We start from the raw sequence: 112,104 nt of genomic DNA, 5'->3' as shown, positions 1-112,104 counted from the left end.
AATGAGTCCTGACCATAACGTCAGCGAGCTGGGATCGGTAACGCCAAGTTGCTCAACGTAGAGCGGAAGGAAAGGAATAATTTGACTGATAGCGAGGCCGGTAAACAGACAGCCGAACCAGACTGAGATGAGGTTAACCTTCCAGGATTCCATCTTACCGTTTTAAAGCCTTATAGCAGCTGCGCAAGTTCAGAGTGTATCAAGCGCTTTTTGGTTAAGAGCAACAAAACGCGGGATAGCGATCATTTTAGCGTAGTCTGCTGCCTACTCGCTCTTACAGGAGACAAAACTCTGAAGAAGAGCAGAATGCTCTCTCCTTTCGCAAACGTCTCAGGGCGGGAAAACGCACCATATCAAAACTCTTTCTTATTCTGCTAACGGTGAAAACAAATCTTTCTGGCTGTAACATTTATTGTATCTTCCATTATTACAAACAGTAATGGCCTAATTTTTAATTAATTAATCTCATAACTTGAATATACAGCCATGGCATCTACACTTTACTTTCAACACGACGAAATGTTCATTACATCAGCTTAATAATGGCATTTTATTTTATAATCTAAAATGACTGGAGATTATTATGACAAATCATCGTGGTGGATCAGGAAATTTTGCCGAAGATCGTAAACGTGCATCTGAAGCAGGCAAAAAAGGCGGCCAGCAAAGCGGCGGCAGCTTTAGCAACGATCGGGAAAAAGCCTCTGACGCCGGTAAAAAAGGCGGTCAGAGCGGCAGCAAGAGCCGTAGCTGACGTTGCCTGAATATGTTTTTTATCTGCCCTGGTTTATCTCCGGATAGGCCGGGGCTTTTATTTTACGCCAGAGATTTATCTACTATAAATAAACAGGAGAACTGCTAATGAAAGCTGTTGTCTATCACGGCCCTAAAAATATTTCCGTAAAAGACATTCCCGATGCTGTTATTGAGCATCCCAGTGATGTCCTGGTGCAAATAACCACGACGAATATTTGCGGTTCTGACTTACATATGTATGAAGGACGTACCAGCTTTGAAAAAGGGAAAGTTTTTGGACATGAAAATCTGGGGAAAGTTATTGAAGTCGGTGCGGCAGTTCAAACCGTTAAAGTAGGCGACTATGTCTGCATGCCTTTTAACGTTGCCTGCGGTCATTGTGAAAACTGCGAAAGAGGCCAGACGGCTTTTTGCCTGAATGCTAACCCGGGCGCGGCGGGTGCCGCCTATGGTTTTGCCGAAATGGGACCCTGGCAAGGTGGACAGGCGGAAGTTCTGCGCGTGCCATGGGCTGACTTTAACTGTCTGGTGTTGCCAAAAGATGCCGCTGAACGGGAAGATGATTACGTCATGCTTTCCGATATCTTCCCAACAGGCTGGCACGCCACCGAACTCGCAGGCATGAAGCCAGGCGACAGCGTGGCTATTTACGGCGCGGGGCCGGTAGGATTGATGGCCGCTCATTCAGCCGCCATCAAAGGCGCTTCGCAAATTTTTGTGGTGGATACGCATCCCGATCGGCTCGCCCTGGCCGAAAAATTTGGCGCAACCGCAATCAATGCTGTGGGCCAGCAGGCCGTGGACAAGATCCTTGAGTTGACCGATGGCCGCGGCACCGACTGCGGCTGTGAATGCGTGGGCTATCAGTGCTGCGATAAGCATGGGCATGAAGATAATAGCGTTACGCTAAACAGCCTGGTAGGCAGTACGAAAGCAACAGGAGGCATCGGCGTGGTCGGCGTATTTGTGCCTCAGGATCCGGGTGCCAAAGATCGACTCCAACAGCAGGGTAAGATGGCGTTCGATTACGGAAACTTCTGGTTTAAAGGGCAATTTATGCGAACCGGACAGGCAAACGTGAAGGCCTATAACCGTAACCTTGCACGCCTTATTCAGCACGGGCGAGCGAATCCGGCCGCCATCGTCTCGCACCGTCTAAGCCTTGCCGAAGCGCCTAAAGCCTACGAGCAGTTTGATAAACGCGCCGAAGGCTGGACCAAGGTGCTGTTAAAGCCCTGAATCTCTATAGCCAGAACGCAAAAAACCCGCCATAAGGCGGGTTTTTGGTTTTCACATCAGCCGGTTAGGCGTTTGTGAAAGTTCTCTCGAATTACAGAGCAGTTACGTTAGCAGCTGCTGGGCCTTTCTGGCCGTTTTCGATAGAGAACTCAACTTTCTGACCTTCTTCCAGAGTTTTGAAACCCTGGTTCTGGATTGCAGAGAAGTGTACGAACACGTCTTTGCTGCCGTCAGTTGGAGAAATGAAGCCGAAACCTTTCTCAGCGTTGAACCATTTTACTAAACCAGTCATTTTGTTAGACATTTGTCTTTCCTTCAATAAGTATTAAGCCGCTAAGGGCACGGGGTTTGTCAACAGGGTGGACTTATGAGGCACTTAAGAAGGAAGTCAGGAAGAAGAGATATCTGAGATAACGCTTTAACTGAAAACTGCTTTACTAAAATTGCTCGCATACGTTGTCTGTTTCAAAACCGACGGGTGCATTTACTCATAACCGACGTTGCGACACAAGCCCATCGGCATAAAAAAAATGAAATAGCAAATAAGCTACTGATTTTGATAGCAATAAATATCATATTATTTTTGCTGTTTTATCCATCTTTGTTATCGCTCTGCAATTTGGGGCTTTCTGCAGAGAGTAAATTTTGGCAGAGGTGAAAATATTTCCAATCGTTACTGGCATTTCCGCCGCGCCCATCCAGACTAATAAATCTCCACCTGTTTATTTTTTAGGCTAAGCGCCAGACCGTCGTTTTGATGGACTGGACCGTAAGCAATGCTCTTTCCGACCTCACCGGTTTTCACCGAAGGCGTCTTTCAGGAGGTTTATATGAGACATCACACGCCTGGCGCTGGCCGCGCAATCACCGATTATTTTAACAGCCCGGCTTTTCATGCGCCGAAAGAGAGTGAGCTGCTGGCGGCAATCATGACTGAAATGATGCGTAACGGCAGACCAGCAACGACAAAGGCCATTATTGCCAACGTCATCGCGAAGCTTGAAGGCGAAGTTGATGAAAACAAATTGCAGAGCTACCGCAATTTACTCACCCAGCTGCTGGATGAAAAAACGCGATCCGCTTAGCTAAAGGCTAACAACCGTTTCGCCCGTAACGCAAATTCATACCCAACATCACAGGCAAAAAAAACCCGCACAGGGCGGGTTAGGCGACGAGCACTTCTGTTTTGGCGATATTTAAATATCGCTGTTCTTGATGCGTTATCTTATCTCCCCCTTGTTGCAATGGCATGACAGCCTGTCAGGCCTTTTGACAAGATGAGGTAAAAAAAGCCGCCCCGCCTTCAGGAGATGATAAAATTCTCCGACGGCGACAGGAGTCGCGATAAATAATCCAGGGAAAATGGAATGAAACAAAAGATATTTTTCAACCAGGGAACGGCGATCGTTTTGCTAATGCTGTTTTCCGTTGGGCTGGCATCGATTGCCTCAGACTGGCTCAGAGCGCCGACGTTGCCGGAAGAATTTGCCCGCCAGAACCTTCATACCATCGACGGGAAAGAGGTCACCATTGCCGAACTTAGCGCCAAAAAGCCGCTGCTGGTTTACCTGTGGACTAACGGATGCAGTGCCTGTCGCTACACCACCGCGGGAATGCTCACGCTAAGTGACAGCGACTATAACGTGCTGGCCGTTGCGCTACGTTCTGGAAATGATATCCACGTCGTACGCCTGCTGCGTGGCAAACATTTGGTTCTGCCGGTGGTCAACGATCCCGTTGGGGAATTGTTCAGCGGTTGGAACATCAACGCGTCGCCTACTTATCTTATCGTCTCACGCGGCAAGATGGTGCAGAGTACCAGCGGCTGGACCAGTACCCTGAGCATCCGCATTCGTTTGTGGTGGGTCAACAAGTGGTACAGATAAATCACGCTTATCCGCAGTAAACACGGGTGATGATATTTTTACTGTCTCCCATAAAATTCAAGCGATTAAGATTGAAGTCCATGGTGACAGCCGCGTTGTAAGGGACGGCGCGAACGGGCTTTTCAAACCGTACCCCGTCCAGCGATGACAGCGATTTACCCAGGTAATGTTGATACTCTGAGGCGCCGCAGCGATCCATTTCTGGATCACGCTGCGCAGATCCATTTTTCGTCGCTGACTGGCAGCCCGCCAGTACCAATACGGCTGCCAGTAGCGTGACCTTTCCATTAAATATCATGCCGTTTTCCTCATGCACAGGTTTCCATTCAGTTCACCGCAAGGTTAGCAGATAAGCGGCTGTGGATAAAAACGGTGCGCACTTTGTGATCCCGCGCAAAATGGCACAGATTGCTTTTTAAACAGCCTGAGGTGGCGCTATAATTTAGGAATAGTCTTAGCAAAGGAGCAGATTATGGAACTCGTCGTATTTGTTCTCTTCGCGGTTATCATGACCGCCGTTGCGGTTAAAGTCCGCTAGGCTTACAGCCCGTTATACGGGCTGTTTTCTTATCCCCAGCGTCACCGGTTCGTTAAGCAACAGGCTAAAGCGCTCAAGCGGCATGGGCCGTCCAAGGTAGTAACCCTGCCCTTCCTGACAGGCAATAGCCTGTAGCTCCTGCAACTGTTCGCGCGTTTCAACACCTTCCGCCGTTACCGTTAGCGCAAAGGCTTTACCCAGCCCGATAATCCCTTCCACAATCGACGCGGCCTGCGAACAATGGGGAAAATCGTTCATATAGGAGCGATCCATTTTCATGCCGTCAAACGGGAAGGTTTTTAAATACCCCAGCGAGGCGTGTCCGGCCCCAAAATCATCAACCGTCAGTTTAACGCCCAGCTTTTTCAGCTGCTGCATCACTTCCAGTGCGCTTTGTGGATTCTCCAGCGTAATATTTTCCGTGATCTCCAGCTCCAGACGCCCGGCTGCCAATCCGCTGCGAGCGAGCGCCTCGGCAACGCGTTTTGCCAGATTGCCGCTGCGAAACTCCACGGGTGAAATATTCACCGAAACATACATCGCTTCTGGCCAGGTTAAAGCATCGGTACAGGCTCGGGTCAACACCCAGTCGCTGATTTCAACGATCAGGCCGGTTTCTTCCGCCAGGCCAATAAACTTGTCCGGCATGATCAGCCCTTTGTCCGGATGCTCCCAGCGGATAAGCGCCTCCGCGCCATCCAGTCTGGCATTTTTCAGCCCGTAGCGAGGCTGATAGTAAAGTCGCAGCTCGTTGCCAACGATAGCTTTGCGCAGGCCACGCTCCATTTCACGCCGTAGTACCAGGTGTTCCGCCATTTCCGGGCTGTACCACGTCCAGCGGTTACGGCCTTCACGCTTCGACTTATACAGGGCAATATCCGCCAGCCGCAGCAGTTCCTCCGCCTGCATCGCATCTTTCGGGGCGAGCGCAATCCCCATACTCGCGCCAATAAATATCTCCTGCTGGCCCAGATAAAAAGGCCGACAAATTTCATTCAGCAACGCCCGACAGCAGTTGTTTATCTCCTGCTCATTCGCCAGATCGGAGACAATCACAATAAATTCATCGCCGCCCTGCCGTGATACCAGGTCGCCGGCTTTCAGCACACTGCGTAAACGGAGCGACACTTCATTTAGCACACTGTCGCCCGCCGCATGGCCCCAGGTGTCATTGATCGGTTTGAAATTGTCGAGATCAAGACTGATCAACACCAGCGGCCGTTCCGCGGTGGGATGTGCCTGTAGCCTGCCAAGTAAAAATTCACTCATATAGAGCCGGTTTGGTAGTCCGGTTAACGCATCATGCTGTGAGAGATAGTGAATACGTGCCTGATCTTCGACTTCTTTGGTCACATCCGAAACCGTGCCACGGTAGCCAGCAATCTGCCCGTTACCTTCAACCACCTTAGTGACCAGAGTACAAATGCGCGTTTCTCCACCAGCAGAAACCGAATAACAGCGTAGCGTCTGTCGGTGATGCTCCTCACGCTGCTGAAAAATCCAGCCAGACACGGGCTGAGTGTCATGCTGCAAAAGATCGTCGATGGATTTGCCAAGCAGTTGCTCAACATCGTAGCCGGTGACGGCAGTGAAACGCTCCGACAGATAAATTAAGATGCCCTGCGCATTGGTCTCCCAGATCCAGTCCGACGCGGTTTCGGCTACGTCGCGAAAACGTGCTTCGCTGGCCGCCAGTTCGCGCTGGCTGTGCATCAGCAGCAAAAAGCGCTGGTCGCACAGCATGGCGTTATGCATCGCATGATTAACCACTCTGCGTGCCACCAGGCCAAGAATAACCGCGGCGGCAAACAGCATAGGCAACAGGATCAGCAGTAAATTTCGCCCCGGCTCATCGGAATCCCAGCGGATGACGACCGGCGTACTGTCTGCCACTTCTTCGTTGATAAAAGGCGTAATAAACGCATCCTGTAAACTACCAGGTACGCGGGCATTGGCCACGCCGATTGCTGCACCGAAATCACGTAATTTTTCCGGCGTTAAACGATCGATGAAAATCAGCACGGAAGGCATTCCGGCCCGGGTTTTCAGTCCGGGGACTTTTCCTGTGGTAATTGGGGCAGCCGCCACGATAGCCGGTGTCGAGCCAATCATCATGTTGGTTGAGGTCGCACTTTCCTGCTTCAGCAGTGCTCTGGCCTGTCTGACCAGCGGTGCGGCATGAGTACCCAACCAGCTTTCAACCGGCAAGTCCGACAGCTGGCCGTTAATGACTGAATAACGCGTACGGCCTTCGCCATCGACAACAAACACGCCTTCGTAATGGAATTCACTGAACAGACCCGGCCCGAGATTTTGCTGATCGTACGCCCAGTCGGTATCCACATTCAGATGCAGATGGTTCCAGGCTTCGCCCCAGAAGGCGTAGTCACGAATGTTCTTCATTAAATCCTGGCGACGATCCTTCCAGCCGTTATGCAGCAGAAGGCTCTCTTGCCTGATGGAGCTTTCGTTCTGTCGCCAGGCAATTCCTACCACCATCAGCATCGACAGCAGCACTACGCCGCTCATCAGCAGAGAAAGCGACATTAAAAGTCGTCGGGTAAAAAAAGTGCTTTTCTGACCGTCAGTCAGCACCAGGTTTGTCTGTAATGGGGAAAAATTCATTTATCCGGACCTTTTCCTGCTGACTGGCGAACGTTCCTGTTCGTCAGTTTTGAGGGCATCTGAGAAAATCGCTGGTCCACAACTTCTCCAGACGCGATCGATAAGTGCACTATCGGCCTGGAGGCTAAACAATTTAGGTCTGTCGGTGAGTTATTCCTCTGCCTCGACAGCGGCAGGGGCGCTTGCTAACATCGGCCGATCCCTTTCCCGGAACGCCTCGAATGAAGAATGAGTATGAAAAGGTGGTTCATACCCTGCTGTGTCTGGGAATGTGCCTGATTTGGTTCAGCATAACGTTGCTGTTAAAAACGTCTGCAAGCTATCCGCTGCTGCTTAACAACGGCATGCTGATGCCGGTTCTTTGCACAATGGAATTTTGCATACTGGTGCCGCTCTATCTCTGGTATACCCGTCGCTATCAGGCGATCCCGCTGGGAAAGCTGCGAGGCAGTCAAATGTTGCTGTTCGGTCTGCTGTTGTTGGGACTGATTGCTTTACAATCCTTGTATATGCAGCAGGAAAGCTGGACCCATTCGCAGCTGGGCCAGGGCGAAGCATGGCGAAGAACGCTGGCGTTTTCAGTGGCTGTCGTATTACTTGCGCCCTTCTTTGAAGAAATAATTTTTCGGGGCTTTTTGCTGGAATCTTTATTGATCTGGGCACCAGAACAACGCTTTGCCTGCGCTTTACTCACCTCATTAGCCTTTGCCGCAATGCATACGCAATACACTCATCCGCAAACCCTGATTGCGCTTATCGCCCTTTCACTCCTGCTATGTTATGCCAGAATGAAATCCGGTGGCCTCAAACTGCCGGTGGCGCTGCATATGCTAAATAACGCCCTTGGCGTCGCTCCCGCGCTCTGGCTTAGCTGGCAGCGCTGAACTTAAGGATTAGCATTTATAACCATTACGACTGGGTTATAACTTTTTCGAATATCGATAGCGGATATTCTACTATTGGTCTGACGAGGCGCTCCTTTACACTCGCTGGCAAATTATAAAAGGAAACGTCATGAAAATTATTGTCCCAATGATCGCCGCGGCGCTGGCGGGTTCTTTTGCAGCACAGGCTGCCACGCCGCCAGATACGCTGGTAATCGCACAATCTATTGATGATGCAAGCAGCTTTGACCCGGCAGAAGGTTTCGAACTGACCTCGGTACAGGCCTTCACCAACCTTTATCAACGTCTGGTGCAGTCTAATCCACAAAACCCGACCGAACTGCAACCGACGCTGGCCTCCAGCTGGCAGCCCGGTAAAGACAATCGCAGCCTGACGTTTACCTTACGTGACGGTGCAAAATTTGCTTCCGGCAATCCAGTGCGCCCGGAAGACGTTATTTTCTCTCTCAGCCGCGTGGTCAAACTTAACCTTGATCCTTCATTTATCCTTACCCAACTGGGCTGGACGAAAGAGAACGTTGATACTCAGCTGAAAAAAATTGACGACACGCATGTGCAGGTAAGCTGGACTGCCGATGTCAGCCCCACCTATGTTCTGAGCCTGCTTGCCGCGCCCGTCTCTTCCATCGTTGATGAAAAGATCGCGACGGCCAATGCCAAAAATGGCGATTTCGGTAACAAATGGCTGGCTCTGCATTCGGCAGGCAGTGGTCCGTATCAGATCCGCAAGTTCATCCCGCATGAAGTCGTGCTGTTTTCTGCTAACGCAACCTCACCGGGCGGCGCACCTAAGCTTAAAAATGTCCTGATCAAAAACGTGCCGGAACCGGCTGCCCGCCGACTGCTGCTTGAGCAGGGCGATGCGGATATCGCGCGTAACCTGGGTGCCGATCAGATGGCCGCGCTGAAAGGCAAAGCCGATGTGAAACCGCTGGCGATCCCGATGGCCTCGCTGTACTACATGCAGTTCAACATCGACGCTAATCCCGTATTGAAAAATCCGGCGCTGTGGGAAGCTTCACGCTATCTGTTCGACTACCACGGCATTGCCGACGACTTGCTGAAAGGCCAGTTCCAGGTCCATCAGTCGTTCCTGCCGGAAGGTTTCCTCGGTGCGCTGAACGATAACCCATACACGTTTGATCCTGAAAAAGCCAAAGCGATTCTGGACAAGGCCGGGCTGAAAAACGTCAGCTTTAAGCTGAGCGTCAGCAATCAGCCGCCGTATCTGGATATTGCTCAGGCGTTGCAGGCCAGCTTTGCTAAGGGTGGCATCAAGGTTGAGCTGATCCCTGGCATCAGCACTGAAGTCGCCACTTCGGTAAAAGCGCATAAATATGAAGCGACGCTGAATGCCTGGGGCGCGGATTATTTCGATCCGAATACCAACGCTTCTGCCTTTGCTTACAACCCGGAAGACGGCAGCAAAACGCTGGCGTGGCGTTCTAACTGGCACATTCCCGAGCTGAATAAGCAAACGCTGGCGGCTACGGCTGAAAGCGACAAGGCGAAACGCGTTGAGCTGTACAAAAACATGCAGCGCGAAGTGCAAAAGAATTCGCCGTACGTAGTGGGCTTGCAGGCTCGCAACCTGATTGCGCTGCGCGCAAATCTTAAGGGCTATATTCAGGGCATCAACCCCGATATGGTTTACTACAGCCAGGTCACTAAGTAATGGTATCACTTGCTGCTGAAGCCGGGTCCGCCCGGCTGTTTTGGTTACGAGCCGGACGTGTCATGACCGGTTTGGCCTCGCTGGCGGTGACGCTGCTTGGCCTGCTGGCGTTCACGTTTATGCTTTCTCATCTCTCGCCGGTCGATCCCGTGTTGCAGATTGCCGGCGACCACGCCAGTGAATCTACCTATGCTCAGGTTCGTCGCGAGCTGGGTCTGGATCAGCCGCTGCTGATGCAGTTCTGGCATTACCTCACGCATCTGGCCCATGGTGATTTGGGCATCTCCCGCCTGACTAATTCGTCAGTTGCAGGTGATTTGATGCGCACTTTCCCGGCGACGATCGAGCTGGCAAGCTGCGCCATGCTGTTCGGTGCCGTTTTTGGCATTCTGCTGGCGCTGCTGGCGGCGTGGAAACCAGGAAGCGTGGTCGATAATCTGGCTCGTCTGGTTTCGCTGCTGGGCTATTCGGTGCCGGTATTCTGGCTTGGTCTGCTCGGCCTGCTGCTGTTCTATGCCGTGCTGCACTGGTCAGCCGGGCCGGGACGGCTGGACGATATCTGGATCTATACGCTCGAACCGAAAACCGGTCTGGTGCTGGTCGACAGCTGGCTTTCCGGTGATAAAGAGATGTTCCGCAACGCGATTGCGCATCTCTGGTTGCCGGTTGTGGTGCTGGGCCTGTTGGCAATGGCCGGGATCACCCGCCTGCTGCGTGCGGCGCTACTGGAAGAGAACAGCAAAGAATACGTGACGCTCGCCCGCGCAAAAGGCGCCAGCCGGGGCCGCATTCTGTTACTGCATATTTTCCCTAACGTGCGCGGCACGCTAATCACGGTTCTCGCGCTTTCTTACGCCACGCTGCTGGAAGGCTCAGTACTGACTGAGACCGTCTTCGCCTGGCCCGGCGTGGGTCGCTACATGACGACCGCGCTGTTTGCTTCTGACACGCCAGCGATTCTTGGCTCGACGCTGCTGATTGGCGGCTGCTTTATTACGCTCAATGCACTGGCGGACGCGTTAACTTATCTCACCGATCCGAGAACCCGATGACGCAAAATTTAACCGATATTGAAATCGCGAAGCCGCAGCGTCGTCGCCGTGTGCGCGTAACCTCGCTGGCGATTGGCGGTACGCTGGTGGCGATATTGCTGCTGGCGGCGCTATTGGCACCGCTACTGGCACCTTTTGATCCTAATGCACAGCTGATGACTGCTCGCCTGTTGCCGCCTTCCTCAGCACACTGGCTGGGCACGGATGGTTTTGGCCGCGATCTGCTTTCACGCGTTATCTATGGTGCGCGCCCTACCCTGCTGCTGGTTTCGTTGATCCTGCTCCTGACCATTCCGGTTGGCATGCTGGTCGGCATTTGTGCCGGCTACCTTGGCGGCTGGACCGAGCGCGTGCTGATGCGCATTACCGACATTTTCCTGTCTCTGCCGAATCTGGTCATTGCGCTGGCGCTGGTCGCCATGCTGGGGCCAGGCCTGATGAACGGTGCGCTGGCGCTGGCGCTGACCAGCTGGCCGCCGTTTGCCCGCCAGGCCCGTGCGGAAACGCTGGCATTGCGCCGCAGTGATTATCTGGCCGCTGCGCGTATGCAGGGCATCAACGGCCTGCGCCTGATGTTCGGCCATATTCTGCCGCTCTGCCTGCCAAGCGCGGTCGTGCGTGCGGCACTGAGCCTCGGCGGTATAATTCTTTCGGCTGCCGGACTGGGCTTTTTAGGCATGGGCGTACAGCCGCCGACCGCGGAATGGGGTTCGATGGTCGCCGAAGGCAGCAAGGTCATTTTCGATCAGTGGTGGGTTGCCGCCGCACCGGGCGGGGCGATTTTGTTTGCCAGCCTGGCCTTTAACCTGACGGGCGACGGCCTGCGTGACCGACTGGATACCCGAAATGCCAACTGAAAATTCCCCGCTGATCGTCGCAAAACGTCTGCATATCGCCAGCGCAACCGGTACTGCGCTGGTAAAAGATATCAGCTTCAGCCAGGGCCGGGAACGCGTGGCGCTGGTCGGCGAATCCGGTTCCGGCAAGTCGCTTACCGCCCGTAGTCTGATGGGCCTGTTGTCGCCTTCGCTCCAGCTGCATGCCGACACGCTAAGCGTTGCCGGTGAAAACGCCCTGACGCTAAACGAGCGTCGCTGGAGCCAGCTTCGCGGAAGCAAGCTGGCAATGGTTATGCAAGACCCGAAATATGCCTTGAACCCGATGCGAACTATTGGCTGGCAGGTTGCGGAACCGCTGAAGCTGCATAGCCGTTTGGGCCGTGCAGAGATTAAAGAGAAAGTTTGCGACATGCTGGATGCGGTAGGTCTGCCGCAGCCCGCTCAGCTTATGCAGCGCTATCCCCACCAGCTTTCCGGCGGGATGGGACAGCGTGTGATGCTGGCGATTGCGCTGATTGCCGATCCGCAATTTCTGATTGCCGATGAACCCACCTCCGCGCTCGATCACGCTATGCGCGATCAGGTGCTGGCGCTTATCCGCCGCCTGGTGGAAGATCGCAACATGGGGCTGTTGCTAATTAGCCACGATTTACAGCAGGTTTCCGAGCACTGCGAACGCGTGATGGTGATGTATCAGGGCGATATTCTCGATACGTTACCGGCTGCCGAGCTGCCAAATGCTACTCACCCGTATACCCGCACGCTGTGGTCCTGCCGTCCGAGTAAGGCGACGCAGGGCAAACCGCTGCCGGTTCTGGATCGTGCAGCACTGGAGGCTCACCGTGAACATGATTGATCTGCAAAACCTGAGCGTTTCGCATCGCCAGGGCTATGAGCAGCGTACCGTCGTCCATGATGTTTCTCTGACCGTCGCCGCCGGTGAATGCTTTGGGCTGGTTGGCCCGTCCGGCTGCGGCAAGTCGTCGCTGCTGTGGGTGATGGCTGGTCTGAATCCTCACTGGGACGGCAGGATGACGCTGGCCGGTCATGAAGCGGCGCACGGCAAAGCTTTTACCGGTCAGCTTCGTCGTGATGTGCAGATGGTGTTTCAGGATCCCTATGCTTCGCTGCATCCTCGACATCGCCTCCGCCGCACCCTGGCCGAGCCGTTAAAACTGCTGAAAGTGCAGGATATCAACGATCGCATCGACAGCGGCTTCCGCCATGTTGGTCTGGATCCTGCGCTGGCCGATCGCTATCCGCATCAGCTCTCTGGCGGTCAGCGTCAGCGCGTGGCAATTGTACGGGCGCTGCTGCTCCAGCCGAAAATCCTGCTGCTGGATGAGCCAACCTCAGCGCTGGATATGTCGGTACAGGCCGAAATCCTCAATTTGCTGAACACGCTTAAGCAGCAGGATAATCTGACGATGGTACTGGTGAGCCACGATCCCGACGTGATCGATCATATGTGTGACCGCGCGGTTCGCATGGATCGCGGCCATATCGTCGGTTGAGTGTGCTGGCTTTAAAAGCCGCCATGTTCTGATGGCGGCTTTTTACTCTCTTTTGTATCGCCGGTTCCCCCTGCCGATGTGTATTCAGACTTTTTCTATCGGTGTCAGTACGGCATATCTCCCGCTCTGCTTATCAGCGCGCCTGCAACCATAAGCCCTTGATCTGGCTAATGTCTTAAACAGCTAACGCTTGCCGGAATCCGCATTTCCCTGCCTCTCTTTTCCGCCTATAGTCCTGATATCACTCCTTATTCAGGATATGCCCATGCGAAAGCTTGCTCCCCTCGCCCTTGCTCTCTCCTGCCTGCTGTCGGGCATTCAGATCTCTCACGCTGCCACACCGTCAGATACATTGATTGTGGCGATCCCGCTGGATGGCATTATCAGCTTTGACCCGGCAGAAAGCTTCGAAACGGTCAGCAGCAGTAGCCTGGTGAATATCTATCAGGGACTGCTGGCGTCGGATCATAGCGATCCCCGGAAGCTGGTTCCGGCACTGGCAAGTTCGTGGCAACCCGGCAGCAGTGAACACAGCCTGTTGTTTACGCTGAAACCGGGAACGACCTTTGCCAGCGGCAATCCTGTTACCGCGGACGATGTCATCTATTCCTTCCGCCGCGTCGTGCAGCTGAATAAAACCCCGGCGTTTCTGTTTAGCGAGTTTGGCTGGACGCCGGACAATATCGACCAGCAGCTGATCCGACGCAGCGATAGCCAGGTCGAGCTTCGCTGGTCTTCCAACATTGGCCGTGATTTGGCGCTGCGTCTGCTGACCGCACCGGTTGGATCGGTTATCGACAGCAAGCTGGCAGAGCAGCATGCCGTTAACGGCGATTTTGGCAATGGCTGGCTGCGTACACATTCTGCGGGCAGTGCAGGTTACAGTATCCGTAATTATGTGCCTCAGCAGGCGCTGGTTCTGGAGAAAAACCCCCACGCCGCTGAACAGCCTAAGCTTGAGCGCGTCATTCTGAAAAACGTAGCCGATCCGGGTTCACGCCGTCTGCTGCTGCAACAGGGCGATGCCGATGTGGCTTACGATTTAGGTGCCGATCAGTTTGCCGCACTGAAAAATCAGCCGGGCATAAAGGTCGAAAGTTTCCCTTCCAGCCTGGTTTATTACCTCGGCTTTAATACTCAAAACAAACAGCAAAGTGCGTTAGGCAATCCCGCTCTGTGGCAGGCAGCGCGTTGGCTGGTAGATTACAATGCTATCTCGAAAGATTTGCTGAAGGGGCAATATCAGGTTCATCAGACCATTCTGCCTCAGGGTTTTGATGGCGCGCTGGAAAACCAGCCGTTCCATTATGATTTGGCAAAAGCGAAGCAGATCCTGGCGCAAGGCGGCATCAAGCCGGGTACGCGTTTTTCAATGACAATCGCGAATCAGCCGCCGTATACCGACGTTGCGCAGGCGCTACAGGCCAGTTTTGCCAAAGCCGATATCACTATCGATATCCAGCCGGTAGCGGAGGCTGAACTGTGGGGAAAAATGCGTGGCCGTGACTTCCAGTCAATCTTTGTCTACTGGGGATCGGACTACGTCGATCCGAACAGTAACGCCAATGCCTTTGCGTACAACGTACCGGGCGGCCCGAAAACGCTGGCGTGGCGGGTGGGTTGGCAAGTGCCAGAATTGAGCAAGCAAACGCAGACGGCGGCAGCGGAAAGCGATGTGCAAAAGCGTATTGCGCAGTATCAACAGCTGCAAACCGAAATCCAGCAGAATTCGCCTTATGTGGTGACGCTTCAGGGACAAAAACTGGTGGGTTTACGCGAAAACATTCAGGGCGCGCAACAGAATATTGGCGTCAGCATGCTGTATTACGATCGGGTGAGCAAGCGCTGAGTCGCGCTGTCCGCATCCCGCAGGAGCAAAGCAAACTCCCCTCAAATATGACCTTTGAGGGGACGTTTTAACCGGCTGCTAGCCGCATTCAGGAAATAGCGGAGTCTGAAGCGTGCTTGTGTTTGTCAGCTTCGAAATGCGCTTTGAACTGCTCATAAATCGAGATCATATTTGCGGCATCGCCCTGCATCGGGCTAAGTTTTCCCGCGCGTACCAGTTCGATCACCAGCTGCAACGCAGCCTGTTTTGGGCTGCTGGCAGGATGAGAAATTTCAGATGTCATAACGGCTTCCGTAAATAGGGGTTAAAGGATAATTTTAACAACTTTCACCCTGCCCGCTATAACTTTTTCACCGCTCAGGTGCCCGCCTGTCTGCTTTATTTCGGCTGATGTTTCAGCCAGTTCTGCATGCGGTCGATTTCCGGCTGCTGCGCCTTAATAATCTCCGCTGCCAGCGCGCGCATCTCGGGATCTTTACCGTATTTCAGCTCGGTTTTCGCCATGTCGATCGCGCCCTGATGGTGGGCCGTCATGCCTTTGGCGAAAGCCCGGTCAGGATCGCTTTCCTGCATGCTCGTCATCATCTGATGATGCATTTTGTCCATTCCCGCCTGATAGCTTTGCTGCGCTGCTGACGCTGACGCTGGCGCATGCCCGGCCATGGCCTCTTTACCGTCGGCATTAACCGCAGCAGAAAATATCAGGGTACAAATTAAAGCCGTCATTTTATGCATGATGTCTTCCTGTATCGGTGAACGAATGTTATCCACATTATCCTGCACCTTCCCGTAGGGGTAAGGTCAAGAGACCGATTGCTGATGACGCCAAAATGAATAATTATGCAAAACAAAGCAAACCTGTACAGTTAGAAATTAAACTTGTACAGAAAGTGAAAAGCGTCTACCTTTTTACGCTGTAACGTATTATGCACTTGCATGGCCTCAGGAAGTGATTGTGGGTTTCCCACTTCCCGAGGCTCTTTTTTAGACTGCGCACAAACCATAATGCATTTCTTGCATCAGACAGCCGCATGCCCCGACGCCGCTTCGTTGGGGAACCTGGAGAAAAACACATGCACAGCACTTTGACCAAGAGCAACCATGAACTGGCCGAGTATTTCCAGACTGAGATAAAAGAAGCCCATACTGAAGTTGAAATTCTTGGCTCCGTTGTCGTAGAAATCCTACACAGCGGCGCGCCGGTGACGAATAAAGCGATTATCAGCCGTTTGCTACAGCGACTGGAGACCTCCAGCGATGTGGTTTCTCTGGATATTCATCGCCATGCGCTGGAGCTTGTTGTGCATCAGACCGAAGATGATCCGGTTGCCTGACGGCATTTGACAGGCTGCCAAACGCCGCCTGTCAGCCCCTTTTAGCCCGCCTAAGGCAAATTGTTTTTTTTTGCCCTGTTACTGCATAGATAAGCTGGTACTAAAAGTGCTCCTTTTTTCTTTGCCTCCGGCAAAAAATGGGACTTAAGTCTCCAATAACATACTGTTTTTAAAGGTAACCCTTTAATAGCCCCCGCCGTAATCTCATTCCAGCCTTATTCAGAATATGTTAATCGTGCTTTCCAGGCTTCTTCCTATATTTACTTCGCACGCTTGCAGCTAACTTAACCGACCGTTAACGTCATACTCTATAACTGGCAGTGCCTGATAAAAGCAGAGCCGACCCCTTTTTTAATTCTTAACGTCTGGCCGTATTTATTATGAATGGATTAAGTAAATTTATTACGCTGAGTATTCCAGCGATTTTTGCTGTTCTGCTACCCACAGTACAGGCTGAAACCGTCACCGTGTCGCTTTCGCAGGAACAGGATGGCGGATCGGCGGGTCGTGCCTGCATGTACATTCATCAGGGCAAAGCCGAATACCGTATTGTTAACGCTGCGGCTAGCTGTCCGGCTTCAGTAACGGTTGAAACGCACGCACGCCGCACCTAACCGGTGATAGCGCTTTTTTCTTGTTCGGAGATACGTCGACACGACGGAGTATGTTACCTTTAGCCCATTGGCTATAATCTGACTGCTCGCGTCCGATTGTGCTTCTTGACAAGGAGTTAGGGGTTGAAAACGATCAATATTAAGTTGCTGACGCTGTTGGCAACATTTCTCGTCATTTTATTGCACACTGCAGCAATACCTTTCAGCTATTTCCACGCTGCCTGGTCGGTATCGGTGATGTATGAAGCGTTAGGGCGCATCGCTTTTCCTCTGTTCCTGCTAATCGCGGGTTTTGTCTCACTCAACAAAAACGAATCGCTGCTCAGTACATTAAAAACCCGCGTGCTGGATTTGGTGATCCCGCTGGTTGTCTGGTCAGCTATCTACCTTGTTTATAACCAGCAGATCAACGGTAGCAGCGCTCCGGTTAGCCTGCTGGAACTGCTCAGTACGCCCGCCTATCCGCATCTGTGGTTTGTCTACACCATGATCCTGCTCTATCTGGTGACGCCGTTACTGAACACCTTCATCCAGAACGGTAGCCAGCAACGAGTGAACTACACCCTGACGGTATGGTTTGTGCTCGCTTCGGTTTATATGCTGTTTGATAACGTAAAGGCTAACCTGCTGGAAGGCCAGGCACTGCCGGTGCCGAGCAATATTGATATGGTGGTTTATCTTTCGGGGTTTTATATCATTGGTGGCGTGGTCAGGCGCTTTGATATCAATCCAAAGGTCATCATCTCGGCCATTATTTTTATCCTTTCTGCGGTGTTAACCGCCGTTATGACCTACTCGCTTTCTATCAGTACCTTCGCCCCTAATCAGGTGTTTCTGTTCTACTCGGCACCGACGATTGTGGTTGTGTCCCTGGCCTGCTTCTTTATGCTGTTGAACGCCCCTTTCGCCTGGCGAGAGCATACCAACAATGCCATTCATTCGCTGTCGAGGTTAAGTATTGGGATTTTCTTTGTGCACCCTATTGTGCTCGAAACCCTGCTTAAGACGCTGCATATCGAGTTCGAAGGCTACTATTCTGCCCTGACTATCCCGCTGGTTGCGCTGGTTTGCTTTGCCATTTCCGCAGTGATTGTCTGGCTGTTACGCCAGGTCCGCTGGGTACGTCGCATTGCCCCCTAACGAAAACGGCCGCACCTGAAGGAGCGGCCGTTCTTCCGGAATGCTACCGGGCGCCACAGGCTTGTCAGGCTGAGGCAAATCTGTGTGGCTGATTGATTGCTTTACGTGCAATCCAGTAGAGCAAAATTCTCTCTTCATCGTTGTCCTGGTCTGCCATCGCTAACAGCTTCAGCGCCAGCGTGGCTTTATTGACCGGCTGTCCCGTTACGCTCAGGTCAACCACCGCTTTGCCTATGATGTTGCAGACTTCATCATCACTCGATGTTGGTAATTCAGTTTCAATGCTCATCGTCTCCTCCTGTAATGGGTGAATAATAAGCCTGGCAGACCCTTCAGAGATTGCCATCTCGAATTTTCCTGGTTACTTCTCAGCCTGGGGACGCTGGCAGCTGTAGACCCAGGCCGGCGGCAGGTTGCGCAGTACACGCGTGCGGTTCCAGACGAAATAGCTGGAGAGCAGTGGCTCAGAGAGGGAAGTATATTGAAACTGCACAAAGACGCCCCCCGGCGTAAGCCGCTGTGCGGCCCGTTCAAGAATGTCATGGCGAACAGATTGCGGTAGCGAGAGCAGCGGCAAACCGGAGAAAATCGCGTCGTATTCGCCGCTTAACGTTTCCGCCGACGCAGCAGAAATTTGCAGTCTTTTGTCGCCGATCGCCTGTAATTTCGAATGAAATCTGGGGTTTGTCTCGAAAGCCAGCAGTCCGGCATCCGGCCGCATACGCTGTAGCAGATGCCGGGTTAACACGCCGTCTCCGGCACCCAGCTCCGCGATCCGGGCACACTCGCTCCAGTCCACGGCATCAGACATCGTTTTGCACAATGACAGTGAAGATGGCGCAATAGTCCCGGTTTGCCGCGGATCGGAAAGAAATTCCTGCAGATAGTCTGTTTTATTTTTAATCCAGGAACACGCAGATAACAGCATAATTGGGCCTCTGGCGAAAATGTATTCTTATCAGGCCACAGATAGGTCAGGGAGTTCTTAAAAGCCTCCCGGTGAAAGGAAAACTAAGACTATTCGTATCAGGAAAAGGGGTTAACCGGCTCGTTGTTTATATCTGTTCATGCCTGTACACATTGACACACACTTAAGGCCGCTATAAAAATTTTGGTTAAGTGAAAACCCGGCGTTTATTTCGCCAATCAGTACCATCGTTTATTCTTAAAATGCGGCTGTAAATACACTTATAACTGGCGCTTATTTACGCCCACGACAACCTGCTAAATAATTAAATCATTATTACCCTGGCGTTAAGAAAATTCTGCATTTTGACAGGTCGACTTCATATTTCTTGCCATTTAAAATTTTTCATCAGATTAAAACCAAATAAAACATGCCGTTAAACTCTATTAACTCGCGGACCTGTTTATCCATTTACTCACTGGAAAACAGAGAAAAGCCCCCTTCTCACGCTATTTTCAACTCGCCGCTTTGAAATTAAGCTCTGTGCAACAACACCTGTTTACTGCCCGAGGATAAATAATAATGAAAAAGATCACAGCACTTGTCCTGTTCCTGATGATGGCCGGCAGCAGCAGCGCCTGGGCGGCCCCCGCTGCCGGGGCCGCTGCGGGGAGCGAAGCGACAACGATGTCAGACGGCGATTCTAATGCCGTAGGCGTAGGCGCCGTTACCGCATTGCTCGGCGTCGCTTTAGCCACCATGGGCGGCGGCGGTGGCGATGATGGCTCCACCAGCACCACGACAACCACGACCACAACCTCAACAACCGCGCCATAATCGCTGTTGATTGCCTGATGGCCTTCCCTTAACGGAAGGCCATTTTTTTATGCGTACGCAACGGCCTGGCTTTCATCGACAGACACAGCAAAACCACCGCCGCCTCGCTCATCACCTATACTGGGTATTGATACAGAGCGTCAGAGGAGTGGGCAATGCTAATTGGATTCGTTTTACTGGTCAGCGCATGTGGTCATGATGCCTGTGACGCCCTGCCCGTTTCTGAACATATTTTCCCAACACAAACGGCCTGCCAACAGATGGCGGATCGCATTCATCAGCGTCGTCCCAATGCCGTGCTGATGTGCGGCGAAGTATGGCGACATGATGGCAGTGAAACGACCAACGTCAATTAACGGGCAAATTTTATCCCCGACCTTCTACATCCTTGTACACATAGCCTAAATTTTACTTTTATTACTGACAAAGTTAAATTAATTTATATTCACTATTTATGAATATAAATTCAATGGAGATCAAGATGTCAGTAACGCTTCCTGTCGAAAAGCAGTTCGCCGCCTATAACGCCCACGATCTGCCGGCCTTTATCGCCTGTTTCTCGGAAAACTTTACTGCATGGCGGATGCCAGCAGATTCTCCTTCGCTCACCGGAAAAACGGCTCTGGCTGAGTTTTACCGCGATCATCGATTTAATAATGCAAACCTGAGAGCGGAGCTGCTGTCGCGTACCGTACTGGGCAATCAGGTATTCGATCATGAGGTGATCTATGGGTTACAGGCTGAACCCATAGAAAGTATTGCGGTGTTTGAGATAGCGGACGGGCTGATACAAACTGCGTGGTTTTATTTCGCCTGAGGCGGGCTACAAGCCCAGCTCGCTAAGCCCCGGATGATCGTCCGGGCGGCGGCCGAGGGGCCAGTGGAATTTACGCTCGGATGCCTGAATCGGCAGATCGTTAATGCAGGCGTAGCGATGCGCCATCAGTCCGTTATCATCGAATTCCCAGTTTTCGTTACCGTATGAGCGATACCAGTTTCCGGCCTCATCATGCCATTCATAGGCATAACGCACGGCGATACGCCGCCCGTCCACCGCCCAAAGCTCTTTGATTAGCCGGTAGTCCAGCTCCTTTTGCCATTTACGGCTGAGAAACGCTTCAGCTTCCTGTCGGTTAGAGACAAACTCAATCCGGTTACGCCAGCGAGTATCGGTGGTATAGGCCTGCGCCACGTTGTGCGGATCGCGGCTGTTCCAGCCATCTTCTGCCAGACGAACCTTTTCCTTCGCGGTTTCATGGGTAAAAGGCGGCAACGGCGGACGATGTAGAGTCTGAGACATAATTTTCCCCCAGATTAGTTAGGCTCTTCGACGTTTTTCTTCTCATCAATGTAGCGAGTGACGGCCAGCAGACGGTTAATGTGGGTCAGCAACAGATCGACATCCGTTTGCAAAAATTGTTGCCCGGAAGAGGTGGCCGCAAGTACGGCATTTTGAATATTTTCCGAGATAGTGGACGCGCCCTCTTTTCCTGCCGTCAGCAGCAGCGCCGCGATGAGCAAAGACTGAGCTTCCACCTGTGCGGTCAGTTCCTTCGCATCGACTTCAACCTTAGCGATTTTCATTAAAATATCGATTACTAATTGCTTCATGGTTACTCCCCGGCGTGTAGTGCTTCTGAAATTACCTTAGGTCCGACAGCGAGTAAACAAAAAATGCGAAAAAGCCGCTTCATTGCCTCAATGCCGTTTAGGTATTAATCGTTAATTTTCATTAAGTTAAAATTTACAGATAGTCGGGATTATTGGCTATTAATCTGAAAAAAAGCGTTCGGCTGGCGAAGCGGGTAATTTCAACTAACTTTACTTTCTCAGTGCTTACGCAGACTGACGCAGCATGTTTTAAAACCAGGTGAAACCACTAAAAAAACGGAGAGCTAATCCGTCATGGATAAAAAATATTTTACTGAACGACTGAAGCGTTGGCCGCATCTGCACTTCAGCGAGGTGATTATTCGGGAATACCCCGGTACGCCTGCATGGAATAAAAAGTACGAAATTTACCTACAGGATCGGGCTCGCCTTTCCGCGCAGCTGTTTATTTGTACAACCCGAAACGATGAAAATCCTGAGCAGATCGCCGAACAATATCGACACTGGCTGGAGGAATACAATCAGATGACAGCCGATAACCCGCTGGTGGCACAGGAAAATATGTCTCATCTGGCCAAACGGCTATGCCGGGCCTCTTCGACACGTTCTTCTGTATAGCGTGAGTAAAAAGCGGGACAGGTTCCTTCAGTCTCCCTGTCGCTCAAAAAATCAGACCAATGCCGGAACCCGTTCCGGCATTATTTTTTGCGCTCATCCCGCTTGTTGCCTCGCCAGCCTGAAATTAAATTTTGTCATTTTCCTACCAAAATCGCTCGGGTAGATTAAATTTATAGTCATGTGATCTGCATCACATCACAACCACAATAATAACGTTTTAACAGGGAGTAACTTGTGACTGAGACATCAAGCAGCGGGACAAAGGCCGCGTCGGCAAAGGCGCCGACCTCGACCGAACCGCTGGTAAAAGTAATTGCCTTTATTGCGACACTTGGAGGCCTGCTGTTTGGCTATGATACCGGCGTGATTGCCGGCGCCTTACTGTTTATGAAGCACGATCTTCATCTGACCTCACTGACTACCGGCATGGTAACCAGCTTTCTGATTCTTGGCTCGGCGATCGGCGCTATTTTTGCGGGTCGTGTGGCCGATCGCTTTGGCCGTAAAAAAATCATTCTGGTGATGGCGCTGATCTTTATGGTTGGCTCGATTGGCTGTGCTACGGCGCCAAATGTGGAAATGATGATCTCGTTCCGCTTTATTCTTGGCCTGGCTGTTGGCGGTGCGGCAGCTATCGTTCCTATCTATATTGCCGAAATCGTTCCTGCGAATCGCCGCTGGCAGTTTGTTACCCTACAGGAGTTGATGATTGTTTCTGGCCAGCTGATTGCTTACACCAGCAACGCCGCAATCAATGAGGTCTGGGGTGGTGAAGCAACGTGGCGCTGGATGCTGGGCGTGGCCTGTGTCCCGGCGGTGATCCTGTGGGTCGGCATGCTGTTCCTGCCGGATACGCCGCGCTGGTACGCGATGCATGGCCGTTACAGTGATGCTCGTGACGTGCTGGAACGTACCCGCCACTCCCGAATGGTGGAAAAAGAACTGAGTGAAATTCGTAAATCCATGTCTTCTAAAAGCGAGAAAAATGCTCGCCGTAAGAAAACCATCTCTACCTGGATGAAACGTCTGGTTGCTCTCGGTATCGGCATTGCCATGCTGCAACAGCTTTCCGGTGTGAACACCATTATGTTTTATGCACCGACAATGTTGCAGGCAACGGGCCTTGGCACCAACGCTTCCCTGCTGGCCACCATTGCTAACGGCGTGATCTCGGTGATTATGACCTTCGTGGGGATTATGTTGCTCAGCCGTTTTGGCCGTCGTCCTCTGCTGCTGACCGGGCAAATTGGCTGCACCTGTACGCTGTTGGCGATTGGGCTGCTGACCTGGCTGATGCCGGAAACCGTTGATGGCCATCCTGACGTATTACGCAGCTATCTGGTGTTGGCCGGCATGTTGGTGTTCCTCTGCTTCCAGCAGGGCGCGCTTTCTCCTGTCACCTGGCTGCTGCTGTCCGAGATGTTCCCAATGCGTATTCGCGGCATGGCCAACGGGATTTCGGTGTTTGCCATGCAAATGACCAACTTCTCGATCGCCTTTATGTTCCCGATATTACTGGAGCATTTCGGCCTGACCATGACCTTCTTCGGTTTTGCCGCCATCGGTGTTGCCGGTGGTATCTTCGCGATTCTGTTTGCACCGGAGACGCAGGGCAAGACGCTGGAGCAGATTGAGAAGCACTTCAAAAAACATTTACAGGACGATCCAGCGCCGCAGACCGGCAGCTGATAATCGATTGCCACGGATGGCGATTTTCCCCGCTTTAATCATCGTCTCATAGAACAAAAGGAAACGAGCTGCCAGGCTTACCACTGGCAATTGAAGGAGATCGACGTGTTAAAATTTTTGTTTTCTCTTTTTTCCAGTCCTGAATCGCTGTTGCAGTTAATGAGCCAGCGCAATTTTGAAGAAACCATCGAAGAAGGCGAACGCATCATTATTGATGAAGATGGCATCGCTACGGTCAATATCGCCAGCGATGAAGTTCGCGAAGATTTCTCCCGTCACGTCCATACGCTAAAGAGGGCTTAAGATGGGTACCGCGATATTTATGGTGTTAATGGTCTGCGGTTACTGGTACACCAGCCGTGACCTCTCCACCCGTTTTAAAATCAAACGTTCATTTGGCTGGGACGTCTATTTTCTTGTCGCGCTCTATGGCTGTATCTTCGTTTTACAGGGCGTCATTGCCACAGGATTGATCTGGCTGGTTCTGTTTGGGCTCTCTTCCCTGCTTAACGCTTTGCCACAGCTCGCTGGCGGTCATCATCACGACTGGCAAATGGAGTTTATGAACTGGAGCTTTCTCGGCATCCAGGCGCCCGTTGTCGTCATGCTGACGTTTGCCGTCGCCTTCTGTATTTATCGCTCCAGCTGGTCTGGCAGCGCCCGCCTGAACAGCAGCGGACGTAAAAGACTCTACAAAAAACTTTCCCGCGCGAACGGCGTAGAAGGCTTGCTGTTTCAGTGTATGGAAGAAGGCGAGCTGGCGTGGGTAACGTTAAAATCCCGCCGCATTTATATTGGAATGATCCACACTGCCGCGTACGAGAATACCTCAACATCCAATATCGTCCTGATTCCTATGCTCAGCGGCTACCGTGACGGCGAGACGCTAAACCTGTGCATCGAGCATAATTACAGCAAATGGTACGCCGAGCATAATATTACGCTGGATTCAGAACCGAAATCCGCCATGGCATTTCGCAAGGTGATTTTACTGGATCAGATTGAAAGCCTGTCGCTGTTTGATGCGGCCAGTGCGAGCGCGCTGGCGCTGGAGTCAGATGAACCGAATGTTTATGTCGGTAATGCGTGATCGCCTGAGCCAGACAAAATATCACGCTCATGCAGCGGCAGTTATCCGGCAATCAGCGTCATCAGCCAGAAGCCCAAAAACGTCATTAACAGTGAGCCGATAACGTGGGTAAAGACGGAAACCATGGCCCAAAAGTAGTTCCCGGCCTGGAGCAGCGTTACGATCTCCAGTGAAAAGGTCGAGAAGGTTGTCATCCCACCGCATAAGCCCGTGGTGATTAACAGTTTCCATGCAGGATCGAGCTGCGGGTTGCGTAAAAACCAGCCCATCGCCGCACCAATAATAAAGCCGCCAACCAGATTCACAATCAGGGTGCCGGGCGGCAGATTGGGGAAAAGTGCGTTAAGGCGAACGGCCAGCAGCCAGCGAATAACGCAGCCAGCGGAACCGCCAACGATGACGGCGAACAGTGCTTTCATAGAGTCCTCTGGTTTAAACGAGGCAGGCAGTACAGGGATGCTGGCATCCTGACGGGCGGCCACCCTGTTTGGTGAAAAAGATGGCTGTATCAGGTGTCATCAGCGCCAGACTTACGGAGCGGTTAGGTAAGGTGGAACACCATCACCTTTGCGGGCAAAGCCTAATCATTGAAAGTGGCTTTTGCAAGCGTCACGTTTTTTTATTCTACCGACAACATTCAGGAGATGCTGTCAGCAAATGCGCCTTACTTCCACACTGCAACACGATTTACTGTTAGGGCTATGTTGCCTGCCAGCCATTGCCGCCATCTATCTGGCGGGTTTTACGTTTAACCACGTTGCCGCCGCCAGCATTGCGGCCAGCGGCGCATTGACGCTGGCTTTTGGTGCGAACAAAACCTGGGGCGGCTCATCGTTTTCACTGCTGATCACCACCACGTTGGGCATCGCTTTCTCTTCCTGGATTGGCTGCCTGACGGGGAATAGTGTTCCGCTCTATATTGCAGGCGCAATGGTTTACGCGGGCGTGTACGTGATGATGACGAATGTTGATGCCAGCGCCTGGTGGATGTTATTGCAATGGTCAATCGCTTACCTGGTTTCTGGTTATTTTGCCGGCACCGTTGAACATGCTGCCGCGCGTGCTGCGCTCACCGGCAGTGGCGGTTTAGTGCAAATGTGCTTTCTCTATCTGGTTTTTCGACGCTACCCTTTCCAGCTGAAGGATTTTAAGCCTCATGCCTGGTTACGGTTTCTGCGCATCACCATGGGTAAATACAAACACAAAATACATCTGCAATGGTCAATCTTTTACGGGGTGTTAACCATGTGCCTGGCGTTAAGCACGGTGGAAATATTGCACGTGCAGAATGGTTATTGGGCGGGCATGACGTTGCTGATTTGCCTGCGTAATAATTATCGCGATTCGATTTCTCGCGTTCAGGCAAGGGTGTTGGGAACCTTAACAGGCAGTATTCTGGCAGCAATGCTAATCGACCTTTGCCACAGCCCGCTGTTTTTGGTGGGGGGATTCATATTATTTGGCTACATCGCGTTTAGCTTTTCCTACTCTTTGATCTCAAAGTCTTATTTTGTTTTCACCTTTTTTGTCACGCTAATGGTGGTCTTTATGATCTCAAGCCTCGGCGCTTCGCAATTGCAGGTAGCCACCCATCGGTTAGAGGCAACGGCAACGGGCGGGCTGTTTGCCCTTTTCGCCATTCTGATGACCCGCTTTTTTACCCGTCGGCAAATTATCAGGTAGACCGGCCCGCAACGGCGAGCCGGACTGCTTAATGTTGCTCTTTTACTGAGGTTTCATCTTCTTCTTTCAGAAAAGATTCCAGAAAATTGCGCTGTGCTTCACTCAGTACCCAACCTTTTAAATACGGTTGTTCTTCCACAGCCTTTGTATTGATTACACCTTCTTCAAAGCTGTTCATCAGCTCATTCCTCCCGCTACAACCGCGGCGAAACATATCCAAACAGCGGCGCTCGCTGTCACCATTGTCATCCAGACTTTCCTTCTTGAGGACATGCTCATCTCCATTGACTCTCCTTATCAAAACAGATCCGCCGCAAATTATAGCACTTAGACAAATGTTTCATAAAAATTCATTTTTTAGAAACGATATATCGCCTTAAGGCCTTTCACTACGACGTATGACAATATTAAGACGTCTTGACGTCAATTGTTCGCTTTTGGGTAAACTGACAGCCCGGCATTGCGACGCTTGTAAAGTTAACTTCCTGAGAAGAATGCCGGTTTCCGGTATCCCCTGCCCTTTTAATAAACGGCAGGCGGAGGTATTTCTTTAAAAAAATACCTCAAATAAAGGGAAGGCAGGCGGTATGGCTTTAACCGTTTGTAGGGGGGTCTTCTTCGCTGTTCACCATTGTCGCCTGGATCTCATCTTCAGTAACGGTAGGATTCAGTGCCACAGCCAGCGGTGAGCTGCTCAGGCTGTCCGGGACCGCAACGTGAGGAATAGGCGTATCGATATTTTCCTGAACGACTTTATGCCGATGCCAGCTCATTGCGGCAATCGCCACGCCGCAAAGGGCAAAAAACAGGTACAGCATATTGCCTCCCAGCGGCTGCATGATGGCGCCCGTTGCCATCGGGCCAATACAGGCACCGATGCCGAAGGCCATCAGCAGGCAGGCCGTGAGAGACACGCGTCGCTCAGGCACCACGCTGTCGTTAGCCATCGCCACGATCAGCGGATAAAGCGAAAACTGCATCATGCTGGTAATAAAAGCCGCTACGGTGATCCACAGAAAATGAACATGCAAAGGCAGCGTCAGCGGTAAAGCTGCCAGCGCATAAAACAGGGCGATATAAAACAGCAGGCGCTGACGATCGATGCGATCGGAAAGCAGGCTGAGAGGAAACTGCGAGACCAGACCGGCGAAGATGGCAATGGCCATAAACAGCCCGGTTTGCCGCGTGCTGAACCCCAGCATACTGGTATAAACCGGTGCCATGCCATAAAAGGCACCCACGGCCATTCCGGTCGCCAGGGTAATAACGAGGATTTTAGGAATGGTACGGAAAAAGTAACCTAACTCCATCGGCGCTGGCGTCATGGGGTGTGCATTAGTGCGGGTTGTGAGGGCAATGGGTACCAGGCAAAGCGCAAAGCAGAGCGCCACAATCAACAGGCTGGTGAGGCCGGAATCGCTTTGTGCCATCAGGATTATTTGCCCTGAAGAGAGGCCCAGATAGGTTGCCACCATATAAAAACCGAATATCAGTCCGCGCTGTCCCGGCTCGGCCTGGTCATTCAGCCAGCTTTCCAACACCATGTACTGGCACATCATGCACAGCCCGATAACCATTCTGAGCAAAACCCAAACCGGAAGAAAATCGGTCAGGCCGTGCCCCAGAACCGAGGCGGTGATAATACCCGCGCAGGAAACATAGGCGCGGATATGGCCGACACGCGCGATCAAGTTATGCCCAACCTTGCCGCCAATCACCAGCCCAACATAGTTAGCCGCCGTAATACCGCCGATCAGCGCGCCGCTAACATGTTCATGAGCCAGCCGCAGTGAGACCCAGGTGGTTAGCAGGCCCGAGCCGAGCAGCATCAGTAGCGTGGTTGTGTACAGCGGTAAAAAAGTGCCGAGGACCTTTTTCATTACGGCTCCCTGTCGTTAACTGTCCGGTAAGCGTAAACCCAAGCCCTAAACAGTAGTCGCGAAGCCGTTCTCCATGCAAGCTGGCCGGGTAAAACAGGCGTTTATCCTGTCAAAGAAGAGACTTTTTCTTCATTTCGCTATCAGCAGGTGAGCGTGGAGAGAGCAAAACTCTCTCCAGCCGGAACTATTTTCCCAAATCCCGCAGTTTACTGCCGCTCATCAGGTTTTTTTCAATATGCTCAAGCGTGACGTTTTTCGTCTCCGGCACCAGGAAAATCGTAATCACGATGAACAACAGATTAAAACCGGTATAGAGCCAGAAAGTCCCCGCAGCGCCAATACTTCCCAATAGCGTCAGGAACGTTGCGCCGATAATCATATTCGCGACCCAGTTAGTCGTGGTTGAACAGGTAATACCAAAATCACGACATTTCAGCGGCTGGATTTCAGAACAGAGGATCCAGACTACCGGCGCGGCGCTCATTGCATAGCCAGCGATACAGAGCATGGTCATTCCAACAGAAACCCAGGAGAGATTAGCGGTGACCGCGCCTTCACCCGCTTTCATCAGGCAATATCCCAATACCAGCGTGGCGAACGCCATCACCGAAAAGCCGATTTTCAAAATGGGTTTACGGCCCGCCTTATCCACGGTAAAGACAGCGATAAACGTCGCAAGCATAAAGGTTAAGCCTACGACTACCGTCGCCATCATTTGTTCATGCGTACTCTGAAAACCGGCCATCTTAAAAATCTGCGGCGCGTAATACATGATGATGTTCATGCCGGTAAATTGCTGCATCGCCTGCAACAGCATGCCAAGAAAAACGGCCCGTCGAACGTTATCGTTTTTTCTGAACAGCGACAGCCCACCCTGTTTCATCTTCAGGCTTTCACGGATTTCATTTAGCTCCTGTCTGGCTTTTTCAGAGGTATCGCGCAGCATCCGCAGGACCTCTTCCGCTTCGACATGCAGACCTTTTGCCGCCAGCCAGCGTGGGCTGTTAGGCAGAAATACCACCAGCACAAACAGAGCGATAGCGGGCAGCGCCAGAATGCCCAGCATGGCTCGCCAGTTGCCGCTGTAGCTGAACATCGTATCCGACAGGAACGCCAGCAGGATGCCGACGGTGATCATCAGTTGATACATGCTGATCATCTTGCCACGGATATTTTCTGTTGCCATTTCAGAGAGATAAAGCGGCGCGGTATAAGAAGCGATACCCACAGCAATGCCAAGCAGCACGCGAAAAGCCAGCAGCCATTCCAGACTGGTCGACATCGCCGACCCCAGCGAACCGACGATAAACAGCATCGCGCCAATCATCAGGCTGTATTTACGCCCCAGCCGGTGGGAGACATAGCCGTTACAGATTGCTCCAATGGCAGCACCGAGCATCATGCTGCTGACCACCCACTCCTGCTGATGACTGTTCAGTAAAAAATGATCGGTGATAAAAGGCAGCGCCCCTGAAATCACGCCGATATCCAACCCAAAAAGTAACCCAGCCAGTCCGGCGGAAAACGCGATGAAAATGTTCATACGACGAACTTTTTGCTTATGAGACTGTGGCAAACTCAAGCTATTGTTAATATACGACATTTCACAACTCCGGTTTTTGTCCCTGCATCTGTAACGCAACATACAGAATTCAGGGGGCAGGAAGTTATGTGAAACAGTCCATAGGTATGGAGAAACTGGCTACAGGGGGTAAAGTTGTGACGATCGTCTCATTGTGGCAGCCCGAGGATCGTCTCTGCCACCGACCAGTTATAGGTGACCAGCCGTAGTTTAATATTTCCTGAAACCGTACCGTATCGTGCCGTTTGCTGAGCAATAAAGAAATCCTGCACATAAGGCGGTAGCCGCCCGGCGTGATACCTTAAAAGCGTGCTGTGCCAAAACGCTGGCGGTTGGTCGGAGCCCGGATAGCGCTGTTTTAGCTGTTCTGCGAAGGAAGAGTGTTGCAAAGCGCGCCAGAAAGCCTGCCGCCGCTGTACGCTTTCGTCATCAGGATAGCCTGCCAGCAGCAGCTGATTGGGTAAAGCGACCAGCCTGAGTTCGTGAACGGTAAGAGGACGATCGCCGCAGTGTTGAGCAAACAGATGCTTTAATTCTGCCGTCTGCTCCGGCACGTTGTTATCGTCAAAGATGGCGGGCGTAATGGCGAGGAAAGTGAGGTGGAAGTGTCCGATTTGCATAACATCGGCGTTTGCGTCGCCAGCCGTTAAGGCTTGCAGCCTTTCCAGCACCTCGACAATCGACTGAGATAATCGCGGTTGAATGCCGGTCGCAATCGCTTTTAAGTTTTCCGGGTAGAATTCGCCCCGCAGAGGATTCTCTTTGCCCCGATCTTTTTGCCATAGCGCTAACGTTTCCTGCGAGCGACGTGAATAGATGTCTGCTGGCCCTGTCGGATAACTCATCATCGTTTTTCCCCGAACAACGTAACTGAAAAATAAGTATTTATTAATTTTTCCAGTCAGTACAGCACACCGGCGTAACGATCCCGCTGCGCTGGCGGTTCAGGGAACGTTTTCAGAGATCTCCCATGCTCTGGCGTCACCGTAAAAAAACCGCCCCGGCAAAGCGCCCCATGATGGGCTCGCTTCACCGTGCGGTTGAACTATCAGATATTTTCCCGAGGCTCATCAGAATCGTCGTCTTCCTCATCTACATCATCGTCATCCACTTCATCATCTTCTGAAAGATCGTCGGTATCTTCATCGTCTAAAGGATCTTCATCTTCAAGAGGATCGACCACTTCGTCAGTACCTTCTGGCAGATCCTCATCATCCTCATGAGCAGGGTATTCGGCATCATCAGGAACTGGCTCTACGTAATCAGGACGTTCAGACATACTCACCTCCGTTAGCCCGTATGGGTAACTTAACTATAGGAGTTGCCATGCGCACGCAGACGCGTTACGTCACATTTATTGGAAATAAAATACCGCCGTGAAATGTGACTTTTTTCCGTCCTGCTCTACCGTTTTTATTATGTCGACAGTGCGCATTTGTAAATGCGTTAATGACAACCGATGGACAAACATACCCGACGTGTCAGCCTGGCTGGCGAACTTTTTTGACTGCGGGTAAATTTTTTCTCCCACAGGGAGAGGCCTGCCGTCAGGCTGCTCAAAACAGTTAACCATTCAAAATATTATGCGGCCAGAAACTTCACTATTTCTAACCAATTTAATGGCTTTATTACGGCGGTTAGAGGTTGCCGACAGCACAGGTTAATTAAATAACCTCTTCATGCCTGCCAGCTAATTTTCTTATGGCAAACCGCAAACATCATACTTTTTTATTCATTAGTTTGATTCATTGCAGCATGCCGCATTTTAGCGTAATCGCCTGCGCCAGACCCGACTATGATTAAGGTTCAAAAAACCATAACAACGTTGCGGTAAGCATTTTTCCATTCACTTTGATCATACTGGAGGCCTGGCATGAGCAACCAAGGCGATAACGCGGAAGACAGACGTCCTGACGACGAAAAAAGAAAAGAAAACCGGGGGCGTTATATAAAAGATTATACACGGAAAGATTTTAATCTGTCACGTCGAAGTTTAATTAAAGCCGGCGCCGCCACAGCAGCAACAGCGGCAGTATCGCCGGGTGTGGCGTTAGGCGCAGGAGAACTGCCCGTGACGCCAGCGCCAGAAATGCTGCCGCTTACGCTAAAAGTCAACGGCGAAACCCGTCAGCTTGAGGTCGATACGCGAACCACGCTGCTGGATGCGTTGCGCGAAAATTTGCATCTCACCGGCACAAAAAAAGGGTGTGACCACGGCCAGTGCGGTGCCTGCACCGTTATTGTCGATGGACGAAGACTCAACTCTTGCCTGACGCTGGCGGTAATGCATCAGGATGCGGACGTCACCACCATTGAAGGGCTGGGAACCACTGACAAACTGCATCCGATGCAGGCCGCGTTTATTAAACACGATGGCTACCAGTGCGGCTACTGTACGCCAGGGCAAATCTGCTCCTCCGTCGCGGTTTTGCAGGAAATTGCTTCAGGTATCCCAAGCCATGTCACTCTCGATCTGGTTTCTCAACCCGAAGTGACGGCCAATGAAATACGCGAGCGAATGAGCGGCAACATCTGTCGCTGCGGCGCTTACTCCAACATTCTTGCCGCGATTGAAGATGTCGCCGGGGGCCATGAATCATGAAGGCTTTTACTTTTGAGCGTGTGAAAACGCCTGCCGAAGCGGCCGCAAGCGCTCAGCGAGTGCCTGGCGCAAAGTTCATTGCGGGCGGGACAAACCTGCTTGACCTGATGAAGCTTGAAATCGAAACGCCAACGCATCTGATCGACGTTAACGGTCTGGCCCTCGATAAGATTGAGCCGACTGCTGAAGGCGGCTTGCGAATTGGCGCGCTGGTGCGCAATACCGATCTGGCCGCTGACGCGCGGGTACGCCAGCAGTATGCGGTGCTTTCACGGGCGCTGCTGGCGGGGGCATCCGGCCAGTTACGCAACCAGGCCACCACCGCCGGTAATCTTCTTCAGCGTACGCGCTGCCCTTATTTTTACGATACGAATCAGCCCTGCAATAAACGTTTGCCCGGTAGCGGCTGTGCCGCCCTGAAGGGCTTCAGCCGTCAGCATGCGGTGGTGGGTGCAAGCGAAGCCTGCATTGCCACGCATCCCAGTGATATGGCCGTTGCGATGCGGCTGCTGGATGCGGTGATAGAGACGGTCAGCCCGGACGGCAGCGAGCGCAAAATTCCCGTTGCCGATTTTTATCGTGCGCCGGGAAATACGCCTCATCTGGAAACCGTGCTGAAGCCAGGCGAGCTGATTACCGCCGTCACCCTACCCTCCCCGCTCGGCGGCACGCATATTTATCGCAAAGTCCGCGATCGTGCTTCCTACGCTTTTGCGCTGGTGTCGGTTGCCGCCATTGTGCAGTCAGACGGTAGCGGCCGGGTTGCGCTGGGCGGCGTGGCGCATAAACCCTGGCGGCTTGAAGCGGCTGATGCCCAGCTGATACACGGCGTTCAACCGGTTTATCAACGCCTGTTTGCCGACGCGCAACCCACTCATGAAAATGAGTTTAAATTGATCCTGGCGAAGCGCACGCTCGCCTCAACGCTGACCGAAGCGAGGGCATAAAGCCATGAAATTTGATCAACCCGCACAGGACAATCCCATCGATCGGCTGAAGGTTGTCGGCCATCCGCATGACCGAATCGACGGCCCGCTGAAAACCACGGGAGCCGCGCATTACGCCTATGAGTGGCATGATGTCGCGCCGAATGCTGCCTATGGCTATGTGGTGGGCTCGCCGGTTGCCAAAGGGCATATTACCTCAATTGACGTACTTGCCGCTAAAAATGCCCCCGGCGTATTAGCCGTTGTTACAGCCGCCAATGCCGGTCCGCTCGGCAAGGGTGAGAAAAACACGGCTAAACTGCTGGGCGGACCGGAAATCGAGCATTACCACCAGGCGCTGGCCGTCGTCGTGGCGGAAACGTTTGAACAGGCCCGGGCAGCGGCAAAGCTGGTAGAGGTTCACTATAACCGCGAGCACGGCGCTTACGATCTGGCTGAGCAAAAATCCACGGCCAAAGCACCGGAAAGCGAGCCAGACAAAACAACCGGCGACTTTGAGCGTGCGTTTTCAGCCGCTGAAGTCAAACTCGATGCCACCTACACCACGCCCGATCAGAGTCATATGGCAATGGAACCGCATGCCTCAATGGCGGTTTGGGAAGGGGATAAGCTTACGCTCTGGACCTCCAACCAGATGATTGACTGGTGTCGAACCGATCTGGCCAAAACGCTCAAGCTGCCGCCAGAAAACGTACGCGTGCGCTCGCCCTATATCGGTGGCGGATTTGGTGGGAAGCTGTTCCTGCGCAGCGACGCCGTACTGGCAGCCCTTGCTGCCCGGGCGGTGAAGCGCCCGGTTAAGGTGATGCTGCCCAGACCTTTTATTCCTAACAACACCACCCACCGCCCGGCGACTATTCAGCACGTGCGCATCGGCACCGATCGGGCCGGACATATTACCGCCATCGCTCATGAAAGCTGGTCCGGTAATCTGCCGGAAGGTCAGCCGGAGACGGCGGTTCAGCAGACTCAGCTCCTTTACGCAGGGGCTAACCGGTTTACCGGATTGCGGCTGGCAGAGCTCGATCTGCCGGAAGGCAATGCCATGCGCGCGCCCGGCGAAGCGCCGGGGCTAATGGTTCTGGAAATCGCCATTGATGAGATGGCGGAGAAAGCGGGCCTGGATCCGGTCGAGTTCCGCATCCTCAATGACACCCAGGTCGATCCCGCCAATCCGGAGCGCCCTTTCTCGCGCCGCCAGCTGGTGGAGTGCCTGCGCACCGGTGCAGAGCATTTTGGCTGGAGCCGTCGTAACGCCAAACCTGCCCAGGTAAAAGACGGCCGCTGGCTGGTAGGAATGGGCGTGGCGGCCGGCTTTCGTAACAATCTGGTGATGAAGTCCGGCGCTCGCGTCCATCTGGACGCTGCGGGCGTGGTGACGGTCGAAACGGATATGACCGATATCGGCACGGGCAGCTATACGATTCTGGCGCAAACGGCAGCCGAAATGATGGGCGTGCCGCTGGAAAACGTTGTGGTGCGGCTGGGAGATTCTGACTTTCCGGTTTCCGCCGGTTCAGGCGGGCAATGGGGAGCGAACAGCTCGACGGCGGGTGTTTATGCCGCCTGCGTCAGCCTGCGTGAAGCGGTGGCGAAAAAGCTGGGTTTCGATCCGGCTAAGGCAACGTTTGCCGACGGGAAAATTCAGGCAGGCGATCGCAGCGCTGCTCTTACTGATGCCACTTCAGAGGGAACGTTAACCGCCGAGGATGCTATCGAATTTGGCGATCTGGCGGAAAAATTCCAGCAGTCCACCTTCGCCGGGCATTTTGTTGAGGTGGGCGTGGACATCGCGACCGGAGAAGTGCGCGTTCGCCGCATGCTGGCAGTATGTGCGGCAGGTCGAATACTCAATCCCAAAACGGCCCGCAGCCAGGTGATTGGCGCGATGACGATGGGGCTGGGCGGTGCGCTGATGGAAGAACTGGCCGTTGATACGCGGCTGGGGTACTTCGTTAACCACGATATGGCGGGTTATGAAGTGCCGGTGCATGCCGATATCCCTGAGCAGGAGGTGATTTTTCTGGAGGATACCGATCCAGTTTCGTCACCGATGAAAGCAAAAGGCGTAGGCGAGCTGGGCCTGTGTGGCGTTAGCGCGGCTATTGCTAACGCTATTTATAACGCAACGGGCGTTCGGGTGCGGGACTATCCCATCACGCTCGATAAACTGCTGAAAGCCTTGCCTGAACTGGTTTAACCCCGGCAACCGGCAGCAGAACTGCCGGTTTGAGGTTGTTGACGTCGTGGTGGCACGAGAAACACCAGCAAAAGCTTATATAAGGATAGAAAACGGTGCTGCAACAATTCTCCTGTATCGCACAAACAAGTCAGGCTCACGCCTCGCCGGAGCAGGCATTTTTAACCGACGACAGCGTGGAAATCCTGCGCTTTGCTGCTGACGCCCTTAAGTTGGGTATGGCAGCCGCTCTCGTCACGCTGACTGAAATTCGGGGCGGCGCACCCCGGCCGCTGGGTGCGCAAATGGCCGTGCGCGAAGATGGGCTGTATTGCGGCTTTGTCTCGGGCGGATGCATAGAGTCCGCAGCGGCTTTTGAAGCGCTGGCAGTGATAAGTTCCGGTCAGGATCGCACGGTGATCTATGGCGAAGGATCGCCCTGGTTTGACATCGTGCTGCCCTGCGGCGGCGGCATCACCCTGAGCATTCATAAACTGCGTTCGGCACAGCCCTTACTGTCGGTGCTGAACACGCTGGAACAGCGACGCTGCGCGGGACTGGCCTATAACCCGCAGTCGCAGACGCTGCGCAGCCTGTTTCCCACGCGTGAAAGTGGCCTGAACGGCGCAGATTTCGAAGTCCGCTACCGCCCTCGCACACGGCTCGTTATTTGTGGCCGTTCAGTAGAAGCGCAAGCGGCGGCCAGAGTCGCGCAGGCCGCAGGCTATGAAGTCCATCTTAACGACTTCCGTTTGCCCATTCCTGTGCAAATCGATGCCGATACGGCGGTCATTCTGCTCGATCATGACCTCGATCGCGAACTGCCGGTGTTACAGGCCGCGCTGGCCGCGACGCCTTTTTATATCGGCGCGCTGGGCAGCAGAAAAACTCACGGCAGGCGCGTACAGAAGCTTCACGAACTTGGCTGGCGGGCCCAGGATACAGACAGGATCAAAGCGCCGATCGGCATCTTCCCTAAAGCACGCGATGCTAATTCGCTGGCGCTGTCCGTGCTGGCCGATGTGGCTGCGGCTCGTCTTAGCGGTACGGCTTTCTCCTGAGGACGTCCTGCATGACTGGAAAAGATAGCTATGTGGGACTGTCATAATAAAGCAATGGCTGGATGCCGAACTGACCCTAAACGAAACCAAAGCGATCCTCGTCCCGATGCATGCCGGTACCAGTTTGTCGCCATCAGCCCTTTTTGAGTCTGGTGACAAGCATGGCAGCAACTTCGGCAGGCGTGGCCTGCGTCGCCATCTCCGCTGCGATCTGTGCTGAAGCGGTTCGCAGCGCACCATTATTCAGGAATGCGTTGATCATTTGCGTTGTCAATCCATCCTCCTCAGGAATGATGCCGCATCCTCGATCCACCACAGCCCGAGCATTAACAGGACGATCGGCTCCCTGACCAAAAACGATTTGCGGGATTCAGTCGACCAGCCGTACATTTGTTGGCAGCTTGCGCAGAGCTGCGCGCGAATTGAGGGAGAGATGTAAAATAATTTCGGCATCCGCTTCATGGGCTGAATCCACGTTTATATGCAACGGGGTGTGGGCAAATCCAACCGTTTGCATCACCACGGGAATACCGAATTTTGCCCCAATCAACGGTCCCAGTACGCCAGGCGGCGGGTAGACGATCAGGTCGGGCCGCCAGTGGCCTGCGAATTCAATCAGACGGTCAGCCATCTCATTACCAAAAAAAGAGAAGTTTCCCACTAAATTGTTCTTTTTGCGTATGTATCTCTTCACGATCTTGATATTGCGCTTCTGAATCAAGTTCGGGCGCGGCATCAAATGTTATAAGGCCAGCCTCCGCTGCCTTCTGCGCAAATTTTCCTGCGCTTGCAATTACTACCTCATGGCCCTGTGCACGGAAACCTTGGGCAAGAGAAAGTATTGGATACAACAGGCCATACAAAGGAGGGCCAATAAACAGAACCCGCATGAGAAACCCCTTTCTGCTTGACGAAATAAAAATGGAAAGTGAATACAGGCATTAGTATTGGAAAGTAATTATATTCTTCACCTCAAAAAAATATTATCGATACATAGCGACATCCCTTTTGAATATATTTAAAAGCCCTTCCCATAAGGAAGGGCTGAAAAATCACTTGCTAAAATGTATTTTTATCATGGGTAACAAAACTAACGACAGTGCGCTAATTACACAAGCCAGTATTATTCTGCTCTTTTCTCCACTACTGATAGCTAACCATATATAAAAGACAACGGCCAGAAAAACAAAAAAGTAAATGCACAAAAACTTTGGCGAAAGCAGAGTTGGTCCACCAGGCAATGTACCGGAAAAAATGAGACCTACCCCAATAATTAAAAAAGGGGTTTTGTCTGAAGACAGAAATGCCATAGTTCTCTCCCCCAACATTATTAGCTACCGCTTGATGCTGAATCAGATGAAGAGCTAAATGAATCACAGATAGCCGCACCACCATAAGCACCGACCGCAGCACCTACGCCAAAACCGACAACGGCACCAATCGGTCCGGCAAGACTCCCGCCTTCTGCGCCCAGCTGGGCACCAGCCCAGGCACCAGCAGCAGCGCCTGTCGTTGCTCCGGTAGTGGCACCGGATACCGCTGCATCGCCGCGATCCGCGCCATAGACCGACAATAAATCGTTTGCTGAAAGTGCTCTCATTATTTTCTCCTGAAAAAGTTAAACGATATTTAAAATCAACTACCTTACTCGACTGCAAACAGAATTGCATGCAGGAATGAGATCAAATCAGCTTCCTTTTCTCTCATTTCCTTCATACAATCCCACCACCACTTCAACGTACTACAACGCAATTATTCTGGACTAGATTGAGATAATCCGGTCAACAGCTTTGAGCGTTTTTTCCCGGTGTGCAATGATCACCCTGGTAATATTCAGACTTTTAATCGCACCATTTACATACCGCTCACTCTCTGTATCAAGCGAGCTGGTTGCTTCATCCATAAATAAAATTCCCGGTTTACGATATAGTGCACGGGCAATAAATATACGCTGTTTTTGTCCGCCAGAAAGCCCCTCACCGAGTTCACCGATTAGCGTTTCATAGCCCATTGGCATTTGCATTATCACCTCATGGATATAACTGGCTCTGGCACATTCAATCATCCACTTTTCATCTATGTTTTCGATAAACCCGCAAATATTTTGGTAATATCCGTAAGTGATCAGGCCATGCCGCGCCCGCAGCAGCGACTGATCCTACAATGCTGGCACCGATTGGTCCGCCCAAGCCCATTCCGAATGCTCCTCCCGCCATTCCTGCACCTGTTGTAACAAAATCTCTTCCAACCTGATTCCAGTCTACCTCGCCGCCTGAAACATCATTCATTTGGCTAATGGATATTTCTCATATTTTATCTTCCTTAGGGTTTAAGCATTTATTTTATAAATAATGATCGCCATAATAACCGTAGCTAAGCCCGGTATCATTCCTTGCAATGCAGCATTAATATCCAGATATCTGGCGATAACACCCGCTATCATGCTGACAGGTAAAATAACCAAAAATATTTGCCATAATTTCATATATGACATCCCATACTGTAAATGCGGGTAATAATTAATATCACCGCCCTTGCTTAACGCAAGTATTTTTGCGCAAAAATCCCCCCCCGAAAGAGTATGGAAAAGAGCAGTAAACAACTTGTCGTGAAGCGCAAAACACCTCTGTGAATTTATTTATCATTATCTGACGTTTTGTTCAGCTTTGCGAACGTTCACTACCCCTTCTCCTTTCGTTCAGTTGTGGTATATATTGTGAGCACTATCGTAAAATTGTCTCTTTATACAGGTAACACCGGCAATGGCTTTGATCCCAAAAAACTACACGCGGCTGGAAAGCGGCTACCGTGAGAAAGCATTAAAAATCTATCCGTGGGTATGTGGACGCTGTTCACGCGAGTTTGTTTATTCCAACCTGCGCGAATTAACGGTTCATCATATCGATCATGACCATACCAATAACCCGGAAGATGGCAGTAACTGGGAGTTGCTATGCCTCTATTGCCATGATCATGAACACTCAAAGTACACCGAAGCAGACCAGTACGGCACAACCGTTGTGGCAGGAGAGGACGCGCAAAATGATATTGCTGCGGCAACCTACAACCCCTTTGCCGATTTAAAATCGATGCTTAAGAAGTAGCATCAGGCAGCCGGGAGAGCAAAGGTGATTACGTGTCTGACGACTCCTTGCTGAGGAGAACGGTCTGACAGCGCACGCCGGGCATCATTTTCTCCAGGCCGTCTGTCAGCATCCTGCCCGCCGCATGCAACGCTTCCAGCGGCATTTCCGGCAGACTCTCAAGGATGAACCACATGCTACTGTCTGCCACGCTCAGCCGGGTGCGGACGCCCTGCCGCCAGTTCCACCGGCGGCAGGTCACGCCGATATCATCGCGCCAGATAACTTCTCCCGCCTCCGGTGACTCGCTTCCCGGCTGGCCATCCTTCATCGTGTCAAAGATTTCAGTTCCGTCCGCCACAACCAGCCGTGGCCTCCCGGCGTAAGCCGCAAAGTTTTCTCCGCCCACCGGAACGGCATACCGGATACTGACGGCATTATACAAATCGACCAGCGGATCGAGCGCGGCCATGGCGCCATCTTTCAGAACACGTTTTCGCAGGGCTTCCGCCGAACAGGGTGTGCGCTTAGGTTTTGCCCCGAAGGCACGAAACAGATCGCTCCATGCGCTCAGATGCGCCTCTGCCCAGGCCGGCTGGCCGGCCAAAACGGCCTCGCAGGCTTCCCGCAGCGCGGCTTGACCAACGCGCTCATCAGCCACGGTGGCCGCCTGTACGCTAATACTGAGTGCACGAAATCCCGGTGCGATACGGTAAATGTCGGGAGCGATTGACGGTAATACGGCTGACATACGATAATCCTTTAATGACTAATTTATTACATGATAATGACCGATGACCCGCAAAGTCAATATAACGACCGATGCCAGTGCAGCCAGGATAAACGAGGCGGTTTCTGCACGGATTAAGCTTTATCGCAGCCAGAAAAAAATGTCGCTTGATGAACTTTCCCGCCAGGCTGGCGTGAGTAAGGGAATGCTGGTTGAAATTGAAGGATGCAAGGCTAACCCCAGTATTGCGCTACTCTGCCGCCTTGCGTCCGCCATGGGCGTGTCCGTGGCGGATTTCGTTGACGTGGCCGCTAAGCCCGCCGTCCATCTCATCGATGCAGGTGAAATTCCCGTACTATGGCAAGGAGAAAAAGGCGGCAGCGCGCGCCTGCTGGCAGGGACCAGCGGGCCGGATATGGTCGAACTGTGGCAGTGGGTACTTTACCCAGGGGAAACCTTTGAATCTGCCGGCCATCCTGAGGGCACCAGCGAGCTGCTCCACGTGTCTGAAGGGAGCCTGACGCTGGTCGTCAGCGATACCACTTACGTGATTAATCAGGGGAATGCAGCCGTTGCGAGAACGGACGCGCCGCATGCCTATATAAACAATGGCGCGGAAGTGGCCGTGTTTACCATGACGGTAAATGAGAAAGGCCGCTGAAAACGTGGGCGATTGTTTTCCTTGTACAACTTTCCAGGATGCTGCCAAAGCAGCCCGAGGAGAAAAACGGCCCGCCCTGCTAATGACTCCAGCAACATCGGGCCTGCCGTCCAGTAATCCGGCTTCAGCCGGACTTAAAAGGAGAAGTCATGTTTAAAGGTCTTAGCGCGTTTCCGCTTACCCCATTTACAGCAGGCTCCCCTGATGAAAAAGGGTTTCTGAGAATACTTCGGAGGCTGACCGATGCGAAGGTCGATTCCCTCGGCGTGCTCGGATCGACGGGCAGCTACGCTTATATGACCCGTCAACAACGCGGGCGGATTGCCAGACTGGCGGTAGAAAATGCCGGTAATATTCCGGTGATGATCTGTGTGGGCGCGGTCAGCACGGATGAAGTGTTGAGGCTGGCCGACGATGCACAGGCAGCTGGCGCCGGTGCCCTGCTGCTGCCGCCGGTATCTTACCAGGCGCTGAATGATGACGAAGTATATGAACTGTTTGAAACGGTCGCCCGACACGTATCTGTACCGCTTTGCGTCTATGATAATCCGGGCACAACCCATTTTACCTTCTCAGATGAGCTGCACGGAAAAATTGCAGCTCTGCCCGGCGTGCATTCAATCAAAATTCCGGGCGTGCCTGCTGATGCTGAGGCAGCAGCGGTCAGAATCCGGAACCTGCGCGACAGGCTGCCTGCAAACGTAACCATCGGCATCAGCGGTGACGGCTCGGCCGCCACCGGTCTGATCGCCGGCTGTGATGTCTGGTATTCTGTCTGTGGCGGCTTATTTCCCGCGGTAGCAAAACGGATCGCAGAAGCGGCGGCGGCAGGCGACCATGCAGCAGTCCGCGAACAAAACGAACGCCTCAGCCCTCTCTGGGCCCTTTTTCGTCAGCATGGCGGCAGTTTCAGGGTTATGTCAGCCGCTGCCAGCCTTCTTGGCCTGGCTGATGATAACTGTCTGCCCCGTCCGCTATTACCGCTGCGGGCAGAGCAGCTCACCGAGGTGAAGCGCGTAATATCCGATCTTGAGCTGACATAAGCGCTGCCTGCCGCGGCGTTGCTGATAACCGGCACCAGGCTGTATCGGTCAGACGGGTACACAAATCTCCGCCTTCATGAACGTAACCGCCTTACCTTCGATAACGACCCTGTCATCCTTCAGCTCACAAATCAGATGACCCCCTCTCTGAGACGCCTGCCAGGCGGATAATTTGTTTTTACCCAGTTTTTCTGCCCAGTAAGGCACCAGGGTGGCATGTATTGAGCCGGTCACCGGATCTTCCGGAATGCCTGCGCCCGGCGCAAAATAGCGCGAGACAAAATCGTACTGGCTTCCCGATCCCTGCCCCGTCACCACCACGCCTGTCGGCCCCAGCCCGGCAAGCACGTGCAAATCTGGCTGACACGCTCTGACCGCATCTTCCCCGCTCAGCACTACAAAGATGTTTTCAAAATTCCGGAACCAGAATTCAGCCTGATTGCTGAATACGGGGCTGATGATTTCCGGAAGCTGCGCCATTTTTTCCGGAGGAATGCACGGCAGGTCGAGCAGATAGCCATCCTCCTTCACCTCGACCTTCAGCTGACCGACCCGAGCGGAAAACGAGAGCGGTCCCGGTATGCCATATTCCGTTACCAAAACGTGTGCGGTGGCAAGCGTGGCGTGTCCGCAGAAATCCACTTCCACCGTTGGGGTGAACCACCGCAGATCCCAGCCGTCAACGGCACGTTTTACAAAAGCCGTTTCAGCAAGGTTATTTTCTGCTGCAATAGACTGCATCGTGCTGTCCGACAGCCACTCTTCAAGTACCAGAACGGCAGCAGGATTTCCGCCAAAGATCCGATCAGAAAAGGCGTCAACCTGAAACATCTTAAGCAACATCGCAAACACTCTCTCGTTGTATTTCAACCGTATGAATTACAGTTATCTTACAACCCTTCAGCTTGAGAAAACATTCTGTTAAACCACGGAATCGTTCCCCCGACAGAGAACGGCCGAAAAATGCGGTAGTGGTAAAAAGCATGATCCGGCAGAGCCTGACAAAAACCGGGTAGCTCATCGGGTTCTGATGACCACTGCCTCAATAAATGCAATCACGCGAAGCAAATCGACTCTTTTCTGGGGGATAATGGCACAAATATGGCACAAGGGACTTTTGATGAGTTGGTCAGGATGGCTTAAGCGATTGATTTTACTGGTGCCGATAAGAGGAGTCGAACCTCCGACCTTCGCATTACGAATGCGCTGCTCTACCAACTGAGCTATATCGGCTTGGGGAAGGATGCTGCGGTACATACGTTAAGAAAAACGCTTTGCTGAGTCAAGCGCCTGCGCACTAAATGATTACTTTATAATCAACCACCTGGCGCATTTCCCAACCCTATACGTTACGATCGCAATCCTGCCGGGCCAGGTCAGTAAGATCGCGATCCAGCAGGCTGCAAATATGGCGATCGCAAAGATCCCATAATAACAAGATCCTAAGGATCGTCACGTCTGCTATTTCCTGCCTTCCACCATCATTCGTACCGCCAGACCGGTCAATACCGTACCCATCAGCCAGCGCTGGAGCTTTTGCCATGCCGGGCGCTGCGCCAGGAATCCGGCGATGGTGCCTGCGGCAAAGATAATTAAGCTGTTAACCAGCATGCTGGTAACGATTTGAGCAGAGCCAAGCAGCAGAGACTGCGACAGCACGTGCCCCTGTTCTGGCTTGATGAACTGCGGCAGCAGCGTAAGGTAGATAACAGCGGTTTTGGGATTTAGCAGGTTCGTCAGCAAGCCCATGGTAAACAATTTACGGGAGCTGTCCGGTGGCAGGTCGCGCAGCTGAAACGGTGATTTACCGCCAAAAATGGCCTGCCAGGCCATATAGAGCAGGTAACAGGCGCCCGCGACGCGCAGCGCTTCATAGGCCAGCGGCACCGCCATAATCAGCGCAGTGATCCCCAGCGCGGCGCAGACCATATAGAATACAAAGCCCAGCGCTACACCAGTCAGTGAGATATAACCGGCTTTGCGGCCCTGGCACAGCGAACGGGAAATCAGATAGATCATGTTCGGGCCTGGCGTCAGCACCAGCCCCAAAGCGATAGCGGCGAAGGGAAGCAGTTGAGAAAACGTAACCATACAGAGCATCCTTTTTTGGTCTGGGTTCAACAAGTCTGGATTCACTTCTCCTCGGGTTTACAGCCACGTCCCTGTGGCACTTAAGCTCTAGCTGCGTACGGTATCGTTACCGAAAGCGACCCACTTATAGGTGGTGAGCGCTTCCAGCCCCATCGGGCCACGAGCGTGCAGCTTCTGGGTACTGACAGCCACTTCTGCACCGAGGCCAAACTGGCCGCCGTCGGTAAAGCGAGTGCTGGCATTCACGTAAACCGCTGATGAATCCACCTCATTCACAAAGCGATCGGCGTTATGAATGCTGCGGGTCAGGATCGCATCGGAATGCTGAGTGCCATATTCGCGAATATGGGCGATAGCCTCATCAAGGCTGTCCACCAGCTTTACGTTCAAATCCAGCGACAGCCATTCGTCACGATACTGCTCATCCGTTACCGCGCTTACTTCTGCCGGGCCGTTTTGCAGCTGCGGCAGCGAACGAGGATCGGCATGCAGCTTGATGCCCTCTTCTTTCATACGTGCGCTTAAGGCGGGCAGGAAAACGTCAGCAATGGCTGAGTGCACCAGCAGCGTCTCCACTGAGTTACAGGCGCTCGGGCGCTGTTTTTTGGCATTTATAATCACTTTCATTGCCGCATCCAGCTCAATGTCGCGATCGACAAAAATGTGACAAACGCCAATGCCGCCGGTAATTACCGGGATTGTCGACTGCTCACGACACAGTTTGTGCAGGCCCGCCCCGCCGCGGGGGATCAGCATATCGACATAGCGATCCAGCTTCAGCAGCTGATTGACCAGCTCGCGATCCGGGCTTTCAATTGCCTGCACCGCGCCGGCCGGTAAGCCATGCTGCTTTAACGCATCCTGGATCACGCGCACTGTCGCGCCGTTAGTGCGGTAAGTCTCTTTACCGCCGCGCAGGATCACCGCATTGCCGGTTTTCAGGCAGAGCGAAGCGACATCGACGGTCACGTTGGGACGCGCTTCATAAATCACGCCGACCACGCCAAGCGGCACGCGTCGACGTTCAATGCGCAGTCCGCTGTCCAGCACGCCGCCATCGATCACTACACCAACCGGATCGGCGAGGCGGCAAACCTGACGCACGTCATCGGCAATGCCTTTTAGCCGCCCAGGGTTAAGCATCAGGCGGTCAAGTAGCGCTTCGCTCAGGCCATTACTGCGTGCGTCCGCCAGGTCGAGTTCGTTAGCCGCCAGGATCTCCGCGCTCTGCGCTTCCAGCCGATCGGCAATGGTCATCAAAACCTGATTTTTTTGCGCGGTGGAAAGCACCGACAGTTGGTAAGAAGCGGCTTTCGCGGCTTTACCCATTTCTTCAAGCATGCCCTGCTCCTTAACTCACAATCATATCGTCGCGGTGAACGGCAACCGGACCATATTCGTAGCCTAAAATATCGCTGATTTTCTGGGAGTGATGTCCGGCAATCATACGCATTGCGTCGCTGTTGTAGCGCGAAACGCCGTGAGCAATATCGCGCCCTTCAAGGCTGCGAATGCGGATCACTTCACCACGGGAGAAATTGCCGGTGATGCTGCGAATGCCTTTAGGCAACAGCGAGCTGCCACGTTCCAGCACGGCGGCAAGCGCGCCATCGTCAATGGTAATCTCCCCGGCAGGCGGCGCCCCAAAAATCCAGCGCTTACGGTTTTCCAGCGGCGTTTGCAGCGCATGGAAGCAGGTGCCGACCTGCGTACCGTCAATGACTTCACCAATCACGCCCGCACGGCTACCGGCGGCGATAATGGTGTCAATGCCAGCACGGCAGGCAACGTCTGCTGCCTGGAGTTTGGTGGCCATGCCGCCGGTTCCCAGCCCGGAAACGCTGTCTCCGGCCAGGGCGCGCAGCGCGTCGTCAATGCCATGGACATCACGGATCAGTTCGGCTTCAGGATTGCTGCGCGGATCGGCCGTAAACAGGCCAGCCTGATCGGTGAGCAGCAGCAGCTTATCTGCACCTGCCAAAATTGCCGCCAGCGCAGAAAGATTGTCGTTGTCGCCGACTTTGATCTCCGCCGTCGCCACCGCATCGTTTTCGTTAATAACCGGCACGATATGGTTATCCAGCAGCGCACGCATGGTATCGCGCGCGTTCAGGAAACGTTCACGATCTTCCAGATCAGCGCGGGTTAGCAGCATCTGTCCGATGTGAATACCGTAAATCGAGAACAGCTGCTCCCACAGCTGGATTAACCGGCTCTGCCCCACCGCAGCCAGCAGCTGCTTTGAGGCGATGGTCGGCGGCAGTTCCGGGTAGCCGAGGTGTTCACGTCCGGCGGCCATAGCGCCTGAAGTCACGATCACAATCCGGTGGCCTGCCGCATGCTGTTGCGCGCACTGACGCACCAGTTCGACAATATGTGCCCGGTTCAGCCGACGCGATCCGCCGGTTAATACGCTGGTCCCCAGTTTTACTACCAGGGTCTGGCTGCTGCTCATTGTTTCCTGCCATGCAATAAAAAATGTTGAGAAGACGTTTTATCAGGTGTGGTGCTGGAAGCCAACAGGCGACAACGAAAAGGTCGAAAATCTTCGAGGCATCATGTAGACAATAAGTTCCCAATTAACAAGAAGTGCGAGCAAATGTAATAAAACATTCATCTTCAAAGGGTAAAACGTTCGTGCCCTGAACAACGTCTTCAGGCATTTAAATTTTACTCCCGGAGTGGATAACAAAATGAAGAAAAGCGCACTGGCTCTTTTAACCACAGCAATGGCAATAACCACTGCCGCTCATGCCGCAGAAATTTATAACAAAGACGGCAACAAGCTGGATTTATACGGAAAAATCAAAGGGCTGCATTACTTTAGCGATAATCCAGGATCGGATGGCGATAAATCCTATATGCGTATGGGCTTTAAAGGCCAGACGCAGATCAATGACATGATGACCGGCTACGGCCAGTGGGAATATCAGTTCAACACCAATAACTCCGAAGGCTCGGATGCCAACAACGGCAATAAAACCCGTCTGGGCTTTGCCGGCCTGAAGTTCAATGATTATGGTTCTGTCGATTACGGTCGTAACTACGGTGTGCTGTATGATGTAGAAGCCTGGACCGATATGTTCCCGGAGTTCGGCGGTGATGGTACAGCGCGTGCCGACAACTATATGGTTCAACGCGCCAGCGGCGTAGCGACTTACCGTAACACCAATTTCTTTGGCCTTGTTGACGGGCTGAAATTTGCGCTGCAATACCAGGGGAAAAACGATTCGACTTCCGGCAACAGTCGTACCGATATCAGCCGTCAGAACGGTGATGGCTATGGTGCTTCTGTGGTTTATGCGCTGGGCAACAGCGGCGTCAGTCTCAGCGGCGCGTATACCACCTCTGACCGTACCAATGCGCAGGAAGCCCGGACCTGGGGTAAAGGCGACAGGGCTGATTCCTGGGGCACGGGGTTAAAATATGATGCCAATAGCGTCTATCTGGCGGCTATCTACACCGAAACACGTAATATGACGCCGATTAGCGGTACATCAGTTATCAACGGCGTGAGCACGACCGTTGCTGGCGCGGCAAATAAAGCCCAAAACGTTGAGCTGGTCGCACAGTATCAGTTTGATTTTGGCCTGCGTCCGTCACTGGGCTATGTGCAAACAAAAGGCAAAGATATTGAAGGGTTAGGCGATGTGGATTTGGTGAAATATATCGATGTTGGCGCGACTTACTACTTCAATAAAAACATGAATACCTACGTCGATTATAAAATCAACCAGCTCGACGATGATAACAAGCTCGGTCTGAATAACGATGACGTGGTTGCTGTAGGTATCGTTTACCAGTTCTAAGCGGCAGCCGTTTCCTGCAACGGGTCAGGTTCTCTTGTTTTATCTCTTTAAAAAGCAAAGGCTGGCAATGGCCAGCCTTTCTTATACGGCGCTTTTTCAGGCGGTCAGTTTAACCGGCTTGTCAGCGAAATCAGCGGCAGGTTTCAGATCCAGCTCCATCTCTTCCAGCATCGCTTTCAGGCGAACGTGAAAGTTACGCAGCGTCTCTTCAAGCCGCTCAAGGTTTTCCTTACCTTTAATCGCAGAAGGCTTCCAGTTGCCCTCTTTATCAAACAGACCGAACTGATATTCATAGGTAAAGTGGTCGGTTTGTGCTTCCAGTTCCATCCACCAACCCCAGAATTCACGCAGTTCTGGTGCGGGTTTCACATTGACGCACACGGCCAGACAGTCAAAGAAAAAGCGATCGTCGACACATTTAGCTTCGCGGATATAGGGTCCCAGAGAACCAAAACGCTTCATTAAGCGGCTCTTAGGATGCCCACTTGGTAACGCCATCGTCAAACCTCCTTTGTTGAGCCTATAGTTTTAGCAAACCGTTGAATTTTCGCAACTCAACGCAATAATCGTTTCGCCAGCCATTCCACAATATCACGTAATGCTTTATCAAAGTTGGCCATTGCAGGTGAGAGTGCGATCGGCATCATTTTTCCATCAACGGAAGATTGCACAATCAGCTTTGATTCTTCCTCAGGGCTGAAAATGTCATTTGGCCAGTAAGCGGAAAGCATCGGCGTTGGGCAGCGTCTGCCAAGCAGGCCTTGTAGCTTCAGCGAATAGCGATTAAGTTCAACCCGCAACGCAGAGTCGGCAGCGCTCGCCATGCCCAGGCGGCTCGCCAGCACGTCCATATACATTTCCGGAATGCGATCCTGTAACGCTTTATCGCACAGCAGGCTGTGAACCACCGGGCCAAGACAGGCTACGGCCCGCAGCCGTGGCGACTCCAGGTAAGCCAGCCGCACGGCCACGTTAGCGCCAAAGCGATAGCCGAAGGCGGCCACGCGCGTATGATCAACCCAGGGAACATTTTCTAACTGACGCAGCACCTGCTGATGCAGAAAACTGGAATCCTGGGTCAATTTCCATTTGGCGGAAAAGCCGACGGAAGGCATGTCGATCGTCAGCATCGCAATGCCGCGCGGCGCCAGATAATCGTGGAAAAGACGATAGTGATCGGTTTGTAACGAATCCAGGCTGCCGCAAAGCAGCACGGTCGGATAAGGTGCGCTGACCTGAGCGGGCATATGTAAAAAGCCGAAAATCGCGCTGCCGCCGGGAATGGTAAACTCCAGCTCTTTCAGCTCGCCCGCCAGTTTTGGCGTGGCTTCTTCGTAGGCGCGATTCGCCAACAGCTGAGCCTGTTCAGCCAGTTCATCACCTTTTAAATGAGGGTAAGCCGCGATGCCATAAAGGTTGGCTGCATGCAGCCAACACTGGCCAGCTTCGGTATCACTGGCCGCTTCGCCCGCCTTTTGCTGCCAGAGCGCCGCCTGTTTAGACCACTCATAAATCCAGTTGCCGCCGCGATAGCCAATCACGGTATCCAGCAGCTTATCGTCGGTGTGTTCAACCCGGCTGTTGGCTATCCTGGCCAGCACTTCAACCACTTCCTGTGGCGGCACGCCTCGCCAGCTCCACAGCAGGCGGTTGATCATGCGATACCAGCCCGCATCGCTTTCCCCTTCCAGTGCGGTGTGCATCGGCAAAGGCTTATGATGATGAAGACGGCGGATTAAAGATGAGGTCTCAGGATGCTTGAAGCGAGGTTTGAACAGCTCTTCACTAAGGTTTTTCGGTGACATAGCGTAACGCTCCTCCGGCGCACTAAACAGTCGCTTAGTCTACCGTAGCGAGGCCTGCTTCGCTAACCGTAAAAACAACAACGCCCGGCAGAACCGGGCGTTAGTCGCGAATTAAAATCAGCCTTTAACGATTGGCGGGATATAAACCACGCCCATATCCCATGGCTGTTCAATCCAGGTATTCTGCGGAATATCAACCACATAATCGTCAACCAGCGGACGACCAGCCGGTTTGGCGAAAATGGTGACGAAATGCGCTTTCGGGTACATTTCGCGAATGGCCTGAGCTGTACCGCCGGTATCCACTAAATCGTCAATAACGATAAAGCCTTCACCATCGCCTTCTGCGCGCTTCAGCACTTTCATTTCGCGCTGGTTGTCGTGATCGTAGCTGGAGATACACACGGTATCGACATAGCGGATGCACAGCTCGCGAGCCAGCAGAGAAGCCGGAACCAGACCGCCGCGGCTGACCGCAATAATGCCCTTCCACTGCTCAACAGGAAGCAGGCGCTGAGCCAGTTTACGGGCATGGATCTGAAGCATGTCCCAGGTGACGACGTATTTTTCACTCATAAAAGGAGTCCCGGCCGGTGATAACGGCTTAAAAATGTACAATGGGATGGGTTGCGCGGAATTATAGAGATCTGAGCCGCTAAAAACCAGCCTCAGTTGGCCCGAATGCGGCTTTTTTGCCGGGGCGAAGTAAGCATCGCTCTGGAAACAATGATATTCTTGATGCTGATACGTTAGATTCGCTGACGTAAGCCAAACTAATCGCAAATGCTCACCATCCTGTGCTTTTCAGCCTGATGGTGCTGACACAGGAGATAGATCGTGTCTGAATTGTCCCAACTGTCACCACAGCCCCTGTGGGATTTCTTTGCCAAAATCTGCGCCATTCCGCACCCCTCATATCATGAAGAAGAGCTGGCACACTATATTCTCTCATGGGCTACCGGGCAGGGCTTTTATGCTAACCGCGATGAAGTGGGCAACATCCTGATCCGCAAACCCGCCACCGCCGGTCTGGAACACCTCAAGCCGGTCGCGTTGCAGGCGCACCTGGACATGGTGCCGCAGAAAAATAACGATACCGTACACGACTTTACCAAAGATCCTATCCAGCCATGGATTGATGGCGAGTGGGTGAAAGCGCGCGGTACCACGCTGGGCGCAGATAATGGTATCGGTCTGGCTTCCACGCTGGCAGTACTGGCAGACAGCAGCGTCGAACACGGCCCGCTGGAAGTCCTGCTGACCATGACCGAAGAGACCGGCATGGTAGGCGCATTCGGACTGAAAGCTGACTGGTTGCAGGCAGAGATCCTGATCAACACCGATTCTGAAGAAGAAGGCGAAGTTTATGTCGGCTGTGCGGGCGGCGTTGATTTCACTTCAACACTGCCTGTTCAACGCGAAGCGGTGCCGGCTGGCTTTGAGCATATCAAGCTTACCCTGAAAGGCCTGAAAGGTGGCCACTCCGGTGCCGATATTCATGTCGGTCTGGGCAATGCCAACAAACTGCTGGCTCGCTTCCTGTTCACGCATGCTAAGCAGCTTGATTTGCGCCTCGTTGATTTTACCGGCGGCACGCTGCGCAACGCGATCCCTCGTGAAGCGGTAGCCACGCTGGCAGTTTCCGCAGATAAAATCGACGCGCTGAAAGGCGCGGCGCTGCATTATCTGGAGACGCTGCAAAATGAACTGGGCCTTAAAGAGAAAAACGTCAACGTGGTGGTAGAAAACGTGGCGGCAGGCGCGGAGGCACTCACTGCCACCAGCCGTGATGCGTTTATCGCTTTACTGAACAGCACGCCAAACGGCGTTATCAGTAACTCTGACGTGATGAAAGGCGTAGTAGAAACCTCACTGAACGTTGGCGTGGTGGCAATTAAAGACGGTGAGGCCACGATTAACTGCCTGATCCGTTCACTGATCGACAGCGGTAAAGAGTACGTGGTGGAAATGCTGACCGCGCTCGGCGATCTGGCGGGTGCCAAAACCGTCGCGAAAGGCAGCTATCCAGGCTGGCAGCCGGATGCCGCTTCACCGGTTCGGGTACTGGTTGAAGAGACCTATAAAAAGCTGTTTGGTAAAACGCCAAACATCCAGGTGATCCATGCAGGTCTGGAGTGTGGCCTGTTCAAAAAGCCGTATCCTGAAATGGATATGGTCTCCATCGGGCCAACCATTACCGGCCCACACTCACCGGATGAGCAGGTGCATATCGAAAGCGTGGGTCTGTACTGGCAGCTGCTGACTGCGCTGCTGAAGGCGATCCCGGCGAAGTAAATCCTTTTACCGCTGGCGAAACACCTTCGCCAGCGGTGTTTATCCCTTCTGTCCCGTTTGAAAACCAGTCACAGTCCCAGTAAAAGCTGCCGTTCAAGCTGCGGATCCAGCAGCATCACGTGTAAGCCCACCAGCCGCACGCCCCGACCGCCCCGCCGTTCTTCCCAGGTTTTTTTGGCTACCGCAATAAAATCGTCTTTATTTAGCACCGGCCAGACGTGCTCCTGGGTGGTTTGCTGAAAGTCGTTAAATTTCAGTTTTACTCCCTGCCGCGCAATGTGCAGATCCGGTTTGATCTGCTTTAGCCGACGTTCCAGCTCGGCATAAAGAAAGTCGATAATCTCCAGGCACTCTTCCCAGTGGTGGATATCCGCGGAAAGCGTGCGTTCTACCCCCAGCGACTTTCGCAGGCGATCGGTAATGACTTCGCGTTCATCTATACCATTACAGCGTTCCCACAAGACGCGGCCAAACTTGCCAAAGCGTTTTAGCAACGCAGCCAGGTCGGTTTTCTGCACGTCGGCACAGGTATGCAACCCCAGCTCCTCCAGCTTTTTCGCCGTCACCTTACCGACGCCAGGGATTTTCGCCAGCGGCAGCGTCAGCAAGAACTGCGGCAGTTCGTCAGGCGTGATCACAAACTGCCCGTCTGGCTTATTCAAATCGGAGGCAATTTTTGCGACGAACTTAATCGGTGCGATCCCCGCCGATGCGGTAAGGTTTAGCTCGCGGGCGATGGTCTGGCGAATTTCGCGCGCCATCAGCGTGGCCGAGCCATGGCAGTGCGGACTGTCGGAAACATCAAGATAAGCTTCATCCAGCGAAAGCGGTTCAATCAGTGAGGTATAGCGCGAGAAAATTTCGCGGATATGGGCGCTGGCTTCTTTATAAGCGTCGAAACGGCCGGGAATGACCTTCAAATGCGGACAGAGTTTTAGCGCCATCGCGGTCGACATGGCACTGTGAACACCAAATTTTCTGGCCGGGTAGTTAGCGGTACTCACCACACCACGCTTCAGATGGCTGCCGCCAATCGCAATGGGAATATCGCGCAGACTGGGATTGTCGCGCATTTCCACCGCCGCATAAAAGCAGTCCATATCTACGTGTATGATCTTACGCATCTGCCCCTCCAGAAACACTGGACAAGTATACAGCCAAAGCCTGCAATTTCAATAAGTCTGTCCCGGCGCGAAGCGCAGCGGCAGCGGGCTGAGGTAACTTTTCTTCGCTTTTTTCTGCGCCGCTCTCTTGATAAAAAAATAGACAATGATAATGTGGCGCAGCATTTCCGGACATTTCCTAAAATGCACGTCTACAGCGCCTCAGGGCGTAGCATCCAACCCTACTATCAAGGGAACCAGAATGGGCAAAATCGCACTGCTGTTTGCGATGTTTTTCCTGCCAGCCGTTGTTTTCGCCAGCGTCCCGGTCGCACAGACTTCCCCGCTGGCACCGGTAAGCAAAGAATTAAAGAAGCAGTTAACGGGCACCCCGGTCTACATTCAGATCTTTAAAGAAGAACGTACGCTGGAGCTTTATGGCAAAATCGGTACCGAGTATCGCCTGCTCGACAGCTACCGAATCTGCAATTTTTCGGGCGGTTTAGGCCCAAAACGTCGTCAGGGCGATTTTAAAAGTCCGGAAGGTTTTTACAGCGTGGGCCTTTCCCAGCTGAAGCCGGACAGCCGTTTCTACCGTGCCATTAATACCGGATTCCCTAACGAGTACGATCGTCAGCAGGGGTATGAAGGTAAGTATTTGATGATTCACGGCAACTGCGTTTCCATCGGCTGCTATGCAATGACCGATGCGTCAATTGACGATATTTATCACTATGTGGAAGCGGCGTTGCGCAACGGCCAGCCACGAGTGGAAGTGAGTATTTATCCGTTCCGCATGACCGACAGCAATCTGCAACGTCATCGCTATTCGGTGTATTACAGTTTCTGGCAGCAGCTCCAACCGGGCTACGCACAGTTTGTGCAGACTCACCAGCCGCCTGCGGTTAGCGTGAGCAACGGCAAATACGTGCTGAACAGCCCGATGCTGAACAGCACGCCAAACCAGTCAGCGCTCGCGCTCTCCGAGGCAAAATAACGCCCAGTCACCTGGCGCAATCTTGTGCCAGGTTTCATTACCCGTTAGCGGTTGAGTCGCGATGACCGTGACCACGTCATCCGGCGTGGTCTGCTTCTGAAAATCAATCTCAACGTCCTGATCCAGCAGCGTCGCTTTGCCAAACGGCGCACGCCGGGTGATCCAGAACAGATTGGTTGAACAGAACGCCATCAGATAGCGCCCGTCCGACAGCAGCATATTAAATACCCCTTTCCCACGCAGTTCCGTCGCCAGCTCTGCAATATAGCGAAACACCGCAGGCCAGTTGCCCGGCGTACGCGGATAGCGTGTGGTCAGTTTGTGTAACAGCCAACAGAATGCCTGCTCGCTGTCGGTTTCTCCAACTGGCCGAAATGGCCCGGTATCCAGCGTGCGATATCCCTTCAGCTGCCCGTTATGCGCATAGGTCCAGTTGCGTCCCCAAAGCTCCCGCGTAAACGGGTGCGTGTTTTCCAGCGACACTTCCCCACGATTCGCCTGGCGAATATGCGCGACCACCGAATGGGATTTGATCGGATAGTCCTGCACCAGGCGGGCAACAGGAGAATTGAAGCTGGGCTGCGGGTCTTTAAATGTGCGACAGCCTTTCCCTTCATAGAAGGTGATGCCCCAGCCATCCTTGTGCGGGCCAGTTCCCCCGCCACGCTGCACCAGCCCGGTAAAGCTAAAACAGATGTCCGTTGGGACATTCGCGCTCATCCCGAGCAGTTCGCACATAGATACTCCTCACGTATTGCCCGACGGGCAGAAAAAGGTTACTTAGCCATCTCTTTTTCGATCAGCAGGATCAGGATATGAATCACTTTGATATGGATCTCCTGAATGCGATCGGCATAACCAAAGTGTGGCACACGAATCTCCACATCGGCCATACCGTCCATTTTTCCGCCGTCTTTGCCGGTCAGGGTAATCACTTTAATGCCCTGCTGGCGCGCCGCTTCTACCGCTTTGATGACGTTTGCTGAGTTGCCGGAAGTGGAAATGCCCAGCAGCACGTCGCCGGGCTTGCCGACCGCTTCCAGATAGCGGGAAAAGACATAGTCGTAGCCGAAATCATTGCTGACGCAGGAAAGATGGCTGACGTCGGAAATCGCGATTGCCGGGTAGCCAGGGCGATTTTCGCGATAGCGACCCGTTAACTCTTCAGCAAAGTGCATTGCATCGCAATGTGAACCACCGTTGCCGCAGGAAAGCACTTTGCCACCGGCTTTAAACGAATCCGCCAGCAAAACAGCAGCGCGCTGAATGGCATGAATATTAGCATCGTCGCTGAGGAATTTAGTGAGCGTGTCCGCGGCTTCGTTTAGCTCGGCGCGAATGATGTCCTGATACATAGGGGAGTCCTTTTAGGTGAGGTCAGGTGCAGTTTACCAAGTTGCCGCTCAGGCGAAAAGCGCCCTGCCTGCCTGGCCGTCACTTCAGGCAGCCGTCCTCGCGGTTTGTGAGCCAGGTTGTAATTATCATGTAAATAGATTGATAAGAAAAACCATCTCATTTACACCTGTAACTAACAGGTCAGACCTCTTACTACTCGTGGAGCGATGTTTATGATAGTCATCAGTTGTATTGCAACAGTGGTGTTGATTGGCGCACTTTTTTATCACCGCATAAACCTGCTTCTGGCCAGTGCGGTTATGCTGCTGTGGACGCTGGGCTGGACCGTCGCGGGGATCTGGTCAGCATGGCTGCTGCTGCCGCTGGCGATAATTTTACTGCCTTTAAACTTATTGCCGCTGCGTCGCTCGCTCTTCTCAAAACCCATGCTGCGTACTTTTCAGAAAGTCATGCCGCCGATGTCACGAACGGAAAAAGAAGCGATTGAGGCCGGTACCACCTGGTGGGAAGGCGATCTGTTTCGCGGCAAGCCTGACTGGCAGAAGCTGCATGCTTACCCGCAACCTCGCCTTACTGCGGAAGAACAGGCATTCCTCGACGGGCCGGTTGAAGAGGCCTGCCGCATGGCGAATGATTTTCAGATCACCCACGAAATGGCCGACCTGCCGCCCGAGCTGTGGGCCTTCCTGAAAGAACACCGCTTCTTCGCCATGATCATTAAGAAGGAGTATGGCGGGCTGGCCTTTTCGGCGTATGCCCAGGCCCGCGTGTTGCAGAAGCTGGCTGGCGTTTCCGGCATTCTGGCGATCACCGTTGGCGTGCCTAACTCACTGGGGCCGGGTGAGCTGCTACAACACTACGGCACGGACAAACAGAAAGATCATTATCTTCCCCGCCTGGCGCGCGGCGAGGAGATCCCCTGCTTTGCGCTAACCAGCCCGGAAGCGGGTTCCGACGCGGGTGCCATTCCTGATACCGGCGTGGTATGTATGGGAGAGTGGCATGGCCAACAGGTGCTGGGCATGCGCTTAACCTGGAACAAACGCTACATCACGCTCGCACCGGTTGCTACCGTGCTGGGCCTGGCTTTTAAGCTGTCCGATCCTGAACATTTGTTAGGTGAAACCGAAGAATTGGGTATTACCTGCGCGCTGATCCCGACAACAACACCGGGCGTGGAAATCGGCAACCGGCATTTTCCGCTTAACGTGCCTTTCCAGAATGGCCCAACGCGCGGTAGCAATATCTTCGTGCCGATTGATTATATTATTGGCGGCCCGGTGATGGCCGGTCAGGGCTGGCGAATGCTGGTGGAATGTTTATCCGTCGGTCGCGGCATCACGCTGCCTTCTAACTCGACCGGCAGCCTGAAAACCATTGCGCTGGCCATCGGCGCCTATGCTCACATTCGCCGCCAGTTCCGTCTGCCTATCGGCAAGATGGAAGGCGTCGAAGAGCCGCTGGCGCGCATCGCCGGTAACGCTTATGTGATGGATGCAGCCGCCTCGCTGATTACCTCTGCCATTATGCTGGGTGAAAAACCGGCAGTGCTGTCGGCTATTGTGAAATACCACTGTACCCATCGCGGTCAGCGGGCCATCGTTGATGCGATGGATATTGCTGGCGGCAAAGGCATCATGCTGGGGAAAAGCAATTTCCTGGCTCGCGCCTATCAGGGCGCGCCGATTGCGATTACCGTTGAGGGCGCAAACATTCTTACGCGCAGCATGATCATCTTTGGTCAGGGCGCAATCCGCTGCCATCCTTATGTGCTGGCCGAGATGGCTGCGGCGGCAAATCATGATGTGGTGGCCTTTGACCGGGCGCTGTTCAGCCATATCGGCCATATCGGCAGTAATCAGGCACGCAGCCTGTGGCTTGGGCTGACCTCGGGCCGTACCAGCCAGACGCCAACACGTGATGCCACCCGTCGTTATTATCAGCATCTCAACCGGCTGAGCGCTAACCTGGCGCTGCTGTCCGATATCGCCATGTCGGTATTAGGCGGTAGCCTGAAACGTCGTGAGCGCATCTCCGCACGCCTTGGCGATGTGCTGAGCCAGCTTTACCTGGCGTCGGCAACGCTCAAACGCTATGAGGATGAGGGCCGCAATGAAGCCGATCTGCCGCTGCTGCACTGGGGCGTGCAGGATGCGCTGAATCAGGCCGAAACCGCCCTTGACGATCTGCTACGTAATTTCCCTAATCGCCTGGTCGCTGGCCTGATGCGCGTGGTGATTTTTCCGCTGGGCCGTCACTGCCGCGCGCCTTCTGACCGTCTGGATCACCAACTGGCCAAAATTCTCCAGATCCCGTCCGCTACCCGTACCCGACTGGGCCGCGGTCAGTATTTGACCCCCGGCGAGCACAATCCCGCAGGCCAGCTCGAAGAGGCATTGCAGGATGTGATGGCGGCGGAAGTCATTCACGATCGCCTGAATAAAAAACTGGGGAAACATCTCTCTTTTACCCGGCTGGATAAGCTGGCGCAGAAAGGGTTACAGGAAAAATGGCTTACCCCGGAAGAAGCGGCCGTGCTGACACGCGCCGAGGCCAGCCGCCTGCGTTCAATCAATGTTGATGAGTTCGCAGCCGATGCCCTGGCGACTCAGCCAGTAAATAATGAGACAGAGAAACGCGGGGAGCCAGCGGATAGTCTGAAGGAGCAGGGGCGGAAAACGGAAGCGGCTTAACCAGCAGGCCGCTAGCGTAGCGTTAGCCATGGGATGGGGCGTGGCGAGATAAAACTCAGCCGAAAGAGAGTTCCGGCTGAGTTTTTATCACCTGCCTGTTAGCGATTTAATCAATCTTATCCCAGGCGTCCTGCCAGTGTTGGCCGACGCCCGGCGCATAGGCGCTGGCCACACCCGCACACCATGGCGTAAACGGCAAAGGTTTACAGGAATAATTGCCGCCAGCGCTGTGAACCTTATCTCCTGCCTGATAAGCCGTCCCTTCCACATACTCAGGGTAGGCCTTTTCAGTTGCGGCGATGGTGACCGTTTTCGTCGCTGAAGCGAAGTGCCGTCCATCTTCCGAGGAAGCGTCCAGTTTCAGCTGATAAGTTCCACTGGCATAGTTTTGACTGTCCAGCTCAAACACCGCCAGATCGCTTTCCGCCACGGTTTGACTGCCGTTAACCAGGCTCCAGTGCCACTTCGCCGCCTCAAAGTTATCCTGCGAGTTAAAGACTACCACCTCGCCCGGCGCCAGGCTCTCCTGTCCGTTGATATTGACCTGCGGTGGCAGCACGGTCACGGTCACAATTTTACTGTCCGTCATGCCGTGGGAACCGGTTACGGTTAGCTGATACCTTGCCTGCCCCGTTGCCCCGCCAGGAAAAGCGGCGCGGGCACTGCTCTGCCGAACTTCGGGTACCATCGGGCCGGAAGGCTCTGCCTGCAAGCCAAACCGGCCTGAACCCGCCAGCGTCGTCCAGACAAATTCATTACCGGTGCTGGCATTACCGTTCAATATTCGGACGGTGCCATCATTGTTGCGGGCAACAACACTGAAATCCTCCGGCACCACGGCGACAGGCACTTTGACCTCTTCATTAGCATCAGAAAGAGTCCCGATATGAAGATGTGCCCCGCGGGCATCAATGTTTAACAGCGTAATCCGTTTACCGGACAGCACATCATCAATAGATTTACCCGGCATCAGCGGCGCATCTTTCATGCCGTCCGCGCTGCCTGGCGTAGTATCCACCAGCGTGTTGCTGACCGTGCTGCCAAAGGAAGCCACACGGACAATCACTCCGTTAACGAAAGGATCGCTGCTCGCCCAACCTTCAAAACCGGTACCCGGCTGACGGTATTCCAACGTCAGGTAAGTGCCATCCCGACGCAGAATTCGTAAGCCTTTCAGCTCACCCTCGTTTGGCGTGTTGAATAATGGCGTAAGCGTATAGTTTCCTGGCTTATCAATCTGCGGCATTTGTGCATCAGACAGCCATCCGGCATAGAGCAGATAAGGCGCAGGGTAAAGTCGGCTGCCCCCGCCGTTCATCGTATCGGAAGGATCGCCGGCAGTGGTTTTCCTACACTGCTGGTCAAGTTGAACAATACCCAGACTGTTAGTGGTACAACCTTCCAATGAGGTCGCATGAGGTGCGCCCAGGTTATGGCCAAATTCGTGCTGCCACATCCAGGGCTTATGGCCCGAGGCGTTGCCGATAATCCATCTGCCAGGCGTGGCAGCCAGCCCGGTCCAGCTACAGGAAGTGGAGGGAATTTCGACAAAAACATAATCATAGTTATTGGGTTCAATGCCCTTTGCACGGGCCAGCGTTTGCGCCTGCGCTACCACGCTGCTGGAGCAAATAGCTGGACGAGGCCCCAAATCAATATCGCTGACCGTATCCCCGCTCAGTAAAAGCTTTCCGTAAGAGGCAATCCTGACGGCACTCACGAGCGAGCTAAAGTCAGTTCCTGAGCCAAACACCGCGCTCTTTATTGCGGCCAGATCGTTAGCTGACCTGTCGCTATAGTGGGTATGCAATAGCAGGACCTTTTTATTACCAATAACCGGACGCGTCGCTACCTGAGCAGGAACAGAAAGCTGCCAGGAAACATCATTTGTCGTACTGGTAGCCACCATTTGCAGGCGATTATTGCTATGGCCCAGTACCTCTTTTTTCCCCAGATCGTTGCGATATTTATTTTCCAGGGTATAGACAATGTCTGACACCGCAGACGCCTGATTAATAGCGGCCTTCCAGGATCGCTGAGAATTAAAACCGCTGCCGGTGCATTCCATCATTGTTGGCTCTGTCTGAGCAGCACTGGAATTCATGCCCAGGCAATATTCTTTATTTTCTTCGGCCAACGCCTCGCTGGTAATTTTAAGATAGCCGGTCATGATCTGCGACAGCTGCCAGCGTTGGCGGGCCGTATCCTGGCAGCGTTGGAAAGTCACGCTGCTGTTATCAGGCTGTAAAGTAAGGCAACTCTCACTCCCCAAAGCCACATTCTTGATGGTGCCGTATCCTGCTTGTTCTTCGCCATCAGCAGCAAACAACCCTGGCAGCGTGTCACGCTGCTGCGACAGCATTTCCGGTACCAGAAGCGCTGAGGACGGCGTTAATGTTGCGGGTTTTGCATGGCTAAATAATGGCGTCAGCGCAAGTAGGGTGACCAGCAGTGAATAATTTGCTGCTGATATATTATTTTTAACAGAATGAACGTTTTTTATTTTTTTATTATAAAAAAGATCATGAAAAGTGAATTTACAAGGCATAATGCCCTCTCAGTTAACTGGCTATCACGCATCACTGAATGCATTTTATTTCATGGCACCGTGATGGATAATTAAAATAAACGTTATTATTTTCCAGACGCAGAAAACCCGGATGGTGCCTCCCAAAAAGAGGCCAACCCACCCCTGCATCGTGCAATACAGAGCCTTTCCACTAACCCGACTTTGGTCGCGGATTGTTACGAAAAAGAAATGATTGTTTATAATAACCTGGCATTAAAAATGACATTAATTAGCAATCAATACCGCTAATAAAATATGAGTCTCCGACTCACCCTGCCATTATTCAGCAGAAGAAATTAGCTGGCAATTGCAATAATTACGCCAGTGAAATTAAAAAATAGATTTAAGAAAGAAGTTTTGCTGAAGGGAGAAATGCAAAGCGGCTTACGGTCTGTATTTCTCGTAAGCCGCCAGAGTAAAACCGTTAGCCGTTCTGCCGCACGCGGGCAATCAGGGCTTCACTATCTTCGATGTGATCTGCCGCCAGGATCAGCATTCTTCCTAAGGCGATCGCCTGGCGGAAACACTCCACCTTCATCGCTTCATCCTGAATGCTTTTAAAATCGGCAATCTGCGACATGCCAACGGTACGGCGGATCGCTTCTGTACCGCAGTAGCCCAGCGTGTCACGCCAGATTTTTTTCAGGAATTCAGCCGCATAACCCGGATACGCCAGCGCACGATCGCGTGATTTTTCAGCTGCCAGCGCTAAAAACTCCTCTGCAAAACTTTGCCATGTTATACGAACATCGTTCAGCCGTTTTTCCCGCACGTCAGCCGCTTCACGCGGTGCGAGCAGGCCCGGCAGGGCGCAGTAGTTAAGCAGAAGATTGCCCAACGCGCTGCCAACATCGAAACCAATCGGACCATAATAGCCAAATTCAGCATCAATGACTTTCAGGCTGCCTTCGGCCACGAATATGGAGCCGCTGTGGACATCACCGTGCAGTAGTGCTTCAGCGTTTGACAGAAAGCGATGCTTGAGGCCGGCTACTTTATGGCGCAGTTCGTCATCGGTACGCAGCGTGGCGACCAGCGGCTCCAGCGCGCGGGGATAACCGTTACGTTCATGGACTTCGTAAGGCTCGTTAAAAAACAGCTCTTCCGTAATGTCGCACAGCTCTGGGTTGGTAAAGCGGATGACGTCCGCTTTTTTCTGATGAGGATGCTGATAAAAATCGGACGTGTGAAACAACGTCTGTGCAAGATAGTGCCCAAGCTGGGCAGCAGCCTGCGGATAATCGACGCCTTTGACCTGTTCGCCGCGCCAGATAGCATGACTGGAAAGGTCTTCCATCACCATCACCGCCAGCGCCGGATCGTAATGCAGAATTTTTACCGTATGTTCCGGGCAAAACTCCCCGTGAATTTGCAGCACTTCCGCTTCGATACGAGCACGATCGAGCGTTAATGGCCAGGATTCGCCCACACAGCGTACGTAAGGCAGTGCCTGCTTAACGATAACCCGGCTGGCGCCATCACGGTCAAAGATTTTGAAGACAAGGTTAAGATTGCCATCGCCCACTTCCTGCGAATCCACCAGGGTGTCGGGATGTTCAATGCCGCCGAACTGGCGCGCATATTCCACGGCATCCGCTGCGGTGAACGTACGGTATTGCGTCATTAACTCACCCTCGTCAAAACTTGCTAATCAGCTTTTCGTCCCGGCCCCGAAGTGTTGCTCACACCTTTTTATCAAAATAAGCCGTTCAGACGTCTATACATCCGTATGGCATGTTGGCACAATATGGCCTGATAACGCAACCAGGATTTAACTTCCATGCAGACACTGAGCACAACCAGCTTACAAGTTCGTGACAACCAGCTGTGGATCCTTGACCAGCAGGCACTGCCGCAGAGAAAAGTCTGGTGTCCCACGCCGGGCGTGCCGGAGCTAGTTGACCACATCAAAGCACTGCGGGTGCGCGGTGCGCCGCTGATTGGCCTTTCTGCCAGTTTACTGCTGGCACTGCTGGCTGAAAACGGCATGGCCAAACCCGCGTTGAGCGAAGCGCTGGACGTGCTGCGGGCCGCCCGCCCTACCGCCGTCAATCTGATGAACAATCTTGACCGCATGAAGCTGGCCCTGGCCCAGGATCGGTATATTACCGCAATGACCTTTGAAGCCCTGCGTCTGGTCGAAGAAGATAAATTGCTGTGCGATAACATCGCCACGGCGGGCGCGAAGCTGATTAAAGCCGGTAGCCGTTTACTGACTCACTGTAATACGGGAGGCCTGGCGACCGCAGGTACAGGTACCGCATTAGGGGTGATTTCTCGTGGCTGGCAGGAAGGTCATGTGGAAAAGGTCTGGGTCGATGAAACGCGCCCGCTGCTGCAAGGCGGACGTCTGACCGCGTGGGAACTGGGCGAACTGGGCGTGCCCTATCGTTTAATCTGCGACAGTATGGCGGCGAGCCTGATGGCGCAGAAGCAGGTTGATGCAATTTGGGTTGGTGCTGACCGAATAGCGGCTAATGGTGACGTCGCCAATAAGATTGGCACCTACAGCCTCGCGGTACTGGCGCACTATCACCGCATTCCTTTTTATGTTGCAGCACCACATACCACGCTCGATCCGGCTTGTCCAAACGGCAGCGCAATTCCCATTGAGCAACGCGCTGCGAGTGAAGTGACCGGGGTGGCGGGCAGCTTTGGTGAAGTACAGTGGGCACCGGAAGATGCGCAGGTCTGTAACCCAGCCTTTGACGTGACGCCAGCGGAGCTGATCAGCGGCTGGGTGCTGGATACCGGCGTGGTCACATCCGCACAGGTGAAAGCCGGGATTTTCCAGCCGGGCCGGGCGCGGTAACGGGCGGCTGTAAGCTAAAGTCAAAACCGGCCTCAGTGTCTGGCGGCAGTCAGGGACAGAACACCGGGACGGCGTGAATCCTTCCCTGAAGGCTTGACTGGCGCGTCCCTGCGCCAGACACCCGGCTTATCTGCCCCTTGCAAACATCAGCGCTGTTGGTAAGAAAAACAGATGATTATCTACGCTCATCCCAACGTGTTTAAACAGCTACGCCATTGTATAAAAGCAGGAAGATATCGCTCTTAAGGCAGTCGCGGATACGCATCCGCAATGCGGTCGCCGGTAAATTTCGCGATCCAACCTTCCTGATTATCAAAAATACGAATAGCGGTAAAATTCGGTGACGATCCCATATCAAACCAGTGCGGCGTGCCCGCAGGGACGGAAATCAGATCGTTTTTTTCACAAAGGATCTGATAAATATGGCCGTCCAGATGCAGGCAAAACAGCCCCGCGCCTTCGACAAAGAAACGCACTTCATCTTCACCATGCGTATGCTCGGAAAGAAACTTCTCGCGCAGCACCTCTTTCTGCGGGTTATCCGCACGCATGCTGATCACATCCCAGCTCTGGTAGCCTTTTTCCGCCACCAGCCTGTCGATGGCGTGCTGATAAGCGTTGATCACCGTTTCCGGTGTGGGATCAACGCCTAAATCACGGTCTGCTTCCCAACGCTCAAAGCGTACCTCTTTGCTGCTCAGCTTCTGGCGAATCTCTTCAGCCTCGGTGCTGTGCCAGACCGGCGTAGTGGCTTCGCTCTCGGTAAAAATAGTCAGTGCGCTCATAAGGCAAACGTCTCCAGATTGATCTGATCAAAACGGTTAACCTGGCGATGACGGCTTGCCGTGTCCGCTTCGCCACGAATTAATTGCACGGTGTTCCAGCCTGCATCCTGTGCCGCATCCAGCTCCTGATGAATATCGGATAAAAACAGCAGTGCATCGGACGGCAGGTCAATCTCAGCGGCAATGTTGCGATAAGACGCGCTTTCACGCTTGGCACCGACATGGGTGTCAAAATAGCCGCTGAAGAGATCGGTGATATCACCCGCGTCACTGTAGCCAAATAACAATTTCTGCGCTGCTACTGAGCCAGACGAATAAACGTAAAGCTTAATGCCCTGCGCCTGCCATGCCTGGAAAGCAGGCAGCACGTCGGAATACAAATGGCCGGTAAAGCTGCCGTTCACATAGCCATCTCGCCAAATCATGCCCTGAAGCGCTTTCAGTGAGGTAGATTTGCGATCCTCATCCATAAATCCAAACAGCACGGTAATCAAATCTTCAACCGTCGCCTGCGGCTGGGCAATTTCATCCCGCAGATCGCTCAGCGCCAGCGCAACATCTTCACGATGCTGGAAAGCCGCAATAAAGGCCGCCAGATTCTCTCGCGCATAAGGAAAAAGCACATCGTGCACAAAGCGAATATCGCTGGTGGTTCCTTCAATATCGGTCACTATCGCGCGGATCATTTGGCCTCCAACAGCCGACGTTGTAATTCACACTGGAACAGAAATTCCAGTCCTTCAAGATGCCGCTTCGCCTCGTTGACGTCCCTTCCCCAGCACGTCAGCCCGTGCCCTCGCAGCAGGAAGGCATAGCGCAGCGGGGTTTCAGCAGCGAAATGCTCAATACGCTCCGCCAGAGCGTCAATATCCTGATCGTTATCGAAAAGCGCAATCGATACGGTATCGAGATGCGAGCTCTGCCCGGACAAGGTTTTCTGCATTTCATAGCCTTGCAGCTCTAATACAGCGCCCTTCTCAATGCGGGAGAGCACGGTCGAGTTCACCGTATGCGTATGCAGCACAGCCCCCGCTTCCGGGAACAGGCGGTAGATCAACGTATGCAGGCCGGTTTCGGCAGAAGGCTTACGGCCCGAAGGCACGTGATTGTTTGCGATGGCGACCTGAATAAAGTCGTCGCGGGTCAGTGCGCCTTTATCTTTGCCGGATTCGCTCAGCAGGCAAAACTCCCCGTCCTGGCGCACTGACATATTGCCGCCGGTCGCCGGTGCCCAGCCGCGAGCGCCGATCCAGTGGCAGGCCGCCACCAGCTGATCCAACTGTGGAATAGTGCTCATACTCTTCCTTTCTGGTGCCGGTGTAACGGCATAACGTTAGCGTTTAGACGTCTAAGCGTCTCGATTGCCAAATAGTAGCATCGGGGCTATAGTGGCGGCAACACAGGGTTAACACATCCTGGAAGAACGTTACGCAAGGATTAATAATAATGAGCCAAACGTCGATGACGCCTGAGAGCAAACTTCCTGCTCTGGGCACCACCATTTTTACGCAAATGAGCGCGCTCGCGCAGCAGCATAACGCCATTAATCTCTCCCAGGGCTTTCCCGATTTTGACGGGCCGGATTACCTGAAGGCACGCCTGGCGCATCACGTCAGCGCGGGCGCCAATCAGTATGCGCCAATGACAGGCGTGCAGCCGCTGCGCGAAGCTATTGCCGCGAAAACCGCAGAACTTTACGGTCATCAGCCGGACAGCAACACGGACATAACCGTCACCGCAGGCGCGACCGAGGCACTGTATGCCGCGATTACCGCGCTGGTCCGGCCTGGTGATGAAGTCATTTGCTTCGATCCCAGCTACGACAGCTATGCACCAGCGGTAACGCTGGCGGGCGGCGTGATGAAACGTATCGCCTTGCAGCCGCCGACCTTTCGCGTGGACTGGCAGGAATTTGCCGCGCTGCTTTCTCCCCGCACTCGCCTGGTTATCCTCAACACGCCGCACAATCCTTCGGCGACCGTCTGGCAGAAAAGCGATTTTGAATCCCTGTGGCAGGCTGTTAAAGAACAGGAAATCTATGTGCTGAGTGATGAAGTGTATGAGCACATCTGTTTTGCTCAGGAAGGCCATGCCAGCGTGCTGGCGCATCCTCAGCTGCGCGAGCGCTCCATCGCCGTTTCCTCTTTTGGCAAAACGTTTCATATGACCGGCTGGAAAGTGGGTTACTGCGTGGCGCCTGCGGCATTGACGGCTGAAGTGCGCAAGGTACACCAGTATCTGACTTTTGCGGTCAATACGCCGGCACAGCTGGCGCTGGCCGATATGCTCAACGCCGAACCGGAACACTATCGCGAGCTTCCCGATTTTTATCGTGCCCGGCGCGATCGCTTTGTGCAGGCTCTGGCGAAAAGCCGTCTTAACGTCCTGCCTTGTGAAGGCACCTATTTCCTGCTGGCGGACTACAGCGCCATCTCCGATCTGGATGACGTGGCGTTCTGTCAGTGGCTGACCAAAGAAGTCGGCGTGGCGGCGATTCCGCTGTCGGTATTTTGCGCCGGCCCTTTCCCTCATAAGCTGATCCGTCTGTGCTTCGCAAAACAGGAAGCGACGCTGGATGCAGCGGCGGAGCGCCTGTGTCGACTTTAAACCTTAGCGTTTTACAGCAGCCTCTGGTCTGGATGGATGGCGAAGCTAACCTGCGTTTTTTTGATGCGCTGCTGGCAGATCTGCACGATCGGGATCTGATCGTACTGCCGGAAATGTTTACTACCGGTTTTGCGATGGAGGCCGCGAAAAACTCGCTGCCAGAGATGCGCGTTATTCAATGGCTGCGGGAAAAAGCCCGCGAAACCGATGCGATGGTCGGCGGCAGCGCGGCGATTCAGACTGAACAGGGGGCGGTTAACCGTTTTCTGCTGGTGGACCCGGACGGCAAAGTCCATCGCTACGACAAGCGGCATCTTTTCCGCATGGCGGATGAGCACCATCACTATCTTGCAGGCGAACGGCGTGAAGTCGTTGAGTGGCGCGGCTGGCGCATCCTGCCGCAGGTGTGTTACGACCTGCGTTTCCCGGTGTTTTCGCGCAATCAGAACGATTACGATCTTGCTCTGTACGTGGCTAACTGGCCAGCCGCCCGGGCGTCACACTGGCAGGCATTACTGCTGGCGCGTGCCATTGAGAATCAGGCCTATATCGCGGGATGTAATCGCGTAGGCAGTGATGGTAACCAGCATCACTACAGCGGCGACAGCAGAGTGATCGGCCCGCAGGGTGACATTCTGGCTGAGGGCGAATCCCATCAGCCAGTGATTCTCCATGCCGAACTTTCGCTGGAGAAGTTACAGGAGTACCGCGAAAAATTCCCGGCGTGGCGTGATGCGGATGCATTTAGTTTTTAAGCGTTCGTTTTGCAAAATAAAACCTCCAGCCTGGGAGGTTTTTTGGCTGAAGGATAGCTAAAACAAATAGCCATCAAGGCGAAAGCCTCTCGCAGAGCGCTTACGCCCTGCAATTATTATGTGAAAGTTTACATAATACCCCTGGTGAACTTTACCTGTAAAATTGCGATCCTTTGCACAAACTATTCATAAAATCTATCTGTGACCCATGCTTATTGATCGCGATCATAAATCACACCTGCGCTGCTCATTACCCTCAACTTGAATTTAACAGCATAATGGTCTGGTAATTTATTTTTACCGCATAAGGTGGCCCGGCAATGCGATATAACATTAATGCTAGCCTGATTTATAATGCAGCGGACGGAACATTAACATTACCGGGCAGTGATGCTCCGGATACCCAGTTATCTCTTACCACCAATGCACTGTTTCTTTTCCTGCTTGAAAACCCACACATTATCAGTCGCGAAGAAATACTAAAAAAGATTTGGGACGACAATGGCCTCACCTCTTCGAGCAGTAATCTCAATCAATATCTCAGCATGCTGCGTAAAACGTTTCGTTATTACGGCATTAACAATATTATTCTCACCGTTTCTCGCGGCAATTTACAATTAAACCCTGAAATTAGTGTTGATATAATTGAAAAAACGCCAGAACAGACGATTTCTCAACCCAGGGAATCAGAAGTTTTGCCACAAAAACAATGCATATCCCTTAGTTCCCCAGCTCTTCCACATTTTATTTCATGGTATCGCAGCGGCCTTATTCTTCTTGGTCTTTCCTTTATCATTATGATAATGACTTTAGTGACTGACAGAAAGTTGAAGCCTGTTACCTTAACGCCTCTGACATCCGGCCAGTGCCATCTGTTAGCCAGCAAAGAAATGCTCAGTTCCATACAGGAAAAAACCTATACGATAAATTTCAACACTGTTCGCCAGGCGCTTAAAATTGACTGTTTACCGAGCCAAAACTTTACTTTTTTTTACGGCGACAGGTTGCAGACCAATGGATTGGGAAGAGTCTATCTGGCGCATTGCACAAGGAATGACGACAACCCTTTCAGTTATTGTGATAGCTATTTTTATTACTCATGGAAACCGTAATGATACATTACCCGCGCTCTTTTTTTGTGTTCTCCCTGGTTATATTTCTTACTGCATCAGGCGTATACATATGGCAAAAATCCTCTTCAGAAAACACGGGGGTAATGAGCTGTTCAACAAAAGTAATTATGCACTTTGAAGATATGAAAACGGAAAATATTAATGGTATGGTGCACATAGATTTCGCTGCGAGAGGTAAAGGTTCTCTGGTCGTTGAAGGTTACACGGACTCAGATGCCGGATGGCTCTATCTGCAACGTTATGTAAAGTTTAACTATACGACAAAACGTATTTCTTCTGGCGCACGCAACTACCGTATAAGTCAATGGGAAGCCAGTGCTTCTTCTATCGATGAGTCTCCGGATATTATCTTCGATTACTTTATGCGTGAAATGTCTGACAGCCATGAAGGGCTGTTTCTTAATGCGCAAAAGCTTAGTGGCGACGCGATTTTATTAAGTTCTCTCAGCTCACCACTCTATATCTGCACCCTAAAGCCAGGCAGTAAGTTTGATTAGGTTCACATTTTTTCTCCCTTCTGAATCGCTCTAAAATAATCACATTTTTTGTATTCACCTGCCGCGTTATTCCTCATTCAAAAAGTGATGTTCGTCCCACATCTCGCCCTCTTTTTGTTACATCAATCCTCATAAATTCAGCAAATGTGTAACAGAACTAAATGACTTATAAAAAGCAGTAAATGACCCAGTAGGCACTAAAAAAACGGCACTAAAGAACAGCACAAAGACATAAAAACACCTTTATAAAAACCCAAAAACCAGAATTAAAATCTAAAAAATAAGAATTGGTGAATTTAAATTTCATATGAGCGGTTAATCCTTATAGTTATCCCTGACACCACTTTTAGCTCCGGTAAGGGGTTGGGTAGTCGCCCTTTCCACAAATTGTCCCGAGGAGAAAGTCAAAATGGGTGATGCATTAGGTCTGATTGAAACCAAAGGTCTGGTGGCCTGCATTGAAGCGGCAGATGCCATGTGTAAAGCCGCCAACGTCGAACTGATCGGCTATGAAAATGTCGGCTCCGGGCTGGTTACTGCCATGGTGAAAGGTGATGTGGGCGCGGTAAAAGCCGCTGTCGATTCCGGCGTGGAGTCAGCTCAACGTATTGGCGAGGTGGTGACCTCGCTGGTGATTGCCCGTCCCCACAATGACATCAACAAAATCGTGATCAAACACAAAGCGTAACAGCGGAGGAAGACAGATGAGTGATGCATTAGGTCTGATTGAAACCAAAGGTCTGGTGGCCTGCATTGAAGCGGCAGATGCCATGTGTAAAGCCGCCAACGTCGAGCTGATCGGTTATGAAAATGTCGGCTCCGGGCTGGTTACTGCCATGGTGAAAGGCGATGTGGGCGCGGTAAAAGCCGCTGTCGATTCCGGCGTGGATTCAGCGCAACGTATTGGCGAGGTCGTGACTTCGCTGGTGATCGCCCGTCCCCATAATGACATCAACAAAATCGTCGCCCGCTACAAGGTGGCGGAATCACAGGGAAAAGCATCATGAAAGAAGCACTTGGTCTGATTGAAACCAAAGGTCTGGTGGCCTGTATTGAAGCAGCGGACGCCATGTGTAAAGCCGCCAACGTCGAGCTGATCGGTTATGAAAATGTCGGCTCCGGTCTGGTCACCGCGATGGTAAAAGGCGATGTGGGCGCGGTAAAAGCCGCTGTCGATTCCGGCGTGGAAGCTGCTAAGCGTGTCGGCACAGTCGTAACTTCACGCGTTATTGCCCGACCGCACAATGATATTGGAAAAATTGCGGCTCAGCACCGGACCTGATGAACCACGCCACGTCTGTACTCTTTTAGTCTGAAGAAGGGATATTTCATGATTGTGCTGGATAATGATTTACAGTCCCGGCAGCTGGCACGGCAGTTGGTGCAAAATGCCAAACAGGCTCAGGCCATTCTGGCCACGTTTTCACAGCAACAAATTGATGCCATTGTTAAAAATGTGGCTCAGGAAGCGGCTAAGCATGCCGAGCCGCTGGCTAAAATCGCCTGTGAAGAGACCGGATTCGGTAACTGGCAGGATAAAGTCCTGAAAAATCATTTCGCTTCGCGGCATGTTTACGAAGCGATAAAAGAGATGAAAACAGTGGGCATTATCCACGACGATCCGGTGAAAAAAGTGATGGACGTTGGCGTCCCGCTTGGCGTGATTTGCGCGCTGGTTCCTTCCACGAACCCAACCTCCACAATTATTTATAAGTCACTGATTTCGTTAAAATCTGGCAATGCGATTATCTTTTCTCCTCACCCTGGCGCGCGCGCGTGCAGTAAAAAAGCCATTGAGATTGTTCAACGTGCGGCAGAGGCTGCCGGAGCCCCGGCAGGATCCGTAAGCGGCGTCACTGAACTGACGCTGGAAGCAACTTCTGAACTCATGCACAGCAAAGACGTTTCGCTGATCCTGGCTACCGGCGGTGAAGGGATGGTCCGTGCAGCCTATGCTTCCGGTACGCCTACCATCAGCGGTGGCCCGGGTAACGGTCCGGCCTTTATCGAACGCAGTGCAGACATTCCCCTCGCGGTAAAAAACATTATTGCCAGTAAAACCTTCGATAACGGCGTCATCTGTGCTTCTGAGCAGTCGGTTATTGTTGAGCGCTGTGTCCTGGACGAAGTGCAGAAAGAGTTCAAAGCCCAGGGTGCCTGGTTTATGAATGAATCCGAAATGACCAAAATGGCTGCCCTGCTGCTGCGCCCCAACGGCACGATTAACCCTCAGGTCGTCGGGAAAACAGCATGTTACCTGAGCCAGCTTGCTGGATTTCAGGTGCCCGAGACAACCCGTGTACTGATTGCTGAACAGACTACCGTATCCCGCAAAAATCCCTATTCCCGCGAGAAACTTTGCCCGGTACTGGGTTTGTATATCGAAGAAGATGCCAGAGCCGCCTGCCGCCGGGTGGCTGAATTGCTGAATAATGAAGGGCTGGGCCATACGCTGGTGATCCATACCCATAATCAGGACGTCATCCGCCAGTTTAGCCTTGAAAAACCCGTTAACCGCATCCTGATTAATACCCCAGCAGCGCTGGGCGGCATTGGCGCGACTACCAATATCCAACCGGCTCTGACGCTGGGCTGTGGCGCAGCAGGCGGCGGATCCAGTTCAGATAACGTCGGCCCGTTGAATCTGCTTAATATCCGTAAAGTTGCTTATGGCGTTCGCTCGATCGAGGAACTGCGTACTCCGGCTGACCGTCAATCTCAGCCCCAACCTGCGTCATTCCAAAGCAATAACGCCTCGAGCATTCTGAACGATGTCAGGTTTACCCAAAGCGAACCGGAGCTCACTGCGGATGACCGCTTTGAGCAGGTTACTTCCGAGGGGGATGACAACAATGCCAGTGAGATAACGGAGCAAAATGTAGAGCGTCTTATCCGCCAGGTTCTGCAACGTTTGAGTTAGCCATGCACTGAAATAAGGAAAAAATCATGATCCTTGCCAGGGTAACCGGACATGTCGTTGCCACCCAAAAGTGCGATGAGCTGCGCGGCAGTAATCTTCTGCTGATTAGCGCACTTGATGACGACCAACAGCCGATCAAAGACAGGACCTGGGTTGCAGTCGATCAGGTTGGTGCGGGGACGCATGACATCGTCCTGGCGGAAGAATATTTTGCCCTCAATAAAGAGCGCTACAAGGCCATGTCCGTTGTTGCCATCGTCGAAAAAGTGTTCCGCGATCGCTAAGGAGTGAGCAACAGATGAATGGATTTACGATCAAACCCCGCATTCAGTACGGTCCTGATGCGTTGTCCACGCTAAATGATCTGCCTGCGCAAAAGGTACTGCTGGTGACGGATCGAACAATGATGAAGTTTGGCCTGGTCGAACGCATCACCGAGCTGTGGGAACGACGAGCAATACCTTTTCGCATCTGGGACGAGGTGGTGCCCGATCCGGATATCGCCACCATCGTACGCGGCATGAAAGTGATGGAGGCTGACTCTCCCGATTTGGTTGTTGCTCTGGGAGGGGGATCGGTCATCGATGCGGCTAAAGCGATGATTTACGTTTTGCATCAGCTGCGCCCGGATAGCGCGCTCCCCTGTTTTGTGGCTGTTCCTACCACCAGCGGTACGGGTTCCGAAGTGACATCATTTTCCGTAGTGAAATCAGGCGTTGAGAAACTGGTGCTGGTCGATGCGCTGATGCTGCCCGATATCGCCATTCTTGCCCCCGAGCTGGTGACCTCTGTTCCTCCGGCGATCACCGCAGATACCGGTATGGACGTTCTGTGCCATGCGGTAGAAGCCTTTGTCTCTCGCCACGCCAGTGATTTTTCTGATGCCATGGCGGAAAAAGCGGTAGGCCTGGTGTTCAGTCATCTTGCTGACTGCTGGCGCCAGGGCGACAACTTACTGGCACGTGAAAAAATGCATAACGCGTCCTGTATGGCAGGCATAGCCTTCACCAATGCGTCGCTGGGGATCACCCACAGCCTGGCACATGCGCTGGGCGGCATGTTTGGCATACCGCATGGGCGGGCCAACACGCTGCTGATGACGCAGGTAATTGCCTTCAACGCCGACTATTACGGTCAGTGCGCAACCCATGCGGCACAGCGATATGCCTGTCTCGCCAGATTGTTGGGTCTGCCAGCTGCAACACCCAGGGAAGGCGTCCACAGCCTGTTGCTTGCCATTAAGGCGCTAAAAGAAGAACTGCAATTTCCTTGTGCTATCCGGGATACCAGCATCGACGCCGCACAGTTTGAACAGCAATTGCCCCAAATGGTTGCGCAGGCGCTGCGGGATAACTGCACGGCAGGCAATCCGGTAACACCGCACGCCGCCCAGCTTAATGCGATTTATCGCGCAGCCTGGGATGGAAGCAACGGAGAGTCAGTTAACGCTTTTCATCATCATTGATAAGAACATCAGGAGAGCTTTATGACCCACAACACCTTAACGCCACGCGTCAAAGTGCTGGCAGAGCGCTTACTCTCACATAAAGGCGCGCTTTGTGCTGAATATACAGCTACGTCAGGTGCATTGCTGAATGATATCGCGGGCGTACCTGCCTCGGTAAAACCCGCGCGCCGCTTCTATGAACTGATACGCCATTTACCGACAGATATCCGCCCGGATGAACTGATTACAGGTAATCCAACAGGCACACCCCGTGGCGCAATCTGTCACGATGAAAGCGAAACGCGGCGTGACTCAGTGCTGACATTTCTTAATTTGAATAATGAGCTCGCCTCACCAGATTACATGCTGATTATTGATAAAGGTGTGGTGGCGATTAAGGAACAGCTGGAAGCGGAAGCCCGTAAGTTGGGCAGCGCGGTGAGCCGCAGCGATTTGGACGGCATGAACACCTGCCGTGCCGCGATTTATGCCTGCGATGCTCTGCTGATGCTGGCGCAGAAGCTGGCAGATCGGGCCGGGACACTGGCAGAAAGCGAAACCAACCCCTGGCGCCAGGCCGAACTGCTTGAAAGTGCTGTGCTTTTACGGCATGTGCCCGCATACCCAGCCAGTAGTTTCAAAGAGGCATGTCAGGCTTTTTACCTGTTTCAGCTGGCGTTGTTACTGGATAACGGCAGCTATGCGGTCAATCCTTGTGGCGCAGATAAAGCTTTGCTGCCGTGGTATCAACAAGATATTGCCAGCGGCAAGCTAAACAGCCAGCAGGCCAGTGAAATTGTGGAGTGCTTATGGCTGAAACTGGCTGAACTTAGCGAAGCCCGTGCGCCATGCGATATCGATGGCTATCCCATGTTTGATGCCTTGCTGCACGGTGCTCGCCTTGATGATGACCTCATTATCAACCCGCTGTCAGCCCTGTTCCTCAGTGCTCACCAGAAACTGGGCGAACTCAATCTGACCGTACGTTTATTTCATGGCAAAGCCGCAATACCCCCCCTTCGTAATCCTTTTGAACAAGGCGACGTGAAGGAAATGGAAGGCCTCACACCGCGCCTGCAAAGGTTGCGCCATCGCTATTTGCAAGCCCGGCCGAGCGTCTCCATTCACCGCGCGCTGGCCTTTACCGAAGTGACGAAAAACAATCCCGGTTTACCTGTCATTTTGCTGCGTGCAAAAGCCTTTCGCCGCGCCTGTGAAACGGCGCCGATCCTGATTCAGGATGAAGAACTGATTGTTGGTCATCCCTGTGGTAAAGCGCGTGCTGGGGCTTTCTCACCGGATATCGCATGGCGATGGGTGCGTGATGAACTCGATACGATGAGTACACGTCCACAGGACCCCTTCGTCATCAGTGAAGAAGATAAGAAGACCATTCGCGAAGAGATTGTTCCCTTCTGGGAAGGCCGCTCGCTCGATGAGATCTGTGAAGCGCAGTACCGTGAAGCCGGTGTGTGGGCATTTAGCGGGGAAACCTTTGTCAGCGATCTCTCTTATCATCAGATCAATGGCGGGGGGGATACCTGTCCGGGATACGACGTACTGCTGTTCACTAAAGGCATGAACGGCATCAAAGCCGATGCCGAAGCGCACCTTGCCAGACTCAGCATGGAGAATCCTGAAGATATCGACAGGATCTATTTCTACAAAGCGGCCATTGAGACCTGTACCGGCGTGGTGAATTACGCCGGACGCATTGCGCGGCAGGCTCGCGAACTGGCGGAGAGAGAGCAGAATGCGGAGCGCCGCGCGGAGCTACTGGCGATTGCCCAGGTTAATGAAAACGTTCCGGCAAACCCTCCGGCGACGTTACAGGAAGCGCTGCAAAGCATCTGGACCCTTGAATCCCTGTTTGAAGTAGAAGAGAACCAGACTGGCCTGTCGCTGGGGCGTGTCGATCAGTATTGCTATCCCCTGTATGAAGCCGATATCCGTGAAGGCCGTTTAACCCGAGAAACCGCACTGGAATTACTACAGGCTTTCATTATCAAGTGCGCCGAACTGATGTGGATGTCCAGCGAGGCTGGCGCGAAATATTTTGCGGGCTACCAGCCTTTTATCAATCTGACCGTAGGCGGCCAGAAGCGCAGCGGTGGAGATGCCTGCAACGAATTAACCTACCTGATTATGGATGCGGTGCGGTTTGTTAAAGTGTATCAACCTTCACTGGCCTGCCGGATACACAACCAGTCTCCACAGCAATATATGGAAAAAATCGTCGAGGTGGTGAAAGCCGGAATGGGCTTCCCGGCCTGCCATTTTGACGACTCTCATATCAAAATGATGTTACGCAAGGGTTTCGACTTTGAAGATGCCCGCGATTACTGCCTGATGGGCTGTGTGGAACCGCAAAAATCTGGCCGTATCTATCAGTGGACCTCTACGGGCTACACACAATGGCCTGTGGCTATTGAGTTTGTACTCAACCGTGGGCGCATGGTGCTGTTTGACAGCCATCAGGGGCTGGATACCGGTGATTTGAACCAGCTCACTACCTATGAAGCTTTTGACGCTGCGGTAAAAAAACAGGTAGCCCATATTGTTCGCCTCTCTGCCATCGGCACGGTAATCAGCCAACGGGTACATCGCGACGTTGCACCAAAGCCTTTGATGTCATTGCTGGTGGAGGGTTGTATGGAAAGCGGTAAAGATGTCGCCGCTGGCGGTGCAGTGATGAACCACGGTCCCGGACTGATCTTTTCTGGTCTGGCAACTTATGTCGACTCTATGGCCGCGATCCGCAAACTGGTTTATGAAGATCGTAAATATACGCTGGCAGAAATCCGCGATGCCCTGCTGGCTAATTTTGCAGGCTTTGAGGCACTACGCCGCGATTGTCTTAATGCGCCAAAATATGGCAACGACGATAACAGCGTCGATCGGTATGCGCTGGACATTACGGAATGGACGGAAAAAGAGTGCCGTAAATACAAAATGCTCTATTCCACCCTTAGCCATGGCACATTATCGATTTCTAATAATACCCCCATTGGCGAACTGACTAACGCTACCCCAAATGGCCGGCTGGCCTGGATGCCGCTTTCCGATGGCATCAGCCCGACACAAGGTGCGGACAAATACGGGCCAACGGCAATCATAAAGTCAGTGAGCAAAATGAATGTGGAAACGATGAATATTGGCATGGTCCATAATTTCAAATTCCTTAAAGGGTTGCTTGATACACCGGAAGGTCGTAACGGACTGATCACGCTATTGCGTACCGCCTCTATCCTGGGGAACGGACAAATGCAGTTTAGCTACGTTGACAACGACGTACTGAAAAAGGCTCAGCATGAACCAGAGAAATACCGTGATTTGATTGTTCGCGTGGCGGGATATAGCGCTTACTTTGTTGAGTTATGTAAGGAAGTGCAGGATGAAATTATCAGCCGTACCGTTATTGAAAAATTCTGACCCTTGATTAAATGAAGACATGCTGATTTATCCAGGAGGTAAGCGTGTTGAACACACAGGTATTAACGGGCCGGATATTCAATATTCAAAAATATTCCATTTATGATGGGGACGGTATTCGTACGCTGATTTTTTTTAAAGGTTGCAATATTCGCTGTCCGTGGTGCTCAAACCCTGAAGGGCTGAGCACCCGGTTTCAGGTAATGTTCTCAAGAAATAAATGTATTGATTGCGGCGAATGCGTCAGGGTTTGCCCAGCCGGGGTACATTCACTGGTAAACGAGAATGGGCACACAAAGCATGTTGTTGACCGCAACAAAGAGTGTATCGGCTGTCGGCAATGTGAACAGGTCTGCACCCGCAGTGCTTTGGATATTACCGGAAAAGATGTCAGCGTTGCGGAACTGATGGAGATTATTATGCAGGATTATGATTTTTATCTTTCCTCCGGCGGTGGTGTCACTATCGGCGGCGGGGAAATGAGTCTGCAAACCGATTTCGCCGTGGCGCTTTTTAGCGAGTGCAAAAAAATGATGATTAATACCGCTGTTGAAACACAGGGAACCACCTCGCTGGCGAATTATCAAAAATTAGCACCAATAACTGACACTTTTTTATTTGACATTAAGCAAATAAACAGCGAACAGCATAAATCAATCTTTGGCGTAGGGAATGAGGGAATACGCCGTAATCTGGAATGGCTGGTGGACTCAGGAAGTGAAGTCATTATTCGTATGCCACTGGTTCGTGGTTATAACGACTCCTGGGAAGCCATTACCGGCGCGATAAATTATGTCCAAAAGCTGGCAGCACGCGGAAATATAAGACGTATTGATATTTTGCCCTATCACCAGTTTGGCAAAAATAAGTATGAAAAGCTCGACATGATTTATCCCATAACAACCGACCCCTCTTATCACGATGACGAGTTGAGCCGACTGGAGCACTTTTTCAGCCGTTTTGATTTCGATATTCGCGTGGTTCGGCATTAAAGGAGCCAACATGAAAAGTTTAGGTGTAATTGAAACACTGGGTCTGGTTAGTGCAATTCAGGTAATTGATGTCGTTTGTAAATCAGCGGAGGTCAGCTGTATTGGTTATCGCAAACCGGGTGCAGGGAGGGTTTGTGTTTGTTTTGAAGGAGAGATTGGCGCAATTAAAATGGCTATTGAACGAGGCATTGAAGTCGCAGGAATGCACCAGAAAAAAGTCGCCTCGCTGATTATCGCCCGACCGGAACGCTGTGTCGTCGAAATGCTGGCAATGTTGAAGGGAATTCCTCAAATCGCTCAGACAGCCCCGCCGGCAAGGGTTCGCGAGAGCCAGACGTATTCTGCCCCACATGCAGGCGAGCTAAAAATGCTGGCGAAAAAAGGAAAAAAAGGAAAAAAGGATGATGGACAGGCTGCTGAGAGAAAAAATCGCCACGTTGTTAAAGGCTGCTGAACACCAGATTCCGGTCGGTATCTCAAACCGCCATGTCCATCTCTCTTCAGAGGATATTGAAAAATTATTTGGTCCCGGATACCGATTGCAACCGCTGAAACCTCTACATCAGCCAGGGCAGTTTGCCGCCCAGGAATGCGTTACGGTCGTGGGCCCTAAGCGCTCACTGAACAACGTTCGGGTGCTTGGCCCGGTCAGGCCGGTGACGCAACTTGAAATATCCCGGGCAGACTGTTTTGCCCTTGGTATCAAAGCGCCAGTGCGGGAGTCCGGCAGCCTGGAAAATGCAGGTAACGCGCTACTTGTGGGTCCTGTGGGGCATGTTGAACTGCGATCGCAGGTGATTTGTGCCTGGCGGCATATTCATATGTCACCAAAAGATGCCGAACGCTTTGGCGTAATTAACGGCCAAAAGGTGAAAGTCAGCAGCACGGGCGAACGCGGGCTGGTCTTTGATCAGGTCGTGGTGCGCGTCAGAGATGATTTTGCGTTGGAATGTCATATCGATACCGAAGAAGCCAATGCTGCCGGACTGAAAAATGGCATGCAGGTTTCGTTACTGAAATGAGCGAATCATGACCGACAACGAAACAGAGCATCTTATTAAAGCAGTTTTAGCACGGTTGAAAAAAACGGTACTTCTGGTGCTGACTGCGGGAACAGGTTATCAGCAGGAAATTATCGATCGGCTGGCGACGCTGAATATGCGCTATGACATGGTGATGACGGAAGAAGCCATGAGGCGACATTGCAGAACACTCTGGGAGCCACTGGCATCCTCTCTGCCCGACAACTTCCTGCATAAAATCCCTGCCCATCTGCCGTACAGCGCGGTCGTTCTGCCTTTTATGGAGTACTCGCTGGCGACGGAACTGGCTGGCGGCATCCTGCAAAGTCCTGTCAGCAAGCTGGTACATCACGCCTTAATCTCTGGCGTTCCGACGCTGGCTTTGCGCTATCACTGCGATCCTCACAGTGAGCTAAACGCGCTGCGCGGTTATGACAAAAATCCGGCTTATCTTCAACAAATTCAACATACGCTGACGCAGTTGCAGAAGTATGGCCTGGCGCTGTGCACCATGAATGAACTGGTCGCCAGCTTAACAACATCCTCAGGAAGGCCATCTTTAGAATGCAGCCCCGTTATATCACCGTTGCGGAGCTGGAAAAGAATCCGGCATTAGTTAATCACGCTACGTCACGATTTACTGATGCCGCCATTGACTATATGAAAGTAAAGAGAAAATAACTTTAATTAAATAAGGATTTTTTATGTCTGCTAAAACCAAATGTTGGTTATGGATGCTGCTGGTTATCTTGTCTGAAACTACAGCGACCTCAAGCTTAAAAATGTTTGATAACAGTGAAGGCGTGACAAAAGCTTTGTTTCTGGCGCTTATTATTGCTCTCTACTGCATTTGCTACTATTCGCTTTCTCATGCAGTAAGAAATATTCCGGTAGGTCTGGCTTATGCTACCTGGTCCGGCACGGGTATTTTAACGGTGTCGACTTTGGGAATTATTTTTTATGGTCAACATCCTGATGCAGCGGCCATAGTCGGCATGGTGATTATCGCCAGCGGCATTATAATTATGAATCTTTTTTCTAAAATGGGCAGCGAAGATACGCTGCCGTTGAACGAGCCGGATGCTGATAAAAACTCTCCCGTTAAAATATAAGGATATTACTATGTTTAATATTGGATTTTTATGGCTGGCGCTCTCTATCAGTGCTGAAATCACTGGCACATCAATGATCAAAAAGACGGCAAACTTCACCCGACTATGGCCATCATTGCTGGTTATTACTGCATATTCACTGTGCTATTTTTTCCTGACCAGAGCGATGAGCAGCATCCCCGTGGGAATAGCCTATTCTTTATGGTGTGGTTTTGGCATTGTGGGCGTCACGCTTTTTTCTATGATTCTGTATAAGCAAAAGCCTGACTTACCTGCTATTTTCGCCATGATGTTGATTATTACCGGCGGCGTAGTCATGAATATTTTTTCAGGCATGTAGCAAAACAGGGTATGAGCTTAAAGCACATACCCTGACGGCTATTCAGCTAAATAATGACTATCGGCCAGTTTTTTAAGGGTAAATTTTCCTTCGCTGTAATGCAAAATGGTCAGGCTGGCGTTACCGATGCTTTCTCCATGGTATTGCTCAGGAGCATACAAGGTTAACAGAGTAGGAATGGCGCTGCCGTGTGAAACCACCAGCGCATTACCACCACCTTTGGCCTCGGTTTTATCAATTATCGAAGCCATCCCCTTTTTAAGTCTGGTGACAATAGCGCTGTAGTTCTCTGCCGTCCCGGTTTTATCGTTTTCAGCAATGGCATCGGCCATTTCCCGATCGGTCATTTTGTCGGTAAACGCTTCCCACGTTGACCAGTCCTTGAGGAATTCAACCTTTTTTGCGGCAAACAGTGGCTTCCAGAGTTCCGCATCATCCCGGCCTTCATATCCCCCGTAGCCCCACTCTCTCAGCGATTTAAGCTCAATGAGTTCGGGCTTATCTGCCGTGTCATTTTCCTGCAGTATAATCTTTGCGGTTTCGCGAGCACGCCCGGAATCGCTACTAAAAGCAGTAATAAAATGAACACCTTTCAGCCCATTTCCTGCCTGTTTTGCCTGTAAAATTCCCTGTTCCGTTAAGGGCGAATCACTCCATCCCTGCACCTGCCCGGTAGTATTAAACATTGTCTTACCGTGGCGGACCAGATAGATATCAATTTCTGTTGCCCAGGCATGCTGGGCAAACAAACCGCACAGGATAATTAATAACGTATTTTTCCCTGACATAGTACTTTTCCTTTTAACCTGTGAGTAATGCTAAACGTGTTTCTCCAGCCGTTGATAAATGGCAATAAATTCCTCGCACAGAATTTTAAAGGTTTCCGCGCTCATCATCTGATCTTCTGCATGAATAAGGATCAAGGATAAATGGTCGCGCATCCCTTCCATTTCCGACTGGATTAATTTTGCATGCACTTTATGTCCCCGATTAAAACTTTGCTGACCGCTTTTAATCAGCGCTCTGGCTTCAGAAAAATTTCCAAGCTTAGCTAACTGGATTGCCTGAATGAAGGATGAACGCGCCTCGCCGACATGGCAAATTAACTCAAAACAAATTTCTTCAATATCCATATTATACTCCTGCAATAATATCCAGTGCCTGTTTAAGAATTTTTTCACCGTTCATCGTGCCGTAGTCCATGGTATCGATCACCCGAACCGGTATCGTTTTTGCTGCTTCCTGAACTTTATCTTTTAAAAACCTGACCTGTGGTCCCAGCAAAATAATGTCGGCTTCTGCCAGATACTCAGATAAAGCCTGCTCGGGGATTGCCTTCACCGATACCTCAGCCTCTGTTTTTACTGCGGCTTCATTCATTTTCTTTACCAGGATGCTGGTTGACATTCCTGCCGAGCACATTAATAAAATATTTTTCATTTGCATGACTCCTGATTAAATAACTGTTGTCCGTTACTGCTAATGACCTGCTGATACCAGTAAAAACTGGCTTTTTTTATCCGCCTGAGCGTTTTTAACTGATGGTCATCGCGATCGATATAAACAAAGCCATAGCGTTTGTGATAACCGTTGCTGGTGCTCATTACATCCATAAATGACCAGGGATAATATCCCCATATCGGCACGCCATCGCTAATAGCAAGCTGCATTTGCGCAATGTGCTGCTGCAAGTAATCGATGCGATAAACATCGTTGATTTTACCCCCGACCAGAGAGTCACAGGCACCAAGGCCGTTTTCAGTAATCATGAGCGGTAGCTGATAGCGATCGTATAATTTACGGCAGGCGATGCGCAGACCAGCAGGATCGATTTCCCAGTCCCAGTCATTACGTTCCAGGTAAGGGTTACTGTCGCCCGCATACAGTCCGGGAAAATGAGGGTATTTAAAGCCGCCTTTTTGTCCGTCAGAATTAAATCCGGGTTGAATTTCCTGGCCCGCTGGTGGGCAATATTTTGCGACATTGCTTTGGTAATAGTTAAAAGCAATAAAATCAGGTTGGGCAATTTTGAGCTCGGCCAGCTCGTGCTCCGCTAAACGAATATCTACTCCCCGCTGAGCAAAAAAGCTAACAACCGTCGGATTCTGTCGCCCAAGACAAAGTAAATCGAGCGGATAAAAAGTTCTGAACTCGTCTTCATTCATTGCAGCGAGGACGTCTTGCGGCGCACAGGTCGCGGCGTAGGCTACAGCATAACCAATGCAGGGGCCGATTTTAGCCTGGGGTAACATTTCACGGCAAAGTGCAATCACCCTGGCATTTGCCAGCGCCATTATTCGGCTAACCTGAAAACGCCAGGCTTCAACCGCAACCCCTTCAGGCACGCCGCCGATTAAATCGGGATATAAAACCACGTTGTTGGATTCGCAGAGGGTCATAAAATAGCGGACCCGATCGCCAAACTCACTAAAGCAGGTTTGCACGAAACGCTTAAAATCCTCGATCATCTGTTCGCCGTACCATCCGCCGTATGCTTGCTGTAGCGCCTGCGGATGATCAAAATGATAGAGCGTGACCAACGGCTCAATCCCCTGCTTAAGCAGTTCATCGATTAGCTGATTGTAAAAAATAATTCCCTGCGGATTCAGGGTGACGCCATCCGGATAAATACGTGTCCAGGCAATAGAAAACCGATAGGACTTCAATCCCAGTGATTTCATCAACGCGACGTCTTCGCGAAAACGATGATAATGATCTGACGCCACCGTGGTGTTGTGCACAGGATTGCTAAAATTTTTGGCATCCTGCACTGATATCCCTTTTCCCGCTTCGTCAAAGGCCCCCTCGACCTGATATGCCGCTGTGGCGGCCCCCCAAAGAAAATCGGCAGGAAAAGGTTTTTGCTCTAAATGTTCCATTATGCGATGTCCCTATTTTGTTCTGGTTGAACGAGTGTCTGCTGCTCCTGCTGATAAAACTGCCGGTCGGCAATGCGAAAAAAAGGGTAATAAATCAGCATGGAAATAAACATAATGGCGAAAGACCAGAGCGTTGTGGAAAGGCTGCCGCCGGTCATCAGGAATCCAACGATAAACGTTGGCGTAGTCCAGGGCAGATTAGCCACATGCGGGAGATCGATAATGCCATGCTGCATCAGAAAGTATGTTGCTCCGGCAATCAGGCCAGGTGTAAGGATAAAGGGCGCCATAAACAGAGGGTTAAAACAGATTGGCGTGCCGAAGATTAGCGGTTCGTTGATATTAAATATTCCCGGGCCAACCGACATTCTGCCGAGCTTTTTGAAATACTCGCTCTTCGCCGTCAGCGCCATTAACAGTACTAATCCCAGCGTCGCGCCGGTTCCGCCCGCCCAGATCATCGCATCGGTCGCATTGGTTGCCGCAAATATTACCTGCTCACCGGCTTGAAAAGCCCTCTCGTTTAATGCGCCGTTTTGCATTAGAAAAGGCATCGCCACGCCGATAACGACCTGCGAATTTATGCCGCAGAAGAAAACCAGTGCGCAAAGCATATGGTAGGCGGCATAGCCGGGCGCCGAGTTCAGCACCCAGGTTATCGGCGTCAGAACATGCGCGATCATTTCGTTGATATTGAAATGAAATACCACAATCAGCAGGCTGAATACCGCCAGTAAAAACAGTGCGGGCAGCAGTGAAGTAAAAGATTCACTTACCGCTTCAGGCACGCCATCAGGCATTTTTATCGCAATTTTTTTCTGTTTAAAAAACGCCAGGGTTTTTAAGGTGATAAAGCCTATCAGGATGGCGCTAATTAACCCGGAGGTACCCAGCCCATCCACGTTTAAAACGTATTCCCCGTCGACCAGGTGATACTGACTGACGATAAAAAGGCTAACTGACGTAGCGATACTGACAAAAATGTCCTGTTTATATTCCAATGCACCGTAATAAGCGATACTTGCAGCAGTTAACAAACCCATAATGCCTGTTGTCGCATTAAAAATGGTGTTAAAAAAGGGTGCCGCAGGTGCCATAAAGTTAGCGACAGGAAGGTAAGGTATATTAGACAGCAAAATTGAAGTACTGCCGATAATGAGTAACGCCATACAGGCACACATGGCGTTGCGAATAATTGTCAGCGCCCGGTTACTTCCTACCTTTACCACGAAAGGCATCAAATGCTTTTCCAGAATATTTGTTGTGGCGTGCTCCATACGTTCTCCCTTGATATCAGCACTGTTTATCTTTTTCAGAATTTCGCGGGTATCGTTATTACCATATTCATCTCTGGTAAGTGTGATCACTGGCTTTCCACTGGCAGCCTCAAGCGTTTTAATACGTTCTGCTTCCATACTGCTCTGCGGAGCTACCAGGACGATATCCGCCTCACTCAGATACATTTCAATCTGCCCAATACATACAGCCAAAAAACGGTAATCCAGCCCTTTTGTTTTGGCTGCTTCCCGTAATGTTTTCACAGCAATACTGGATGACATACCGGTGCTGCAACACACCAGAATCTTCATGGCATTACCTCCTGCCAGGCATTATATCCGCAGTCAAAAAAAGGTTACCTGGGGAGAAATGCCGCTTCAGAGGCGGCATTATTTAAAAACCGATTCGGATAACGTTTCCCTGTTGTTTATGACTTCCTGTAATAACGCAAGGAATGTCGAAAAGCAGGTGTCTTTTGTGAGACATTTTAACCTTTCTTTATCACTCATCAATGAAAACAGACTTTCATATAACAACTGCAATGAATCATTTTCCTGATGACGAATATTCAGCATAAACAGATAGCGCACATCTTGTTTATCCCAACGGACGGGATTAGCAAGCACGGCTACGGCCACAAATGTTTTTTCACCGCCAGGGTGTACAGGATGAGGAAATGCGACGCTATTGCCAAATTCCGTTGCGGAGATTTTTTCCCGTTCAATGACGCAGTGGGTAAAGTCGTCTGCAACAGGCATCACGCTGCTTACACGCTGACAAAGTTCTTCAATCAGCCCGAAACGCTCGGTGGCATGTAAATCCGTAAAAAATAATGCTTCATTAAAATAGTCAAGCCGCTGACTTTGCTGCGGTTTGCTTTGCAGCCAGCCCGCCATCTGATTTAGATCGTCAGGCTCCAGAAAATAGTTAATGCGCAGGGAGGGTATTGCGGTCTGAAAAGGCACATCCACAGTGGAAAGGATCAGATCATAATCCTGCTGTTCAAATTGGTTAAGTTCATACAGCTGAACGACCTTGACCTGGTTAATATGATGCGAAAATCGCTGGCGGATTTTATACAGCAACAGCTGCGAGCTTCCCATGCCGCTGGCACAGACAATGATAATGTTGTAGCGCTTTACGGGCCTGCCACGACGGTCGATCGCCAGGGCAAAATGCACCGCCAGATAGCCTATCTCAGCCTCACTGACCGTCAGGTGCGTTTCCTGATGAATGATTTTTCCCGCAAGAACAGCGATTTCATAAGCGGTGATATTTTCTTCTTTAATCTGCTGCAATAGCGGATTATGAATCGTTAAATTCCACTTCAGCCGATCCATCATCGGAATAAAGTGCAGTGACAGCAGCTGACAGAGTTCTAAATCATTCATCAGGTTTATGCCAAAAACATCGTTGATTTTATAAATTATTTTATCGAACAGCTGCATAATGTCAGGGCGGGAAACCATCGTTTCCTGCTGAAAAAGATGCCGTTTTCCGGCCAGATGAATGGCGATGAAGCAGCATTCTGTTTCAGGAAAGGAAATGGAAAATGCTTGTTCAATTTTGGCTACCAGCTGTAAAGCCACCCGATATTCATCGCGTTTTTTTAACAGGATATAGTCTTCGGGAATTTCCTGGGGATAATGACTTTTATCGATACGCATCAGCGCAATTTGAAGGTGGATAACCAGATTTTGAAAACCGGTATCCGTCAGTTGAAGATTATTTTTTTTGAGGATATCAACCAGAATAGTACCAATCTTTTTTCTGCTAATAGTGTCTTTTTCTTTTTGAAATAATTGCTGACTGTCATCGTAAAAAAAATAACGGGCTATCGCCTGCCGGATACTGAGCTCACTGCCTGCTATCCTGATGCCATAGCCCGGCTTAGCGTTTAATGTCAGATTGAATGATGCAATCGCCTGACGTACATCTCTCATACAGTTGTTCAACGTAGAACGACGGCACCACGACCGGGATCATGCCAAAGGCAATGGATGTTGCGACCACGACCAGATTCATGTTTTCACGGTATTCGACTTTGGCTAACGTGCGGATCCCGCTGGCCGCGACCGTACCAAACAGCACCACGCCTGCTCCGCCCAATACGGGGGCCGGAACGGCTGCCACAATTCTTCCCAGCACCGGCAGGCAGCCCAGCAAAACCAGGATCACGCCGCCGGCTGCTACCACATAACGGCTTTTAATCCCGGTGATGGCGACCAGGCCAATATTCTGGGCGAAAGCGCTTTGTGGGAAGGAGTTAAACAGCGGTGACAGCGCGCTGGTTAGCATATCGGCCCGCAGACCGCTGGCGATACGCTTGCCGTCAACCGGCGTACCAACTATTTCACCAATGGCGATCAGTCCGGCAGTGGTTTCAGTGAGCAGCACCAGTACAATCAGCGTCATCGACAGGATCGCCGCTACATCAAAAACCGGCATACCAAAGCTTAGTACGCCCGGTAAAGCCACCCAATCGCCGTTCAGCACCGTTGAAAAATGGGCTTTTCCGCTGAGCGCAGCAAACAGCGTGCCGAGCACCATTGCCGCCAGCACTGCCACCCTTTTTATCGCGCCATTACCAAACCGATTCAGTAGCAGCACGACGGCCAGCGTCAGCGCGGCCAGCCCGATATTGCCCGGCGAGCCCCAGCCGGGTGCAGCCGGATTGCCGCCCATCGCCCAACGCGCGGCGACCGGGATCAGTGAAAGACCAATGACGGTAATCACGGTTCCCGTTACCACCGGCGGGAAAAAGCGGATGATATGGGCAAACAGCGGCGCAATCAGCAGGCCAATCAGTGAAGAGACGATCACTGCGCCAAACACCACCGGCAATCCTCCGCCACCCGTTACCAGCGTGACCATCGTCGCCACGCCCGCAAAAGAGACGCCCTGCACCAGCGGCAGACGCGAGCCAAAGCCCGGTACACCAAGCGACTGAAGCAGCGTCGCACAGCCGCTGACGAACAGCGCCGCAGTCACCAGCATGCCCAACGCTGCCGCTGAAAGCCCGGCCGCCGCCCCGATAATCAGCGGTGGCGCAATGATGCCACCGTACATGGTGAATACGTGCTGGAGTCCCCAGGCAAAGGATTTTCCTGCCGGATAACGCGTATCTTCAGGCCTGACCATATTTTACCCTTCAATGATTACCCCACGACAAGGTGGGCGTTATTGGCGCAGTCAGTTTGGGTGCGGCCAGCGCGCAAAACCCGCAGCAGACTCTAAGTACGTGATGCGTTTGAGCACTGTCCACGCCCAAAATGGCAAGTAAAATAGCCGGGCTCAGCTGCCCCGGTAGGTCGACCATGACCACGGTGAAATCAAAAACGGTAAATGGTAGTGGCTGCCGGTTGCCGGGATCACAAAGTCGATTTGCGCGCTGACGTAGAGCGCATCACGCCCGCTGGCAGCAAAGTAGTCGCCGATTTCGGCAATCAGTCGATAGTGGCCAGGCGCCAGCGGCTCCGGCGTGAGCGCCTTAATGCGCCCGTCTGCATCGGTGGCCTCTTCGGCTACCGGCAACCAGCCCTGACTGCTGTTCTGCTCCAGAGAGATAGCGACGCCCACCGCCGGTTTCCCCAGCGCCGTATCCAGAACGTGCGTGGTGATGGTGCTCATTGGAAAGTCTCCTGTAAGCGCAGCAACGTAATTTCTCGCAGCTGAGCGAGTGCCTCGTCAAGTTCCTGGTGAGCATTGTTACCAAGACGCCGCTGGAGTTCTGCGAGGATCGCTTCTCCGCTGCGGCCTTTTGCCCGAATCAAAAAAACGCGACCAAAGCGCTGTTCATAGGCGATATTACCTGCCTGAAGCGCCTGTTTGAGTGCGGCGTCATCGGCATTTACCTGCCCCTGTTCTTGTCTGGACAGCCCGGCTTCTTTGCCCTCGCCCTGTGCCTTTTCGCCAATACGGGGATGAGCAGAGAGCGCCTGGTTTAACGCCCGTTCATCCCACTGGCGAGCCAGCACGTCCGCGGCTTGCAGCAGCGCCTGCTGAGACTGAAAGGGTCTTTTCGCCACCAGCACGCTGGCCCAGTCGTCCAGCGCTACGCAATGGGCAATCTGCGCTTTTGCATCGCCAGCGGCGGCCTGGTTAAATATCTCCAGCGTCATTCGCCGCTCCCTATTTGCTCTACCACGCCAGCATAGGCCCGAATCGCTTTTGCCACATCGGCCGCATGCACGGATTCGGCCGGATGATGGCTGATGCCGCGATCGCAGCGCACGAACAGCATGCCGACCGGCCAGCGCTCGGCAATCGCAATCGCATCGTGTCCCGCGCCGCTCGGCAGCGCAAGCGTGCGGCCCTGAACTGCCGTCACTGCCTGGCTCAGCGCAGCCTGTAATCCCTCATCACAACGCGTTGCCGGGATTTGATAATATTCTTCCGCGCTAAAATCCAGGCCACGACGTAATGCTATCGCTTCAGCCTGAGTCAGCAACGCGGAAAGCAGTTCCGCCAGCGGCTGGTCTTCTGGCCCGCGCACGTCCAGCGTCAGCATGACCTCACCGGGGATGACGTTAACCGCGCCGGGCAGACATTGTAGGGTGCCAACGGTCGCCACCAGCTGCGGGCTGTGCTTTGGCGCGGCCTGCTCGACAAACACCATCCATTCAGCCGCCGCGGCCAGCGCGTCTTTTCGATGCGACATGGGCACCGTTCCGGCATGGCCTGCCTCGCCAACAAACCGGCAGTTTAGCCGTCGTGCACCGTTGATCGCGGTCACCACGCCCAGCGCCAAATCTGCCTGTTCGAGGCAAGGCCCCTGTTCGATATGCAGTTCGAGATAGGCAACGATCTCTTTCACCTCCCGCGCCGCCTGTGGGATGGCATCGGCATCCAGACCCGCGTCGGCCATCGCCTGCGCCACGGTAATACTGTTGCCATCGGGATGATTGACCCAGCTTTCCGGCCAGCTGCCGGTGAGTCCACGACTGCCCAGCAGCGTGATGCCAAAACGCGTTCCTTCTTCATCACCAAAACCAACGACTTCGATTGCCAGCGGCAGACGTTTTCCCTGCTGGTTCAGAGCCTGCACGGCTTCGATAGCGGTCAGCACGCCAAGCATGCCGTCGTAGCGTCCGGCGTTACGCACGGTATCCAGATGGGAACCCAGCAGCAGCGCGGGCGCTCCCGCTTCCAGACCTTCATAACGACCGCAGATATTACCCACGCTGTCCTGCCAGACTTTCATGCCCGCTTCGGCCATCCATTCGCCTGCCAGCGCATTAGCGCGCAGATGTTCTGGCGAGAGGTAAACACGGGTGAGAAATTCGGGCGTTTCACTGATTTCCGCCAGCCGATCGCAGCGCGCCATGACTCTGGCAGCGGCTTGCTCAGCCGCGGCTGAACTCATCAGCTCCATCAGCAGCTCCCGCGTGAGTAATGATCCCAGGCCGACTGCATCGCGGCACCCTGCGGCGTTTTGTAGCCCAGATAAGTCAGCACCGATTCCAGCGCGCTCAGCGTCTGCATCACGCAATCTTTACGGGCGTTGTAACCCATGGTGCCAATACGCCAGACCTTGCCGTGCAGCGGGCCAAACGAGGTGCCGATTTCAATGCCAAAATCTTCCAGCATCAGTTTCCGTACCCGATCGCCGTTAATGCCTTCTGGGATAACGACGCCCAGCACGTTGTTCATCTTGTGGTTTATATTCCCGAAGGTTTCCAGTCCCATGCCCTGAATGCCTTTCAGCATGGCATCACCATGCAGCTTATGGCGGGCAATGCCCTGATCCAGACCTTCTTCAAGAATCAAACGCGCGCATTCGCGAGCGCCAAACAGGGCGGAAGTCGCTTCGGTGTGATGGTTAAGCCGTTCTGGCCCCCAGTAGTCCATGATCATGCCGAGATCGAAATAGTTGGACCAGATCATCTCGTCTTCGCCGTCCTGATGTGCGGCGGTACGAATGCCTTCCTCGACACATTTGCGCTTGCGGATTACCGCTTCCATTTCCGGGCTGAGCGTGATGGGTGAGGTGCCGGACGGGCCGCCAAGGCATTTCTGCATCCCGGCGGACACGGCATCCAGTCCCCAGGCATCGGTTTCCAGCGCGTTTCCGGCAAACGACGCCGTGGCATCGGTATAAAACAGCACGCCATACTTTTTGCAGATTGCACCGAGTTCTTCCAGCGGTTGGAGCATGGTGGTAGATGTATCGCCCTGCACGGTCAGCAGCAGGCGCGGTCGCACGGTTTTGATCGCATCTTCAATTTGATCGGGCGTAAACACTTCGCCCCACGGCGCTTCAATGGTATGAACTTCGGCGCGGCAACGCCGGGCAATTTCACACAGCAGATGACCGAAACGGCCAAATACCGGCACCAGAACTTTATCGCCAGGCCGGATCGCCGACAGCAATATCGCTTCGATACCGGCACGAGAAGTGCCGTCGATCAGCAGCGTCCACTGATTTTGCGTGCGGAACACGCCGCGATAGAGCGCCATCACTTCGTTCATGTAATGCGTCATGGCCGGATCGTACTGCCCGATCAGCTGGCTGGACATGGCGCGCAGCACGCGCGGATCGGCATTGATCGGCCCCGGCCCCATCAGCAGGCGCTGCGGTGGATTGATTTGGGAAATGTTCGCTAAATCCATCTTGTGGTTCCTTCTCTTGTCGATCGATGCATCAGTTCAGACCGCGCACCGATGAGATAAACTGTTTGAGTTCCTGAGTTTGCGGGCTGGCAAAAACCATTTTGCTGTCGCCCTGTTCCCAGACGCGTCCCTGATGCATAAACACCACGCGGTCGCCGACTTCCCGGGCAAAGTTCATTTCATGCGTGACCAGAATCAGCGTCATGCCCTCTTTCGCCAGCTGTTCCAGCACCTTCAGCACTTCGCCCACCAGCTCCGGGTCAAGCGCGGAAGTGATTTCATCGCACAGCAGCACTTTCGGCGTCATCGCCAGCGCACGGGCAATGGCGACACGCTGCTGCTGGCCACCGGATAAATTCGCCGGGTAGTAATCCATCCGGTCGCCCAGCCCGACTTTTTCCAGCATCTGTGCTGCCAGCGCACGGCATTCGGCCTCCTTCTTTTTCAGAACCCGACGCGGCGCCAGCATCACGTTTTCCAACGCGGTCATATGCGGGAACAGATTAAAGTTCTGAAATACCATGCCGACCGAGCGGCTGATTTCGCGCGCCTGAGAATCGCGATCGGTAATCGTCATACCGCCCAGTTTGATACTGCCTTCCTGATAGCCTTCCAGCCCGTTCATGCAGCGCAGCAGCGTACTTTTCCCCGATCCGCTGCGGCCGATAATCGAGATGACCTCGCCCATCTCGACATCCAGATCGACGCCTTTTAGCACGTGATTGGCACCGTAGTATTTCTGTACCTGATTAATGGTGATGAGCGGCATTGAATTTCTTCTCCAGGTACTGGCTGTAGCGCGACAGCGGATAACACATCAGGAAGTAGCCCAGCGCCACCAGCCCGAAAACTTTGAACGGTTGATAAGTCACGTTATTGAGAATGGTGCCCGCTTTGGTTAGTTCGACAAAGCCGATAATCGATGCCAGCGCGGTGCCTTTTATAACCTGAACCGCAAAGCCTACCGTTGGCGCAATGCCGATGCGCAATGCCTGCGGCAGTACGACGCGATAAAGCGTCTGACCAAAATTCAGGCCGAGGCAGCGTGAAGCCTCCCACTGCCCTTTTGGTAAAGCCTGAATGCTGCCGTACCAGATATCGACCAGAAAAGCGCTGGTGTACAGCGTCAGCGCCAGCGAGGCGGCGGTCCAGGGCGATACATCAATGCCAAACAGCGCCACGCCGAAGAAAGCGAGAAACAGCTGCATCAGCAACGGCGTGCCCTGAAACAGTTCGGTATAAGCACGGATAAAACGGTTCGGCCAGCGACGGCCCGTCAGGCGCACCATGACCAGCGGCATCGCCACCAGCGTACCGCCTAAAAATGCCGTCAGCGACAACAGCAGCGTCCAGCGTGCGGCCAGCAACAGATTGCGCAGGATGTCCCAGTCAGTAAACGTCGTCATCAGGGCGTTTCTCCAAACCATTTGCGGCCCGCGGCCAGCAGTAACTGACGCATCGCAATCGACAGCGCCAGATAGAGCAGCGTAGTAACGCCATAGACTTCAAAACTCAAAAAGGTCCGGGACTGGATCAGGTTGGCGGCGAAGGTCAGCTCCTCATAAGAGACCTGAGAAACCACCGACGATCCCAGCATCACGATGATGCACTGACTGACCAGCGCCGGATAAATGCGCTTCAGCGAAGGCGGCAGCACGATGCGCAGAAAGGTCTGTGAACGCGTCAGCCCCAGCACGCGCCCGGCTTCCCACTGGCCTTTTGGCGTGACCTGAATACCGGCGCGAATAATTTCGGTGCTGTAAGCGCCCAGGTTAATCAGCATCGCCAGCAGTGCGGCTTCGCCCGCCGTCAGCTTCAGCCCGAGCGCCGGCAGGCCAAAAACGATAAAGAACAGCTGCACCACAAACGGCGTGTTGCGGATCAGCTCAACGTAGCAGCCCCACACGCGGCTCAGTATCGACGGCTTGCCGCTGCGTAGCGCCGCGCCGAAAATGCCCAGCGCCACGCCGCCCACGGTGGCCAACACGGTCAACTGAATCGTTACCCACAGCCCGGAAAGCAGTTCCGGCCAGTAAGGCCACAGCGCAGGAAAGTCGAGTTGTTCCGTCATCGCCTGCCCTTATGCGCCAAAGTCGGCCGGTAATGGTGCCTTCAGCCACTGCTCAGAGAGGCCGTTCAGCGTTTTATCTTTTATCGCCTGGTCGATTAGCGTATCTACCTTCGCTTTCAGGGCGGGTTCGTTTTTGCGAAGACCGATAAAGCACGGTGAATCCTTCAGCATAAATTTCGCCACCGGCGCTTTTTCCGCATTCTGTCGGGCAATCGCCGCGACCACCAGGTTGCCGGTTGCGACATACTGCACCTGACCAGAAAGATAGGCAGAAAGCGTGGTGTTGTTATCTTCATAGCGCTTCAGCTGGGCATCTTTCGGCGCGACGTCGCTCAGCACCATATCTTCCACCGCGCCACGCGTTACGCCGATGGATTTGCCGCTCAACGCCGCGGCATCTTTCAGCTCAGCCTCTTTTGGGCCAAACACGCCGAGGAAGAACGGCGCGTAAGTGCGGCTGAAAGCGATAACTTTCTCGCGCTCAGGGTTTTTGCCCAGGCTGGAGATCACCAAATCAACCTTATCGGTTTGCAGATAAGGGACGCGGTTGGCGCTGGTCACCGGCACCAGCTGCAACTTAAGTTTCATCTGTTTTGCCAGGTATTTTGCCATATCAATGTCGTAGCCCTGCGGCTGGAGATCGGTACCCACCGAACCAAACGGCGGGAAGTCCTGAGGAACGGCGATGCGGATAACTCCACGTTTTTCAATGTCCTGAAGCTGATCCGCCCACGCATGCGTTACCTGAGTCAACATCAGCGCCACACCTGCTACTGCCAGTAATGCTTTCTTCATTCTTTTTGCCCCGGTAAATAAACCATGAAACGAAAGATTCTTGAAGAATTCATTTGCAACTAATGTGCCAGCCGCGCGACTGCCTGCCACGTAACGTGATTTTTTGACTCAGGGATCGCGACCAAAAGACCAGCTATGCTAGTAAACAGGCTGATAAATCAGATTATATGCCGTTAGAAAAGCAAAAAGGCAGGCAGAGAGAAGACCGATAACCGACAGGATTTGGGAAAGAGCTGATGGAAATTACAGCCGTAAATCTTTCGCCCCGAAATAAAGCAAAGCACCAAAACGGTGCCCCACTAATGTGATTTTGATTGCCGGGGCACCACCGCTTACCGGCAGCCGCTGGCGATTAACGCTGTTCCAGCTCATCCAGCTGGTTGTAGAGATCGGCAATATGGTGAATGCGCTGACGGCCTTCGCTAAGCAGTTCATGCAGTAAAGCGTTTGCCAGCAGGTTAATTAAACTGTTGGCCGAGGCATAGCTGTCGAAGGCGGAAACGCTGTCCAGCGGCGCGCAGAGCTGCCAGCGAGCCAGCGCCATCAGTGCCTGAGCCTGAGGTTCGCAAATCACCAGTGTGGGAATGCCATCATGTTGCAATTGCTGCAACAGCGGCTTGATGATGCGCGGACGACGACGGAAAGCAATAACCACGACCATATCCTGCGGCGTCACTTCAGCCAGCTCCTCGGAGAGCGTCTGACCCGGCTGCGGCAGCACCTGCACGCCGCCTCTTGCCTGAAGCAGCTGCTGACGAAAATGCAGCGCTACCGGGTAAGCATTGCGCATGCCGATGACAAACACGCGCTGGCTTTTCGCCAGTTGCTGAACAACCTCGCCGAACTGTACGGCATCAATCGCGTTGACCCACTGGGTCAGATTCGCCATTTCCTGCTTGTAGTGGCGGGCAAGCAATGTATTTCCCTGCACCGCATCGCGGTTGTCGGTCAGCGGCATGCCGCTCTGCCTTAAGGTGCGCAGCTCATCCCGCATGTCGCGATATTTGTCATAACCGAGCCGCTTAAACAGACGGCTGACGGTGGCCTTAGAGACGCCGCTGAGGCGAGCCAGCTCGGCGCTGTTATAGCTGATCACATCATCGAAGTGGTCGAAGACGAAGTCGGCTACGCGCTGCTCCTGCGGTGATAACTGCGGATAGTGACTCTTCAGACGTTCATCGAGCTGCTTCATGCGTGGACCTTGTAACTTTTGTTTCAGAGAACATAGCCTATACAAATAACGTGCCTGGCAGAAAAAAACCGCTAAATCGCGACGTATCTTCCGGCGGTTAAGGCTTTTTTTCAATGTTTAACCCGATATCAGCGGATAACTGGAACATCTCTTGCTTTAGTTAACGCACTGTCACCCTGAAAAAGAGATTGTGATGATCCAAAGTAATGTCGCCCCGTTAGGTATGACCGTGACGCCCCATCATCTTGCCAGCGAAAGCGCGCTGGCCGTTTTGCGTGAAGGCGGCAACGCCATTGAAGCGATGGTCGCGGCGGCGGCGACCATCGCCGTAGTGTATCCCCATATGAATGGTCTGGGCGGCGATGGCTTCTGGCTGATCGTGCCGCCACAGGGTGAGCCGGTTGCCATCGATGCCAGCGGCGCAGCGGGTTCACTGGCCGATTTACGTTTTTACGAGGCGACTTCAGCCATCCCGCATCGTGGTCCGAAAGCGGCCCTGACGGTCGCCGGGACGGTCAGCGGCTGGGCAGAAGCATTAAAGATTTCTGACGAGCTGGGCAGTTCGGTTACGCCGCTTGCGCGCCTGCTGGCAGATGCGACCCGCTATGCCGCAGATGGCATTCCGGTGACGCAATCGCAGGCGGCGGCAACGGCAAGTAAATATCATGAACTCGCGGAGCAGCCGGGTTTTGCCCATACTTTTCTGCCCGAAGGCGAGGTGCCGCGTGCAGGCAGCCGCTTTACCCAACCTGACCTTGCTAACACGCTGATTCAACTAACGGAAGAGGGGCTGGAAAGCTTCTACCGCGGTTCGCTGGCCAGTAAACTCGCCAGCGCGATGTCCGCGCTGGGGATGCCAGTCACGCTTGAGGATTTGAATCGTCATCAGGCGAAACGGCGCACGCCGCTGCGGATCCGGCACCAGCACGGCGAAGTGTATAACATGACGCCGCCCACGCAGGGCGTGGTGTCGCTGGCCATTCTCGGCATTATCGATCGGCTGGATATGAACGGCGCCGATGAAGCACAAACCATTCACCGCATTGTTGAAGCCACCAAACTGGCATTTGGGCTGCGCGATCGCTATATCACCGATCCGCGCCACATGACGGAACAGATGCAAAGCCTGCTCGACTCCGATTTGCTGGCGCGGCTGGCCAGCGAGATCGATGATCGGCACGCCGCACCATGGGGAAGCGGTAAAGGACCAGGCGATACCGTATGGATGGGGGTGATGGACAGCAGCGGGCTGGCCGTTTCCTTTATTCAGAGCATTTATCATGAGTTCGGCAGCGGCGTGGTGTTGCCGGGCACCGGCATTACCTGGCAAAATCGCGGCGCGGCGTTTAGCCTCGATCCCAATCATCTGCTGGCTCTTGCGCCCGGCAAACAGCCTTTTCATACCCTGAATCCTGCCGCTGCCCGCCTGAATGATGGGCGCACCATGGTTTATGGCTCAATGGGCGGCGACGGCCAGCCGCAGACCCAGGCGGCGATTTTTACCCGTCATATCGTACAGGGCATGCCGCTACAGCAGTGCGTTAGCGCCCCGCGTTGGCTGCTGGGCCGCACCTGGGGCCAGGCCTCCGATTCGCTGAAGCTGGAAGGCCGTTTTTCCAGCGAAACCTTTGCCCGCCTGCGCGCACTCGGCCATGAAGTGGAAGCGCTGGATGATTTCAGCGAAGCAGTCGGCCATGCAGGCGCCATCGTACGTCATACCAACGGTATGCTGGAAGGCGCATGCGATCCGCGCAGCAACGGTAGCGCCGCCGGTTTTTAACAGGAGAACACCATGAAGCAGACTTCGCCCGACTGGGCAGCCTATGTGGCACAGATGGAGCAGGTTCTGGGCGTGACGCTGGATGACGAGCGCCGCGCCGAACTGCTGGTGCAGTTTACCCGTATCGCCGGTATGGCAGAGCCATTGATGGCGTTTCCACTCGACGATCGGCAGGAAGTGGCGGGAGTATATAAAGCATGAATCTGCACAGGTTATCCATCGCTGAACTGAAACGCGCGTTGATTAAAGGCGAGCTTAGCGCCCGAGAGATTGCCCAACAGACGCTGTCGGCCATCGGGCAACATAATCCCGCGATCAACGCCTGGACAGAGATCACGCAGGATCGCATGTTGCAGGAGGCCGATCGCCTTGATCGACTGCGTAAAGAAGATCGTCCGCTGCCGCCGCTGGCAGCGATCCCTTATGCGGTTAAAAATCTGTTTGATGTAGCCGGTCATACCACGCTGGCGGGTGCCAGCCTGTTTAGCGATCGCCAGCCTGCTACTCATGACGGCTGGGCGGTGCGTAAACTGGCCGACGCTGGCGCGATGCTTTCCGGCATGCTGAATATGGATGCTTACGCTTATGGTTTTACCACTGAAAACAGCCATTACGGCGCAACCCGTAATCCACGGGATCTGACCCGCATCGCTGGCGGATCTTCCGGCGGCTCTGCGGCAGCCGTCGCTGCGGGTCTGGTGCATTTTTCTCTTGGCACGGACACTAACGGGTCGATTCGCGTTCCCGCCTCGCTGTGCGGTATTTTTGGCCTTAAACCCACCTTTGGCCGTCTTTCCCGCAGCGGCAGCCAGCCGTTTGTCGCCAGCCTGGATCATATTGGCCCGTTTGCCCGTTCTGTGGAGGATCTGTCGCTGGTTTATGATGCGCTTCAGGGGCGCGATGCGCAGGACAGCTTTCAGGCAGAGCGTGCGATCCATCCTGCACACCGCTTGTTGGAGCACGGCGGTGAAGGTTTACATTGTGCCGTGCTGGACGGTTATTTCCAGACGTGGTGCGATGATGATGCACGTGCTGCTGTCGCGCTGGCGGCGAAAGCGCTGAATGCACAGGATGAGATTTCCCTGCCGGAAGCAGAACTGGCCCGCACCGCCGCCTTTATTCTTACCGCTTCGGAAGGGGGCAACGCTTATTTGCCCGCCCTGCGCAGCCAGCCAGAGCGTTTCGAGCCGTTATCGCGCGAGCGGCTGCTGGCAGGCGCGATGATCCCCTCCGCCTGGTATGTGCAGGCGCAGCGTTTTCGCCAGCATTTTAAACAGCAGGTGCTGCCGCTGTTTGAGCAGTTCGACGTGCTGATTGCGCCAGCCACCCCCACCAGCGCCACGCCCGTCGGCCAGGAAACCATGCGCATTAACGGCAGCGATTTGCCGATCCGTGCCAGTATGGGGATGCTGACGCAGCCCATTTCCTTCCTCGGCCTGCCGGTGACCACGGTGCCGCTGCAAACGCCGGGCGGTCTGCCAATTGGCTTACAGCTGATTGCCGCGCCGTTCAAAGAAGAAGCCTGTCTGCGGGCAGCCTGGGCGCTGGAAAAAATGGGCATTGCGAAAGCATTACCAATAACGGGTTTCTGACTATGAAAAGTGAATATATCGATCGACCGTTGATTCTGGCGGAGGTAACCGCCGCCTTTTATCGTTACGAAGAGGCATTAATCAGCAACGACACGGTGGTACTGGACGAGTTGTTCTGGCACGACGCACGCACCGTGCGGTTGGGTGCAGGAGAGAATTTATATGGTATTGAAGAAATCCGCGCTTTCCGGGCGGCACGTCCCTCAACAGGGTTGGATCGCCAGCTGCGTAATACGGTAATCACCACCTTTGGGGAGGATTACGCGGTGTGCAGCACCGAGTTCACCCGCGAGGGAACCGACAAAATCGGGCGTCAGCAGCAAACCTGGGTGAAGCTGCCGTGCGGCTGGCGAATCGTTGCGGCGCAGGTAAGTTTGATGAGCTGACAGGCGGTCCTTGCTCAGACCGCTTCACGATTGCCACCACCGAAGATGTAACCGCGAATGCAAGCACTGGATCGTGCTTGCGTCTACGGCCGTTGGAAATCCTCTCCTGAATTCGGTGCCCGCTTGCTTAAGGCGGCGGAAAGGCCCAGCGGCATTGTACATTAACCAGCCGGGTCAGGCACTTGACAGATGATATAAAGCAGCCCACTATATGAGCACTGGATCGTGCTTGCGTTACGTTGGTAACCAACACCCTGCTGAGAAGGTCGCTTAACCTGACCAGCACAAAAAAACCGCCTTTATCGGCGGTTTTTTTGTTTGCTGAACAACCTAAAATTCAGCGTCTTAAGGTCTTGTCCCGCCACAGACATGACAACAACCCAACGCCAGGTCTCATCCAACGCTGAATCAAACCTCAGGCGCCGGATGCGTTTTCACCCAGTGATCGGCAATCTGCTGACGCGTGCAAATCCAGACTTTCTCATGCTGCTGGATATAATCCAGGAAGCGTTGCAGCGCTTTGAATTTCCCGGGCCTGCCCAGCAGACGGCAGTGCATGCCAATCGACAGCATCTTCGGCGACGTTTCACCCTCTTCATACAGTACGTCAAAACTGTCTTTCAAATAGGTATAAAACTGCTCTGCCGTATTAAAGCCCTGCGGCGTGGCAAAACGCATGTCGTTGGTTTCTAAGGTGTAAGGAATAATCAAATGCGACTTCACCGTGCCGTCCTGACAGGTGACCTGCGCCCAGAAAGGCAAGTCGTCGCCATAATAATCACTGTCGTAGGTTAACCCGCCCTGCTCGACCACCAGTCGGCGCGTGTTCGGGCTGTCGCGTCCTGTGTACCAGCCCGTGGGCGCTTTGCCAAACAGATCGGTCAATGTATCGATCGCCTGCTGCATATGCTGACGCTCGGTTTTGGCATCCATTCCCTGATAGTGAAGCCAACGCCAGCCGTGGCTGACCACATCGTAATCGGCATGTTTAATCGCCTCGACGATCTCCGGATGACGCGCCAGCGCCATCGCCACGCCAAATACCGTTAGCGGCAGATCGCGTTTCTGAAATTCGTTGTGGATACGCCAGAAACCCGCACGCGAACCGTATTCATACAGAGACTCCATCGACATATGCCGCTCGGGGTAACTGGCCGCGCCAATAATATCGGACAGAAACTGCTCCGAACCGGCATCGCCATGCAGTACGCTGTTTTCTGCGCCTTCTTCATAATTCAAAACGAACTGTACGGCGATGCGCGCCTCATTTGGCCAGGCCGCATGCGGAGGATTGCCCGCATAGCCAATCAGATCACGTGGATAGTTTTTGTTAAAGCTGTATTCTTTTTTCTCGCTCGTATCATTCATGATCGCTTGTCCTGTTCCGGGGCAACTTCACTTAGTTTAGGTGCTTAAACTGACCCGTCAGGGTTTTTCGCACCGGATAGTCTAAATCGCCATGCTTACTGGTCGACAAGCCAAGCGCCACCAGCGATTCCACCATTTTGACTGCCGCGCCCACGCCATCAACGATCGGGATGCCCAGTTCTTGCGTTAGCTCGCGTGCAAGGTTCGCCATGCCGCCACAACCCAGTACGATTGCGCCACTGCCGTCCTGCTGTTTTGCCCGAATGCAGCCCTGCCGCACCTTTTCCTGCGCAACGCCGCTACCGTCTTGCAGCGCCAGAACGGGCAGATCGATAGCGTGCAGCGCTGCGCAATGGCGTTCAAAACCGTACTGCTGCAACAGATGTCGTGCAATAACCACCGTCCGAGGCAGCGTCGTGACGATCGAAAAGCGCGTGGCAACCATCGTGGCCATATGCATCGCCGCTTCGGCAATACCGATTACCGGCCCCTGTGCCAGTTCACGCGCGGCCAGCAGGCCCGGATCGCCAAAGCAGGCAATAACATGCCCACAGACGCCCTGCTCGCGTCCGGCTTTAATCTGCTCCAGTACGCCAATTGTTGCCACCGCCTCATCAAAATGCCCTTCGATGGAAGCCACGCCTGCCGACGGACACACTGCCAGAATCTCCGTCGTCGGTGCCGCGACCGCGCGCGCTGCGGCACCGATAGTTTCAGTCATCGCCAGGCTGGTATTGGGATTAATGACCTGAATAATTTGTCTGTCCGTCATTTTTTCACTCCCTGCGCTGTGCCGACATGCGCAAATAATTTGGCGAAATCGGGCAGCGTTTCACCGCCGCGTTCAAAGTGCAGACTCGCTACGATATGCGCAAAATGTTGCTGTAATGCGTCAGTCAGCGCCGTTAGCGATTTTTTTCTCAGCAGATCGATCAGCCGATCGTGATCGTCACAGCGGCAGCTCTGCTGCCACGGTGCGCCCCAGGCGGCAATAACCAGCGAAGAGCGCTGCGTCAGGCTTGTCACCATCCCGGTCAGCACCTGATTGCCCGAGATAGCCTGTAACTGGATATGAAACGCCGCAGAAAGCCGGATTGCCGCAGGGCCATCACGATCCTCATGCGCCTGCTGCTCCTGCCGGTTGAGTTTTTCCAGCGCCACCAGATGAGGAGACTGACAGTGTTCGAGCACGGCGGGCAGATTGGCGCATTCCAGGAGCGAGCGGGTGCGGAAAATATCCTGCGCTTCTTCCACCGAAGGCGTGGCAACCTGTGCACCACGTCCGGGCGTCAGCACAATCATTTGCACCGCGGCAAGGCGGTGAAGCACTTTACGAATGCCGGTACGGCTTACGCCAAATACGCTGGACAGCGCTTCTTCCGGCAATTTACTGCCCGGCGGCAGCTGGCGCTCGACGATGGCCGCCAACAATGCCTGATAGATAGGTTCATCCCTGTCTTGCAGGTCTGAGGCCGTTTTCAGGCCGGTTTCACTTTTCATTTCCTGTCCGGTCAAGTTGTGATCTTTAAAAATCGTACACAATATTTATCAAGCTTGTATACACGATTTCAATTTCTGGCCTGAATCCTGCAATACCTCCCACAGCAGGTTTGCACTTAACGAAATATTTGAGGAGCAGGTTTCATGCCAAATAGTCAGAAAATTTCCCAGGCGACGGCGGATTCAGCCCATGCCCACTACAGCCCGCGGCTGTGCAATGACGACCTCGCCCCCACGCGCGATCAGAACTGGAGCTGGTACAACATTTTCTCTTTCTGGATGTCAGATGTGCACAGCATGGGCGGCTATGTGGTGGCAGCCAGCTTCTTCACCCTTGGCCTTGCCAGCTGGCAGGTGCTGTTATGTCTGCTGGTCGGCATCTGTATTGTGCAGATTTGCGCAAACCTTGTTGCCAAACCCAGTCAAATGGCGGGCGTTCCCTATGCCGTTATCTGCCGTCAGGCTTTTGGCGTGTTCGGTGCCAATATTCCGGCGGTGATCCGCGGCTTGATCGCTTTTGCCTGGTACGGCATCCAGACCTATCTGGCGGCAAACGCGCTTATGCTGGTTTCACTGAAATTCTGGCCCGCACTGACGCCGCTGACGCACGCTTCATGGCTGGGCCTGTCGCAGCTGGGCTGGATATGTTTCGGCGTAATGTGGTTTGCTCAGGCGCTGGTGTTCTGGCATGGGATGAATGCGATTAAACGCTTTATCGATGTGGCGGGTCCGGCGGTGTACGTGGTGATGGTGGCGCTGGCGGTTTGGATTGTATACAAAACCGGTTTTAACGGGATTTCTCTGACGCTGGCAAGCAAACAGCTGAGCGGCGGACAGCAGGCATGGGAAATGATCACCGCCACGGCGCTGGTCGTCTCCTACTTTTCGGGGCCGCTGCTCAACTTTGGCGATTTCTCGCGCTATGGCAAAAATATGAATGAGATCCGTCGCGGCAACCGCTGGGGATTGCCCTTTAACTTCTTGCTGTTTTCTGTGGTTACCGTGGTGATCGTTTCGGGTACGCAGTCGCTGTTTGGCCACATGATCACCGATCCTGTCGAAACGGTGAGCCGCGTCGGCAGCGATTTAGCCGTGGCGATTGGCCTGCTGACCATGATCACCGCGACCATCGGCATCAATATTGTCGCCAATTTTGTTTCGCCAGCCTTCGACTTTTCCAACTGCTCACCGCAAAAAATCAGTTTCCGCACCGGCGGAATGATCGCCGCCGTAGGCTCGGTTTTACTGACGCCATGGAACCTCTTCCAGTCGCCGGAGCTGATCCACTATACGCTGGACGTGCTGGGCGCCTTTATTGGGCCGCTGTTTGGTATTTTGCTGTGTGATTTTTATCTGATTAAGCGCGGCCAGATTTCCGTCAACGATCTGTTTAACGATACGCCAAAAGGGCAGTACTGGTATCGCGGCGGCTTTAATCCAAAAGCCATCGGTGCGCTGGTACCGTCGGTACTGATTGGCCTGGCGATTAGCTTTACGCCTTCTCTGCATGCGGTCGCAAACTTCAGCTGGTTTATTGGCGTGGCGCTTTCGGCAGGCTGCTACCGCTGGATTGCGCGGGAAGATCGCGTGAGCATCCCTCAAGGTTACGGTGGGAAAGTGATGGTGCAAAAAAGGTAATTTCGCATCCGGAAAGCCTGATGCCTGGGGCACCAGGCTCTGGTCGCTATAACGTATGCTCCGTCCTGGCGATAATATCGTCCTGCGCATCGGGGGAAAGCGCCGTGAAGAAAGCCGAGTAGCCTGCTACCCGCACCACTAAATCACGGTGCTGGTCCGGGTGTTTCTTTGCTTCCAGTAATGTTTCTCGCGAGACGATGTTGTACTGAATATGCCAGCCTTTATGCGCTTCAAAAAAGGTGCGCAGCAGGAACATCAGCTTTTCACGATCGTGGATATTATCAAGCGTTGTGGGATTCAGTTTTTGATTCAGCAGCACGCCACCCAGAATTGAGCCGGTCGGTAATTTCCCAACGGAGTTAATCACTGCCGTTGGCCCCAGATGGTCAGTGCCGGAAGCGGGGCTGGCACCTTCCGCCAGTGGCGTATGCGCTTTACGGCCATCCGGCGTCGCCATGGTCTGCGCGCCAAAAGGCACATTGGCTGAGATAGAAGACGTGCCGGCGTAGTAGCGTCCGCCGATGGGGCCGCGTCCAAAACGCGGATTTACATACTGCCCAAGCTCATCAATATAGGTTTGATAAGCTCGTACCAGCAGGTTATCGACCTCATCACAATCGTTACCGTATTTGGGCGCGTTATTGATCAGACGCTGGCGCAGCTGTTCGCCAGTCAGCCCGGCAAAATTTGTCGCAAGAGCATCGGCCAGTGCTTTCTGACCAATCATCCCCTGTTCAAAGATCAGTTTCTTGACCGCAGCCAGACTGTTTCCCAGATTGGCAATGCCAACCTGTAGTCCGGAAACCCAGTCATATTTCGCACCGCCCTGCTTAATGCTTTTTGCCCGCGTAATGCAGTCGTCCACCAGCGCCGAGCAGAGAATGTCGTGCGCATTTTCTTCCAGCACCGTATCCACCACATATTCGATCTCAATCGATTTGCGCGTGTAATAACGAATCTGCCGATCCCAGGCCGCCATTACCTGATTAACGTCGTGGAAGTTACCGGCAGAGAGCGCTTCGGACTGCGGAAGAAAAACCTGACCGCTGGTGGCATCGCGGCCCCCCTCAAGCGCGGCCAGCATTACTCTGGCAAAGTTAATAAAGCTCATGCCGGTGCAGCGATAGCCCCACTTGCCGCCTACCGCGGTTTCGATACAGCCAATCGCGGCATACTGATAAGCGTCTTCCGGCTCCACGCCCAGCGCAATAAATGCCGGGATCACCACTTCGTCATTATTAAAGGCAGGCATGCCAAAACCACAGCGAATGACCTGTACGCAAGCATCCAAAAAGTCATCGCTCATCCCGGCATGGTAACGCACGCTAAGGTTAGGCTGCGTGGAACGCAGGCGACCACAGGATTCCAGAATCAGATAAGAAAGAGGGTTTACGGCATCGACAGCTTTTCCGTTCAGCAGATTTTGCCCGCCGATGGTCACGTTCTGGTACAGCGGGCTGCCCGCAGAGGCTTTAGAGTGGGAGCCGGAGCGGATTTTATTCACTTCCAGCAGCTTCAGCCAGCAGCTGTGCAGCAGTTCAATGGCCTGCTCGCGATCGAGTTTTTGCTCCAGCTCCGCATCGCGGCGGTACCAGGGATAGAGATACTGATCCATCCGGCCAAAAGAGACCGAATGCCCGTTGGATTCGATCTGCAACAGCAGCTGGATGAAATAGCATAATTGCAGCGCCTGCCAGAAGGTTTTCGGCGGCTGGTCGGCAATCAGCTCGCAGTTTTCGGCGATTTGCAGCAGCTCGACCTGCCGTGCGGCGCGGGTTTCTTTTACGGCCATGTTGCGCGCCAGTACGGCATAGCGACGAATATGATCGCTTACGGCCAGTAAAACGATCTCAATCGCTTTCAGAAATTGATCGCCGTGCAGATCATCCAGCCGGGTTAGATCGATACGGGCACGCCGTTCGGCCACGGTGTCCCGCAGCCCTGCCAGCCCTTTTTCCAGCAGCAGTGGGAAGTTGACGGCCAGATGCGCGTCGCCTGAGGTCATATTCCCCTCAGCTTTGATAATGCCGGTTGCCAGCAGCGCCTTTTGCTCGTCGGTAAACAGACCGTAGCAACGGTCCTGCACCGTCTGACCACGCCACCACGGGCAGATTTCATGAAGAACGCGTTTGTTTTCTTCACTGACCGAGAAGCCCGCGCCGGGACGATCCGCCAGCTCATCAATTTCTTTTTCAATCCATGAAACAGTGTATTCGGGAAAGATCGGCGCTGCGCGGACTTCACTGGCCTGATTGCCGACGATCAGTTCATCATGCTTAATCCAAATCGTTCTGTTAGCCAGATGATATGACAGCGCCATTGCGCGCCGTACCGGCACCGGTTTGTCCATATTTTGCTGATAAATTTGCGTGTAGTGTCTGGCGCGTTCGGTACAAACGGGTGGCTTAACGATATGCACCAGCGCAGCCTTATGGGTGCGAATGCGTTCGTTCAGGGCATTGAGATGAAGTACGGTCATGATGTTATCCTCTAAGAGTGGCGACCAGCCCTTTTTGCCGAGCGTAATCTTTGGCGAAAAGGAGGCGTTCCGGGCAGTCGAAAGGCTTATCCGGGGCGAGATAGGGCAGATCGAGCAAGGCGTACTTGCTCATCCCCAGCGTGTGATAGGGAAGAAAATGGATTTCGCTGACCTGAAGTCCCTCCGCTGCGAAATCGACGATGGCTTTAATGGCTGGCTCATCTGCGTTAAATCCCTGAATCAGCGGCACGCGGATCACCATCTTTTTGCCGGATGCGGCAAGCTTGCGCAGGTTATTCAGCACCCGCTTCGCTGAGCCTCCGGTCCATTGCCTGAATGCAACCTCATCGACATGTTTCAGGTCAGCGAGAAAGAGATCGGTGTAAGGCAAAGCGGGTTCGATATAGTGCCAGGGAACGTGCAGACAGGTTTCCACCGCGGTAGAAATCCCTTCCTGATAACAGGCTCTCAACAGCTGTTCGCTCAGGCCTGGGTGCATAAAAGGTTCGCCGCCGGAGAGCGTGATACCGCCACCGCTACGCTGATAAAAGGGTTTGTCGCGTCTGACAATTGCCATGATCTCTTCGCCCGTTTTCTCCTCGCCACACAGGCTCAGCGCCTGTGTCGGACAGCACTCTGCCAGTGGCTTAAGCTGCTCTGGCTGGATTTTTTCACGGAGAATAAGCAGGTTATCATCGGTTCGGCGAATACGCTGCGGTGCAATCCGCTGGCACAGGTCACATCCCGCAAGACAAAGCCGCGCATCAAACAGTAATTCCTGATGTCGCGAGCGGCTTTCCGGGTTTTGGCACCAGCGTCAGCGTAGCGAACAGCCTTTTAAGAATACCAGGGTACGGATGCCTGGCCCATCATGAGTCGAATAACGCTGGATATTAAAAATCATCAGACGCCCCCAAAGGTTTCGGATGAAATTAAATAACTTTCGAAAGAAATACATATTGACATCGGTCAATATTTGAAGTCACGGGAGAAGTAGACTGGACGCAATCGGCTGAACATCACATTTTTGAGGAATAATGATGGAACTCTACCTGGATACCGCTGACGTTGCGGCGGTTAAACGCCTCGCCCGACTTTTTCCGCTCCATGGCGTGACCACCAATCCGAGCATTCTTGCCGGTGGTAAAATGCCGCCAGAAGAGATATTGCCGGCACTGCGGGAAGCGCTGGGCGACGAGGGAAAACTGTTTGCTCAGGTTATGGCTTCCCGCGCGGAAGACATGGTGGAAGACGCGATAAAGCTGCGAAAGATTATTCCCGATTTGACCGTCAAAATACCCGCCACCGGCGAAGGTTTGGCGGCCATGAAGCTATTGAGAAAGGAACGTATTCCAACACTGGGGACGGCCATTTATGGTGCCACGCAGGGGCTGCTTTCAGCACTGGCTGGCGCAGAGTATGTTGCGCCCTACGTTAACCGCGTGGATGCTCAGGGAGGAGACGGGATCCAGACCGTGAAGGATTTGCAGCAGCTTCTTACCCTTCATGCGCCTGACGCAAAGGTGCTGGCTGCCAGCTTTAAAACGCCTCGTCAGGTACTCGGTTGCTTACTGGCGGGTTGTCAGTCCGTCACGCTGCCCGTTGATGTAGCAGAACAGCTCATCACTACCCCGGCCGTAACGGCGGCGGTCGAAAAATTTGAGCAGGACTGGTTAAAGGCTTTTGGCAGGATGGGAATTTAAAAGCAAAAGGACTTGAGGCATATGCGGCTTCAGAGGGTGAATTTTTATCCTGCTGAAACGACGAAAGCCTGATTCATTTCTGAATCAGGCTTTCTGGATACTTGGCGGAACGGACGGGGCTCGAACCCGCGACCCCCTGCGTGACAGGCAGGTATTCTAACCAACTGAACTACCGCTCCGCGCTTTGTTCCCCGTCGGGAACGAGGCGAATATTACGGTGACGCATGCAAGCCGTCAATGCTTTTTCTGCCGCTTTCTAATCGACTGCCTGTTTTTTCAACTTACGGTATTTTTCTTGTTCATTTCTGGCGTTTTATGCCCGCCATAAACAACTGCCGCCCTTCTTCATCACCAGGTCGAGCCGCTCTTCATGTTTGCTGACTTCATCTGCCGTGGCAGTAACAATACGCAGGCCCGATGCCGGACGGGTTATACGATATATAGCGTCATCATTGCTCTGCTCCTGCCGATCGCCTTCCATTGAAAATTTCAGCGATGTCTGGCCGCCGGTCATGGTCAGGAAAACTTCCGCCAGAATTTCGGAGTCCAGCAGTGCGCCGTGCAGCGTTCGCTTGCTGTTATCTATTTCGTAACGTGAACAGAGCGCATCCAGGCTGTTGCGCTTGCCGGGAAACAGCTTACGCGCCATCGCCAGGCTGTCGGTAATCTTGCAGAAGGTTTCGGTCTTCGGAATATTACGGCCCAGCATGCCAAATTCATAATCCATAAAGCCGATATCAAACGAAGCGTTATGGATCACCAGCTCCGCGCCATCAATGTAGGCCAGGAAGTCATCCGCCACATCGGCAAAAGTTGGCTTGTCCGCCAGGAATTCATCGGCAATACCGTGTACGCCGAACGCCTCGGGATCCACCAGCCGATCGGGCTTCAGATAAACATGGTAATTGTTACCGGTCAGACGGCGGTTCACCACCTCCACAGCACCAATTTCAATAATGCGGTGCCCTTCGTAATGTACCCCGATCATGTTCATGCCGGTGGTTTCAGTATCGAGTACGATCTGACGCGTTGTATTTACTGTGCTCATAGGACCTGTTTATGTCAGACTTGGCGTTTTTCAGCAGGGAGTCTACCAGAGATGCCTAAGCAGGTAGAAATTTTCACCGACGGTTCTTGTCTCGGCAACCCTGGCCCGGGGGGCTACGGTGCCATTTTACGCTATGGCCAGCACGAAAAAACTTTTAGCGCCGGCTACTATTTAACGACCAACAATCGTATGGAACTGATGGCGGCGATTGTTGCGCTGGAAGCCTTAACTCAGCAGTGTGAAGTGGTGCTGAGTACCGACAGTCAGTATGTCCGCCAGGGCATTACCAGCTGGATCCATAACTGGAAGAAGCGCGGCTGGAAAACGGCCGATAAAAAGCCGGTAAAAAATGTCGATTTATGGAAACGACTGGATACGGCCCTGAGCCATCATCAGATCAAATGGGAATGGGTCAAAGGCCACGCCGGACACGTTGAAAACGAACGCTGTGATGAGCTGGCGCGTGCGGCCGCTGGCAGTCCCGCTTTTGAAGATGTGGGCTATCAGTCAGAATCCTGATGACGCTGGCGCGTACGGTACTGGCTGGTCGCGCCGACTGCCGGACTGAGCCTTCTCTTCGCCGCGGCTTTTTTAGCCGGATTCATAATCAACGGGAAGGTTCTTTTACGCGCCACGATAATGCTCAAGCAGCCTAACGCCGGAAAATGGGTGCTGATCATCTTCCCACCCTGCCGATTCCATGGCAGCACCTGAAAGCGCGTCCGCTGTATCACTTCGTAATTCAGCAGATTAAGCCAGTCCATCAGCCTCATTTGGGTAAACATCCGGCTGTTCCACGGTACCTTGCGATGGAGGCCCGGGATCAGCTTGCCAACGCCTAAGACACTGAAAGGATTAAAGCCGCTGATAATGATCCAGCCATCGTCAATTAAGACGCGATCGACCTCACGGAGGATACGATGCGGATCGCTACTCCATGCCAGACAATGCGCCAGCAGACAGGCATCGACAGACTTGGATTCAAACGGCAGGCTACCCGGCTCGGCAATCACCTGCAGGTTGTCGCCGTTCAGCCCTACGTTCACCTGATGCGATATCGCACAGCTCTCGGTATCGATCTCTGCGCTTAGCTGCCCCAGCTTCAGTAAATGAAAACCGTACATCCTGGCGAGGCAGGGCTGGAGATGCTTGATGAGCGCCTCACGGTAAAATTCTCCCCAGGGGATCTGGGACCATGAGTGCGGCACCTGACGAATATGGCGTGTTTTAGCGGGCTTCATGCTTTACCATCTTCTTTCCATTTCGGCCATTAAAAGAGGCGATGATGAATCTTACCAGCATTCCGGCATTTCAGGATAACTACATCTGGACCCTAAATGACGATCGGGGACAGTGTCTGATTGTTGACCCGGGCGAAGCCGCACCGGTGCTGACCGCTCTGGCAGAAAATCAGTGGCAGCCGGTCGCTATTCTTCTGACTCATCACCATCATGATCATGTTGGCGGCGTAAAAGAACTGGTCGAAAAATACCCAGACATAGTGGTATGGGGCCCTGCTGAGACACAAGATAAAGGTGCCACGCACATTGTGAGCGAAGGCGATAAGGTCGCTATTTTGGGTCTCGAATTTAGTGTTTTTTGCACGCCCGGTCACACTTTAGGACATATCTCATACTTTAGTTACCCTTATCTTTTTTGTGGCGACACGATGTTTTCGGGCGGCTGCGGTAGATTGTTCGAAGGCACTGCGGAACAAATGTTTAATTCTTTTCAAAAACTTAATCAACTACCCGGCGATACGCTGGTCTGCTGTGCGCATGAATATACGTTATCCAACATGAAGTTTGCACATACCCTTTTCCCGGATGATGTTAACATTGCCCGGTATTACCAAGAAATTAAGGAGTTACGGGCAAATAATGGCGTTTCACTGCCCGTAAAACTGGATTTAGAGCGACAAATAAATGTTTTTCTCAGAACTCAAGACGTTGATTTAATGAAAGTAATTGGCATGGAAACACCTCCGCAACAAGAGTGGCACGTATTCGCAACTCTACGCGAGAAGAAAGACCGTTTTTAATTTTTCGGGTTGTGTTGAAAGGAGCGAGCACGTATAGTTGCTCGTCTTTTAAGCGAGCAATGACACACACATGAAGGCTAAAGCGATATTACTCGCCTCGGTCTTGCTGGTTGGGTGCCAGGCATCGAAGCATGATGCCAACCTTCCTGAGCAGCATGCACAGAGTTTGTCTTCAGCAGGTCAAAGTGAAACAGAACGGTTATTATCGCCAAGATGGCAGGATGATGGGACCAGCCTGACGCAGGATCAGGATCTGTGGAATTTCATTAGCGACGAGTTGAAGATGAAGGTTCCGGAAAATACCCGGATACGCGAACAAAAACAAAAGTATTTAAGAAACAAGAGCTATCTCCACGATGTAACGTTACGGGCAGAGCCGTATATGTACTGGATAGTCGAGCAGATTAAGAAACGTAAGATGCCGATGGAACTGGTACTATTACCCATAGTGGAGAGCGCTTTTGACCCCCATGCCACTTCTACTGCAAATGCCGCTGGCATCTGGCAGATAGTGCCGCAAACGGGGCGTAATTATGGTTTGAAACAGAACCAGTGGTATGACGGGCGCCGTGATATTGTCGCCTCAACGAAAGTTGCGCTGGATATGATGCAGCGCCTGAACGGCATGTTTGGCGGAGACTGGTTACTGACTGTTGCCGCCTATAACAGCGGTGAAGGACGCGTGCTGAAAGCAATCAAGGCCAATAAAGCCCGTGGAAAAGCAACGGATTTCTGGTCGCTGTCGCTGCCACGTGAAACGACAGTCTACGTGCCGAAAATGTTGGCACTGAGCGAACTGCTCAAAAACAACAAGCGTTACGGTATCCGACTGCCGGCACCGAATGAAACCCGTGCTCTGGCGCGCGTGGAGGTCGGTCAGCAAATTGAACTGACGCAGGCGGCCGAAATGGCTGGCATGTCGCTAAGTAAGCTTAAAAGCTTTAATACTGGCTACAAACGCGGCAGGACGGCACCAAACGGCCCGCACTACATTATGGTGC

General features: G+C 52.9%; 117 protein-coding genes, 2 tRNA genes, 5 pseudogenes and 1 riboswitch (2 of these 125 cut by a window edge). Of the genes and pseudogenes, 61 read left to right on the top strand and 63 right to left on the bottom strand.

Going from position 1 to position 112,104, the window contains the following annotated elements; all coding sequences use genetic code 11:
• Nucleotides 1-153: the start of a multidrug efflux MFS transporter gene (locus tag EHV07_RS05000; protein ID WP_147195664.1), read on the bottom strand. The gene continues 1,065 nt to the left of window position 1, outside the view; the window shows 153 of its 1,218 coding nt (coding positions 1-153); it begins with the start codon at nt 151-153; the stop codon falls past the left edge of the window.
• Between the two features lie 430 nt (nt 154-583).
• Here EHV07_RS05000 and EHV07_RS04995 point away from each other — a divergent pair, with 430 nt between their 5' ends.
• Together EHV07_RS04995 and EHV07_RS04990 are read left to right on the top strand one after the other, a co-directional pair.
• Nucleotides 584-754, top strand: a complete 171-nt coding sequence (locus EHV07_RS04995) for a general stress protein (RefSeq protein ID WP_147195662.1) — start codon at nt 584-586, stop codon at nt 752-754.
• A gap of 107 nt (nt 755-861) precedes the next feature.
• Nucleotides 862-1,659 (top strand): annotated as a pseudogene (locus tag EHV07_RS04990) (alcohol dehydrogenase catalytic domain-containing protein); the annotation flags it as partial.
• A gap of 427 nt (nt 1,660-2,086) precedes the next feature.
• Here the strand turns inward: EHV07_RS04990 and cspA are convergent.
• Nucleotides 2,087-2,299: an RNA chaperone/antiterminator CspA gene (gene cspA, locus EHV07_RS04985; RefSeq protein ID WP_125288360.1), complete on the bottom strand. Its 213-nt coding sequence runs from the start codon at nt 2,297-2,299 to the stop codon at nt 2,087-2,089.
• Nucleotides 2,300-2,825: 526 nt separating this feature from the next.
• On the opposite strand from cspA, the gene EHV07_RS04980 reads away from it, so the two are divergent.
• Both EHV07_RS04980 and EHV07_RS04975 read left to right on the top strand, forming a co-directional pair.
• Nucleotides 2,826-3,080 (top strand): biofilm development regulator YmgB/AriR family protein, encoded by a 255-nt coding sequence (locus EHV07_RS04980; RefSeq protein WP_147195658.1) that lies wholly within the window; start codon nt 2,826-2,828, stop codon nt 3,078-3,080.
• A 282-nt stretch (nt 3,081-3,362) separates the two neighbouring features.
• A complete protein-coding gene (locus tag EHV07_RS04975; RefSeq protein ID WP_147195656.1) occupies nt 3,363-3,881 on the top strand; it encodes a protein disulfide oxidoreductase in 519 nt (172 codons plus the stop codon).
• 7 nt (nt 3,882-3,888) lie between these two features.
• On the opposite strand, the gene EHV07_RS04970 is transcribed toward EHV07_RS04975, so the two are convergent.
• The gene (locus EHV07_RS04970; protein WP_147200530.1) at nt 3,889-4,179 is read right to left on the bottom strand and encodes an I78 family peptidase inhibitor; all 291 of its coding nucleotides are present in this window, start codon (nt 4,177-4,179) and stop codon (nt 3,889-3,891) included.
• A gap of 252 nt (nt 4,180-4,431) precedes the next feature.
• Nucleotides 4,432-7,044: an EAL domain-containing protein gene (locus tag EHV07_RS04965; protein ID WP_254446307.1), complete on the bottom strand. Its 2,613-nt coding sequence runs from the start codon at nt 7,042-7,044 to the stop codon at nt 4,432-4,434.
• Between the two features lie 221 nt (nt 7,045-7,265).
• Between EHV07_RS04965 and EHV07_RS04960 the strand changes: the two genes are divergently transcribed.
• The 7 genes from EHV07_RS04960 to EHV07_RS04930 all read left to right on the top strand — a co-directional run bounded on the left by EHV07_RS04960 (nt 7,266) and on the right by EHV07_RS04930 (nt 14,878).
• A complete protein-coding gene (locus EHV07_RS04960; protein ID WP_147195654.1) occupies nt 7,266-7,928 on the top strand; it encodes a CPBP family intramembrane glutamic endopeptidase in 663 nt (220 codons plus the stop codon).
• A 130-nt stretch (nt 7,929-8,058) separates the two neighbouring features.
• Entirely contained in the window at nt 8,059-9,624 is a 1,566-nt protein-coding gene (locus EHV07_RS04955) for an ABC transporter substrate-binding protein (RefSeq protein ID WP_147195652.1), read from the top strand.
• Nucleotides 9,624-10,676 (top strand): ABC transporter permease, encoded by a 1,053-nt coding sequence (locus EHV07_RS04950; protein WP_147195650.1) that lies wholly within the window; start codon nt 9,624-9,626, stop codon nt 10,674-10,676. The genes EHV07_RS04955 and EHV07_RS04950 overlap by 1 nt, the downstream gene beginning before the upstream one ends.
• On the top strand, nt 10,673-11,533 hold the full coding sequence (locus EHV07_RS04945; protein WP_147195649.1) for an ABC transporter permease: 861 nt from the start codon (nt 10,673-10,675) through the stop codon (nt 11,531-11,533). The genes EHV07_RS04950 and EHV07_RS04945 overlap by 4 nt, the downstream gene beginning before the upstream one ends.
• A complete protein-coding gene (locus EHV07_RS04940; protein ID WP_174822352.1) occupies nt 11,523-12,371 on the top strand; it encodes an ABC transporter ATP-binding protein in 849 nt (282 codons plus the stop codon). Before EHV07_RS04945 ends, EHV07_RS04940 begins: the two co-directional genes overlap by 11 nt.
• A complete protein-coding gene (locus EHV07_RS04935; RefSeq protein WP_147200528.1) occupies nt 12,364-13,029 on the top strand; it encodes an ABC transporter ATP-binding protein in 666 nt (221 codons plus the stop codon). Before EHV07_RS04940 ends, EHV07_RS04935 begins: the two co-directional genes overlap by 8 nt.
• 265 nt (nt 13,030-13,294) lie before the next feature.
• Nucleotides 13,295-14,878 (top strand): ABC transporter substrate-binding protein, encoded by a 1,584-nt coding sequence (locus EHV07_RS04930; RefSeq protein WP_147195647.1) that lies wholly within the window; start codon nt 13,295-13,297, stop codon nt 14,876-14,878.
• Nucleotides 14,879-14,966: 88 nt separating this feature from the next.
• Here EHV07_RS04930 and EHV07_RS04925 read toward each other — a convergent pair whose 3' ends face one another.
• Nucleotides 14,967-15,161 carry a hypothetical protein gene (locus tag EHV07_RS04925; protein ID WP_147195646.1) on the bottom strand — a complete coding sequence of 65 codons (195 nt, stop codon included), beginning with the start codon at nt 15,159-15,161 and terminating at the stop codon, nt 14,967-14,969.
• 95 nt (nt 15,162-15,256) lie between these two features.
• Complete coding sequence (locus EHV07_RS04920; protein WP_147195645.1) at nt 15,257-15,613, bottom strand: DUF305 domain-containing protein; 357 nt, start codon at nt 15,611-15,613, stop codon at nt 15,257-15,259.
• A 338-nt stretch (nt 15,614-15,951) separates the two neighbouring features.
• On the opposite strand from EHV07_RS04920, the gene EHV07_RS04915 reads away from it, so the two are divergent.
• The 3 genes from EHV07_RS04915 to EHV07_RS04905 all read left to right on the top strand — a co-directional run bounded on the left by EHV07_RS04915 (nt 15,952) and on the right by EHV07_RS04905 (nt 17,966).
• Entirely contained in the window at nt 15,952-16,212 is a 261-nt protein-coding gene (locus EHV07_RS04915) for a biofilm/acid-resistance regulator YmgB/AriR (RefSeq protein WP_147195643.1), read from the top strand.
• Between the two features lie 380 nt (nt 16,213-16,592).
• Nucleotides 16,593-16,826 carry a hypothetical protein gene (locus EHV07_RS04910; protein WP_147195641.1) on the top strand — a complete coding sequence of 78 codons (234 nt, stop codon included), beginning with the start codon at nt 16,593-16,595 and terminating at the stop codon, nt 16,824-16,826.
• 123 nt (nt 16,827-16,949) lie between these two features.
• Nucleotides 16,950-17,966: an acyltransferase gene (locus tag EHV07_RS04905; RefSeq protein WP_254446306.1), complete on the top strand. Its 1,017-nt coding sequence runs from the start codon at nt 16,950-16,952 to the stop codon at nt 17,964-17,966.
• Nucleotides 17,967-18,030: 64 nt separating this feature from the next.
• On the opposite strand, the gene EHV07_RS04900 is transcribed toward EHV07_RS04905, so the two are convergent.
• Both EHV07_RS04900 and EHV07_RS04895 read right to left on the bottom strand, forming a co-directional pair.
• Complete coding sequence (locus tag EHV07_RS04900) at nt 18,031-18,255, bottom strand: hypothetical protein (RefSeq protein WP_147195639.1); 225 nt, start codon at nt 18,253-18,255, stop codon at nt 18,031-18,033.
• Between the two features lie 72 nt (nt 18,256-18,327).
• On the bottom strand, nt 18,328-18,894 hold the full coding sequence (locus EHV07_RS04895; RefSeq protein WP_174822351.1) for a class I SAM-dependent methyltransferase: 567 nt from the start codon (nt 18,892-18,894) through the stop codon (nt 18,328-18,330).
• A gap of 561 nt (nt 18,895-19,455) precedes the next feature.
• Between EHV07_RS04895 and yjbE the strand changes: the two genes are divergently transcribed.
• The 3 genes from yjbE to EHV07_RS04880 all read left to right on the top strand — a co-directional run bounded on the left by yjbE (nt 19,456) and on the right by EHV07_RS04880 (nt 20,527).
• A complete protein-coding gene (yjbE, locus tag EHV07_RS04890; RefSeq protein ID WP_147195637.1) occupies nt 19,456-19,710 on the top strand; it encodes an exopolysaccharide production protein YjbE in 255 nt (84 codons plus the stop codon).
• A gap of 155 nt (nt 19,711-19,865) precedes the next feature.
• Nucleotides 19,866-20,066 carry a hypothetical protein gene (locus EHV07_RS04885; protein WP_147195635.1) on the top strand — a complete coding sequence of 67 codons (201 nt, stop codon included), beginning with the start codon at nt 19,866-19,868 and terminating at the stop codon, nt 20,064-20,066.
• 125 nt (nt 20,067-20,191) lie between these two features.
• A complete protein-coding gene (locus EHV07_RS04880) occupies nt 20,192-20,527 on the top strand; it encodes a nuclear transport factor 2 family protein (RefSeq protein ID WP_147195633.1) in 336 nt (111 codons plus the stop codon).
• A 6-nt stretch (nt 20,528-20,533) separates the two neighbouring features.
• Here EHV07_RS04880 and EHV07_RS04875 read toward each other — a convergent pair whose 3' ends face one another.
• Both EHV07_RS04875 and iraP read right to left on the bottom strand, forming a co-directional pair.
• Nucleotides 20,534-21,010: a nuclear transport factor 2 family protein gene (locus tag EHV07_RS04875; RefSeq protein ID WP_147195631.1), complete on the bottom strand. Its 477-nt coding sequence runs from the start codon at nt 21,008-21,010 to the stop codon at nt 20,534-20,536.
• A 14-nt stretch (nt 21,011-21,024) separates the two neighbouring features.
• The gene (gene iraP / locus EHV07_RS04870) at nt 21,025-21,321 is read right to left on the bottom strand and encodes an anti-adapter protein IraP (RefSeq protein WP_147195629.1); all 297 of its coding nucleotides are present in this window, start codon (nt 21,319-21,321) and stop codon (nt 21,025-21,027) included.
• Nucleotides 21,322-21,615: 294 nt separating this feature from the next.
• Here iraP and EHV07_RS04865 point away from each other — a divergent pair, with 294 nt between their 5' ends.
• From EHV07_RS04865 to EHV07_RS04850, 4 genes are all read left to right on the top strand, one after another.
• Nucleotides 21,616-21,939 carry a hypothetical protein gene (locus EHV07_RS04865; RefSeq protein WP_147195627.1) on the top strand — a complete coding sequence of 108 codons (324 nt, stop codon included), beginning with the start codon at nt 21,616-21,618 and terminating at the stop codon, nt 21,937-21,939.
• Between the two features lie 234 nt (nt 21,940-22,173).
• Nucleotides 22,174-23,628 (top strand): sugar porter family MFS transporter, encoded by a 1,455-nt coding sequence (locus EHV07_RS04860; protein WP_147195625.1) that lies wholly within the window; start codon nt 22,174-22,176, stop codon nt 23,626-23,628.
• 105 nt (nt 23,629-23,733) lie between these two features.
• A complete protein-coding gene (locus EHV07_RS04855; RefSeq protein WP_147195623.1) occupies nt 23,734-23,931 on the top strand; it encodes a hypothetical protein in 198 nt (65 codons plus the stop codon).
• Nucleotide 23,932: 1 nt separating this feature from the next.
• A complete protein-coding gene (locus EHV07_RS04850; RefSeq protein WP_147195621.1) occupies nt 23,933-24,718 on the top strand; it encodes a hypothetical protein in 786 nt (261 codons plus the stop codon).
• Between the two features lie 41 nt (nt 24,719-24,759).
• On the opposite strand, the gene crcB is transcribed toward EHV07_RS04850, so the two are convergent.
• Nucleotides 24,760-25,137, bottom strand: coding sequence for a fluoride efflux transporter CrcB (crcB, locus tag EHV07_RS04845; protein ID WP_147195619.1), 378 nt, complete (start codon nt 25,135-25,137; stop codon nt 24,760-24,762).
• 83 nt (nt 25,138-25,220) lie between these two features.
• Nucleotides 25,221-25,293: riboswitch (Fluoride riboswitch) on the bottom strand.
• Between the two features lie 82 nt (nt 25,294-25,375).
• On the opposite strand from crcB, the gene EHV07_RS04840 reads away from it, so the two are divergent.
• Entirely contained in the window at nt 25,376-26,401 is a 1,026-nt protein-coding gene (locus tag EHV07_RS04840) for an FUSC family protein (protein WP_147195617.1), read from the top strand.
• Between the two features lie 28 nt (nt 26,402-26,429).
• Here the strand turns inward: EHV07_RS04840 and EHV07_RS24450 are convergent, their stop codons facing one another.
• The 5 genes from EHV07_RS24450 to EHV07_RS24445 all read right to left on the bottom strand — a co-directional run bounded on the left by EHV07_RS24450 (nt 26,430) and on the right by EHV07_RS24445 (nt 31,142).
• Nucleotides 26,430-26,579, bottom strand: coding sequence for a hypothetical protein (locus tag EHV07_RS24450; RefSeq protein ID WP_168199593.1), 150 nt, complete (start codon nt 26,577-26,579; stop codon nt 26,430-26,432).
• 415 nt (nt 26,580-26,994) lie between these two features.
• Complete coding sequence (locus EHV07_RS04835; RefSeq protein ID WP_147195615.1) at nt 26,995-28,281, bottom strand: MFS transporter; 1,287 nt, start codon at nt 28,279-28,281, stop codon at nt 26,995-26,997.
• A 184-nt stretch (nt 28,282-28,465) separates the two neighbouring features.
• On the bottom strand, nt 28,466-29,884 hold the full coding sequence (locus EHV07_RS04830) for a sugar porter family MFS transporter (protein ID WP_147195613.1): 1,419 nt from the start codon (nt 29,882-29,884) through the stop codon (nt 28,466-28,468).
• Nucleotides 29,885-30,012: 128 nt separating this feature from the next.
• Nucleotides 30,013-30,711, bottom strand: a complete 699-nt coding sequence (locus EHV07_RS04825) for a hypothetical protein (RefSeq protein WP_147195611.1) — start codon at nt 30,709-30,711, stop codon at nt 30,013-30,015.
• Between the two features lie 200 nt (nt 30,712-30,911).
• A complete protein-coding gene (locus EHV07_RS24445) occupies nt 30,912-31,142 on the bottom strand; it encodes a hypothetical protein (RefSeq protein WP_168199592.1) in 231 nt (76 codons plus the stop codon).
• A 594-nt stretch (nt 31,143-31,736) separates the two neighbouring features.
• Here EHV07_RS24445 and paoA point away from each other — a divergent pair.
• The 4 genes from paoA (at nt 31,737) to EHV07_RS04800 (ending at nt 36,652) form a co-directional block, all read left to right on the top strand.
• A complete protein-coding gene (paoA, locus tag EHV07_RS04815) occupies nt 31,737-32,465 on the top strand; it encodes an aldehyde dehydrogenase iron-sulfur subunit PaoA (RefSeq protein ID WP_147195609.1) in 729 nt (242 codons plus the stop codon).
• Nucleotides 32,462-33,412: a xanthine dehydrogenase family protein subunit M gene (locus EHV07_RS04810; RefSeq protein ID WP_147195607.1), complete on the top strand. Its 951-nt coding sequence runs from the start codon at nt 32,462-32,464 to the stop codon at nt 33,410-33,412. Before paoA ends, EHV07_RS04810 begins: the two co-directional genes overlap by 4 nt.
• A gap of 4 nt (nt 33,413-33,416) precedes the next feature.
• Nucleotides 33,417-35,612 (top strand): aldehyde oxidoreductase molybdenum-binding subunit PaoC, encoded by a 2,196-nt coding sequence (paoC, locus tag EHV07_RS04805; protein WP_147195606.1) that lies wholly within the window; start codon nt 33,417-33,419, stop codon nt 35,610-35,612.
• Nucleotides 35,613-35,707: 95 nt separating this feature from the next.
• Nucleotides 35,708-36,652 (top strand): XdhC family protein, encoded by a 945-nt coding sequence (locus tag EHV07_RS04800; protein ID WP_371419665.1) that lies wholly within the window; start codon nt 35,708-35,710, stop codon nt 36,650-36,652.
• Nucleotides 36,653-36,785: 133 nt separating this feature from the next.
• Here EHV07_RS04800 and EHV07_RS04795 read toward each other — a convergent pair.
• The 6 genes and pseudogenes from EHV07_RS04795 to EHV07_RS24440 form a co-directional block, all read right to left on the bottom strand.
• A pseudogene (locus EHV07_RS04795) lies at nt 36,786-37,542 on the bottom strand (glycosyltransferase).
• Between the two features lie 162 nt (nt 37,543-37,704).
• Entirely contained in the window at nt 37,705-37,962 is a 258-nt protein-coding gene (locus EHV07_RS04790; RefSeq protein WP_147195604.1) for a hypothetical protein, read from the bottom strand.
• A gap of 20 nt (nt 37,963-37,982) precedes the next feature.
• Entirely contained in the window at nt 37,983-38,252 is a 270-nt protein-coding gene (locus EHV07_RS04785; RefSeq protein ID WP_147195602.1) for a hypothetical protein, read from the bottom strand.
• A 162-nt stretch (nt 38,253-38,414) separates the two neighbouring features.
• Nucleotides 38,415-38,759 (bottom strand): annotated as a pseudogene (locus EHV07_RS04780) (ATP-binding cassette domain-containing protein); the annotation flags it as partial.
• Complete coding sequence (locus EHV07_RS25130) at nt 38,725-38,940, bottom strand: hypothetical protein (protein ID WP_371419664.1); 216 nt, start codon at nt 38,938-38,940, stop codon at nt 38,725-38,727. The pseudogene EHV07_RS04780 and the gene EHV07_RS25130, both read right to left, overlap by 35 nt.
• A gap of 41 nt (nt 38,941-38,981) precedes the next feature.
• Nucleotides 38,982-39,137 carry a hypothetical protein gene (locus tag EHV07_RS24440; protein WP_168199591.1) on the bottom strand — a complete coding sequence of 52 codons (156 nt, stop codon included), beginning with the start codon at nt 39,135-39,137 and terminating at the stop codon, nt 38,982-38,984.
• A 277-nt stretch (nt 39,138-39,414) separates the two neighbouring features.
• Here EHV07_RS24440 and yajD point away from each other — a divergent pair, with 277 nt between their 5' ends.
• A complete protein-coding gene (yajD, locus tag EHV07_RS04775; RefSeq protein WP_147195601.1) occupies nt 39,415-39,756 on the top strand; it encodes an HNH nuclease YajD in 342 nt (113 codons plus the stop codon).
• A gap of 28 nt (nt 39,757-39,784) precedes the next feature.
• On the opposite strand, the gene EHV07_RS04770 is transcribed toward yajD, so the two are convergent.
• Nucleotides 39,785-40,486, bottom strand: a complete 702-nt coding sequence (locus EHV07_RS04770; RefSeq protein ID WP_147195599.1) for a B3/4 domain-containing protein — start codon at nt 40,484-40,486, stop codon at nt 39,785-39,787.
• A 43-nt stretch (nt 40,487-40,529) separates the two neighbouring features.
• Here EHV07_RS04770 and EHV07_RS04765 point away from each other — a divergent pair, with 43 nt between their 5' ends.
• Both EHV07_RS04765 and EHV07_RS04760 read left to right on the top strand, forming a co-directional pair.
• Entirely contained in the window at nt 40,530-41,126 is a 597-nt protein-coding gene (locus tag EHV07_RS04765) for an XRE family transcriptional regulator (protein WP_147195597.1), read from the top strand.
• Between the two features lie 149 nt (nt 41,127-41,275).
• On the top strand, nt 41,276-42,169 hold the full coding sequence (locus tag EHV07_RS04760) for a dihydrodipicolinate synthase family protein (protein WP_147195596.1): 894 nt from the start codon (nt 41,276-41,278) through the stop codon (nt 42,167-42,169).
• Nucleotides 42,170-42,217: 48 nt separating this feature from the next.
• On the opposite strand, the gene EHV07_RS04755 is transcribed toward EHV07_RS04760, so the two are convergent.
• From EHV07_RS04755 to proB, 5 genes are all read right to left on the bottom strand, one after another.
• Nucleotides 42,218-43,012 (bottom strand): PhzF family phenazine biosynthesis protein, encoded by a 795-nt coding sequence (locus EHV07_RS04755; RefSeq protein WP_147195594.1) that lies wholly within the window; start codon nt 43,010-43,012, stop codon nt 42,218-42,220.
• Between the two features lie 314 nt (nt 43,013-43,326).
• Nucleotides 43,327-43,402 (bottom strand) — tRNA-Thr (locus EHV07_RS04750).
• 228 nt (nt 43,403-43,630) lie between these two features.
• Entirely contained in the window at nt 43,631-44,260 is a 630-nt protein-coding gene (locus EHV07_RS04745; RefSeq protein WP_147195592.1) for a LysE family translocator, read from the bottom strand.
• 87 nt (nt 44,261-44,347) lie between these two features.
• Complete coding sequence (gene proA, locus EHV07_RS04740; RefSeq protein WP_147195590.1) at nt 44,348-45,601, bottom strand: glutamate-5-semialdehyde dehydrogenase; 1,254 nt, start codon at nt 45,599-45,601, stop codon at nt 44,348-44,350.
• A gap of 10 nt (nt 45,602-45,611) precedes the next feature.
• Entirely contained in the window at nt 45,612-46,715 is a 1,104-nt protein-coding gene (gene proB, locus EHV07_RS04735; RefSeq protein WP_147195588.1) for a glutamate 5-kinase, read from the bottom strand.
• Nucleotides 46,716-46,953: 238 nt separating this feature from the next.
• Here proB and ompC point away from each other — a divergent pair, with 238 nt between their 5' ends.
• A complete protein-coding gene (gene ompC / locus EHV07_RS04730) occupies nt 46,954-48,069 on the top strand; it encodes a porin OmpC (protein WP_147195586.1) in 1,116 nt (371 codons plus the stop codon).
• Between the two features lie 96 nt (nt 48,070-48,165).
• On the opposite strand, the gene crl is transcribed toward ompC, so the two are convergent.
• The 3 genes from crl to gpt all read right to left on the bottom strand — a co-directional run bounded on the left by crl (nt 48,166) and on the right by gpt (nt 50,450).
• On the bottom strand, nt 48,166-48,567 hold the full coding sequence (crl, locus tag EHV07_RS04725; protein ID WP_147195584.1) for a sigma factor-binding protein Crl: 402 nt from the start codon (nt 48,565-48,567) through the stop codon (nt 48,166-48,168).
• 56 nt (nt 48,568-48,623) lie between these two features.
• Nucleotides 48,624-49,874: an esterase FrsA gene (frsA, locus tag EHV07_RS04720; protein ID WP_147195582.1), complete on the bottom strand. Its 1,251-nt coding sequence runs from the start codon at nt 49,872-49,874 to the stop codon at nt 48,624-48,626.
• 117 nt (nt 49,875-49,991) lie between these two features.
• A complete protein-coding gene (gene gpt / locus EHV07_RS04715; protein ID WP_147195580.1) occupies nt 49,992-50,450 on the bottom strand; it encodes a xanthine phosphoribosyltransferase in 459 nt (152 codons plus the stop codon).
• A 261-nt stretch (nt 50,451-50,711) separates the two neighbouring features.
• On the opposite strand from gpt, the gene pepD reads away from it, so the two are divergent.
• Nucleotides 50,712-52,169 (top strand): beta-Ala-His dipeptidase, encoded by a 1,458-nt coding sequence (pepD, locus tag EHV07_RS04710; RefSeq protein ID WP_147195578.1) that lies wholly within the window; start codon nt 50,712-50,714, stop codon nt 52,167-52,169.
• 68 nt (nt 52,170-52,237) lie between these two features.
• On the opposite strand, the gene dinB is transcribed toward pepD, so the two are convergent.
• Nucleotides 52,238-53,293: a DNA polymerase IV gene (gene dinB, locus EHV07_RS04705; RefSeq protein ID WP_147195576.1), complete on the bottom strand. Its 1,056-nt coding sequence runs from the start codon at nt 53,291-53,293 to the stop codon at nt 52,238-52,240.
• Between the two features lie 241 nt (nt 53,294-53,534).
• On the opposite strand from dinB, the gene dpaA reads away from it, so the two are divergent.
• Complete coding sequence (gene dpaA, locus EHV07_RS04700; RefSeq protein WP_147195574.1) at nt 53,535-54,269, top strand: peptidoglycan meso-diaminopimelic acid protein amidase; 735 nt, start codon at nt 53,535-53,537, stop codon at nt 54,267-54,269.
• Here dpaA and EHV07_RS04695 read toward each other — a convergent pair.
• Together EHV07_RS04695 and lpcA are read right to left on the bottom strand one after the other, a co-directional pair.
• On the bottom strand, nt 54,240-55,007 hold the full coding sequence (locus EHV07_RS04695) for a class II glutamine amidotransferase (RefSeq protein ID WP_147195572.1): 768 nt from the start codon (nt 55,005-55,007) through the stop codon (nt 54,240-54,242). The genes dpaA and EHV07_RS04695 overlap by 30 nt on opposite strands.
• A 38-nt stretch (nt 55,008-55,045) precedes the next feature.
• Nucleotides 55,046-55,624 carry a D-sedoheptulose 7-phosphate isomerase gene (lpcA, locus tag EHV07_RS04690; protein WP_147195570.1) on the bottom strand — a complete coding sequence of 193 codons (579 nt, stop codon included), beginning with the start codon at nt 55,622-55,624 and terminating at the stop codon, nt 55,046-55,048.
• A gap of 213 nt (nt 55,625-55,837) precedes the next feature.
• On the opposite strand from lpcA, the gene fadE reads away from it, so the two are divergent.
• Nucleotides 55,838-58,318 (top strand): acyl-CoA dehydrogenase FadE, encoded by a 2,481-nt coding sequence (gene fadE / locus EHV07_RS04685; RefSeq protein ID WP_147195568.1) that lies wholly within the window; start codon nt 55,838-55,840, stop codon nt 58,316-58,318.
• A gap of 106 nt (nt 58,319-58,424) precedes the next feature.
• On the opposite strand, the gene EHV07_RS04680 is transcribed toward fadE, so the two are convergent.
• Both EHV07_RS04680 and mtnK read right to left on the bottom strand, forming a co-directional pair.
• Nucleotides 58,425-60,680, bottom strand: coding sequence for a hypothetical protein (locus EHV07_RS04680; protein WP_147195566.1), 2,256 nt, complete (start codon nt 60,678-60,680; stop codon nt 58,425-58,427).
• Between the two features lie 631 nt (nt 60,681-61,311).
• Complete coding sequence (gene mtnK / locus EHV07_RS04675; protein ID WP_147195563.1) at nt 61,312-62,511, bottom strand: S-methyl-5-thioribose kinase; 1,200 nt, start codon at nt 62,509-62,511, stop codon at nt 61,312-61,314.
• Nucleotides 62,512-62,667: 156 nt separating this feature from the next.
• Between mtnK and mtnA the strand changes: the two genes are divergently transcribed.
• Nucleotides 62,668-63,699, top strand: a complete 1,032-nt coding sequence (mtnA, locus tag EHV07_RS04670; protein ID WP_147195561.1) for an S-methyl-5-thioribose-1-phosphate isomerase — start codon at nt 62,668-62,670, stop codon at nt 63,697-63,699.
• A 242-nt stretch (nt 63,700-63,941) separates the two neighbouring features.
• Here the strand turns inward: mtnA and EHV07_RS04665 are convergent, their stop codons facing one another.
• The 3 genes from EHV07_RS04665 to EHV07_RS04655 are packed head-to-tail and all read right to left on the bottom strand — an operon-like array spanning nt 63,942 to nt 65,781.
• The gene (locus EHV07_RS04665) at nt 63,942-64,484 is read right to left on the bottom strand and encodes an acireductone dioxygenase (protein WP_147195559.1); all 543 of its coding nucleotides are present in this window, start codon (nt 64,482-64,484) and stop codon (nt 63,942-63,944) included.
• Nucleotides 64,481-65,170 (bottom strand): acireductone synthase, encoded by a 690-nt coding sequence (gene mtnC, locus EHV07_RS04660; protein WP_147195557.1) that lies wholly within the window; start codon nt 65,168-65,170, stop codon nt 64,481-64,483. Before mtnC ends, EHV07_RS04665 begins: the two co-directional genes overlap by 4 nt.
• Complete coding sequence (locus tag EHV07_RS04655; RefSeq protein WP_147195555.1) at nt 65,167-65,781, bottom strand: methylthioribulose 1-phosphate dehydratase; 615 nt, start codon at nt 65,779-65,781, stop codon at nt 65,167-65,169. Before EHV07_RS04655 ends, mtnC begins: the two co-directional genes overlap by 4 nt.
• Before the next feature lie 149 nt (nt 65,782-65,930).
• Between EHV07_RS04655 and EHV07_RS04650 the strand changes: the two genes are divergently transcribed.
• The 17 genes from EHV07_RS04650 (at nt 65,931) to EHV07_RS04570 (ending at nt 80,741) form a co-directional block, all read left to right on the top strand.
• Nucleotides 65,931-67,091, top strand: coding sequence for a pyridoxal phosphate-dependent aminotransferase (locus tag EHV07_RS04650; RefSeq protein WP_147195553.1), 1,161 nt, complete (start codon nt 65,931-65,933; stop codon nt 67,089-67,091).
• Nucleotides 67,079-67,846, top strand: coding sequence for an amidohydrolase (locus EHV07_RS04645; protein ID WP_147195551.1), 768 nt, complete (start codon nt 67,079-67,081; stop codon nt 67,844-67,846). Before EHV07_RS04650 ends, EHV07_RS04645 begins: the two co-directional genes overlap by 13 nt.
• Before the next feature lie 320 nt (nt 67,847-68,166).
• On the top strand, nt 68,167-68,958 hold the full coding sequence (locus EHV07_RS04640; protein ID WP_147195549.1) for a winged helix-turn-helix domain-containing protein: 792 nt from the start codon (nt 68,167-68,169) through the stop codon (nt 68,956-68,958).
• Nucleotides 68,958-69,476: a FidL-like protein gene (locus EHV07_RS04635; protein WP_147195547.1), complete on the top strand. Its 519-nt coding sequence runs from the start codon at nt 68,958-68,960 to the stop codon at nt 69,474-69,476. Before EHV07_RS04640 ends, EHV07_RS04635 begins: the two co-directional genes overlap by 1 nt.
• A 409-nt stretch (nt 69,477-69,885) precedes the next feature.
• Entirely contained in the window at nt 69,886-70,164 is a 279-nt protein-coding gene (locus tag EHV07_RS04630) for a BMC domain-containing protein (RefSeq protein ID WP_001540796.1), read from the top strand.
• Nucleotides 70,165-70,180: 16 nt separating this feature from the next.
• Complete coding sequence (locus EHV07_RS04625; RefSeq protein WP_147195545.1) at nt 70,181-70,483, top strand: BMC domain-containing protein; 303 nt, start codon at nt 70,181-70,183, stop codon at nt 70,481-70,483.
• Complete coding sequence (locus EHV07_RS04620) at nt 70,480-70,758, top strand: BMC domain-containing protein (protein WP_147195543.1); 279 nt, start codon at nt 70,480-70,482, stop codon at nt 70,756-70,758. Before EHV07_RS04625 ends, EHV07_RS04620 begins: the two co-directional genes overlap by 4 nt.
• 48 nt (nt 70,759-70,806) lie before the next feature.
• Complete coding sequence (locus tag EHV07_RS04615) at nt 70,807-72,396, top strand: acetaldehyde dehydrogenase (acetylating) (protein WP_147195541.1); 1,590 nt, start codon at nt 70,807-70,809, stop codon at nt 72,394-72,396.
• Between the two features lie 26 nt (nt 72,397-72,422).
• Complete coding sequence (locus EHV07_RS04610) at nt 72,423-72,680, top strand: EutN/CcmL family microcompartment protein (RefSeq protein ID WP_147195539.1); 258 nt, start codon at nt 72,423-72,425, stop codon at nt 72,678-72,680.
• A 14-nt stretch (nt 72,681-72,694) separates the two neighbouring features.
• A complete protein-coding gene (locus tag EHV07_RS04605; protein ID WP_147195537.1) occupies nt 72,695-73,861 on the top strand; it encodes a 1-propanol dehydrogenase PduQ in 1,167 nt (388 codons plus the stop codon).
• A 21-nt stretch (nt 73,862-73,882) separates the two neighbouring features.
• Nucleotides 73,883-77,275 (top strand): choline trimethylamine-lyase, encoded by a 3,393-nt coding sequence (gene cutC / locus EHV07_RS04600; protein ID WP_147195535.1) that lies wholly within the window; start codon nt 73,883-73,885, stop codon nt 77,273-77,275.
• Nucleotides 77,276-77,319: 44 nt separating this feature from the next.
• Entirely contained in the window at nt 77,320-78,267 is a 948-nt protein-coding gene (gene cutD / locus EHV07_RS04595; protein WP_147195533.1) for a choline TMA-lyase-activating enzyme, read from the top strand.
• 10 nt (nt 78,268-78,277) lie between these two features.
• Nucleotides 78,278-78,721: a BMC domain-containing protein gene (locus EHV07_RS04590; protein WP_147195531.1), complete on the top strand. Its 444-nt coding sequence runs from the start codon at nt 78,278-78,280 to the stop codon at nt 78,719-78,721.
• Nucleotides 78,669-79,289, top strand: coding sequence for a phosphate propanoyltransferase (locus tag EHV07_RS04585; protein ID WP_147195529.1), 621 nt, complete (start codon nt 78,669-78,671; stop codon nt 79,287-79,289). Before EHV07_RS04590 ends, EHV07_RS04585 begins: the two co-directional genes overlap by 53 nt.
• Before the next feature lie 7 nt (nt 79,290-79,296).
• A complete protein-coding gene (locus tag EHV07_RS04580; protein WP_147195527.1) occupies nt 79,297-79,905 on the top strand; it encodes a hypothetical protein in 609 nt (202 codons plus the stop codon).
• Nucleotides 79,906-79,993: 88 nt separating this feature from the next.
• Entirely contained in the window at nt 79,994-80,401 is a 408-nt protein-coding gene (locus EHV07_RS04575; protein ID WP_147195525.1) for a multidrug efflux SMR transporter, read from the top strand.
• A gap of 10 nt (nt 80,402-80,411) precedes the next feature.
• The gene (locus EHV07_RS04570; protein ID WP_147195523.1) at nt 80,412-80,741 is read left to right on the top strand and encodes a multidrug efflux SMR transporter; all 330 of its coding nucleotides are present in this window, start codon (nt 80,412-80,414) and stop codon (nt 80,739-80,741) included.
• 38 nt (nt 80,742-80,779) lie between these two features.
• On the opposite strand, the gene EHV07_RS04565 is transcribed toward EHV07_RS04570, so the two are convergent.
• The 16 genes from EHV07_RS04565 to hpxU all read right to left on the bottom strand — a co-directional run bounded on the left by EHV07_RS04565 (nt 80,780) and on the right by hpxU (nt 95,568).
• Nucleotides 80,780-81,529 carry a histidine phosphatase family protein gene (locus EHV07_RS04565; protein WP_147195521.1) on the bottom strand — a complete coding sequence of 250 codons (750 nt, stop codon included), beginning with the start codon at nt 81,527-81,529 and terminating at the stop codon, nt 80,780-80,782.
• Between the two features lie 30 nt (nt 81,530-81,559).
• A complete protein-coding gene (locus EHV07_RS04560) occupies nt 81,560-81,874 on the bottom strand; it encodes a PTS lactose/cellobiose transporter subunit IIA (protein WP_147195518.1) in 315 nt (104 codons plus the stop codon).
• A gap of 1 nt (nt 81,875) precedes the next feature.
• Complete coding sequence (locus EHV07_RS04555) at nt 81,876-82,181, bottom strand: PTS sugar transporter subunit IIB (protein ID WP_147195517.1); 306 nt, start codon at nt 82,179-82,181, stop codon at nt 81,876-81,878.
• Nucleotides 82,178-83,620: a glycoside hydrolase family 1 protein gene (locus tag EHV07_RS04550; RefSeq protein WP_147195515.1), complete on the bottom strand. Its 1,443-nt coding sequence runs from the start codon at nt 83,618-83,620 to the stop codon at nt 82,178-82,180. Before EHV07_RS04550 ends, EHV07_RS04555 begins: the two co-directional genes overlap by 4 nt.
• Nucleotides 83,620-85,209 carry a PTS transporter subunit EIIC gene (locus EHV07_RS04545; protein WP_147195513.1) on the bottom strand — a complete coding sequence of 530 codons (1,590 nt, stop codon included), beginning with the start codon at nt 85,207-85,209 and terminating at the stop codon, nt 83,620-83,622. Before EHV07_RS04545 ends, EHV07_RS04550 begins: the two co-directional genes overlap by 1 nt.
• A gap of 78 nt (nt 85,210-85,287) precedes the next feature.
• A complete protein-coding gene (locus tag EHV07_RS04540) occupies nt 85,288-86,841 on the bottom strand; it encodes a transcription antiterminator (protein ID WP_147195511.1) in 1,554 nt (517 codons plus the stop codon).
• On the bottom strand, nt 86,789-88,039 hold the full coding sequence (locus EHV07_RS04535; RefSeq protein WP_147195508.1) for a nucleobase:cation symporter-2 family protein: 1,251 nt from the start codon (nt 88,037-88,039) through the stop codon (nt 86,789-86,791). Before EHV07_RS04535 ends, EHV07_RS04540 begins: the two co-directional genes overlap by 53 nt.
• Before the next feature lie 153 nt (nt 88,040-88,192).
• Nucleotides 88,193-88,528: a hydroxyisourate hydrolase gene (gene uraH / locus EHV07_RS04530; protein ID WP_147195506.1), complete on the bottom strand. Its 336-nt coding sequence runs from the start codon at nt 88,526-88,528 to the stop codon at nt 88,193-88,195.
• Complete coding sequence (uraD, locus tag EHV07_RS04525; protein WP_147195504.1) at nt 88,525-89,019, bottom strand: 2-oxo-4-hydroxy-4-carboxy-5-ureidoimidazoline decarboxylase; 495 nt, start codon at nt 89,017-89,019, stop codon at nt 88,525-88,527. The genes uraH and uraD overlap by 4 nt, the downstream gene beginning before the upstream one ends.
• Nucleotides 89,016-90,272, bottom strand: a complete 1,257-nt coding sequence (gene hpxK, locus EHV07_RS04520) for an allantoate amidohydrolase (protein ID WP_371419663.1) — start codon at nt 90,270-90,272, stop codon at nt 89,016-89,018. Before hpxK ends, uraD begins: the two co-directional genes overlap by 4 nt.
• Nucleotides 90,272-91,510 (bottom strand): alanine--glyoxylate aminotransferase family protein, encoded by a 1,239-nt coding sequence (locus tag EHV07_RS04515; protein ID WP_147195503.1) that lies wholly within the window; start codon nt 91,508-91,510, stop codon nt 90,272-90,274. Before EHV07_RS04515 ends, hpxK begins: the two co-directional genes overlap by 1 nt.
• A gap of 31 nt (nt 91,511-91,541) precedes the next feature.
• Nucleotides 91,542-92,279 carry an amino acid ABC transporter ATP-binding protein gene (locus EHV07_RS04510; RefSeq protein WP_147195500.1) on the bottom strand — a complete coding sequence of 246 codons (738 nt, stop codon included), beginning with the start codon at nt 92,277-92,279 and terminating at the stop codon, nt 91,542-91,544.
• Nucleotides 92,260-92,916, bottom strand: a complete 657-nt coding sequence (locus EHV07_RS04505) for an amino acid ABC transporter permease (protein WP_147195498.1) — start codon at nt 92,914-92,916, stop codon at nt 92,260-92,262. The genes EHV07_RS04510 and EHV07_RS04505 overlap by 20 nt, the downstream gene beginning before the upstream one ends.
• The gene (locus EHV07_RS04500; protein WP_147195496.1) at nt 92,916-93,581 is read right to left on the bottom strand and encodes an amino acid ABC transporter permease; all 666 of its coding nucleotides are present in this window, start codon (nt 93,579-93,581) and stop codon (nt 92,916-92,918) included. Before EHV07_RS04500 ends, EHV07_RS04505 begins: the two co-directional genes overlap by 1 nt.
• A gap of 9 nt (nt 93,582-93,590) precedes the next feature.
• Nucleotides 93,591-94,376 carry a transporter substrate-binding domain-containing protein gene (locus EHV07_RS04495; RefSeq protein ID WP_147195494.1) on the bottom strand — a complete coding sequence of 262 codons (786 nt, stop codon included), beginning with the start codon at nt 94,374-94,376 and terminating at the stop codon, nt 93,591-93,593.
• 352 nt (nt 94,377-94,728) lie between these two features.
• Nucleotides 94,729-95,568 carry a MurR/RpiR family transcriptional regulator HpxU gene (hpxU, locus tag EHV07_RS04490; protein WP_147195492.1) on the bottom strand — a complete coding sequence of 280 codons (840 nt, stop codon included), beginning with the start codon at nt 95,566-95,568 and terminating at the stop codon, nt 94,729-94,731.
• Between the two features lie 193 nt (nt 95,569-95,761).
• On the opposite strand from hpxU, the gene EHV07_RS04485 reads away from it, so the two are divergent.
• From EHV07_RS04485 to hpxZ, 4 genes are read left to right on the top strand one after another with little or no spacing between them, the layout of a single operon-like run.
• On the top strand, nt 95,762-97,348 hold the full coding sequence (locus tag EHV07_RS04485; protein ID WP_147195490.1) for a gamma-glutamyltransferase family protein: 1,587 nt from the start codon (nt 95,762-95,764) through the stop codon (nt 97,346-97,348).
• A gap of 12 nt (nt 97,349-97,360) precedes the next feature.
• Nucleotides 97,361-97,549 carry an oxalurate catabolism protein HpxX gene (gene hpxX, locus EHV07_RS04480; protein WP_147195488.1) on the top strand — a complete coding sequence of 63 codons (189 nt, stop codon included), beginning with the start codon at nt 97,361-97,363 and terminating at the stop codon, nt 97,547-97,549.
• Nucleotides 97,546-98,940, top strand: a complete 1,395-nt coding sequence (locus tag EHV07_RS04475; RefSeq protein ID WP_147195486.1) for an AtzE family amidohydrolase — start codon at nt 97,546-97,548, stop codon at nt 98,938-98,940. Before hpxX ends, EHV07_RS04475 begins: the two co-directional genes overlap by 4 nt.
• 2 nt (nt 98,941-98,942) lie before the next feature.
• Complete coding sequence (gene hpxZ, locus EHV07_RS04470; RefSeq protein WP_147195484.1) at nt 98,943-99,326, top strand: oxalurate catabolism protein HpxZ; 384 nt, start codon at nt 98,943-98,945, stop codon at nt 99,324-99,326.
• 408 nt (nt 99,327-99,734) lie between these two features.
• Here the strand turns inward: hpxZ and puuE are convergent, their stop codons facing one another.
• From puuE to EHV07_RS04455, 3 genes are read right to left on the bottom strand one after another with little or no spacing between them, the layout of a single operon-like run.
• Nucleotides 99,735-100,694 carry an allantoinase PuuE gene (puuE, locus tag EHV07_RS04465; protein WP_147195482.1) on the bottom strand — a complete coding sequence of 320 codons (960 nt, stop codon included), beginning with the start codon at nt 100,692-100,694 and terminating at the stop codon, nt 99,735-99,737.
• A 31-nt stretch (nt 100,695-100,725) separates the two neighbouring features.
• On the bottom strand, nt 100,726-101,466 hold the full coding sequence (gene hpxA, locus EHV07_RS04460) for an allantoin racemase (RefSeq protein WP_147195480.1): 741 nt from the start codon (nt 101,464-101,466) through the stop codon (nt 100,726-100,728).
• Nucleotides 101,463-102,194, bottom strand: a complete 732-nt coding sequence (locus EHV07_RS04455) for a GntR family transcriptional regulator (protein ID WP_147195478.1) — start codon at nt 102,192-102,194, stop codon at nt 101,463-101,465. Before EHV07_RS04455 ends, hpxA begins: the two co-directional genes overlap by 4 nt.
• 144 nt (nt 102,195-102,338) lie before the next feature.
• On the opposite strand from EHV07_RS04455, the gene EHV07_RS04450 reads away from it, so the two are divergent.
• Entirely contained in the window at nt 102,339-103,832 is a 1,494-nt protein-coding gene (locus EHV07_RS04450; protein ID WP_147195476.1) for an NCS1 family nucleobase:cation symporter-1, read from the top strand.
• A 46-nt stretch (nt 103,833-103,878) separates the two neighbouring features.
• Here the strand turns inward: EHV07_RS04450 and EHV07_RS04445 are convergent, their stop codons facing one another.
• Nucleotides 103,879-106,311: a formate C-acetyltransferase/glycerol dehydratase family glycyl radical enzyme gene (locus tag EHV07_RS04445; RefSeq protein ID WP_147195474.1), complete on the bottom strand. Its 2,433-nt coding sequence runs from the start codon at nt 106,309-106,311 to the stop codon at nt 103,879-103,881.
• Nucleotides 106,312-106,315: 4 nt separating this feature from the next.
• A pseudogene (locus tag EHV07_RS04440) lies at nt 106,316-107,215 on the bottom strand (glycyl-radical enzyme activating protein).
• 136 nt (nt 107,216-107,351) lie between these two features.
• Here EHV07_RS04440 and fsa point away from each other — a divergent pair.
• Nucleotides 107,352-108,014 carry a fructose-6-phosphate aldolase gene (fsa, locus tag EHV07_RS04435; RefSeq protein WP_147200523.1) on the top strand — a complete coding sequence of 221 codons (663 nt, stop codon included), beginning with the start codon at nt 107,352-107,354 and terminating at the stop codon, nt 108,012-108,014.
• A gap of 102 nt (nt 108,015-108,116) precedes the next feature.
• Here the strand turns inward: fsa and EHV07_RS04430 are convergent.
• A tRNA-Asp gene (locus EHV07_RS04430) sits at nt 108,117-108,193 on the bottom strand.
• Between the two features lie 134 nt (nt 108,194-108,327).
• Complete coding sequence (gene dnaQ / locus EHV07_RS04425; protein WP_371419678.1) at nt 108,328-109,008, bottom strand: DNA polymerase III subunit epsilon; 681 nt, start codon at nt 109,006-109,008, stop codon at nt 108,328-108,330.
• Here dnaQ and EHV07_RS25125 point away from each other — a divergent pair.
• Nucleotides 109,005-109,064 (top strand): annotated as a pseudogene (locus tag EHV07_RS25125) (hypothetical protein); the annotation flags it as partial. The gene dnaQ and the pseudogene EHV07_RS25125 sit on opposite strands and share 4 nt — an antisense overlap.
• A 49-nt stretch (nt 109,065-109,113) precedes the next feature.
• On the top strand, nt 109,114-109,581 hold the full coding sequence (rnhA, locus tag EHV07_RS04420; RefSeq protein WP_147195470.1) for a ribonuclease HI: 468 nt from the start codon (nt 109,114-109,116) through the stop codon (nt 109,579-109,581).
• Here rnhA and EHV07_RS04415 read toward each other — a convergent pair.
• The gene (locus EHV07_RS04415; protein WP_147195468.1) at nt 109,566-110,303 is read right to left on the bottom strand and encodes a class I SAM-dependent methyltransferase; all 738 of its coding nucleotides are present in this window, start codon (nt 110,301-110,303) and stop codon (nt 109,566-109,568) included. The two genes, rnhA and EHV07_RS04415, sit on opposite strands and share 16 nt — an antisense overlap.
• 44 nt (nt 110,304-110,347) lie before the next feature.
• Between EHV07_RS04415 and gloB the strand changes: the two genes are divergently transcribed.
• Together gloB and mltD are read left to right on the top strand one after the other, a co-directional pair.
• Nucleotides 110,348-111,103, top strand: coding sequence for a hydroxyacylglutathione hydrolase (gloB, locus tag EHV07_RS04410; protein ID WP_147200522.1), 756 nt, complete (start codon nt 110,348-110,350; stop codon nt 111,101-111,103).
• Between the two features lie 70 nt (nt 111,104-111,173).
• Nucleotides 111,174-112,104 carry the 5' portion of a murein transglycosylase D gene (mltD, locus tag EHV07_RS04405; RefSeq protein WP_147195466.1) on the top strand. 431 nt of this gene lie beyond the right edge of the window, so the window shows 931 of its 1,362 coding nt (coding positions 1-931); the start codon lies at nt 111,174-111,176; the stop codon falls past the right edge of the window.

This window comes from Pantoea sp. CCBC3-3-1, assembly GCF_007981265.1.
Classification (GTDB): domain Bacteria; phylum Pseudomonadota; class Gammaproteobacteria; order Enterobacterales; family Enterobacteriaceae; genus Erwinia.
Note: the sequence above shows the minus strand (reverse complement) of the source record. Positions and strands in the feature narration are given on the sequence as shown.

Bases quoted from the DNA above. Each gene is read 5' to 3' on its own strand.
- uraH (WP_147195506.1), bottom strand. From the start codon at position 88,528: ATGAGCACCATCACCACGCACGTTCTGGATACGGCGCTGGGGAAACCG.
- EHV07_RS04510 (WP_147195500.1), bottom strand. From the start codon at position 92,279: ATGCCGCTCATCACCATTAATCAGGTACAGAAATACTACGGTGCCAAT.
- EHV07_RS24450 (WP_168199593.1), bottom strand. From the start codon at position 26,579: ATGAACAGCTTTGAAGAAGGTGTAATCAATACAAAGGCTGTGGAAGAA.
- proA (WP_147195590.1), bottom strand. From the start codon at position 45,601: ATGCTTGAAGAAATGGGTAAAGCCGCGAAAGCCGCTTCTTACCAACTG.
- EHV07_RS04680 (WP_147195566.1), bottom strand. From the start codon at position 60,680: ATGCTGTCGCAGCAGCGTGACACGCTGCCAGGGTTGTTTGCTGCTGAT.
- EHV07_RS04640 (WP_147195549.1), top strand. From the start codon at position 68,167: ATGCGATATAACATTAATGCTAGCCTGATTTATAATGCAGCGGACGGA.
- EHV07_RS04910 (WP_147195641.1), top strand. From the start codon at position 16,593: ATGAATGGATTAAGTAAATTTATTACGCTGAGTATTCCAGCGATTTTT.
- mtnA (WP_147195561.1), top strand. From the start codon at position 62,668: ATGCAGACACTGAGCACAACCAGCTTACAAGTTCGTGACAACCAGCTG.
- EHV07_RS04830 (WP_147195613.1), bottom strand. From the start codon at position 29,884: ATGTCGTATATTAACAATAGCTTGAGTTTGCCACAGTCTCATAAGCAA.
- EHV07_RS04825 (WP_147195611.1), bottom strand. From the start codon at position 30,711: ATGATGAGTTATCCGACAGGGCCAGCAGACATCTATTCACGTCGCTCG.
- EHV07_RS04960 (WP_147195654.1), top strand. From the start codon at position 7,266: ATGAAGAATGAGTATGAAAAGGTGGTTCATACCCTGCTGTGTCTGGGA.
- EHV07_RS04570 (WP_147195523.1), top strand. From the start codon at position 80,412: ATGTTTAATATTGGATTTTTATGGCTGGCGCTCTCTATCAGTGCTGAA.
- EHV07_RS04975 (WP_147195656.1), top strand. From the start codon at position 3,363: ATGAAACAAAAGATATTTTTCAACCAGGGAACGGCGATCGTTTTGCTA.
- EHV07_RS04840 (WP_147195617.1), top strand. From the start codon at position 25,376: ATGCGCCTTACTTCCACACTGCAACACGATTTACTGTTAGGGCTATGT.
- EHV07_RS04625 (WP_147195545.1), top strand. From the start codon at position 70,181: ATGAGTGATGCATTAGGTCTGATTGAAACCAAAGGTCTGGTGGCCTGC.
- EHV07_RS04875 (WP_147195631.1), bottom strand. From the start codon at position 21,010: ATGTCTCAGACTCTACATCGTCCGCCGTTGCCGCCTTTTACCCATGAA.
- EHV07_RS04610 (WP_147195539.1), top strand. From the start codon at position 72,423: ATGATCCTTGCCAGGGTAACCGGACATGTCGTTGCCACCCAAAAGTGC.
- fadE (WP_147195568.1), top strand. From the start codon at position 55,838: ATGATAGTCATCAGTTGTATTGCAACAGTGGTGTTGATTGGCGCACTT.
- EHV07_RS04790 (WP_147195604.1), bottom strand. From the start codon at position 37,962: ATGGCATTTCTGTCTTCAGACAAAACCCCTTTTTTAATTATTGGGGTA.
- dpaA (WP_147195574.1), top strand. From the start codon at position 53,535: ATGGGCAAAATCGCACTGCTGTTTGCGATGTTTTTCCTGCCAGCCGTT.
- EHV07_RS04935 (WP_147200528.1), top strand. From the start codon at position 12,364: ATGATTGATCTGCAAAACCTGAGCGTTTCGCATCGCCAGGGCTATGAG.
- gpt (WP_147195580.1), bottom strand. From the start codon at position 50,450: ATGAGTGAAAAATACGTCGTCACCTGGGACATGCTTCAGATCCATGCC.
- EHV07_RS04810 (WP_147195607.1), top strand. From the start codon at position 32,462: ATGAAGGCTTTTACTTTTGAGCGTGTGAAAACGCCTGCCGAAGCGGCC.
- dinB (WP_147195576.1), bottom strand. From the start codon at position 53,293: ATGCGTAAGATCATACACGTAGATATGGACTGCTTTTATGCGGCGGTG.
- EHV07_RS04635 (WP_147195547.1), top strand. From the start codon at position 68,958: ATGATACATTACCCGCGCTCTTTTTTTGTGTTCTCCCTGGTTATATTT.
- fsa (WP_147200523.1), top strand. From the start codon at position 107,352: ATGGAACTCTACCTGGATACCGCTGACGTTGCGGCGGTTAAACGCCTC.
- EHV07_RS04565 (WP_147195521.1), bottom strand. From the start codon at position 81,529: ATGTCAGGGAAAAATACGTTATTAATTATCCTGTGCGGTTTGTTTGCC.
- EHV07_RS24445 (WP_168199592.1), bottom strand. From the start codon at position 31,142: ATGTCTGAACGTCCTGATTACGTAGAGCCAGTTCCTGATGATGCCGAA.
- paoC (WP_147195606.1), top strand. From the start codon at position 33,417: ATGAAATTTGATCAACCCGCACAGGACAATCCCATCGATCGGCTGAAG.
- EHV07_RS04650 (WP_147195553.1), top strand. From the start codon at position 65,931: ATGAGCCAAACGTCGATGACGCCTGAGAGCAAACTTCCTGCTCTGGGC.
- EHV07_RS04535 (WP_147195508.1), bottom strand. From the start codon at position 88,039: ATGGTCAGGCCTGAAGATACGCGTTATCCGGCAGGAAAATCCTTTGCC.
- EHV07_RS04620 (WP_147195543.1), top strand. From the start codon at position 70,480: ATGAAAGAAGCACTTGGTCTGATTGAAACCAAAGGTCTGGTGGCCTGT.
- EHV07_RS04560 (WP_147195518.1), bottom strand. From the start codon at position 81,874: ATGGATATTGAAGAAATTTGTTTTGAGTTAATTTGCCATGTCGGCGAG.
- EHV07_RS04865 (WP_147195627.1), top strand. From the start codon at position 21,616: ATGGATAAAAAATATTTTACTGAACGACTGAAGCGTTGGCCGCATCTG.
- ompC (WP_147195586.1), top strand. From the start codon at position 46,954: ATGAAGAAAAGCGCACTGGCTCTTTTAACCACAGCAATGGCAATAACC.
- EHV07_RS04585 (WP_147195529.1), top strand. From the start codon at position 78,669: ATGATGGACAGGCTGCTGAGAGAAAAAATCGCCACGTTGTTAAAGGCT.
- EHV07_RS04450 (WP_147195476.1), top strand. From the start codon at position 102,339: ATGCCAAATAGTCAGAAAATTTCCCAGGCGACGGCGGATTCAGCCCAT.
- puuE (WP_147195482.1), bottom strand. From the start codon at position 100,694: ATGAATGATACGAGCGAGAAAAAAGAATACAGCTTTAACAAAAACTAT.
- EHV07_RS04755 (WP_147195594.1), bottom strand. From the start codon at position 43,012: ATGTTGCTTAAGATGTTTCAGGTTGACGCCTTTTCTGATCGGATCTTT.
- EHV07_RS04765 (WP_147195597.1), top strand. From the start codon at position 40,530: ATGACCCGCAAAGTCAATATAACGACCGATGCCAGTGCAGCCAGGATA.
- hpxX (WP_147195488.1), top strand. From the start codon at position 97,361: ATGAAGCAGACTTCGCCCGACTGGGCAGCCTATGTGGCACAGATGGAG.
- EHV07_RS04580 (WP_147195527.1), top strand. From the start codon at position 79,297: ATGACCGACAACGAAACAGAGCATCTTATTAAAGCAGTTTTAGCACGG.
- EHV07_RS04505 (WP_147195498.1), bottom strand. From the start codon at position 92,916: ATGACGACGTTTACTGACTGGGACATCCTGCGCAATCTGTTGCTGGCC.
- lpcA (WP_147195570.1), bottom strand. From the start codon at position 55,624: ATGTATCAGGACATCATTCGCGCCGAGCTAAACGAAGCCGCGGACACG.
- EHV07_RS04885 (WP_147195635.1), top strand. From the start codon at position 19,866: ATGCTAATTGGATTCGTTTTACTGGTCAGCGCATGTGGTCATGATGCC.
- EHV07_RS04900 (WP_147195639.1), bottom strand. From the start codon at position 18,255: ATGAGCATTGAAACTGAATTACCAACATCGAGTGATGATGAAGTCTGC.
- EHV07_RS04555 (WP_147195517.1), bottom strand. From the start codon at position 82,181: ATGAAAAATATTTTATTAATGTGCTCGGCAGGAATGTCAACCAGCATC.
- hpxA (WP_147195480.1), bottom strand. From the start codon at position 101,466: ATGACGGACAGACAAATTATTCAGGTCATTAATCCCAATACCAGCCTG.
- EHV07_RS04970 (WP_147200530.1), bottom strand. From the start codon at position 4,179: ATGATATTTAATGGAAAGGTCACGCTACTGGCAGCCGTATTGGTACTG.
- cspA (WP_125288360.1), bottom strand. From the start codon at position 2,299: ATGTCTAACAAAATGACTGGTTTAGTAAAATGGTTCAACGCTGAGAAA.
- EHV07_RS04540 (WP_147195511.1), bottom strand. From the start codon at position 86,841: ATGAGAGATGTACGTCAGGCGATTGCATCATTCAATCTGACATTAAAC.
- EHV07_RS04550 (WP_147195515.1), bottom strand. From the start codon at position 83,620: ATGGAACATTTAGAGCAAAAACCTTTTCCTGCCGATTTTCTTTGGGGG.
- EHV07_RS04445 (WP_147195474.1), bottom strand. From the start codon at position 106,311: ATGACCGTACTTCATCTCAATGCCCTGAACGAACGCATTCGCACCCAT.
- EHV07_RS04940 (WP_174822352.1), top strand. From the start codon at position 11,523: ATGCCAACTGAAAATTCCCCGCTGATCGTCGCAAAACGTCTGCATATC.
- mtnC (WP_147195557.1), bottom strand. From the start codon at position 65,170: ATGATCCGCGCGATAGTGACCGATATTGAAGGAACCACCAGCGATATT.
- hpxU (WP_147195492.1), bottom strand. From the start codon at position 95,568: ATGAAGCAGCTCGATGAACGTCTGAAGAGTCACTATCCGCAGTTATCA.
- frsA (WP_147195582.1), bottom strand. From the start codon at position 49,874: ATGTCACCGAAAAACCTTAGTGAAGAGCTGTTCAAACCTCGCTTCAAG.
- EHV07_RS04605 (WP_147195537.1), top strand. From the start codon at position 72,695: ATGAATGGATTTACGATCAAACCCCGCATTCAGTACGGTCCTGATGCG.
- EHV07_RS24440 (WP_168199591.1), bottom strand. From the start codon at position 39,137: ATGAAATTATGGCAAATATTTTTGGTTATTTTACCTGTCAGCATGATA.
- dnaQ (WP_371419678.1), bottom strand. From the start codon at position 109,008: ATGAACATGATCGGGGTACATTACGAAGGGCACCGCATTATTGAAATT.
- EHV07_RS04880 (WP_147195633.1), top strand. From the start codon at position 20,192: ATGTCAGTAACGCTTCCTGTCGAAAAGCAGTTCGCCGCCTATAACGCC.
- EHV07_RS04895 (WP_174822351.1), bottom strand. From the start codon at position 18,894: ATGCTGTTATCTGCGTGTTCCTGGATTAAAAATAAAACAGACTATCTG.
- gloB (WP_147200522.1), top strand. From the start codon at position 110,348: ATGAATCTTACCAGCATTCCGGCATTTCAGGATAACTACATCTGGACC.
- EHV07_RS04770 (WP_147195599.1), bottom strand. From the start codon at position 40,486: ATGTCAGCCGTATTACCGTCAATCGCTCCCGACATTTACCGTATCGCA.
- EHV07_RS04575 (WP_147195525.1), top strand. From the start codon at position 79,994: ATGTCTGCTAAAACCAAATGTTGGTTATGGATGCTGCTGGTTATCTTG.
- EHV07_RS04785 (WP_147195602.1), bottom strand. From the start codon at position 38,252: ATGAGAGCACTTTCAGCAAACGATTTATTGTCGGTCTATGGCGCGGAT.
- hpxZ (WP_147195484.1), top strand. From the start codon at position 98,943: ATGAAAAGTGAATATATCGATCGACCGTTGATTCTGGCGGAGGTAACC.
- mtnK (WP_147195563.1), bottom strand. From the start codon at position 62,511: ATGACGCAATACCGTACGTTCACCGCAGCGGATGCCGTGGAATATGCG.
- EHV07_RS04980 (WP_147195658.1), top strand. From the start codon at position 2,826: ATGAGACATCACACGCCTGGCGCTGGCCGCGCAATCACCGATTATTTT.
- hpxK (WP_371419663.1), bottom strand. From the start codon at position 90,272: ATGGAGCTGATGAGTTCAGCCGCGGCTGAGCAAGCCGCTGCCAGAGTC.
- EHV07_RS04760 (WP_147195596.1), top strand. From the start codon at position 41,276: ATGTTTAAAGGTCTTAGCGCGTTTCCGCTTACCCCATTTACAGCAGGC.
- EHV07_RS04545 (WP_147195513.1), bottom strand. From the start codon at position 85,209: ATGAAGATTCTGGTGTGTTGCAGCACCGGTATGTCATCCAGTATTGCT.
- EHV07_RS04955 (WP_147195652.1), top strand. From the start codon at position 8,059: ATGAAAATTATTGTCCCAATGATCGCCGCGGCGCTGGCGGGTTCTTTT.
- EHV07_RS04965 (WP_254446307.1), bottom strand. From the start codon at position 7,044: ATGAATTTTTCCCCATTACAGACAAACCTGGTGCTGACTGACGGTCAG.
- EHV07_RS04475 (WP_147195486.1), top strand. From the start codon at position 97,546: ATGAATCTGCACAGGTTATCCATCGCTGAACTGAAACGCGCGTTGATT.
- crl (WP_147195584.1), bottom strand. From the start codon at position 48,567: ATGGCGTTACCAAGTGGGCATCCTAAGAGCCGCTTAATGAAGCGTTTT.
- cutC (WP_147195535.1), top strand. From the start codon at position 73,883: ATGACCCACAACACCTTAACGCCACGCGTCAAAGTGCTGGCAGAGCGC.
- proB (WP_147195588.1), bottom strand. From the start codon at position 46,715: ATGAGCAGCAGCCAGACCCTGGTAGTAAAACTGGGGACCAGCGTATTA.
- EHV07_RS04455 (WP_147195478.1), bottom strand. From the start codon at position 102,194: ATGAAAAGTGAAACCGGCCTGAAAACGGCCTCAGACCTGCAAGACAGG.
- EHV07_RS04945 (WP_147195649.1), top strand. From the start codon at position 10,673: ATGACGCAAAATTTAACCGATATTGAAATCGCGAAGCCGCAGCGTCGT.
- EHV07_RS04995 (WP_147195662.1), top strand. From the start codon at position 584: ATGACAAATCATCGTGGTGGATCAGGAAATTTTGCCGAAGATCGTAAA.
- EHV07_RS25130 (WP_371419664.1), bottom strand. From the start codon at position 38,940: ATGAATGATGTTTCAGGCGGCGAGGTAGACTGGAATCAGGTTGGAAGA.
- EHV07_RS04590 (WP_147195531.1), top strand. From the start codon at position 78,278: ATGAAAAGTTTAGGTGTAATTGAAACACTGGGTCTGGTTAGTGCAATT.
- EHV07_RS04915 (WP_147195643.1), top strand. From the start codon at position 15,952: ATGCACAGCACTTTGACCAAGAGCAACCATGAACTGGCCGAGTATTTC.
- EHV07_RS04415 (WP_147195468.1), bottom strand. From the start codon at position 110,303: ATGAAGCCCGCTAAAACACGCCATATTCGTCAGGTGCCGCACTCATGG.
- crcB (WP_147195619.1), bottom strand. From the start codon at position 25,137: ATGAAAGCACTGTTCGCCGTCATCGTTGGCGGTTCCGCTGGCTGCGTT.
- yajD (WP_147195601.1), top strand. From the start codon at position 39,415: ATGGCTTTGATCCCAAAAAACTACACGCGGCTGGAAAGCGGCTACCGT.
- EHV07_RS04665 (WP_147195559.1), bottom strand. From the start codon at position 64,484: ATGAGCGCACTGACTATTTTTACCGAGAGCGAAGCCACTACGCCGGTC.
- EHV07_RS04745 (WP_147195592.1), bottom strand. From the start codon at position 44,260: ATGGTTACGTTTTCTCAACTGCTTCCCTTCGCCGCTATCGCTTTGGGG.
- EHV07_RS04485 (WP_147195490.1), top strand. From the start codon at position 95,762: ATGATCCAAAGTAATGTCGCCCCGTTAGGTATGACCGTGACGCCCCAT.
- EHV07_RS04515 (WP_147195503.1), bottom strand. From the start codon at position 91,510: ATGGATTTAGCGAACATTTCCCAAATCAATCCACCGCAGCGCCTGCTG.
- EHV07_RS04655 (WP_147195555.1), bottom strand. From the start codon at position 65,781: ATGAGCACTATTCCACAGTTGGATCAGCTGGTGGCGGCCTGCCACTGG.
- EHV07_RS04695 (WP_147195572.1), bottom strand. From the start codon at position 55,007: ATGTGCGAACTGCTCGGGATGAGCGCGAATGTCCCAACGGACATCTGT.
- EHV07_RS04495 (WP_147195494.1), bottom strand. From the start codon at position 94,376: ATGAAGAAAGCATTACTGGCAGTAGCAGGTGTGGCGCTGATGTTGACT.
- EHV07_RS04835 (WP_147195615.1), bottom strand. From the start codon at position 28,281: ATGAAAAAGGTCCTCGGCACTTTTTTACCGCTGTACACAACCACGCTA.
- EHV07_RS04920 (WP_147195645.1), bottom strand. From the start codon at position 15,613: ATGCATAAAATGACGGCTTTAATTTGTACCCTGATATTTTCTGCTGCG.
- EHV07_RS04500 (WP_147195496.1), bottom strand. From the start codon at position 93,581: ATGACGGAACAACTCGACTTTCCTGCGCTGTGGCCTTACTGGCCGGAA.
- EHV07_RS04630 (WP_001540796.1), top strand. From the start codon at position 69,886: ATGGGTGATGCATTAGGTCTGATTGAAACCAAAGGTCTGGTGGCCTGC.
- EHV07_RS04950 (WP_147195650.1), top strand. From the start codon at position 9,624: ATGGTATCACTTGCTGCTGAAGCCGGGTCCGCCCGGCTGTTTTGGTTA.
- EHV07_RS04850 (WP_147195621.1), top strand. From the start codon at position 23,933: ATGGGTACCGCGATATTTATGGTGTTAATGGTCTGCGGTTACTGGTAC.
- paoA (WP_147195609.1), top strand. From the start codon at position 31,737: ATGAGCAACCAAGGCGATAACGCGGAAGACAGACGTCCTGACGACGAA.
- EHV07_RS04925 (WP_147195646.1), bottom strand. From the start codon at position 15,161: ATGACATCTGAAATTTCTCATCCTGCCAGCAGCCCAAAACAGGCTGCG.
- iraP (WP_147195629.1), bottom strand. From the start codon at position 21,321: ATGAAGCAATTAGTAATCGATATTTTAATGAAAATCGCTAAGGTTGAA.
- rnhA (WP_147195470.1), top strand. From the start codon at position 109,114: ATGCCTAAGCAGGTAGAAATTTTCACCGACGGTTCTTGTCTCGGCAAC.
- uraD (WP_147195504.1), bottom strand. From the start codon at position 89,019: ATGACGCTGGAGATATTTAACCAGGCCGCCGCTGGCGATGCAAAAGCG.
- EHV07_RS04615 (WP_147195541.1), top strand. From the start codon at position 70,807: ATGATTGTGCTGGATAATGATTTACAGTCCCGGCAGCTGGCACGGCAG.
- EHV07_RS04930 (WP_147195647.1), top strand. From the start codon at position 13,295: ATGCGAAAGCTTGCTCCCCTCGCCCTTGCTCTCTCCTGCCTGCTGTCG.
- yjbE (WP_147195637.1), top strand. From the start codon at position 19,456: ATGAAAAAGATCACAGCACTTGTCCTGTTCCTGATGATGGCCGGCAGC.